The 115,343-nt window shown below is 43.5% G+C and carries 107 protein-coding genes; 97 read left to right on the plus strand and 10 right to left on the minus strand.

What is annotated here, in order from left to right:
• Positions 1 to 206 precede the first annotated feature (206 nt).
• The 34 genes from J7I80_RS08685 to J7I80_RS08850 all read left to right on the plus strand — a co-directional run bounded on the left by J7I80_RS08685 (position 207) and on the right by J7I80_RS08850 (position 39,290).
• A complete protein-coding gene (locus tag J7I80_RS08685; protein ID WP_167832858.1) occupies positions 207 to 452 on the plus strand; it encodes a YlmC/YmxH family sporulation protein in 246 nt (81 codons plus the stop codon).
• 227 nt (positions 453 to 679) lie between these two features.
• Positions 680 to 1,582 (plus strand): dipicolinic acid synthetase subunit A, encoded by a 903-nt coding sequence (gene dpaA, locus J7I80_RS08690; RefSeq protein WP_214737971.1) that lies wholly within the window; start codon positions 680 to 682, stop codon positions 1,580 to 1,582.
• The gene (locus J7I80_RS08695) at positions 1,579 to 2,175 is read left to right on the plus strand and encodes a dipicolinate synthase subunit B (protein WP_192473235.1); all 597 of its coding nucleotides are present in this window, start codon (positions 1,579 to 1,581) and stop codon (positions 2,173 to 2,175) included. The genes dpaA and J7I80_RS08695 overlap by 4 nt, the downstream gene beginning before the upstream one ends.
• Before the next feature lie 246 nt (positions 2,176 to 2,421).
• Complete coding sequence (asd, locus tag J7I80_RS08700; RefSeq protein ID WP_214737607.1) at positions 2,422 to 3,471, plus strand: aspartate-semialdehyde dehydrogenase; 1,050 nt, start codon at positions 2,422 to 2,424, stop codon at positions 3,469 to 3,471.
• A gap of 41 nt (positions 3,472 to 3,512) precedes the next feature.
• Positions 3,513 to 4,757, plus strand: a complete 1,245-nt coding sequence (gene dapG / locus J7I80_RS08705) for an aspartate kinase (protein ID WP_214737609.1) — start codon at positions 3,513 to 3,515, stop codon at positions 4,755 to 4,757.
• 58 nt (positions 4,758 to 4,815) lie between these two features.
• Positions 4,816 to 5,682: a 4-hydroxy-tetrahydrodipicolinate synthase gene (gene dapA, locus J7I80_RS08710; protein WP_214737611.1), complete on the plus strand. Its 867-nt coding sequence runs from the start codon at positions 4,816 to 4,818 to the stop codon at positions 5,680 to 5,682.
• A gap of 249 nt (positions 5,683 to 5,931) precedes the next feature.
• A complete protein-coding gene (locus J7I80_RS08715; RefSeq protein ID WP_214737614.1) occupies positions 5,932 to 7,599 on the plus strand; it encodes a ribonuclease J in 1,668 nt (555 codons plus the stop codon).
• Positions 7,600 to 7,737: 138 nt separating this feature from the next.
• On the plus strand, positions 7,738 to 8,490 hold the full coding sequence (locus tag J7I80_RS08720) for a ClpP family protease (protein WP_225650411.1): 753 nt from the start codon (positions 7,738 to 7,740) through the stop codon (positions 8,488 to 8,490).
• On the plus strand, positions 8,487 to 8,699 hold the full coding sequence (locus tag J7I80_RS08725) for a YlzJ-like family protein (RefSeq protein WP_214737616.1): 213 nt from the start codon (positions 8,487 to 8,489) through the stop codon (positions 8,697 to 8,699). Before J7I80_RS08720 ends, J7I80_RS08725 begins: the two co-directional genes overlap by 4 nt.
• A 313-nt stretch (positions 8,700 to 9,012) precedes the next feature.
• Positions 9,013 to 11,346, plus strand: coding sequence for a DNA translocase FtsK (locus J7I80_RS08730; RefSeq protein ID WP_214737618.1), 2,334 nt, complete (start codon positions 9,013 to 9,015; stop codon positions 11,344 to 11,346).
• A 309-nt stretch (positions 11,347 to 11,655) separates the two neighbouring features.
• Positions 11,656 to 12,381, plus strand: coding sequence for a GntR family transcriptional regulator (locus J7I80_RS08735; RefSeq protein WP_192473241.1), 726 nt, complete (start codon positions 11,656 to 11,658; stop codon positions 12,379 to 12,381).
• Between the two features lie 86 nt (positions 12,382 to 12,467).
• Positions 12,468 to 13,562 (plus strand): BMP family lipoprotein, encoded by a 1,095-nt coding sequence (locus tag J7I80_RS08740; protein ID WP_251027672.1) that lies wholly within the window; start codon positions 12,468 to 12,470, stop codon positions 13,560 to 13,562.
• A 242-nt stretch (positions 13,563 to 13,804) separates the two neighbouring features.
• On the plus strand, positions 13,805 to 15,328 hold the full coding sequence (locus J7I80_RS08745; RefSeq protein ID WP_214737620.1) for an ABC transporter ATP-binding protein: 1,524 nt from the start codon (positions 13,805 to 13,807) through the stop codon (positions 15,326 to 15,328).
• Positions 15,325 to 16,401, plus strand: coding sequence for an ABC transporter permease (locus J7I80_RS08750; RefSeq protein ID WP_214737622.1), 1,077 nt, complete (start codon positions 15,325 to 15,327; stop codon positions 16,399 to 16,401). The genes J7I80_RS08745 and J7I80_RS08750 overlap by 4 nt, the downstream gene beginning before the upstream one ends.
• Before the next feature lies 1 nt (position 16,402).
• Complete coding sequence (locus tag J7I80_RS08755) at positions 16,403 to 17,356, plus strand: ABC transporter permease (protein ID WP_214737624.1); 954 nt, start codon at positions 16,403 to 16,405, stop codon at positions 17,354 to 17,356.
• Between the two features lie 486 nt (positions 17,357 to 17,842).
• Positions 17,843 to 18,931, plus strand: coding sequence for a GGDEF domain-containing protein (locus J7I80_RS08760; RefSeq protein WP_214737626.1), 1,089 nt, complete (start codon positions 17,843 to 17,845; stop codon positions 18,929 to 18,931).
• 211 nt (positions 18,932 to 19,142) lie between these two features.
• Positions 19,143 to 20,420, plus strand: coding sequence for an EF-P 5-aminopentanol modification-associated protein YfmF (yfmF, locus tag J7I80_RS08765; protein ID WP_214737628.1), 1,278 nt, complete (start codon positions 19,143 to 19,145; stop codon positions 20,418 to 20,420).
• Positions 20,420 to 21,715 (plus strand): EF-P 5-aminopentanol modification-associated protein YfmH, encoded by a 1,296-nt coding sequence (gene yfmH, locus J7I80_RS08770; RefSeq protein WP_214737630.1) that lies wholly within the window; start codon positions 20,420 to 20,422, stop codon positions 21,713 to 21,715. Before yfmF ends, yfmH begins: the two co-directional genes overlap by 1 nt.
• A 70-nt stretch (positions 21,716 to 21,785) precedes the next feature.
• A complete protein-coding gene (gene ymfI / locus J7I80_RS08775) occupies positions 21,786 to 22,508 on the plus strand; it encodes an elongation factor P 5-aminopentanone reductase (RefSeq protein WP_214737632.1) in 723 nt (240 codons plus the stop codon).
• A 101-nt stretch (positions 22,509 to 22,609) separates the two neighbouring features.
• The gene (locus J7I80_RS08780; protein WP_041966668.1) at positions 22,610 to 22,867 is read left to right on the plus strand and encodes a DUF3243 domain-containing protein; all 258 of its coding nucleotides are present in this window, start codon (positions 22,610 to 22,612) and stop codon (positions 22,865 to 22,867) included.
• 341 nt (positions 22,868 to 23,208) lie between these two features.
• Positions 23,209 to 24,000: a DUF3388 domain-containing protein gene (locus J7I80_RS08785; RefSeq protein WP_192473250.1), complete on the plus strand. Its 792-nt coding sequence runs from the start codon at positions 23,209 to 23,211 to the stop codon at positions 23,998 to 24,000.
• Between the two features lie 20 nt (positions 24,001 to 24,020).
• A complete protein-coding gene (locus J7I80_RS08790; protein ID WP_214737634.1) occupies positions 24,021 to 24,920 on the plus strand; it encodes a helix-turn-helix domain-containing protein in 900 nt (299 codons plus the stop codon).
• Between the two features lie 343 nt (positions 24,921 to 25,263).
• Positions 25,264 to 25,842 carry a CDP-diacylglycerol--glycerol-3-phosphate 3-phosphatidyltransferase gene (gene pgsA / locus J7I80_RS08795; RefSeq protein WP_214737636.1) on the plus strand — a complete coding sequence of 193 codons (579 nt, stop codon included), beginning with the start codon at positions 25,264 to 25,266 and terminating at the stop codon, positions 25,840 to 25,842.
• Between the two features lie 24 nt (positions 25,843 to 25,866).
• The gene (locus tag J7I80_RS08800) at positions 25,867 to 27,114 is read left to right on the plus strand and encodes a competence/damage-inducible protein A (RefSeq protein WP_214737638.1); all 1,248 of its coding nucleotides are present in this window, start codon (positions 25,867 to 25,869) and stop codon (positions 27,112 to 27,114) included.
• Between the two features lie 293 nt (positions 27,115 to 27,407).
• Positions 27,408 to 28,448, plus strand: a complete 1,041-nt coding sequence (gene recA, locus J7I80_RS08805; protein WP_214737640.1) for a recombinase RecA — start codon at positions 27,408 to 27,410, stop codon at positions 28,446 to 28,448.
• A 371-nt stretch (positions 28,449 to 28,819) separates the two neighbouring features.
• A complete protein-coding gene (rny, locus tag J7I80_RS08810; protein ID WP_483297693.1) occupies positions 28,820 to 30,382 on the plus strand; it encodes a ribonuclease Y in 1,563 nt (520 codons plus the stop codon).
• A 119-nt stretch (positions 30,383 to 30,501) separates the two neighbouring features.
• Positions 30,502 to 31,299 (plus strand): TIGR00282 family metallophosphoesterase, encoded by a 798-nt coding sequence (locus tag J7I80_RS08815; protein ID WP_214737645.1) that lies wholly within the window; start codon positions 30,502 to 30,504, stop codon positions 31,297 to 31,299.
• 588 nt (positions 31,300 to 31,887) lie between these two features.
• The gene (spoVS, locus tag J7I80_RS08820) at positions 31,888 to 32,148 is read left to right on the plus strand and encodes a stage V sporulation protein SpoVS (RefSeq protein WP_010193268.1); all 261 of its coding nucleotides are present in this window, start codon (positions 31,888 to 31,890) and stop codon (positions 32,146 to 32,148) included.
• Positions 32,149 to 32,218: 70 nt separating this feature from the next.
• Positions 32,219 to 33,214, plus strand: a complete 996-nt coding sequence (locus tag J7I80_RS08825; protein ID WP_483297694.1) for a dipeptidase — start codon at positions 32,219 to 32,221, stop codon at positions 33,212 to 33,214.
• A 296-nt stretch (positions 33,215 to 33,510) separates the two neighbouring features.
• Positions 33,511 to 35,244 (plus strand): 2-oxoacid:acceptor oxidoreductase subunit alpha, encoded by a 1,734-nt coding sequence (locus J7I80_RS08830; protein WP_214737649.1) that lies wholly within the window; start codon positions 33,511 to 33,513, stop codon positions 35,242 to 35,244.
• 1 nt (position 35,245) lies between these two features.
• Entirely contained in the window at positions 35,246 to 36,112 is an 867-nt protein-coding gene (locus tag J7I80_RS08835; protein WP_214737651.1) for a 2-oxoacid:ferredoxin oxidoreductase subunit beta, read from the plus strand.
• A gap of 345 nt (positions 36,113 to 36,457) precedes the next feature.
• Entirely contained in the window at positions 36,458 to 38,002 is a 1,545-nt protein-coding gene (miaB, locus tag J7I80_RS08840) for a tRNA (N6-isopentenyl adenosine(37)-C2)-methylthiotransferase MiaB (protein ID WP_214737652.1), read from the plus strand.
• 1 nt (position 38,003) lies between these two features.
• Entirely contained in the window at positions 38,004 to 38,441 is a 438-nt protein-coding gene (locus J7I80_RS08845; protein ID WP_102262259.1) for a YlbF/YmcA family competence regulator, read from the plus strand.
• Between the two features lie 306 nt (positions 38,442 to 38,747).
• Positions 38,748 to 39,290, plus strand: coding sequence for an outer spore coat protein CotE (locus tag J7I80_RS08850; protein ID WP_214737654.1), 543 nt, complete (start codon positions 38,748 to 38,750; stop codon positions 39,288 to 39,290).
• 152 nt (positions 39,291 to 39,442) lie between these two features.
• On the opposite strand, the gene J7I80_RS08855 is transcribed toward J7I80_RS08850, so the two are convergent.
• Positions 39,443 to 40,354 (minus strand): 4Fe-4S dicluster domain-containing protein, encoded by a 912-nt coding sequence (locus J7I80_RS08855; RefSeq protein ID WP_214737656.1) that lies wholly within the window; start codon positions 40,352 to 40,354, stop codon positions 39,443 to 39,445.
• 309 nt (positions 40,355 to 40,663) lie between these two features.
• On the opposite strand from J7I80_RS08855, the gene J7I80_RS08860 reads away from it, so the two are divergent.
• From J7I80_RS08860 to J7I80_RS08880, 5 genes are all read left to right on the plus strand, one after another.
• Positions 40,664 to 41,272 carry a TorD/DmsD family molecular chaperone gene (locus J7I80_RS08860; RefSeq protein ID WP_214737658.1) on the plus strand — a complete coding sequence of 203 codons (609 nt, stop codon included), beginning with the start codon at positions 40,664 to 40,666 and terminating at the stop codon, positions 41,270 to 41,272.
• 386 nt (positions 41,273 to 41,658) lie between these two features.
• On the plus strand, positions 41,659 to 43,854 hold the full coding sequence (locus J7I80_RS08865) for a molybdopterin-containing oxidoreductase family protein (RefSeq protein ID WP_214737660.1): 2,196 nt from the start codon (positions 41,659 to 41,661) through the stop codon (positions 43,852 to 43,854).
• The gene (locus tag J7I80_RS08870) at positions 43,854 to 44,390 is read left to right on the plus strand and encodes a 4Fe-4S dicluster domain-containing protein (RefSeq protein WP_214737662.1); all 537 of its coding nucleotides are present in this window, start codon (positions 43,854 to 43,856) and stop codon (positions 44,388 to 44,390) included. Before J7I80_RS08865 ends, J7I80_RS08870 begins: the two co-directional genes overlap by 1 nt.
• Positions 44,391 to 44,395: 5 nt before the next feature.
• Positions 44,396 to 45,292 carry an NrfD/PsrC family molybdoenzyme membrane anchor subunit gene (nrfD, locus tag J7I80_RS08875; protein ID WP_214737664.1) on the plus strand — a complete coding sequence of 299 codons (897 nt, stop codon included), beginning with the start codon at positions 44,396 to 44,398 and terminating at the stop codon, positions 45,290 to 45,292.
• A gap of 174 nt (positions 45,293 to 45,466) precedes the next feature.
• The gene (locus J7I80_RS08880) at positions 45,467 to 45,976 is read left to right on the plus strand and encodes a hypothetical protein (protein WP_214737666.1); all 510 of its coding nucleotides are present in this window, start codon (positions 45,467 to 45,469) and stop codon (positions 45,974 to 45,976) included.
• 110 nt (positions 45,977 to 46,086) lie between these two features.
• Here J7I80_RS08880 and J7I80_RS08885 read toward each other — a convergent pair whose 3' ends face one another.
• Complete coding sequence (locus J7I80_RS08885) at positions 46,087 to 47,541, minus strand: aldehyde dehydrogenase family protein (protein WP_214737668.1); 1,455 nt, start codon at positions 47,539 to 47,541, stop codon at positions 46,087 to 46,089.
• 208 nt (positions 47,542 to 47,749) lie between these two features.
• Here J7I80_RS08885 and J7I80_RS08890 point away from each other — a divergent pair, with 208 nt between their 5' ends.
• The 13 genes from J7I80_RS08890 to J7I80_RS08950 all read left to right on the plus strand — a co-directional run bounded on the left by J7I80_RS08890 (position 47,750) and on the right by J7I80_RS08950 (position 61,044).
• Positions 47,750 to 48,199, plus strand: coding sequence for an NUDIX hydrolase (locus J7I80_RS08890; protein WP_214737670.1), 450 nt, complete (start codon positions 47,750 to 47,752; stop codon positions 48,197 to 48,199).
• Positions 48,200 to 48,423: 224 nt separating this feature from the next.
• The gene (locus J7I80_RS08895) at positions 48,424 to 48,567 is read left to right on the plus strand and encodes a hypothetical protein (RefSeq protein ID WP_214737672.1); all 144 of its coding nucleotides are present in this window, start codon (positions 48,424 to 48,426) and stop codon (positions 48,565 to 48,567) included.
• Positions 48,568 to 48,593: 26 nt separating this feature from the next.
• Positions 48,594 to 48,920 carry a hypothetical protein gene (locus tag J7I80_RS08900; protein ID WP_214737674.1) on the plus strand — a complete coding sequence of 109 codons (327 nt, stop codon included), beginning with the start codon at positions 48,594 to 48,596 and terminating at the stop codon, positions 48,918 to 48,920.
• Between the two features lie 205 nt (positions 48,921 to 49,125).
• Positions 49,126 to 49,650 (plus strand): GNAT family N-acetyltransferase, encoded by a 525-nt coding sequence (locus J7I80_RS08905; protein ID WP_483297692.1) that lies wholly within the window; start codon positions 49,126 to 49,128, stop codon positions 49,648 to 49,650.
• Between the two features lie 107 nt (positions 49,651 to 49,757).
• Positions 49,758 to 50,798, plus strand: coding sequence for a sensor histidine kinase (locus J7I80_RS08910; protein WP_214737676.1), 1,041 nt, complete (start codon positions 49,758 to 49,760; stop codon positions 50,796 to 50,798).
• Positions 50,779 to 51,405, plus strand: a complete 627-nt coding sequence (locus tag J7I80_RS08915; RefSeq protein ID WP_192473336.1) for a response regulator transcription factor — start codon at positions 50,779 to 50,781, stop codon at positions 51,403 to 51,405. The genes J7I80_RS08910 and J7I80_RS08915 overlap by 20 nt, the downstream gene beginning before the upstream one ends.
• Positions 51,406 to 51,608: 203 nt before the next feature.
• On the plus strand, positions 51,609 to 52,550 hold the full coding sequence (locus J7I80_RS08920; protein ID WP_214737678.1) for an ABC transporter ATP-binding protein: 942 nt from the start codon (positions 51,609 to 51,611) through the stop codon (positions 52,548 to 52,550).
• Positions 52,551 to 52,563: 13 nt separating this feature from the next.
• A complete protein-coding gene (locus J7I80_RS08925) occupies positions 52,564 to 53,754 on the plus strand; it encodes an ABC transporter permease (RefSeq protein WP_214737680.1) in 1,191 nt (396 codons plus the stop codon).
• Positions 53,747 to 54,877 carry an ABC transporter permease gene (locus tag J7I80_RS08930; RefSeq protein WP_214737682.1) on the plus strand — a complete coding sequence of 377 codons (1,131 nt, stop codon included), beginning with the start codon at positions 53,747 to 53,749 and terminating at the stop codon, positions 54,875 to 54,877. Before J7I80_RS08925 ends, J7I80_RS08930 begins: the two co-directional genes overlap by 8 nt.
• 269 nt (positions 54,878 to 55,146) lie before the next feature.
• Positions 55,147 to 57,807 carry a DNA mismatch repair protein MutS gene (gene mutS / locus J7I80_RS08935; protein WP_214737684.1) on the plus strand — a complete coding sequence of 887 codons (2,661 nt, stop codon included), beginning with the start codon at positions 55,147 to 55,149 and terminating at the stop codon, positions 57,805 to 57,807.
• A 51-nt stretch (positions 57,808 to 57,858) separates the two neighbouring features.
• Positions 57,859 to 59,784, plus strand: a complete 1,926-nt coding sequence (gene mutL / locus J7I80_RS08940; protein ID WP_214737686.1) for a DNA mismatch repair endonuclease MutL — start codon at positions 57,859 to 57,861, stop codon at positions 59,782 to 59,784.
• A gap of 293 nt (positions 59,785 to 60,077) precedes the next feature.
• On the plus strand, positions 60,078 to 60,425 hold the full coding sequence (locus J7I80_RS08945) for a hypothetical protein (protein ID WP_251027674.1): 348 nt from the start codon (positions 60,078 to 60,080) through the stop codon (positions 60,423 to 60,425).
• A 106-nt stretch (positions 60,426 to 60,531) separates the two neighbouring features.
• Positions 60,532 to 61,044 carry a DinB family protein gene (locus tag J7I80_RS08950; RefSeq protein WP_214737690.1) on the plus strand — a complete coding sequence of 171 codons (513 nt, stop codon included), beginning with the start codon at positions 60,532 to 60,534 and terminating at the stop codon, positions 61,042 to 61,044.
• Positions 61,045 to 61,194: 150 nt separating this feature from the next.
• On the opposite strand, the gene mreBH is transcribed toward J7I80_RS08950, so the two are convergent.
• A complete protein-coding gene (mreBH, locus tag J7I80_RS08955) occupies positions 61,195 to 62,202 on the minus strand; it encodes a rod-share determining protein MreBH (protein WP_214737692.1) in 1,008 nt (335 codons plus the stop codon).
• A 275-nt stretch (positions 62,203 to 62,477) separates the two neighbouring features.
• Here mreBH and miaA point away from each other — a divergent pair, with 275 nt between their 5' ends.
• The 5 genes from miaA to J7I80_RS08980 all read left to right on the plus strand — a co-directional run bounded on the left by miaA (position 62,478) and on the right by J7I80_RS08980 (position 66,796).
• Positions 62,478 to 63,431, plus strand: coding sequence for a tRNA (adenosine(37)-N6)-dimethylallyltransferase MiaA (gene miaA, locus J7I80_RS08960; RefSeq protein WP_214737694.1), 954 nt, complete (start codon positions 62,478 to 62,480; stop codon positions 63,429 to 63,431).
• Between the two features lie 29 nt (positions 63,432 to 63,460).
• Positions 63,461 to 63,691 (plus strand): RNA chaperone Hfq, encoded by a 231-nt coding sequence (hfq, locus tag J7I80_RS08965; RefSeq protein ID WP_192473326.1) that lies wholly within the window; start codon positions 63,461 to 63,463, stop codon positions 63,689 to 63,691.
• Between the two features lie 613 nt (positions 63,692 to 64,304).
• A complete protein-coding gene (gene spoVK / locus J7I80_RS08970) occupies positions 64,305 to 65,264 on the plus strand; it encodes a stage V sporulation protein K (protein WP_192473325.1) in 960 nt (319 codons plus the stop codon).
• Positions 65,265 to 65,350: 86 nt separating this feature from the next.
• Complete coding sequence (locus J7I80_RS08975) at positions 65,351 to 65,581, plus strand: glutaredoxin family protein (RefSeq protein ID WP_214737696.1); 231 nt, start codon at positions 65,351 to 65,353, stop codon at positions 65,579 to 65,581.
• A gap of 195 nt (positions 65,582 to 65,776) precedes the next feature.
• Positions 65,777 to 66,796: an STAS domain-containing protein gene (locus tag J7I80_RS08980; protein ID WP_214737698.1), complete on the plus strand. Its 1,020-nt coding sequence runs from the start codon at positions 65,777 to 65,779 to the stop codon at positions 66,794 to 66,796.
• A 45-nt stretch (positions 66,797 to 66,841) separates the two neighbouring features.
• On the opposite strand, the gene J7I80_RS08985 is transcribed toward J7I80_RS08980, so the two are convergent.
• A complete protein-coding gene (locus J7I80_RS08985; protein ID WP_192473344.1) occupies positions 66,842 to 67,447 on the minus strand; it encodes a trimeric intracellular cation channel family protein in 606 nt (201 codons plus the stop codon).
• A 181-nt stretch (positions 67,448 to 67,628) separates the two neighbouring features.
• Here J7I80_RS08985 and hflX point away from each other — a divergent pair, with 181 nt between their 5' ends.
• The 17 genes from hflX (at position 67,629) to paaX (ending at position 84,153) form a co-directional block, all read left to right on the plus strand.
• Positions 67,629 to 68,888: a GTPase HflX gene (gene hflX / locus J7I80_RS08990; protein ID WP_214737700.1), complete on the plus strand. Its 1,260-nt coding sequence runs from the start codon at positions 67,629 to 67,631 to the stop codon at positions 68,886 to 68,888.
• Positions 68,889 to 69,109: 221 nt separating this feature from the next.
• Positions 69,110 to 70,381: a methionine gamma-lyase family protein gene (locus J7I80_RS08995; protein ID WP_214737702.1), complete on the plus strand. Its 1,272-nt coding sequence runs from the start codon at positions 69,110 to 69,112 to the stop codon at positions 70,379 to 70,381.
• A gap of 143 nt (positions 70,382 to 70,524) precedes the next feature.
• Complete coding sequence (locus J7I80_RS09000) at positions 70,525 to 70,929, plus strand: MerR family transcriptional regulator (RefSeq protein WP_214737704.1); 405 nt, start codon at positions 70,525 to 70,527, stop codon at positions 70,927 to 70,929.
• Positions 70,930 to 70,975: 46 nt separating this feature from the next.
• Positions 70,976 to 72,316: a type I glutamate--ammonia ligase gene (glnA, locus tag J7I80_RS09005; protein ID WP_214737706.1), complete on the plus strand. Its 1,341-nt coding sequence runs from the start codon at positions 70,976 to 70,978 to the stop codon at positions 72,314 to 72,316.
• A gap of 351 nt (positions 72,317 to 72,667) precedes the next feature.
• Complete coding sequence (locus tag J7I80_RS09010) at positions 72,668 to 73,993, plus strand: phenylacetate--CoA ligase family protein (protein WP_214737707.1); 1,326 nt, start codon at positions 72,668 to 72,670, stop codon at positions 73,991 to 73,993.
• A gap of 21 nt (positions 73,994 to 74,014) precedes the next feature.
• Positions 74,015 to 74,974 carry a 1,2-phenylacetyl-CoA epoxidase subunit PaaA gene (gene paaA / locus J7I80_RS09015; protein ID WP_214737709.1) on the plus strand — a complete coding sequence of 320 codons (960 nt, stop codon included), beginning with the start codon at positions 74,015 to 74,017 and terminating at the stop codon, positions 74,972 to 74,974.
• 54 nt (positions 74,975 to 75,028) lie between these two features.
• Positions 75,029 to 75,376, plus strand: coding sequence for a 1,2-phenylacetyl-CoA epoxidase subunit PaaB (gene paaB / locus J7I80_RS09020; protein ID WP_214737710.1), 348 nt, complete (start codon positions 75,029 to 75,031; stop codon positions 75,374 to 75,376).
• Positions 75,373 to 76,191 (plus strand): 1,2-phenylacetyl-CoA epoxidase subunit PaaC, encoded by an 819-nt coding sequence (paaC, locus tag J7I80_RS09025; protein ID WP_214737977.1) that lies wholly within the window; start codon positions 75,373 to 75,375, stop codon positions 76,189 to 76,191. Before paaB ends, paaC begins: the two co-directional genes overlap by 4 nt.
• 6 nt (positions 76,192 to 76,197) lie before the next feature.
• Positions 76,198 to 76,680, plus strand: a complete 483-nt coding sequence (paaD, locus tag J7I80_RS09030) for a 1,2-phenylacetyl-CoA epoxidase subunit PaaD (protein ID WP_214737712.1) — start codon at positions 76,198 to 76,200, stop codon at positions 76,678 to 76,680.
• Between the two features lie 119 nt (positions 76,681 to 76,799).
• Positions 76,800 to 77,108 (plus strand): EthD family reductase, encoded by a 309-nt coding sequence (locus J7I80_RS09035; protein WP_041966625.1) that lies wholly within the window; start codon positions 76,800 to 76,802, stop codon positions 77,106 to 77,108.
• Positions 77,101 to 77,880: an enoyl-CoA hydratase-related protein gene (locus tag J7I80_RS09040; protein ID WP_214737714.1), complete on the plus strand. Its 780-nt coding sequence runs from the start codon at positions 77,101 to 77,103 to the stop codon at positions 77,878 to 77,880. The genes J7I80_RS09035 and J7I80_RS09040 overlap by 8 nt, the downstream gene beginning before the upstream one ends.
• A 15-nt stretch (positions 77,881 to 77,895) precedes the next feature.
• Complete coding sequence (locus J7I80_RS09045; RefSeq protein ID WP_214737716.1) at positions 77,896 to 78,669, plus strand: enoyl-CoA hydratase-related protein; 774 nt, start codon at positions 77,896 to 77,898, stop codon at positions 78,667 to 78,669.
• A gap of 32 nt (positions 78,670 to 78,701) precedes the next feature.
• A complete protein-coding gene (locus tag J7I80_RS09050) occupies positions 78,702 to 80,219 on the plus strand; it encodes an aldehyde dehydrogenase family protein (protein ID WP_214737718.1) in 1,518 nt (505 codons plus the stop codon).
• A gap of 67 nt (positions 80,220 to 80,286) precedes the next feature.
• On the plus strand, positions 80,287 to 81,150 hold the full coding sequence (locus J7I80_RS09055) for a 3-hydroxyacyl-CoA dehydrogenase (RefSeq protein ID WP_251027676.1): 864 nt from the start codon (positions 80,287 to 80,289) through the stop codon (positions 81,148 to 81,150).
• Between the two features lie 12 nt (positions 81,151 to 81,162).
• Positions 81,163 to 82,371, plus strand: coding sequence for a 3-oxoadipyl-CoA thiolase (gene pcaF / locus J7I80_RS09060; protein ID WP_214737720.1), 1,209 nt, complete (start codon positions 81,163 to 81,165; stop codon positions 82,369 to 82,371).
• A complete protein-coding gene (locus J7I80_RS09065) occupies positions 82,371 to 83,147 on the plus strand; it encodes an enoyl-CoA hydratase-related protein (RefSeq protein ID WP_214737722.1) in 777 nt (258 codons plus the stop codon). The genes pcaF and J7I80_RS09065 overlap by 1 nt, the downstream gene beginning before the upstream one ends.
• Positions 83,148 to 83,277: 130 nt before the next feature.
• Entirely contained in the window at positions 83,278 to 84,153 is an 876-nt protein-coding gene (gene paaX, locus J7I80_RS09070; protein WP_214737724.1) for a phenylacetic acid degradation operon negative regulatory protein PaaX, read from the plus strand.
• A 55-nt stretch (positions 84,154 to 84,208) separates the two neighbouring features.
• On the opposite strand, the gene J7I80_RS09075 is transcribed toward paaX, so the two are convergent.
• Positions 84,209 to 85,717, minus strand: coding sequence for a BCCT family transporter (locus J7I80_RS09075; protein ID WP_214737727.1), 1,509 nt, complete (start codon positions 85,715 to 85,717; stop codon positions 84,209 to 84,211).
• Between the two features lie 172 nt (positions 85,718 to 85,889).
• On the opposite strand from J7I80_RS09075, the gene J7I80_RS09080 reads away from it, so the two are divergent.
• Positions 85,890 to 86,927: a DmpA family aminopeptidase gene (locus J7I80_RS09080; RefSeq protein ID WP_214737729.1), complete on the plus strand. Its 1,038-nt coding sequence runs from the start codon at positions 85,890 to 85,892 to the stop codon at positions 86,925 to 86,927.
• 59 nt (positions 86,928 to 86,986) lie between these two features.
• Entirely contained in the window at positions 86,987 to 87,661 is a 675-nt protein-coding gene (locus J7I80_RS09085; RefSeq protein WP_214737731.1) for an NAD(P)H-dependent oxidoreductase, read from the plus strand.
• Positions 87,662 to 87,705: 44 nt separating this feature from the next.
• Here J7I80_RS09085 and J7I80_RS09090 read toward each other — a convergent pair whose 3' ends face one another.
• Positions 87,706 to 88,227, minus strand: a complete 522-nt coding sequence (locus J7I80_RS09090; RefSeq protein ID WP_214737734.1) for a gamma carbonic anhydrase family protein — start codon at positions 88,225 to 88,227, stop codon at positions 87,706 to 87,708.
• Positions 88,228 to 88,301: 74 nt separating this feature from the next.
• Here J7I80_RS09090 and J7I80_RS09095 point away from each other — a divergent pair, with 74 nt between their 5' ends.
• The 18 genes from J7I80_RS09095 to J7I80_RS09180 all read left to right on the plus strand — a co-directional run bounded on the left by J7I80_RS09095 (position 88,302) and on the right by J7I80_RS09180 (position 109,093).
• Complete coding sequence (locus J7I80_RS09095) at positions 88,302 to 89,249, plus strand: NAD(P)H-dependent flavin oxidoreductase (RefSeq protein ID WP_214737736.1); 948 nt, start codon at positions 88,302 to 88,304, stop codon at positions 89,247 to 89,249.
• 513 nt (positions 89,250 to 89,762) lie between these two features.
• Positions 89,763 to 90,761 (plus strand): ABC transporter substrate-binding protein, encoded by a 999-nt coding sequence (locus J7I80_RS09100; protein ID WP_214737738.1) that lies wholly within the window; start codon positions 89,763 to 89,765, stop codon positions 90,759 to 90,761.
• Between the two features lie 18 nt (positions 90,762 to 90,779).
• Positions 90,780 to 91,811 (plus strand): ABC transporter permease, encoded by a 1,032-nt coding sequence (locus J7I80_RS09105; RefSeq protein WP_214737740.1) that lies wholly within the window; start codon positions 90,780 to 90,782, stop codon positions 91,809 to 91,811.
• Entirely contained in the window at positions 91,786 to 92,580 is a 795-nt protein-coding gene (locus J7I80_RS09110; RefSeq protein WP_214737742.1) for an ABC transporter ATP-binding protein, read from the plus strand. The genes J7I80_RS09105 and J7I80_RS09110 overlap by 26 nt, the downstream gene beginning before the upstream one ends.
• A gap of 181 nt (positions 92,581 to 92,761) precedes the next feature.
• Positions 92,762 to 93,151: a thioesterase family protein gene (locus J7I80_RS09115; protein WP_214737744.1), complete on the plus strand. Its 390-nt coding sequence runs from the start codon at positions 92,762 to 92,764 to the stop codon at positions 93,149 to 93,151.
• A 61-nt stretch (positions 93,152 to 93,212) separates the two neighbouring features.
• Positions 93,213 to 94,319 (plus strand): Leu/Phe/Val dehydrogenase, encoded by a 1,107-nt coding sequence (locus tag J7I80_RS09120; protein WP_214737746.1) that lies wholly within the window; start codon positions 93,213 to 93,215, stop codon positions 94,317 to 94,319.
• A gap of 33 nt (positions 94,320 to 94,352) precedes the next feature.
• Complete coding sequence (gene pdhA, locus J7I80_RS09125) at positions 94,353 to 95,420, plus strand: pyruvate dehydrogenase (acetyl-transferring) E1 component subunit alpha (protein ID WP_214737748.1); 1,068 nt, start codon at positions 94,353 to 94,355, stop codon at positions 95,418 to 95,420.
• Complete coding sequence (locus tag J7I80_RS09130) at positions 95,420 to 96,415, plus strand: alpha-ketoacid dehydrogenase subunit beta (RefSeq protein WP_214737982.1); 996 nt, start codon at positions 95,420 to 95,422, stop codon at positions 96,413 to 96,415. Before pdhA ends, J7I80_RS09130 begins: the two co-directional genes overlap by 1 nt.
• 48 nt (positions 96,416 to 96,463) lie before the next feature.
• On the plus strand, positions 96,464 to 97,756 hold the full coding sequence (locus tag J7I80_RS09135; protein ID WP_251027689.1) for a dihydrolipoamide acetyltransferase family protein: 1,293 nt from the start codon (positions 96,464 to 96,466) through the stop codon (positions 97,754 to 97,756).
• A 128-nt stretch (positions 97,757 to 97,884) separates the two neighbouring features.
• Positions 97,885 to 99,000, plus strand: coding sequence for a 4-hydroxyphenylpyruvate dioxygenase (gene hppD, locus J7I80_RS09140; protein WP_214737752.1), 1,116 nt, complete (start codon positions 97,885 to 97,887; stop codon positions 98,998 to 99,000).
• Positions 99,001 to 99,069: 69 nt separating this feature from the next.
• Complete coding sequence (hisC, locus tag J7I80_RS09145) at positions 99,070 to 100,161, plus strand: histidinol-phosphate transaminase (RefSeq protein WP_251027677.1); 1,092 nt, start codon at positions 99,070 to 99,072, stop codon at positions 100,159 to 100,161.
• 3 nt (positions 100,162 to 100,164) lie between these two features.
• Positions 100,165 to 100,776, plus strand: a complete 612-nt coding sequence (locus tag J7I80_RS09150; protein WP_214737755.1) for a flavin reductase family protein — start codon at positions 100,165 to 100,167, stop codon at positions 100,774 to 100,776.
• Between the two features lie 8 nt (positions 100,777 to 100,784).
• Positions 100,785 to 101,708, plus strand: coding sequence for a fumarylacetoacetate hydrolase family protein (locus tag J7I80_RS09155; protein ID WP_214737757.1), 924 nt, complete (start codon positions 100,785 to 100,787; stop codon positions 101,706 to 101,708).
• 15 nt (positions 101,709 to 101,723) lie between these two features.
• Positions 101,724 to 102,881: a homogentisate 1,2-dioxygenase gene (locus tag J7I80_RS09160; RefSeq protein ID WP_214737759.1), complete on the plus strand. Its 1,158-nt coding sequence runs from the start codon at positions 101,724 to 101,726 to the stop codon at positions 102,879 to 102,881.
• Between the two features lie 354 nt (positions 102,882 to 103,235).
• A complete protein-coding gene (locus J7I80_RS09165) occupies positions 103,236 to 104,894 on the plus strand; it encodes a ribonuclease J (protein ID WP_353050094.1) in 1,659 nt (552 codons plus the stop codon).
• Positions 104,895 to 105,018: 124 nt separating this feature from the next.
• On the plus strand, positions 105,019 to 105,432 hold the full coding sequence (locus J7I80_RS09170) for an SRPBCC family protein (RefSeq protein WP_214737761.1): 414 nt from the start codon (positions 105,019 to 105,021) through the stop codon (positions 105,430 to 105,432).
• A gap of 1 nt (position 105,433) precedes the next feature.
• Positions 105,434 to 105,760 carry an ArsR/SmtB family transcription factor gene (locus tag J7I80_RS09175; RefSeq protein ID WP_214737763.1) on the plus strand — a complete coding sequence of 109 codons (327 nt, stop codon included), beginning with the start codon at positions 105,434 to 105,436 and terminating at the stop codon, positions 105,758 to 105,760.
• A gap of 150 nt (positions 105,761 to 105,910) precedes the next feature.
• Positions 105,911 to 109,093, plus strand: coding sequence for a DEAD/DEAH box helicase (locus tag J7I80_RS09180; RefSeq protein ID WP_214737765.1), 3,183 nt, complete (start codon positions 105,911 to 105,913; stop codon positions 109,091 to 109,093).
• 92 nt (positions 109,094 to 109,185) lie between these two features.
• Here J7I80_RS09180 and J7I80_RS09185 read toward each other — a convergent pair whose 3' ends face one another.
• A complete protein-coding gene (locus J7I80_RS09185) occupies positions 109,186 to 110,025 on the minus strand; it encodes an STAS domain-containing protein (RefSeq protein WP_214737767.1) in 840 nt (279 codons plus the stop codon).
• Positions 110,026 to 110,369: 344 nt separating this feature from the next.
• Between J7I80_RS09185 and J7I80_RS09190 the strand changes: the two genes are divergently transcribed.
• Complete coding sequence (locus J7I80_RS09190) at positions 110,370 to 111,242, plus strand: aminoglycoside 6-adenylyltransferase (protein ID WP_214737769.1); 873 nt, start codon at positions 110,370 to 110,372, stop codon at positions 111,240 to 111,242.
• 40 nt (positions 111,243 to 111,282) lie between these two features.
• On the opposite strand, the gene J7I80_RS09195 is transcribed toward J7I80_RS09190, so the two are convergent.
• Both J7I80_RS09195 and J7I80_RS09200 read right to left on the minus strand, forming a co-directional pair.
• Positions 111,283 to 112,728, minus strand: coding sequence for a zf-HC2 domain-containing protein (locus J7I80_RS09195; RefSeq protein WP_214737770.1), 1,446 nt, complete (start codon positions 112,726 to 112,728; stop codon positions 111,283 to 111,285).
• Positions 112,725 to 113,222, minus strand: a complete 498-nt coding sequence (locus tag J7I80_RS09200) for an RNA polymerase sigma factor (protein WP_214737772.1) — start codon at positions 113,220 to 113,222, stop codon at positions 112,725 to 112,727. Before J7I80_RS09200 ends, J7I80_RS09195 begins: the two co-directional genes overlap by 4 nt.
• Positions 113,223 to 113,410: 188 nt before the next feature.
• Between J7I80_RS09200 and J7I80_RS09205 the strand changes: the two genes are divergently transcribed.
• Positions 113,411 to 113,869, plus strand: coding sequence for a GNAT family N-acetyltransferase (locus J7I80_RS09205; protein WP_214737774.1), 459 nt, complete (start codon positions 113,411 to 113,413; stop codon positions 113,867 to 113,869).
• A gap of 320 nt (positions 113,870 to 114,189) precedes the next feature.
• On the opposite strand, the gene J7I80_RS09210 is transcribed toward J7I80_RS09205, so the two are convergent.
• Entirely contained in the window at positions 114,190 to 114,711 is a 522-nt protein-coding gene (locus tag J7I80_RS09210; protein ID WP_214737776.1) for an undecaprenyl-diphosphatase, read from the minus strand.
• 79 nt (positions 114,712 to 114,790) lie between these two features.
• On the opposite strand from J7I80_RS09210, the gene J7I80_RS09215 reads away from it, so the two are divergent.
• Positions 114,791 to 115,255: a GyrI-like domain-containing protein gene (locus J7I80_RS09215; protein WP_214737779.1), complete on the plus strand. Its 465-nt coding sequence runs from the start codon at positions 114,791 to 114,793 to the stop codon at positions 115,253 to 115,255.
• Positions 115,256 to 115,343: the final 88 nt, after the last annotated feature.

Here is a 115,343-nt window from a genome sequence, read left to right on the forward strand (position 1 = left end):
TTTTTTTTTTTCAAGCAGAAGACGGCATACGGAATCTAGTACGGTTCCGTTGGCTCGGAGATGGGTATAAAAGCCGTTGACCTGAAAGCTGTCAAAATAACCAGCGATCATGTCAACATTTCACCCTTTTTTTCAAGGATATGTATTCTAAAAAACCTCTTGGATTGATACATATAGAGTAAGGACAAAGTGACAGGGGGGCCAACATGAAATTAAGTGAACTTGGCGGGAAAGAAATCGTCGATGCAAAGAGGGCAGAAAGACTAGGCGTTCTCGGACAGACTGATTTGGAAATCAATGAACGTTCTGGACAAATAGAAGCTTTGATCATTCCATCTTTAAAATGGTTCGGTCTCCGCAAACAATCCGGAGAAGTTCGGGTTCCATGGAAGCACATAAAGAAAATAGGTACCGACATGATTATCATTGACATACCTGATGATGAAGAGTAAAAGCGGGCACAGAGCCGGCTTTATTTTTTTGCCAATATAATCCCTTAGGTTTTAAAACATCAAAAACTCTACCCTTATTATATAGTTTTCAGCGCTGGCCATATGGCCGGCGCTTTTCTTTTATGGAAAACTCACCTATTCCAAGTTTGATACATATGATGTTGAAGTAGTTCAATTTGAATGAAATATATATTCCAGGATTAATGGAAAAGAAGGTGATTGTTCTCATGCTGACAGGAATGCAAATCGCAGTTATCGGCGGTGATGCGAGACAGCTGGAGATTATTCGCAAGCTGACAGAGCTTGATGCAAAGCTTTCTTTAATAGGCTTCGAGCAGTTGGACCATGCTTTTACAGGTGCCTCAAAAGAAAAGATAGATGAAGTTGATTTTTCCGTCCAGGACGCTTTGATCCTGCCTGTGCCAGGAACAAGTCTGGAGGGGCAGGTCGAAACGATTTTCTCAAATGAAAAAGTAGTTCTCATCAAAGAAATGCTTGAAAAGACACCAGAACATTGCACAGTTTATTCAGGAATCAGCAACTCATATTTGACTGGTATTACAAAGCAGGCTAACAGGAAACTTATACAGCTGTTCGCTCGTGATGATGTAGCAATATATAACTCGATCCCGACAGTCGAAGGAACGATCATGATGGCAATTCAACATACAGATTTCACCATCCACGGTTCCAAGGTAGCCGTTCTGGGGTTGGGCAGAGTCGGTATGAGTGTGGCGAGGACCTTCCATGCCCTTGGTGCTAAGGTGAAGGTCGGAGCGAGGAAAAGTGAGCACATCGCAAGGATTACGGAAATGGGTTTAGAGCCATTCCTTTTATCTGAAATAGGCAAAGAAGTTTCAGATACCGATATTTGCATCAATACGGTTCCTCATCAAATCGTTACAGCCTCTGTCATTTCAAGGATGCCAGCTCATACTCTGATCATTGACCTTGCATCCAAACCAGGTGGAACGGATTTTCGCTATGCGGAAAAGCGCGGAATCAAAGCGCTGCTTGCGCCGGGATTGCCAGGAATCGTTGCCCCGAAAACTGCAGGCCAAATATTGGCGAACGTTCTTTCTCAGCTGCTTATGGAAGACTTTAATAACCGAAAGGAGAAAGAAGCATGAGTTTAAAAGGGAAAAAGATTGGATTTGGATTAACAGGCTCGCATTGTACGTATGATGCTGTGTTTCCTGAAATTGAAAAGTTAGTGAATGCAGGAGCTGAAGTTTTACCGGTTGTCACATTCACTGTTAAAAATACAGAAACACGTTTTGGGAAGGGAGAAGATTGGGTACAGCGGATTGAGGAACTTACCGGGAATAATGTGATAGACTCAATTGTGAAGGCCGAACCCCTAGGTCCAAAAATACCACTTGATTGTATGGTCATTGCCCCGCTGACAGGCAACTCCATGAGCAAGTTTGCGAATGCAATGACGGATTCACCAGTCTTGATGGCTGCTAAAGCAACTTTGAGAAACCAGAAGCCAGTTGTCCTTGGCATCTCGACGAATGATGCTTTGGGGTTAAATGGCGTTAACCTTATGAGACTAATGGCAACCAAGAACATTTATATGATTCCTTTTGGCCAGGATGATCCGGTCAAAAAGCCAAATTCAATGGTAGCAAGAATGGGGATGCTTTCCGAGACAATCATGGAGGCGATGAATGGCAAGCAATTACAGCCAGTGCTGGTCGAGCGTTATAAGGATAATTAATTCTGTAGGGTTAACCCAGAAGACAATGGGTAAAACTTTGCTCTAAATGCTCTAATTTCAACTGGAAACGCTTTTCTCCGGCAGTGAAGCAAAATGTTTCTTTTCTTAATGATTGATTATGATAAAATATAGGATAATATACTAGGCGGTTATTTCTATTGGACCGCCGTTTTACTTATGGTCAAACAACCTCAGCAAAAATGCGGGGATATAAAAACGATAATGGTAGTGGAAGGGGAAACAGCAATGTCAGAGAGAAAAGGTTACCGTGTAGCAGTAGTGGGAGCAACAGGAGCAGTAGGTCAGCAGATGATCCAGACGCTGGAAAGCAGGGAATTCCCTGTTTCAGAGCTTTTATTGCTGTCATCATCAAGGTCAGCTGGTACAAAGGTTCAATATAAAGGAAAAGAGATAACAGTACAGGAAGCCAAACCAGAAAGCTTTGAAGGCGTTGATATCGCCTTGTTCAGCGCTGGAGGAAGTGTTTCAAAGGAGCTTGCACCTGAGGCAGTCAAACGCGGTGCGATCGTTGTTGATAACACAAGTGCATTCCGTATGGATGAGAACACTCCGCTTGTCGTGCCTGAAGTTAATGAGGAAGACTTGCATTCTCACAATGGTATTATCGCTAATCCGAACTGCTCTACGATCCAGATGGTTGTAGCATTGGAGCCATTACGTAAGAAATTCGGCCTGGATAAGATTATCGTATCAACGTACCAGGCAGTATCAGGTGCAGGGGCAGCCGCAGTCGAGGAGCTTGAGGAACAGACTCAAGCAATCCTGAACGGTGAAGAATACGAACCAAAGATTCTCCCAGTTAAGTCAGCGGAAAAGCACTTCCAAATTGCGTTCAACGCTATTCCGCAAATCGATACATTCGTAGATAACGGATTCACGTACGAAGAAATGAAAATGATCAATGAAACGAAAAAGATCATGCATATGCCTGAGCTGCAGGTTGCTGCAACATGCGTACGGCTCCCGGTTGGAACTGGTCATTCTGAATCAGTATATATTGAAATAGGCCAGGACGGGGTTTCCGCAGCTGAAGTAAAAGAACTTTTGGCGGATGCACCAGGAGTTGTCCTGCAGGATGATCCTGATCAGCAGCTGTATCCAATGCCTGCATTCTGTGTTGGCAAAAATGATGTTTTTGTCGGCAGAATCAGGAAGGACCTGGACAATGATAAGGGCTTCCACATGTGGGTCGTTTCTGACAATCTGTTAAAAGGTGCTGCATGGAACTCAGTCCAGATTGCTGAAAGTCTTGTGAAGCTTGGATTGGTAAAGTAGAAGCATAAATGTATTAATGACAGAATTACTGAGGTGTTACGATGAAAATAATCGTTCAAAAATTTGGCGGTACATCTGTCCGGGACGAACAAAGCCGCTGCCAGGCGATGGGCCATATTAAAAAGGCGATCGCTGATGGGTATAAAGCGGTTGTGGTAGTCTCTGCGATGGGAAGGAAGGGAGATCCTTACGCAACTGACACTCTCCTCAGTCTGCTGGGAGGAAGTGACAGCAAAATCAGCAAGCGCGAGCATGATCTCCTGCTGTCATGCGGAGAAACGATTTCCAGTATCGTTTTTACCAATATGCTGCTTGAAAACGGCATAAGTGCGACGGCCCTTACAGGTGCACAGGCAGGATTCAGGACAAATAGCGAGCATACGAACGCGAGAATCCTTGATATGAAATGCGATCGGCTGTTGAGGGAACTTGATCAGGTCGACGTTGTCGTTGTGGCTGGCTTCCAGGGCGCAGCAAAAAATGGAGACGTGACAACAATCGGCAGGGGCGGCAGTGACACATCAGCTGCAGCGCTTGGTGCAGCGTTAAACGCTGAATGGATTGACATATTTACCGATGTCGAGGGAATCATGACTGCTGACCCAAGGATTGCAGAAAACGCAAGGCCTCTTTCCGTGGTCACTTATACTGAAGTTTGCAATATGGCATACCAGGGAGCAAAGGTAATCCACCCTCGTGCTGTAGAAATTGCCATGCAGGCAAAAGTACCGATTCGAATCAGGTCAACCTATTCGGAAGGTCTGGGCACGCTGGTTACTGCCCTTAATCGTGAGAATAAAGGGACTGACATCAAGGAAAGGCCCGTGACAGGAATAGCGCATGTTTCAAATGTAAGCCAAATCAAGGTATTTGCTAAAAAAGACCAATACAATCTGCAATCTGAAGTTTTCAAGGCGATGGCAAATGAAAACATAAGCGTTGATTTTATCAATATTTCTCCTAATGGAGTGGTCTACACAGTCTTGGACGAAATGACGGACCGGGCAGTAAAGGTACTGGAAGGTCTGGGACACACGCCGCAAATCGAGAAACATTGTGCAAAGGTCTCCGTTGTCGGAGCGGGAATGGCAGGAGTCCCAGGGGTAACCTCAAAAATCGTTACAGCTTTATCCGAGAGAGGCATTCGTATCCTTCAGTCTGCTGACAGCCATACAACCATTTGGGTATTAGTCAAACAAGAGGATTTAGGAAAGGCAGTAAATGGATTGCATGACGCCTTTCAGCTCGAAGAGGAAACAGCTGATTTCGAGCGTCAAGATATATAAAAGATTTTGCTTCCCAGCCTCGGCTGCCGGAAGCCTTTCAGAAGAGGAGTGAACAGGAATGGTTCAATTCGGAAGAGTATCTACAGCAATGGTGACCCCATTTGATCATAAAGGTCACATTGATTTCGCTAAAACAACCCAGCTAGTAAACCATTTGATTGACAACGGAACAGATTCGCTTGTTGTTGCAGGGACAACTGGTGAATCCCCGACTCTGTCTAAAGAAGAGAAAATCGCATTATTCCGGCATGTCGTGAAGGTTGTAGACAAGAGGGTTCCTGTAATTGCTGGAACAGGCAGCAACAACACATATGCGACCATCGAACTGACAAAAAAGGCGGAAGAGATTGGTGTAGACGCGATTATGATCGTAGCGCCTTACTACAATAAGCCAAACCAGGAGGGTCTTTATCAGCATTTTAAAGCAGCTGCTGAAGCTACCTCACTGCCAGTAATGGTATATAACATTCCGGGCAGGTCAGTTGTCAACATCATGCCTGATACAGTCATCAGGCTTGCTGAAATCCCGAACATTGTTGCTGTAAAGGAAGCGAGCGGCGATCTGAATGCCATGACTAAAATCATCGCTGATACACCAGACGATTTCCTTTTATACAGTGGAGATGACGGATTGACTCTGCCAGTTCTTGCAATCGGCGGAACTGGAATTGTCTCAGTAGCATCACATGTGATTGGAAATGAGATGCAAGCAATGGTCGATGCATTCTTCAGCGGAAGGAATGCGGATGCAGCAAAATTGCATCAGCGCCTGCTGCCAATTATGCAAGGACTTTTCGCTGCACCAAGCCCGGCACCTGTAAAAACAGCATTGCAGCTAAAAGGACTCGATGTCGGTTCCGTTCGTTTGCCAATGATACCATTAACAGAACAAGAAAGAACAGCAGTAGCGAAATTATTTGAATAGAAGATTAGGCCAGCCTCGTTAGGGCTGGCCTTATTTTATATGAGGGGTAAAAATTATAGTCACTTATTGGTAAAAGGGAGCCCCTGCATTGCCCGAAAAAGGAACTTTAGAGCATGAACACACAGTAAAAGCATTGCCTGCTGCATACTCATGACACGAAGGAATATTGTTGTAAAGGTTTTCTGTCGTCAAGTATAATGGTTTTAACTGATTACGTTCGGGAGCTAACAACATAGGAGGAGCAGGAAATTGATTACGAAAAACGAAAATATTAAAATCATTCCACTTGGCGGAGTTGGGGAAATCGGCAAGAATATGTACATCACCGAAGTAGATGGTGATATTTTTGTGGTTGACGCGGGATTGATGTTTCCTGAGGATGAGATGCTTGGAATTGATATTGTCATTCCCGATTTAACATACTTGATATCGAATAGCGACAGGGTGAAAGCAATTTTCCTGACGCACGGCCATGAAGATCATATTGGGGCGTTAACATATGTTTTACGAAAAATAAATGTGCCGGTATACGCTACGAAATTAACAATTGCCCTTGCCGAGGAGAAGATGAAGGAGCAGGAATTTACTGGATCTGCTGATTTTTATGAAATTCATGCGGACTCAGTATTGGATTTTGACAATGTTTCTGTTTCCTTTTTCAAAACCAATCATAGTATACCAGGTTCAGTCGGCGTCAGCATTCATACTTCAGAAGGCGCAATCGTACATACAGGGGATTATAAATTCGACCAGGCTGCTGGACCACTGTACAAACCTGAAGTCGGCAAGATGGCAGCAATAGGTGAAAAAGGGGTTCTTTGCTTGCTTTCAGACAGTACAGAGGCTGAAAGACCAGGGTATACGCCATCTGAATCAACCGTCGTTGCTGAACTGTCCAATGTTTTTTATAATGCACAGGGCAGGATCATCGCTGCTTGCTTTGCTTCTGATCTAAACAGGATTCAGCACCTATTTAACAGCGCATCGGCGAATGGCCGCAAAGTAGCGGTCTCAGGGAATAGCTTAAAGCGTGTATATGATATTGCATTGCAACTTGGGTATTTGCAGGTGGAAGAAGACTTAATTATATCGGTAAATGATTTAAAGGATTACGATGATGATCAGGTAGTTATTTTAACCACGGGAAGCCAGGGCGAGCCGATTGAAGCTTTGCAGAAGATGGCTAAACAAGTGCATCCACAGGTGAATATCCAGGAAGGGTATACAGTCCTGTTTGCTGCTTCTCCACTGCTGGGGAGTGAGGTATTTATTTATAAAACAATGGATATGCTTTACCGTGCCGGTGCGAATGTTATGTCTGGCAAAAAATGTGTTCAGGTTTCAAGCCATGGAAGTCAGGAAGAATTGAAATTTATGATCAATCTGATGAACCCGAAATTCTTCATTCCTGTTCATGGCGACTACAAAATGCTGAAGGCTCACAAAAAGCTGGCACAATCATGCGGGATTGCAGAGGAGAATATTTTCATTCCCGACCGTGGTGATGTGATTGAAATTTCTGGCGGGAAACTGAAGTCCACAGAGAAGGTTCCGGCAGGGAATACATTGATTGACGGAATCGGGGTCGGAGATGTAGGCAATATTGTTCTCCGGGACCGAAGACTGCTTTCGCAGGACGGTGTTTTAATTGTAGTCGTTACACTGAATAAAGCAGACAGAAAGATTGCAGCCGGACCAGAAATAATTTCGCGCGGTTTCGTCTATGTCCGTGAATCAGAGAAGCTGATGGCGGAATCTTCTGCGCTTGTAAAAGAAATCGTAAAGAAAAATGCTGATAAAGAGTCATTTGATTGGAATAGTCTAAAACAGGACATCCGTGATTCATTGAACCAATATTTATATGAGAAAACGAAACGCCGTCCAATGATCATGCCGATCATAATGGAGGTTAAATAATCACAAAAAGTACTGGCTCATGCCAGTGCTTTTTGTTTTACCTTCTCATGCAAAAGTCTGATGTCATTCTCTGGTCTGGAATGAAATTGCTTATGATGTTCATACTAAAATTATCATGCCTGAAGGGAGCATAAAAGGATGGATATTGATATGAATAAATTCAGTTCAGAAAACCAGGAAGGACAGCAAGGGGATAAGGAAAACAAACCGTCTGGCCTTCTTGAGAAAATACAGCAGCTTGGCCAAACGAATGTACCTCAGCTGTCTCAGGATTCGAAGATCCATTGTTTGACGATTGTTGGCCAAATCGAAGGACATATGCAGCTTCCGCCTCATAATAAAACGACGAAATATGAACATTTAATTCCGCAAATTGTCGCAATTGAACAAAACCAGAATATTGAAGGCTTGCTTGTTATCTTGAATACAGTTGGCGGAGATGTAGAAGCAGGGCTGGCGATATCGGAGATGCTGGCATCACTTTCCAAGCCGACAGTATCTATCGTACTTGGTGGCGGCCATTCAATAGGCGTGCCTATTGCAGTATCCTGTGATTATTCTTTCATTGCGGAGACAGCAACAATGACTATTCATCCGATCAGGTTGACTGGACTCGTCATTGGTGTTCCGCAAACTTTTGAATATCTAGATAAAATGCAGGAAAGAGTCGTTAATTTTGTTACGAAGCATTCCAATATCCCTGAAGAAACATTCAAAGAGCTGATGTTTGCAAAGGGTAACCTGACAAGAGACATCGGAACGAACGTAGTCGGCCATGATGCAGTAGAGACTGGTCTCATTCATGAAGTTGGCGGCATAGGGCAGGCGATGAAGAAGTTAAATGAATTAATTGATTTGAATAAACAAAAGTCTGAAGTGATTGTACAATGATCCTTTACACTATGATGCCGCATGAACAGGTATTTCCTCCAAGTGAAGACGTAGCCGTAAACCAAGTTATGATGAGCTTTAACGGAATCCCGATCATGGCAGAGATGACCGAAAATCACGAGTATCGGGTAGTCAGAGTAATGAGTACCGACCCAAACCATTATATGGAACCTTCCTGTTTACCTGGTTCAACAATTTCATTATCATAAGTTAAGCCTTATTTTGACAGTTTTTCACCGGCAGGCAATATGTAATTTGTTCAGATATCTATTGGCAAGGTTAAAAAAACGATTGTGCCGTTTCAACTGGCAAATATGATATAATATGGATACACTCAGCATTGGCAGCCGATAGGGCTGCTTTTCTTCCTTTATAAGAAAGTATAAGCTTTTTAACTAAAATTACTGTCTAGCTCCAGCGCTTGTCGGGGCTGGACAAGGCGCTTGCGCTTTTCTTATGAAGTTTGAAGACCGGACTCATTGTTTATGCTGATAGTGAAGCTATAAATATTCAGGTGATAAAATGGCCAAAAAGAAAAGACGGCAATCAAGAAAGAAGAGTGCATTGAAAACAACAGTTCAATATGAACTTGCCGGGTTAGGATTGCTCGCATTGGCCATCATAGCGATGGCGGATTTGGGTGCAGTTGGAAGGGCGGTCGTGATGTTTTTCCGCTTTTTCTTCGGAGAATGGTATATGCTCAGCCTGGTAGGGCTGGTCGTGTTCAGTATTTATATTATGTGGAAACGAAGTCTGCCCTTTATTTTCCACACCAAATTGATTGGTACATATCTGATTCTCAGTGCAATCTTGTTATTAAGCCACGTGACGTTATTCGAACTATTATCCAATGGAGGCAAGTTTGAGGATCCAAGTGTCATTAAAAATACATTTGATTTATATGTCATGGAGGCAAAAGGAGAGACAAGCACTACAGACCTTGGAGGCGGGATGATCGGGGCTGTGATGTTTGCGCTGTTTTATTTTTTGTTTGATGCAGCCGGCTCCCAGTTAATTGCGTTTCTGTTGATCATCATAGGCGCTATTCTCGTTACAGGGAAAACCTTTAGTGAAGTTGCCGGAAAAATACTTACACCAATCGGCAGTTTTATCAAAGACCAATGGATTTCATTCCTTGAAGACGTGAAGCAATGGAAAGAAAATCACCAGCATAAAAAGACAGAAAAACTGCAGGAGAAGCAAGTTAAAAAAGAGAGCAGCCAGGCAGTTCCCCAGGAAGCGAAAGCTGAAAAAACAATTGAACTTACTGAGGAGCCGGCTCCGGAGCCAATCATATCCAGCTTTGCGGAGCGAGCCTATGCAAACACTGCTGAAGCACAACCACAGGAGGCGGAGAAGAAGGGTAAAACCGCACAGGACACCGGTGATGCTGGTGAAGAATTGACACAACCAATTACTTTTACTGAGGTAGAGAATACCTCATATGAGCTTCCGCCGATTGATATATTGAAGCTGCCGAATAAAACCGACCAGAGCGGAGAATATGAAATGATCCATGCCAATGCAGCCAAGCTTGAACGTACCTTCCACAGCTTTGGTGTAAAGGCAAGAGTTACCCAGGTTCACCTTGGACCTGCTGTTACAAAGTATGAAGTCCACCCAGATGTCGGTGTCAAGGTCAGCAGAATCGTAAGTTTGAACGATGATTTGGCATTAGCTCTGGCTGCGAAAGATATCAGGATCGAAGCCCCTATACCCGGAAAGTCAGCCATTGGAATCGAAGTGCCTAATTCCGAGGTGGCGATGGTTTCCTTACGGGAAGTTATTGATTCCAAACAGCACAACAAACCTGGATCAAAACTTCAAATTGGTTTAGGGCGCGACATTACCGGAGAAGCAGTGCTTGCAGAATTAAATAAAATGCCTCACCTTCTTGTTGCTGGTGCTACCGGAAGCGGGAAAAGTGTATGTATTAACGGAATTATTACCAGTATTCTGATGAAGGCAAAGCCTCATGAAGTCAAACTGATGATGATCGATCCAAAAATGGTGGAGTTGAATGTATATAACGGGGTGCCACATTTGCTGGCTCCTGTTGTAACAGATGCGAAGAAAGCATCCCAGGCACTCAAAAAAGTGGTCAGTGAAATGGAAAGGCGCTATGAGCTTTTCTCTCACACTGGAACAAGGAACATAGAAGGCTACAATGAATATATTAAGAGGTACAATAGCGAGGAAGATGCGAACCAGCCTTTGCTTCCATTCATTGTCGTAATTGTGGACGAGCTTGCGGACTTGATGATGGTTGCATCATCTGATGTCGAAGATTCGATTACACGTCTTGCACAAATGGCCCGTGCTGCAGGAATCCATCTGATCATAGCTACGCAGAGGCCGTCAGTTGATGTCATAACTGGGGTAATCAAAGCGAATATTCCTTCAAGAATAGCATTTGCCGTTTCTTCGATGACAGACTCAAGAACGATTCTTGATATGGGCGGTGCTGAGAAGCTGCTCGGAAGAGGTGACATGCTGTTCCTGCCTGTAGGGGCATCCAAGCCTGTCAGGGTGCAGGGAGCTTTCCTCTCGGATGAAGAGGTTGAAGAGGTTGTCAACTACGTGATTGGCCAACAGAAGGCGCAGTATCAGGAGGAAATGATTCCTGAAGATATACCTGAGAACACGTCAGAGGTTGAGGATGATTTGTACGGTGATGCTGTAGACCTTGTGGTGGAAATGCAGACAGCTTCTGTATCCATGCTGCAAAGAAGATTCAGGATTGGGTACTCTCGTGCAGCAAGACTGATTGATGAAATGGAGCTGCGAGGTGTGGTTGGGCCCTATGAAGGAAGCAAGCCGCGAACCGTCCTGGTGGCTAAGTCTGAAGAGGCATAACATCATACGTTTATAAAAGACAAAAGTCGGGTGGTCACACCCGACTTTTGCTGTCTGTATAGGATAAAACTCCTGGAGTGAAAATAATAATGTCATACTATTAAAACCGCTTACAAAATCTTATTATAGCAAAAAAATAGGTTTATCGTCCCGGAAAAAGTGACAATTTTGGTCAATCTAGCTTTTTTCGACAAATTGTTGAAACACTATTTATTTATCTTTAAAAAAGTGTTATAGTATTTTCGATTAGTAGGAATGCTATACATCAGATGTCTGATGTCTTGAGCAAAAAGGTTGGAGGAACGCCTCATGTCGATCAAGTCAGATAACCGGCACCTGTATTTACAAGTAATCGATCACCTAAAGCAAGATATTCAAAAAGGTATATATAAAGAAAGAGAGAAACTGCCTTCCGAATTTGATCTTGCCAAACAGCTTGGAGTTAGCAGGGCTACTCTCCGCGAAGCATTGCGAATTCTTGAAGAAGAAAACGTCATTGTTCGCAGGCATGGTGTAGGAACCTTTGTCAACGCCAAACCCTTGTTTGAGTCAGGTATCGAACAACTTAACAGTGTGACTGGCATGATTGAGCAGGCAGGGATGAAGCCTGGTACAATCTTTTTAAACTCAACGACTACTGGGCCAACCGAAGAAGATATTCGTCGTTTCTCATGCTCGCTTGATGATGAAATCACACTCGTCGAAAGGGTCAGAACTGCAAACGGGGAGCCTGTTGTCTATTGTTTGGACAAGATTCCTTCAAGTATCCTGCCGGAAGATTCTTCTTTTGAAGATGAATCATTGCTTCATCTTCTTGAGATTAAATCGAACCGGAAGGTGACATATGCAGTAGCTCAAATCGAGCCAATTGGCTATCATGAGAAGATTTCACCCATCCTTGAATGCGCGCCGGAAACAGCATTGCTTGTTTTGAAGCAGATGCATTTCGACGAGAACGATGTTCCAATTCTTTATTCGGTCAATTACTTTAAAGCCGACAAGTTCAGTTTTCATGTCCTTAGAAGAAGAATTTAATTTTTTTAATGAAATGAAAACGCTAACTGATTGGTTTTTCAGAACATTCCTGCGAAATCACAAACATTCTCTGGGGGGTACAAACCTTGAAAAAGCGTAAATTTGGTTTGGTAATGTCATTGCTTCTAGCGGCAGGTACAATGTTGGCAGGTTGCGGAAGCGACGAAGGCGACAGTTCTAATGGCAAGGAGTCAGACTTAAGAGTAGGTATGGTTACTGACGCAGGTACGATTGATGATAAATCTTTCAACCAAGGTACTTGGGAAGGAATCAAGAAGGCTGAAGAAGAATTCGGCGTTAAGACAAAGTACCTTAAGCCAGCAGGAACTACTGAAGCTGAATACTTAAAAGAAATCGGCAACTTATACGATGCAGAATATAAGTTCATCGTTACACCGGGCTTTAAATTCGAAACAGCTGTTTTCCAAGCCCAGGATAAATATGAAGATGCTAAATTCGTCATTCTTGATGGAAATCCGCACAATGGAGATTACAACCCTGTTGTTAAAGATAACACTGTAGCTGTATTCTTTGCAGAGCACGAATCAGGATTCCTTGCTGGTGTAGCTGCAGCCGTTGAATTAAAAGAAGGCGAAGCTGGATTCATCGGCGGTATGGAAATCCCTGCTGTACAAAAGTTCAACTGGGGCTTCCAACAAGGTCTTAACTATGCAAATGAAAACCTAGACACAAATGTAACAATCAAAGCTGAAAACGTAGTTTACCAGGGTTCATTTGACAACGCTGCTGCAGGCGGACAAATCGCTGCTCAGTTCTATGACCGTGGCGTAGATGTTATCTTCACTGCTGCTGGTGGTGTTGGTGTTGGTGCGATCAACGAAGCGAAGAACCGTGCTAAGGCCGGAGAAAATGTATGGATCGTTGGTGTTGACGTTGACCAGTTCGAAGATGGTAAGTACGATGGCGACAAGTCTGTCATCCTTACTTCAGCAATGAAGAAGCTAGACCAGGTTGCTTTCGACATGGTCCAAGCTGAGATCGACGGCAAATTCCCAGGCGGAGAAACATTGATTTTCGATGCTAAGAACGATGGAATTGGTCTTCCTGAGAAAAACCCTAACCTAAGCGATGATACGATGGGCAAGGTTAAAGAAGTTTACGAAAAAGTTAAATCTGAAGAAATCAAGGTCTCTGCTGAACAGGGAGATTTATTCAAGTAAAATAGTGCAAAAGAGACGGTCTCTTCCGTCTCTTTTGTCTATCGAACTCAAAAAGGAAAATTTTTGAACTTTTTTCAAAGTGAAAATGTACAGCTCCAGAGCCTGGCTTCCAAATAATCGGCCTTCCAAAAGGAAGTTTTCGCATCACTTCCCCAGGTGCCCGGTGAATGCTTGGGAAGCTGACAAGGGCGCTTACGCTATTCTTAATAGGTATAGAGTCTAATACAAAGGTGAGTGCTACTATGAGTTATGTAGTTGAGATGTTGAATATCCGGAAGGAGTTTCCAGGTATTGTAGCCAACGATAATGTTACCCTTACACTTAAAAAAGGGGAAATTCACGCATTGCTAGGTGAAAACGGTGCAGGAAAGTCAACCTTGATGGGTGTTCTGTTCGGTATGTACCAGCCTGAACGAGGCGTAGTAAAAGTAAATGGACAAGAAGTTAAGATTACGAATCCTAATGTGGCAAACCGTCTGGGAATCGGAATGGTGCACCAGCATTTCAAGCTGGTTGAGAACTTCACTGTAACAGAAAACATCATTTTGGGCAGTGAGCCGCTTAAAGGCATGGTGCTTGATATTGATAAAGCAGCAAAAAGAATTGAAGAATTATCAAAGCATTACGGTTTGAATGTAGATCCTCACGCAAAAATCGAAGATATTTCAGTAGGTATGCAGCAAAGGGTAGAAATTTTGAAGATGCTTTATCGTGAAGCGGATGTTCTTATTTTGGATGAGCCAACAGCTGTTCTTACACCAGCAGAAATCGATGAATTGATGAAAATCATGCGTAATCTTATTAATGAAGGCAAGTCTATAATTATTATCACTCATAAATTAAAAGAAATTAAGGCCGTTGCGGACCGTTGTACAGTCATTCGCCGCGGAAAAGGAATTGGAACTGTCGATGTGGCAGAAACCAGTGAGGCTAGTCTTGCCGAAATGATGGTCGGACGTCATGTCTCTTTCAAAGTGGATAAGAAAGAAAGTACTCCTGGTGAAGTGGTACTTAAAATAGATTCTTTATCAGTTAAAAATAATCGAAAAGTTATGGGATTAAAGGATTTTTCATTGGAAGTGCGAGCTGGTGAAATAGTCGGCGTTGCCGGTGTTGAGGGCAATGGGCAGACTGAGCTTGTAGAAGCAATCACTGGCTTAAGGAAAGCAGAGTCTGGAACGATTCTGATTAGTGGCGAGGAAATCACAAACCTTCCAATCCGCCAACGGAATGAAAAAGGAATCAGCCATATACCGGAAGACAGGCAAAAACGCGGGCTTGTTCTTGATTACACACTTGTATCAAACATGGTGCTTCAAATCTATAACAAACAGCCTTTCTCTAAGCGTGGATTATTAAATTATTCTGCTATGAAAGCGTATGCTCAAAATATCATTACAAACTTCGATGTTCGTTCAGGTGAAGGTGCTGCATCAATTGCCAGGACTCTTTCTGGTGGTAACCAGCAAAAAGCGATCATCGGGCGTGAACTTGAACTTGATCCGAAGCTCTTGATTGCTGTACAGCCGACTCGCGGCCTGGATGTTGGTTCTATTGAATATATCCATAAAAGGATTATCGAGCATCGTGACAAAGGGAATGCAGTATTGCTAATTTCTTTGGAGCTTGATGAAGTTCTTCAGCTTTCAGATCGCATAGCCATCGTCAATAATGGTGAGCTAGTAGGCGAGGTTATCGCAGCTGAAACAAATGAAAATGAAGTTGGTCTTATGATGGCAGGCGTGGCTAAGGAGAGAAGCATATGAGAAATACCATCGTATCTTTAATATCCATTATTCTAGGTCTTGTGGCCGGCGGAATTTTGATGCTTTTTATCGGAAGTAATCCGATAGAAGGTTATTCCTATTTGCTCCAGGGAGCTCTGAAGAATCTTGAGCGTATTGGGAATACACTGGCAACAGCAACTCCGCTTATATTTACTGGCTTGTCTGTCGCTTTTGCTTTCCGTACAGGACTCTTCAACATTGGGGCATCTGGACAAATGCTGGTCGGGGGCCTTGCTGCTACTGCAGTCGCCCTAACTTTTGATTTATCCCGTCCAATCCTTCTGTTGGTTATGGTGCTTGCAGGTCTGGTAGCAGGTGGATTATGGGCTTTCATTCCGGGTTTACTGAAGGCAAAGTTCAATGTTCATGAGGTTGTTTCGACAATCATGATGAACTGGATTGCCTACTGGACGATTTACTATATTGTCCCTGGTTATTTCAAGGGAGAATTCCTCGAGACAGAATCTAAGAAACTTGCGGAATCAGATACTTTGCGAACTCCATTCTTAACAGAAATGTTTGATGGATCTTATATTAACTTAGGTCTGTTCTTTGCAGTTATTGCAGTAATCATCATTGCCTTCATCATTGAAAAAACAACACTTGGTTTTGAATTGAAGGCAGTTGGATTTAATAGATTTGCTGCAGAATACGCGGGTATGAAAGTTAACCGCAACATCATCTTATCTATGTTGATTTCAGGTGCTCTTGCTGGAGTCGGTGGGGTAGCATTGTACACAGGAAATGCTTCAAGCATTCAGATTGGTATTCTGCCTGCACAGGGTTACGACGGCATCGCAGTTGCTCTTCTAGGTGCAAATCACCCTGTTGGTGTATTTTTCGCAGCCGTGCTGTTCGGGATTCTTTACTCTGGTACTGGATTTATGAATGCTATGACTGAAATTCCACCAGAATTGGCGAATACCATCATTGCGATCATCATTTATTTCGCTGCGACGAGTGTAATGATTGAGCGTTTGCTGAACAAATTCAAGGCAAAGAAATCAAATAAAGATAAAAGTGGTCCTGTAGTCGAGAAGGGAGATTCATAAGATGTGGCAAATAATAGAACAAATTTTTCCTTACGCGATTATCTTTACCATTCCTCTTCTTATTACGGCACTAGGCGGACTTTTTAGTGAAAGAAGCGGTATTGTAAATATTGCCCTCGAGGGATTGATGGTCATTGGTGCATTCTCTGGCGCACTATCCATTCATTACCTGAGCGGCGTATTGGACAACCACACATTGGTCCTCTGGCTTGGATTGCTGGCTGCTATAATTGCCGGTATGCTTTTCTCCATCTTGCATGCGTTTGCGAGCATTAATCTGAATGCCAATCAGATTATCAGTGGTACGGCAATCAACTTGATTGCCACTGCCCTTACGGTTTTCCTTGCTCGTAATATGACTGGAAGTGGCAACATCCGAATCTCAAGCGGTTTTTCACCGTCAAACGTTCCATTCCTTTCGGATATTCCAGTGATTGGAGACTTATTTTTCACAAAAACCTATCCTACAACATGGTTTGTTTTAGTTATTCTATTCGTAAGTTCATTCATCTTATATAAAACAAAGTTTGGGCTTCGTTTACGGTCTTGTGGTGAATTTCCTCAGGCTGCCGAAGCAGCAGGGATCAATGTCAGAAGAATTCGTTACAGCGGTGTTCTGATTTCCGGAGCTTTCGCCGGATTGGGCGGTGCTTTGATCATTGTCACACAGTCAGGTGAATTCACAGGTACTGTTGCAGGTCTAGGCTTCCTTGCACTTGCTTCCTTGATTTTCGGTCAGTGGAAGCCGCTAGGTGTGCTTGCAGCGACTTTCTTCTTTGGATTTGCAAGTACGATTGCAAACGTGTCTCAAGTAATTCCAGAGTTGGCTGTTATTCCGCCAATCTTGTTGAAGATTTTCCCTTATGTAGTGACGCTGATCGCTCTCGTTATCTTCTCCAAGTCATCACAAGCACCAAAAGCTGTTGGAGAAACATTCGACAGTGGGAAACGCTAAAATTGTATACTGTGAAAAGAGGTACCTTAAAAGGGTGCCTCTTTTAATTTTTGGCTCTGTTAAAGCTCACTGTTGTTTAAAAGCTCTGTTGATTGTAGTGGAAGGCGCGAAGACTCCTCCGAAAATGCTATCGCATTTTCATCGTTCTTGGGCAGGTTCGAGGCAGTACAATCAATGTCCTGCGGGATGAGCTAGTCATGGGGATACCCCGCAGGCGCATAAGCGCTGAGGAGGCTCCCCGACTGCAAGGAAGAATTTGAACTTTGAAAAACGGCAGTAGGGCTTTTTCATAATTCTTCCCCGCGGAAAGCGAAGCGCCTGGAACGAAAATCAACTGCCGAGTTTAACAGAGCCTAATTTTCAGGCTATAATATTCATTAGATAATATCATAAAAATTTGAACATTCACTTTAGATTAAATCTTTCATATGTGTTAATATAAAGGAAAAGTTTGCTAAAAAATATAATCGTCAAGAGGGCATGCGCATGAAGCTATCATTATATATGGACGATCGAGAAACGGAAAAAATCTTTTCTTATTTACGTTGGATATTCTTGCTGGTAGGGATTCTAGTATTCTACTTTCCCCCACTGGCGGACAGGCTGAATTTTACGAAAGAAACATTTCCTTTATTGCTGGCAATAGGATTTGTCTACATGACCGTGGCGCAGGTTGCTTTGATAAAAATGTCGGCGGGAAACGAGTATTTTAATTTACTTACAAAGGCTGGCATCATTTTCGATTATATTGCTTTAATGTGGCTTCTTGCCTTGACGAATGGAGTCATTTCCCCGCTTTTTCCGATTGCTTATTTGGTCGTCATGCATGCGACCATATACTGGCGGACGAAGGGAGCGATTTTATCTTCGATTTCGTTAACAATAGGATACACAACTATTTTTGCTTTCCAGGCTCAATTTGACTTTCATACTACATTTGTCTTTATTTTAAATCTTGTCTTCATCTGGATCATTGGTGTGTTTGGATCATTGATCGTCATACGTGAAAGGAAGCATTTGAAACAGAAAGAAATTTTTCATGAGCTGATGTTCACTGACTATTTAACAGGCTTATATAATCATCGCCATTTCCAGGAACAATTAAGGGTTTTGGCAAGTGCGCGGCAAAATTTCCTGCTGGTCATGGGAGATATTGATCACTTTAAGCAAATCAATGACCAATTCGGCCATTTAGCGGGTGATGAAATCTTAAAAAAAATTGGAAGCATCTTTCAAGAACTGGCGGCTGAATATGATGCGCAGGCTTTCCGTTATGGCGGAGAGGAATTTGCCTTTCTATTGCCTGCTATCGAGGAACCAGAACAAATCCGCTTTTTTGATGACCTCTACGAAAGATTATCTGCTGAAAAATTCAGTGAAGAATGCAAGAGTGTGACGATGAGCTTTGGGATTGGTTCGTCAAAAGGTTCAGTCTTGCCGGATAAACTTCTTGGTTATACTGACCAACTTTTATACAGTGCAAAAGCAAACGGAAAAAATCAGGCTAAGTTTGAATCTGGTTATACATATTTTTATTCGCAGACAATAGATGAAATCGCTGCTTCTAGACAATAAAAGCTTCCCAATCGGGAAGCTTTTGCCATATTGACTGCCAAATCCTTGAATAAGACTTAATGTGAAAGGTATAGTTAGAGTATATTTATAGGAATATTAAATATAGACTTCACAACGTATACATAAAAAGAAGAATGTTTTATTTTCATCAATCATGTGAAGAAGAAAGATTGTAAGCAAGTCCTGTTGTTATAAATAAAGGAGGATATCAATGGCTGTCATTTCAGAATCAATCAAGGATATGAAAGGCTACAAGCTCCATATTGTCAAAACGGAAAAATTCAAAACAAATACAATTGTCTGGAAGATGAAGGCTCCGCTTACCAGTGAGGATGTGACGAAACGGGCGCTGCTTCCGTACGTGCTGCAAAGCAGTTCCAAGGCTTACCCGACGACTTCGAAGTTTCGGTCTTATCTTGATGAGCTTTACGGTGCAAATTTATATGTAGATGTCTCGAAAAAGGGAGAATATCAAGTCCTCAGTTTTTCTCTTGAAATAGCAAATGAAAAGTTCCTGAGCGATCCTGACCCTTTGCTGAAAAAAGGATTGCAATTGATGACGGAGATACTGGTGAATCCGCTGGCTGAAAATGGATCTTTTGACAAAGAGACTGTTGAAAAGGAGAAACGCACATTAAAGCAGCGGATCCAGGCCGTCTATGATGATAAAATGAGATACTCTAATTTCAGGCTTGTCCAGGAAATGTGCAAGGATGAACCATATGCCCTCCATGTAAATGGTGAAATTGATGATATTCCCCAAATTGACGAGAAGAATCTCTATGAATACTACAAGAAAGCCTTTGCGGAAGATGAGCTTGACCTATTTATCATTGGGGATGTTGATGAGGCAGAAGTCCAGTCGTTTGCCCAGGACCTCCTGCAATTTGATCAGCGTACACCTAAACTGGTTGAGGCTTCGAGGGATACTCTTGTTCAAGAGAAAACGGTTAAGGATCATGAAGATGTTAAGCAAGGGAAGCTGAATATCGGCTACAGGACAAATGTACTTTATGGTGATAAGGATTATTACGCACTGCAGGTATTCAACGGTATTTTCGGAGGTTTTTCACATTCAAAGCTATTTTTGAATGTCCGTGAAAAAAATAGTCTTGCCTATTATGTCGCAAGCCGACTTGAAAGCCATAAAGGTCTGATGATGGTCATGTCTGGCATTGAATTTGAAAATTTTGAACTTGCTGTAAAAATAATCCGTGAACAAATGGAAGCCATGCAAGCTGGCGATTTTACCGACCAGGAAATCGAACAGACAAAAGCTGTGATTGAAAACCAAATGCTTGAAACAATGGATACTGCAAGAGGGATGGTAGAGGTCCTGTATCATAATGTTGTTTCACGTCAAAATGTCAGCCTCGATGACTGGTTACAGGGCATGAGTAAAACCACAAAAGAAGAAATCGTTGATGTAGCCAAAAAGGTTCAGCTTGATACGGTCTACTTCTTAACTGGATTGGAGGCGGACAAATAATGGAGAAAATCACTTTTGAACAGCTTCAGGAAGAAATGTACTACGAAAAGCTGGATAACGGACTTGATGTATACATTCTTCCGAAAAAGGGATTCAATAAAACATATGCTACATTTACAACTAAATACGGTTCGATCGACAATCACTTCCTTCCTCCTGGAAAAAATGATTTTGTTAAGGTACCAGATGGCATCGCCCATTTCCTTGAGCATAAATTGTTTGAAAAGGAAGATGGTGACGTCTTCCAGCAATTCAGCAAGCAGGGTGCTTCTGCAAATGCATTCACTTCATTTACGAGGACTGCTTATTTATTTTCAAGTACATCAAATGTGGAGAAAAACCTTGAAACGCTGATTGACTTTGTTCAAGAGCCTTATTTTACCGAGAAGACAGTTGAAAAGGAAAAGGGGATCATCGGGCAGGAGATTACAATGTATGATGACAACCCAGACTGGAGGCTGTATTTCGGCCTGATACAGAATATGTATAAGAGCCACCCCGTCAGCATCGATATCGCGGGTACAATCGAGTCGATTTCCCACATAACAAAAGATATGCTGTATGAGTGCTATGAAACTTTTTACCATCCGAGCAATATGATGTTGTTCGTAGTTGGTCCTGTTAACCCTGATGAAATCATGGGCTTGATAAAAGAGAACCAGGGGAAGAAGGAATACGAAAAACAGCCAGAAATCCAGCGGAGATTCGATGAGGAACAAGCTGTGGTTGCTGAAAAGAAACAGGTTCTTAAAATGAATGTCCAGACGTCCAAGTGCCTGGTTGGGATCAAGGCGGCCGACCCGACTGAATCGGGAAAGGAGATGCTGAAAAAAGAGCTGTCTATCAATGTGATGCTTGATATTCTCTTTGGAAAAAGTTCTGAGAACTACACCGAGTTATATGGCTCAGGATTAATTGATGATACGTTTTCTTACGATTATACGGAAGAGCAGGGCTTTGGCTTTGCGATGGTTGGCGGCGATACGAACGAGCCGGATGTCCTTGCAAGCAAGTTAGAAGCCATGCTGCTGGATGCCAAATCCGGCCAAGGGTTGACAGATGACAACCTTGAAAGAACCAAAAAGAAAAAAATTGGAGCTTTCCTCAGGGCTGTCAATTCACCTGAGTATATTGCGAACCAGTTCACACGCTATGCATTCAATGATATGGATTTATTTGATGTAGTGCCGGTGCTTGAAAGCCTTACACTGGATGATCTCAAGCAGGCTGCCAGCAAGCTGATTGCCGAAGAACGGTTCACAGTCTGTCAGGTAGTTCCAAAGGATAAGCAATAAAACAGCATTTCATCTATGCGCCGGTCATTGCCGGCGCATTATTTCATGAGAGTATTTGGAGAGGGAAAACATGAAAAAATTCGCACTCGTAACAGGAGCAAGTGGGGCGATCGGAAAGGCGATTTCCACGAAACTTGCAGCTGAAGGTTATTCGCTTTATTTGCATTTTAACAAGAACGAAAAAGGGATGGAGGAACTTGTTGGTCAGATTCAACGCTTTGGAGGAGAATATATACCGATCCAGGCAGATCTTTCATCAAAGACAGGCTATTTGGATTTAGCGGCAAACATTTTCTCCATTGATGCAATAGTACATAATGCAGGTAATGCCCTATACGGACTTCTTGAAGATTTGGAGGAGGCGAAAGCAGAGGAACTTATCCAGATTCATTTAACATCGCCTATGATGCTGACCAAAAAGCTTATTCCTAAATTGCGGCAAAAAGAAAGAGGGAGTATCGTTGTCGTGTCGTCTATATGGGGACAGACAGGCGCATCATATGAAGTGGCCTATTCGGCGGTGAAAGGAGCCCAAATTGCTTTTGCCAAAGCGTTGAGCAAAGAACTGGCAAGCTCAGGGATAAGGGTGAATGCCGTAGCTCCAGGAGCGATTCAGACTCCTATGGTTAAAGACTTTACACAGGAGGAAATCAAAGCCATTACCGATGATATTCCATCTGGCCGTTTGGGAAAAGCTGACGAAGTGGCAGATAGTGTTGAATTCCTTCTGTCTGATAAGTCCTCCTATATTAACGGACAGGTACTGGCAGTGAACGGCGGCTGGCTGACATGATGCAGATGTGACAATTTTTCAAAACATGTACCGAAATGAATAATAATGACCATACGTATGCAAAATAACCTTGTACTATTTTAGACAAGGAGGTTGTCAATATGTCCGTTTTGGATAATTGGAATCAGTGGAAGGATTTCTTGGGAGACCGCCTTCATCAGGCGCAGGACCAGGGAATGAATAAAGAAGTTATGGGAGACCTTGCCTACCAGATCGGAGACTATCTTGCTCAGAACGTCGATCCTAAAAATGAGCAAGAAAGAGTCCTTGCAGACCTTTGGTCAGTTGCAAGCCCGGAAGAACAGCATGCCATTGCAACAATGATGGTTAAATTGGTTCAGAACAATGGTACTAAATAATCAGTAGGATTTGGAGAGGGGACATACAGCTTCCTCTCTTTTTTTATGCTCTTTTCGTAATCTTTGTTGCTCTCTTAACCAATAGTAAAAACCGGCAGTTGGGGAGTTACGTGTATTAATGCGTTCATTATTAAGAAGTCTCCTCCTAAAGACCTTTATTAATTGACGCAAAGAGCTGTGCTTTTTCATCGAGAAGGCATCTGGGACAAGGCTTTATTTTACTTTTAACTTCTGGCTTGTTTTTCCTTTCATCTTCTTTGAAAATCATATAATATAGTAGCTAGATATTCGGTGTCAAAATGTGTCGTAATCAAGTGACCTTATAGCAGAGGAGGAGAACGATGGAAAAGAAAGAATGGTACTTGGAATATGAGATTATGATTAACCGTCCAGGACTGCTAGGTGATATTTCTTCTTTGCTTGGTATGCTGTCAATAAACATTGTTACGATCAATGGAGTCGATGAAGGAAGGCGCGGCCTGTTGATCCTTGCAAAAGATGATGACCAAATTGAACGATTAGAGTCAATTTTGAATACAATGGATACAATAAAGGTAATTAAAATCCGTGAACCGAAGCTTCGTGACCGGATGGCGGTCAGACATGGCAGGTACATACAGCGTGATGCAGATGATAAAAAAACATTCCGGTTTGTTAGGGATGAACTTGGACTACTTGTAGATTTTATGGCAGAATTGTTTAAGATGGAAGGACACAAACTGATTGGGATCCGCGGGATGCCGCGAGTCGGCAAGACGGAGTCAGTCGTGGCTTCGAGTGTCTGTGCGAATAAGCGGTGGCTGTTTGTTTCTTCGACATTGCTGAAACAGACAATCCGCAACCAATTGATTGAAGATGAGTACAACGCTGATAACTTATTTATCATTGACGGAATCGTCTCCACGAGGAGGGCGAATGAAAAGCACTGGCAGCTTGTCAGGGAAATCATGCGTCTGCCTGCGGTGAAGGTTGTTGAACATCCGGATATTTTTGTCCAGAATACGGAATATACACTGGATGACTTTGATTATATTATTGAACTTCGCAATAACCCTGATGAAGAAATTGTGTATGACATGGTTCAGAAGAATCACATGTTTACCGATTCTGATTTTGGCGGATTTGATTTTTAACAGTATTGGAAGGTGTTATCGTGACTGAGTTAGGAAATTTATTAAAGGAAGCACGTGAAGCTAAGGGCCTCAGCCTGGACGAACTGCAGTCCATCACGAAAATACAGAAGCGCTACCTTCTTGGTATTGAAGAGGGCAATTACTCTATGATGCCAGGGAAGTTTTATGTCCGTGCATTCATTAAACAATATGCAGAGGCTGTAGGGCTTGATCCAGAACAGCTTTTTGAGCAGCATAAAAATGAAATCCCATCTACATATAACGATGAGTTGCCCGAGCAGCTTTCCCGTGTCCAGTCGAGGAAAAGTGTTTCTCCGGAGACTTCGAAGATTCTCGATGTTCTTCCGAAAATTTTGTTTGGAATCTTTATCATAGGTGCTATCGCTTTAGTTTGGTATCTGATTGTCGAGTATGCGGGTGATGGAACAAAGGATCCTGTGACGCCTGGTAAGGAGACAAGGGTGGAAGAACCTGCAGAGATAACAGATGATGGTGATCAAACAGATGATAGCGGAAGTGGAGACACTGGCGAAGAAGAGGATGCCACTGAGGAGGAAACGGCCGAAGAAGAAACAGAGCCTGAAACTCCGGCACAGGAACTTACCGTCGCCTCAAACAGCGGCAGCAACACGGTATATGAGCTCAAGGGTGCCGACTCGTTTGTTATTAAAATTGTATCACTTGGACAGACTTGGGTGGGTCTGTCGAATGGTTCAGGAAAATCCATCTTTCAGGATACCCTCGTTAAAGGAGAGGAGAATGAAAGCCGCACGGAAGACTTATCTAACGAGACCAAGGCAGTCATCAATATCGGACGTGCACCTGATACCGAAATCTATGTAAATGACCAAAAGCTTGAGTACGCTGTGCCGCCTGAAAAGGATATGACCCAGGTGATAACGATTAATTTTGTGAAATAAGCCTATTGGCTTTCAGTCGAGTAAAGCCACTTAAAAGTATGATTTGCCAAAATGCCCGTATGGACTTTTGTTTATACGGGCTATACTTTCTGTGTAAGATAATATCAACCTTATACTAAGGTTAGTGTCTAGCTCCTGCGCCTAGCCCCTCGAGTCGCTTCGATCCGCCCGATGAAGTCAAAGAACGACTTCACCTGTCGGCTCTCCAGCACTTGTCGGGGCTGACCAAGGCGCCTCCGCTTTTCATTTAATAGGCATATTTAATGATGATTTTTACATATTGGATATAATGAAAGAAGTCAGACTAATGGCTTTGTAATTTTTCATCTGGAGGAAATAGTATATGAATTTGCCAAATAAGATTACGGTTTCACGAATTTTATTGATTCCGTTATTCATGATCATCATGATTGTCCCATTTTCATGGGGTGATATCTCCCTGCTTGGTACAACCATGCCGGTCACTCATTTTGTTGGAGCGCTAATCTATATCTTTGCGTCTGTGACAGACTGGGTTGACGGCTATCTGGCGCGAAAGCACAATTTAGTTACAAACCTTGGGAAATTCCTTGATCCCCTTGCAGATAAGCTGCTTGTCTCTTCTGCACTGATTGTGTTGGTTGAACTGGGTTATGCCCCTGCGTGGATTGTCATCATTATCATCAGCCGCGAGTTTGCCGTAACCGGACTGCGTTTACTGCTTGCCGGGGGTGGCGAAGTTGTTGCAGCAAAAATGCCCGGTAAGATTAAAATGTGGGCACAGACAGTGGCTATTTCCGCCCTCTTGCTGCACAATATCATTTTTGAAGCATTCTCCATTCCGTTTGCAGACATTGCATTATGGGTGGCGATGTTCTTTACCATTTGGTCTGGATGGGATTACTTCGCTAAAAACAAGCAAGTATTCAGTAATTCCAAATAATTGATTTTGTCAGGGGGACAAGAAATGAATGCTGAAATCATTGCTGTGGGATCTGAATTGCTCCTTGGGCAAATTGTCAACACGAACGCCAGGTTCCTTTCCAGGCAGCTTGCCGACCTTGGCATCAATGTTTACTTCCATACTGTTGTCGGAGATAATCCTGATAGATTGAAGAATGCAATGGAAATTGCCCGGGAACGTGCAGAGCTGATTATCTTTACTGGCGGATTGGGCCCGACTAAAGATGACCTGACAAAAGATACTATTGCCGGGCAGCTTGGAAAGCGGCTGGTTCTTGATGAAGAAGCAATGAGGTCCATCGAATTGTATTTTGAAAAAACGAACAGGGTAATGACTGAGAATAACAGGAAGCAGGCGCTCGTAATCGAGGGGTCCGCTGTCCTGAAAAATGATCATGGCATGGCTCCGGGGATGTTCCTGGTAACTGAAAATAACAAGTACATGCTTCTGCCTGGGCCTCCCTCTGAAATGGAGCCAATGTTCTTGAAATACGGTCAGGCAGCTATTGCAGGCTTATCTGGCAATCAAGCTAAAATTGAGTCGAGAGTCCTCCGGTTTTTTGGAATTGGCGAGGCAGCTCTTGAATCGGAAATAGAAGATTTGATTGACCAGCAAAGCAATCCGACCATTGCACCATTGGCTGGAGATGGTGAAGTTACACTGAGGCTTACAGCGAGGGACGACGTCCACGGAACTGCCCAGGCATTGATTGATCGAATGGAAGCTGAAATCATGGACAGAGTCGGTGAGCATTTTTATGGTTACGACGAAACTTCGTTAGTGATCGAGCTTTCGAAATTATTGAAAAGCAGAAACCTGACGTTATCAGCTGCTGAAAGTTTGACTGGCGGCATGTTCCAGCAGAATTTGACTTCAGTTCCAGGTGCAAGCAGCCTTTTTAAAGGCGGTATAGTCTGTTATTCCAATGAGGCCAAAATTGGACTTGTGAAGGTTAATCCAAAAACAATCGAGAAATTTGGAGCTGTAAGCAGTGAATGTGCGGAAGAACTTGCAGTAAATGCTGCAGCGCTTACCAACTCTGATATCGGCATCAGCTTTACCGGATCAGCTGGTCCAGACAGCCTGGAGGGGCATCCAGCTGGAACAGTTTTCGTAGGGGTACATATAAAGGGGCAGCCAGCCCATGTGGAAAAACTTAGCCTCAGCGGGTCCCGGGATGCCATCAGGAAAAGATCAGTAAAGTTTGGCTGCCAGATCATAATTAATAGATTGTCAGGAACACGGAAGTGATGCACTTCCGTGTTTTTCTATGGACATGGGGAAACAGACATTCCGGTGTTGAAAAAAGACAGATTCTTTGCTGAAAACTAATTTTAATGGGTATATATCAAGATAAAACTGCTGAAAAAAGCATCGAAAAATTAAATTTGGCGGTTATTGCACTTCTAAAAAAAACGAATAAATGTTCGATTTTTTGTTGGACAAACCTCTTGGAAAAAGGTATAGTAATAGTAGGCTTTAAATAAGAGATTTGCGGCCAGGCAGTATGCTGGTTCGTTTTTATATAAAAGGAGGAAATTTGAGTGAGTGATCGTCAAGCTGCCTTAGATATGGCGTTAAAACAAATTGAGAAGCAATTTGGTAAAGGATCAGTTATGAAATTAGGGGAGAAGACAGACACTAAAATTTCTACTTCTCCAAGTGGGTCCCTTGCACTGGATGTTGCCCTGGGAATAGGCGGATATCCTCGCGGACGTGTTGTTGAAATCTACGGACCTGAAAGTTCAGGTAAAACAACTGTTGCTCTTCATGCAATTGCAGAAGTACAGGCAAACGGCGGCCAGGCGGCATTCATTGACGCTGAACACGCACTGGATCCTGTATATGCACAGAAACTCGGTGTAAATATCGATGAACTTCTTCTTTCGCAGCCGGACACTGGAGAACAGGCTTTGGAAATTGCAGAAGCACTTGTGCGAAGTGGAGCAATTGATATTATTGTTGTTGACTCCGTTGCAGCTCTTGTACCAAAGGCTGAAATTGAAGGTGAGATGGGCGATGCCCACGTTGGTCTTCAGGCCCGTTTGATGTCTCAGGCATTGCGTAAGCTTTCCGGTGCAATTAACAAGTCAAAGACTATTGCAATCTTCATTAACCAGATTCGTGAAAAAGTCGGCGTTATGTTCGGGAACCCTGAAACAACTCCTGGCGGACGCGCTCTGAAATTCTATTCAAGCGTACGTCTTGAAGTCCGTCGTGCTGAAACTTTGAAGCAGGGCAATGATATGGTCGGTAACAAAACGAGGATCAAAGTGGTCAAGAACAAGGTCGCTCCTCCATTCCGTACAGCTGAAGTGGATATCATGTACGGTGAGGGGATTTCCCAAGAGGGTGAAATCATCGACATGGGTTCAGACCTTGATATCGTAGATAAGAGTGGTTCTTGGTATTCCTACAATGGTGAGCGTCTTGGACAGGGAAGAGAGAATGCGAAAATGTTCCTTAAGGAAAACCCATCCATCCGTCTTGAAATCAAGCAGAAAATCCGTAATCACTACGGCCTTGATGGCGAGTTCACGGTGACTGAAACTGATGAAGACCAGGAAGCACTCCCATTAGATTAATAGTCTATCTCTGCTTTATCACCAAGGTCTCCTGAAATCCAGGAGGCCTTGTTTGTGCTTTTCTGACTTTAATGGTAGGTGAGTATTGATTTTCAGCCTTCATATTCCTTCCGCAGAAAGTGTAGAAAATCAACAGTCACATAGAAGAAATAAGAATTGATTGAATAATTAATCAAACCAACGGAATACACATAGGACAAACCCTTGACAATAAAATATGGCAGCTTTACAATTAAAAATGTATATTTTACATTTTCATGGTATTAAAAACGTTTAAAAGCATTTGAGCTGTATGTTGATGCTTGTAACAATGTACATGCCGACACTTTAAAAAACGTAACACAAGTTCATAGCAAGAGGAGGTGAAAATGATGGATCTAATTATTTCAATCATCTCCATTTTGCTTGGCCTATTCGTCGGTGCAGTTGTTGGCTATTTTTATCGTAAATCCGTTGCGGAAGCAAAAATTGCAGGTGCCAAAAACGCCGCAGAACAAATTGTTGAAGATGCGAAGCGTGAAGCAGAGGCTATGAAAAAAGAAGCCCTGCTGGAGGCTAAGGATGAAAATCACAAGCTGCGTACTGAAGCAGAGCGTGAAATTCGTGAACGAAGAAATGAACTGCAAAAACAAGAAAATCGTTTATTGCAAAAAGAGGAGAATCTTGATCGCAAAGATGAGTCGTTGAACAAACGCGAGAATCTTTTAGAGAAAAAAGATGACGCTCTTTCCAAAAGACAACAGCATATTGAAGAGATGGAAAGCAAAGTGGACGAGATGGTACGAAATCAGCAGACTGAACTAGAACGCATCTCGGGCTTAACGCGTGATGAGGCTAAATCCATCATTTTGGAGCGTACTGAGCAAGAACTTGCTCACGACATTGCACTAATGATTAAGGAAAACGAAAACAGGGCGAAAGAAGAATCCGATAAGAAAGCGAAAGAAGTACTTTCACTAGCCATTCAAAGATGTGCAGCAGATCATGTTGCTGAAACGACTGTATCAGTCGTAAATCTTCCGAATGATGAAATGAAAGGGCGTATTATCGGTCGTGAGGGACGGAATATCCGCACCCTGGAAACGTTGACGGGAATTGATCTCATTATTGATGACACTCCGGAAGCAGTTATCCTTTCTGGATTTGACCCAATCAGACGTGAAACAGCCCGTCTAGCTCTAGACAAGCTTGTCCAGGATGGACGTATTCATCCGGCCCGAATTGAGGAAATGGTTGAGAAAGCACGCCGTGAAGTAGATGAACATATTCGTGAGGTTGGGGAACAGACTACCTTCGAAGTGGGAGTTCACGGACTGCATCCAGATCTTATTAAAATTCTTGGCCGCTTGAAATACCGTACAAGCTACGGACAGAATGTACTTAAACATTCAATGGAAGTAGCCCAATTGTCCGGATTGCTTGCCGCAGAACTAGGTGAAGATGAAACGTTAGCTCGCCGTGCAGGACTTCTGCATGACATCGGAAAGGCCATTGACCATGAGGTAGAAGGAAGCCATGTTGAAATTGGCGTGGAGCTCGCTACAAAGTATAAGGAGCATCCAGTTGTAATCAACAGTATTGCTTCTCACCATGGTGATGCAGAGCCGACTTCGATCATTGCAGTACTTGTTGCCGCTGCTGATGCATTATCAGCTGCAAGGCCTGGTGCCCGCAGCGAAGCACTTGAAAACTATATCCGCCGTCTCGAAAGGCTTGAAGAGATTTCTGAATCCTATGAGGGAGTAGAAAAATCATTCGCTATTCAGGCGGGCAGAGAAATCAGGATTATGGTTAGGCCAGATCAGATCGATGACTTGCAGGCACATCGCCTCGCACGGGATATTCGCAAGAAAATCGAGGAAGAACTCGATTATCCTGGACATATCAAGGTTACAGTCATCCGAGAGACTCGGGCAGTTGAATATGCAAAATAGAGCGGTGCTTCGGCGCCGCTTTTTATATTGCATGCTCACTTTGATGGTTTTCCTCTAATCTCGATGTTATGATACAATTTTTACATAAAAACTTAACTTAAAGGCAGGAATGAGGATCAATGAGAATTTTATTTATTGGGGATGTTGTAGGCTCCCCTGGCAGGGATATGGTTACCGAATATCTGCCAAAGCTAAAGGGAAAGTTTCGTCCGACTGTTACAATCATAAATGGTGAAAATGCAGCGAGTGGTAAAGGGATTACCGAAAAGATTTACCGGCAATTTCTCGAGCAGGGTGCACAGGCTGTAACTTTAGGCAACCATGCATGGGATAATCGTGATATATTCGAATTCATCGATGGAGCTAAATATCTGGTCAGGCCTGCTAATTTTCCTGAAGAAGTACCCGGAAAAGGGATTGTTTATTTAAAGATCAACCAGGAAGAACTGGCAATAATCAACTTACAGGGCCGTACTTTTTTGACGCCAATAGATTGCCCATTTAAAAAAGCAGATGAATTGATTGAGGAAGCTAGCAAACGTACTTCCCTCATCTTCGTTGATTTCCATGCTGAGGCAACTAGCGAAAAACAGGCGATGGGCTGGTATCTTGATGGGAGAGTTTCCGCTGTGGTCGGTACGCATACTCATGTCCAGACAGCAGATGATAGAATCTTGCCCTCTGGTACAGCATTCCTTACCGATGTAGGCATGACCGGGCCATATGATGGTATATTGGGAGTAGAAAAAGAAGCGGTCCTAAGAAGGTTCATGACAAGTCTGCCAACGCGTTTCGAAGTAGCCAAGGATGGAAGGAACCAGCTGTCTGCAGTGTTGATAGACTTGGATAAAAAGACTGGCAAAGCAGCTAAAATCCAGAAGATCCTTATTAATGAAGATCATCCTTTCTATGACTAAAATTTGATATATGGTTAACGATCCTTCAGACTGCAGACGAACTCATTCGAGTTTGTCTGCAGTCTATTTATTTGCGTGGAAGTGGTTATTTGGATGTGTATGAAATACCAAATGCCTGTAATTAGTTAACATCCGGATAAAAGGACCCTTATCGAGAGGGAGAAGCCTGCATAAGGGTACGATTCGCGCCGAAAGGTACCCTTATGAAGAGGGAGAAGCACCCAAAAGGGTACGATACGCGCTGAAAGATACCCTTATGAAGAGGTAGAAGGCCGCATAGGGGTACGATACTCCTTAAAGATACCTTATAGAGAGGTGGCAGGCATCATAAGGGTACGATTAACCCTGAAAAGTACCCTTATCTAGAACAAAACCTGTACATCGGAATATATCGATAAAACTGTCCTTTCCCATGAAAAAACATTCAAACAATCCGCTCTAACAACAGTATCCCTCTTAATACTTACATGCTTTTTTTTATTGAAGGTCATATGTGAGCCTCCTCCTGAATATAGTAGCAGTGGAACAGACTAAACTGGATGTCCGCTTAAGACATCCAGGACGGGATAAAATAAGGAGGAGCCAGGAATGGAGATATTAAAAGTTTCAGCAAAATCTAATCCTAATTCTGTAGCTGGTGCGCTTGCTGGAGTACTGCGCGAAAGAGGAGGCGCAGAAATTCAGGCTATCGGGGCGGGTGCATTGAATCAGGCCGTTAAGGCAGTAGCGATCGCAAGAGGGTTCGTAGCACCTAGCGGCGTCGATTTAATTTGCATCCCGGCATTTACTGATATCCTGATTGATGGCGAAGAACGGACAGCCATTAAATTGATTGTTGAACCCAGATGAAAGCGCCAGCGTGCCTATAGATATAGTAAGTCTTAAAAGCCTGTAAGGGTAACTTTCAGCCTGTTTGCTACTGCAAGCAGGTTTCTTTTATTTTTTGGTGTATTATGAATGTAAAAAGGAGGGTGTTTTTGTGAAAATCTTTGATGCTCATTGTGATGTCCTATATAAATTATTTATGGACCCAACCCTTGAGTTCGCTAATTCGTCTGGATTGCAGGTCAATCTTGAAAGGCTGAAGGCTTCGAATACCAAAGTACAATTGTTTGCTATCTATGTGCCTGAATCGGTTCATCCTGACCTGAAATTTGAAGCTGCATTAAGGATGGCAGATTTATTTTATGAAACAGTCCTAACCCCTCATCCTCAAATAAAGCTGGTAAAGGACAGGGAGGACATTGACGGGCTAGCCGAGAATGAAATCGGTGCGCTCCTGACCCTGGAAGGTTGTGACGCTATTGGGCAGGATTTATTAAAGTTGCGCACATTGCTCAGACTTGGAGTACGCTCAGTAGGCTTGACGTGGAACTATGGAAATTATGTGGCTGATGGTGCCCTGGAGGAACGGGGAGCGGGCCTTTCAAGGTTTGGCCGTCAGGTTGTCCAACTCCTGAATGATACAGGAACAGTCTGCGATGTATCCCACTTATCTGAACAGGGATTCTGGGATGTAATGGAAAGTGCTGAGCATGTGTTCGCATCACATTCAAACTGTTATTCGCTTTGCCGCCATCCGCGCAACCTTAAGGATAATCAGATCAATGCATTGATTGATCGTGATTCAGTGATTGGTGTTACATTTGTGCCGGAATTTTTATCAGGTAAAAAGGAATCCGCTTCAATTAATGATGTGATCCGCCATCTTGATCACATTTGTTCACTTGGAGGAGAAGATCATGTAGGCTTTGGCTCGGATTTTGATGGAATTGAATTTACGGTAAGAAATCTTGAGGGAAATGAACAGTATGATAACCTTTGGAATGAACTGCAAAAATATTATTCTGATATACAAGTCCACAAGTTCCTGCATAAGAATATGGCTTCCAGAATACCTGTTCACAGCCGCTGAATCCAGTGCAGAAGGAAATCCCTAACCATGAATCCAAGGTGGCTAGTTTAAGAAACTTATAATATTTTAATAAATAAAAAAATATTCATATTTTGGACAATAATTATTCTGAAAGGGTTGCTTTTTTATTCACATAGGTCTAGAATTGTAAGCGTTTAGTACCATCCTTTTGCTAGATTTCAGCACTAAATGCAAGATATAAACCGCTTAATTCTAGTGAATTACTTGGAAAAGTGCTACACTTAATAACGAAGCGTTTTTACATATTTTTTTACGTATCTAAAGGGGTGTAAGAGATGATCAATCAACTTTCATGGAAAGTTGGCGGACAGCAGGGAGAAGGAATTGAATCTACCGGGGAAATTTTCTCTATTGCATTGAACCGTCTAGGCTACTACTTGTATGGCTACCGTCACTTTTCATCACGTATCAAGGGCGGACACACAAATAACAAGATTCGAGTAAGCACTACAGAGGTTCGATCTATTTCTGACGATTTAGATATTCTTGTAGCTTTCGACCAGGAAACGATCGATGTAAACTACAAAGAATTGCATGAGAACGGCGTAATTATTGCTGATGCGAAGTTTGACCCAAAAAAGCCTGAGGATACTCAAGCTGCGATGTATGCGGTTCCATTTACGGAAATGGCTACTGAATTGGGAACATCTCTTATGAAAAACATGGTTGCCATCGGTGCGACTAGTGCAGTTCTAGACTTGGATATCCAAGTTTTTGAAGAAGTCGTCCAGGAGATTTTCGGACGCAAAGGACAACAAGTTGTCGATAAAAATATGGAAGCCATCAAAGCTGGCTACGAATATACGAAAGAACAATTAGGCGGCGCTGAGACAATGCAGCTTGAAAAGGCTGATGGCCAGAAACGCCTGTTCATGATCGGCAATGATGCAATCGCTCTTGGAGCAGTAGCAGCAGGTTGCCGTTTCATGGCTGCATACCCAATCACACCTGCTTCAGAAATCATGGAATATCTGATCAAGAAACTTCCTGCCCTTGGCGGAACAGTTATCCAGACGGAAGATGAAATCGCTGCTGTCACTATGACAATCGGTGCTAACTATGGCGGTGTACGTGCCCTTACAGCTTCTGCTGGACCAGGTCTTTCCTTGAAGATGGAAGCAATCGGACTTTCAGGTATCACTGAAACACCGCTTGTCATTGTTGACACACAGCGTGGCGGCCCATCAACCGGACTTCCTACAAAACAGGAACAATCAGATTTAATGGCGATGATTTATGGAACGCACGGTGAGATTCCTAAAATCGTCTTTGCTCCAAGTACTGTTCAGGAAGCATTCTATGATGCAGCGGAAGCATTCAACCTTGCCGAGGAATATCAGTGCCCTGTCATTATGCTGACGGACCTGCAATTATCTCTTGGAAAACAGACAGTTGAACCGCTTGAGTTTGATAAAGTGGAAATCCGCCGCGGTAAATTGGCTTCAGAAGCTCTTCCTGAAATTGATAATAAAGGGTACTTCAAGCGTTATGAAGTGACTGAAGACGGTGTTTCACCACGTGTTATCCCAGGAATGAAGAACGGTATCCACCATGTTACTGGTGTTGAGCATGATGAAACAGGAAAACCTTCGGAATCTGCTGCAAACCGTATTGCGCAAATGGATAAGCGTATGCGTAAAATCAGCAATCTGAAGTTCAATACGCCAATCCACAAGAATGCTCCGCATGAGGAAGCTGATCTGTTGATCGTAGGTTTCAACTCTACAAGAGGTGCAATTGAAGAGGCAATGGGAAGACTTGAGAAGGATGGCCTGAAAGTTAACCACGCACATGTGCGCCTGGTACATCCATTCCCTGCTGATGAAATGATGCAGCTTGTACAATCTGCAAAGAAAGTTGCGGTTATTGAAAACAATGCGACAGGACAGCTGGCAAACATCATGAAGATGAATGTCGGAAGTCATGAGAAGATCCATAAGATCCTCAAGTATGACGGAAATCCATTCTTGCCGCAGGAAGTCCACACAAAATGCAAGGAGTTGTTCTAGGATGGCGACTTTTAAAGAATTTCGCAATAATGTAAAACCAAACTGGTGCCCAGGCTGCGGCGACTTCTCTGTACAGGCGGCTATGCAGCGTGCTGCTGCCAATGTGGGTTTAGAGCCTGAAGACCTGGCAGTAATCTCTGGCATCGGTTGTTCAGGCCGTATCTCTGGATACATCAACTCATACGGTTTCCACGGAATCCATGGCCGTGCACTTCCAATCGCCCAGGGCGTGAAGATGGCCAACCGTGATTTGACAGTCATCGCTTCTGGCGGTGACGGAGACGGCTTCGCGATCGGAATGGGACATACAGTCCATGCGATCCGCCGTAACATAAATATCACTTACATTGTCATGGACAACCAGATTTACGGTCTGACGAAGGGACAAACTTCTCCACGTTCGGCTGCTGGATTCAAGACAAAATCAACTCCTGCAGGTTCCATCGAGCAGGCAATTTCTCCAATGGAATTGGCTTTGACAGCTGGCGCTACTTTCGTGGCACAAAGCTTCTCGACTGACCTTAAGGACTTGACAGCGCTGATCGAGGCTGGAATCAAGCATGAAGGGTTCTCACTAATCAACGTATTCAGCCCTTGTGTTACATACAACAAGGTAAATACTTACGATTGGTTCAAGGAAAACCTGACAAAGCTTGGCGATATCGAAGGATATGATCCATCAAACCGTGAAGCAGCCATGCAGACTTTGATGGAACATAAGGGATTGGTTACAGGATTAATCTATCAAGATACAGAGCGTAAGTCTTATCAGGATCTGGTAAGCGGTTATTCTGAAACTCCTTTATCAAAAGCAGACCTTAAGCTTGATCAAGCTCATTTTGACAAGCTGGTTGCTGAATTCATGTAATAAAAGCGCAGCGAATTTCAATAAAACCCCAATCATCGAGGATTGGGGTTTTATTATTCTTGTAAAATCAAGCTTATTGGGATCTTTTGTGATTAGCATCACTCCAATAAGATAATCTATAGGGTAATATAATTGACTAGGACGGCTTTTTTATCAAGAAAGCTGTATTTCCAGTGCCTGCTATTGTTTTCATTGATTGAAGAGTTTATACTATTATAATGTGTATATTTAATATTTTCAGGGTGATGCTGCCCTTTTTATCGTAGAAAGCAAAACTGTTAGTATAAAGCACCGACGAGGTTGAATCCATCTGCCTGCTTGCTTTCTAATGAAAGGAGATCTGAAATGAACGAGAATCAACGCTTGGAAAGCCAGAAAGTACAAACTGATAATCCTTCGGACAAAAAATCCAGCAAAGATTATAGCAAGTACTTTGAAACAGTATATACAGCTCCATCATTGAAGGATGCAAAGAAACGCGGCAAAGAAGAAGTCAAGTATCATAAAGACTTTGACATCCCTGAAGAATTCATTGGAATGGGTCAAGGGCGCAAATTCTACATCCGTACATATGGATGCCAGATGAATGAGCATGACACAGAAGTCATGGCTGGTATATTCCTGGGTCTTGGCTATGAACCTACTGACAGCGTCGAGGATGCGAATGTCATTCTACTGAATACATGCGCAATCAGGGAAAATGCTGAGAATAAGGTGTTTGGTGAACTTGGACATTTGAAGCACCTGAAAAGAGAAAAGCCAGATCTTCTATTGGGAGTATGCGGCTGCATGTCCCAGGAAGAATCGGTCGTTAATAAAATTCTCAAAACCTATAACCAGGTTGATATGATTTTTGGTACTCATAATATCCATCGCCTGCCACATATTCTGCAGGAAGCATATATGTCCAAAGAAATGGTCGTTGAAGTCTGGTCCAAGGAAGGGGATGTAATCGAAAACCTTCCGAAGGTCCGCAAAGGGAACATCAAAGCATGGGTGAACATCATGTATGGCTGCGATAAGTTCTGCACATACTGCATCGTTCCTTATACACGAGGCAAAGAGCGGAGCCGCCGTCCAGAAGACATCATCCAGGAAGTCCGTCAGCTTGCAGCCCAGGGCTATCAGGAAATTACCCTGCTTGGTCAGAATGTAAACGCGTATGGTAAAGATTTTACGGACATCGATTACGGTCTAGGAGACTTGATGGATGAAATGCGTAAGATCGATATTCCGCGTGTGCGTTTTACAACAAGCCATCCGCGTGATTTTGACGATCACCTGATTGAAGTGCTGGCTAATGGCGGAAACTTGATGGATCATATCCATCTGCCTGTACAGTCAGGTTCTACAGATGTATTGAAAATCATGGCCAGAAAATATACGAGGGAACAATACCTTGAGCTTGTACGCAAGATCAAGGCAGCCATTCCTAATGTCACATTAACAACAGATATTATCGTGGGTTATCCGAATGAGACAGATGAGCAATTTGAGGAAACAATGTCTCTTGTTCGTGAAGTAGGATATGAATCAGCTTATACATTCATATACTCTCCAAGGGAAGGCACACCTGCCGCTAAAATGCAGGATAATGTCCCGATGGAAGTGAAGAAAGAGCGTCTTCAGCGCCTGAACGCACTAGTGAATGAGCAATCTGCACAGTCTATGAAGAAGTATCAGGATCAGATTGTTGAGGTATTGGTTGAAGGCGAAAGCAAAAACAACCCTGATGTTCTGGCCGGGTATACAAGTAAGTTAAAGCTTGTCAATTTCGTCGGTCCGAAGTCGGCCATCGGTAAAATCGTCAAGGTTAAGATCACAAATGCAAAGACATGGTCATTAAACGGGGAAATGGTAGAAGAAATACAACCAGTTGAGGTGAACTAAGTTGGCAAAATACAATAAAGATGACATTATCCAGCGTTCAAGAGAAATCGCAAGAATGATTGCGGAAACAGAAGAAGTTGACTTTTTCAAGCGTGCAGAAGCACAAATCCATGAGAATGAAAAAGTGAAAACACTTATTTCTTCTATAAAAGGTCTTCAAAAACAGGCTGTTAACTTCCAGCATTATGGTAAAACAGAAGCGTTGAAGAAGACTGAGGCAAAAATTGCTTCATTAGAACAGCAGCTGGATGAAATTCCAGTTGTCCAGGAGTTCAAGCAATCGCAAATTGATGTTAATGAATTGCTTCAGCTAGTGGCTACAACAATTTCCAATACAGTTACAGATGAAGTGGTAGCATCTACTGGCGGAGATATCCTTCGCGGTGAAACAGGAGCAGCTTTGAAAAACGAAGCAAGCTGCCATACGCATAACCATTAATCATTGAAGAGTAAATGGCACCCGATTATAGGGTGCCATTTTTTTATTCATTGGAACAGATAAGGGCTGTTGGGAAGGAGAGAGGACTGCTTCTCCAGTCTGGAGTATTTCTTTTCAAGGACTGCGGTATGAAAACCAATCCAATCTTAATTACCCATCAACTTTCTTCAATTGGGAACATTCAGCATGTATGGGCATACAATGAACTATGCCTAAGTTTTTACCAGTGGTTCTAAAATTAATCGCACACTAGTCTAATATCACGCATAGGATGAATTGAAAAAGATTGAGGAGGTTTCGCTCGCAATGGGAGATTACAGAGAGATTATTACGAAAGCCGTCGTAGCGAAGGGACGCAAATTCACGCAGTCCAATCATACGATCAACCCAGCGCATAATCCGAGCAGCATTCTGGGCGCTTGGGTCATAAACCATAAGTATAAGGCAAAAAAGGTAGGGAAAGTGGTTGAAGTAAACGGGTCTTACGAAGCCAACATCTGGTACTCCTTTGATGATAATACAAAAACTGAAGTAGTGACGGAGAAAGTAACTTACTGCGATGTCATCAAGCTGAAGTACCGTGACCCTGATTGCATGGATGACCATGATGTCCTTGTAGAGGTTCTGCAGCAGCCTAACTGTATTGAAGCGGTCATTTCGCCTAATGGCAACAAAATCATCGTTCACGTCGAGAGGGAATTCCTTGTGGAAGTCATTGGTGAAACGAAGGTATGCGTTGTCACTCATCCAGGCGGATGCGATTGCGATGATGATGAGTGGGGCCATGGCGTCGATGATGACGAATTCGAAGACTTGAACCCAGACTTCCTCCTGGGAGAGGAAGAATAACATCGAACTAGGAAGCTTTCACTTCCTAGTTTTTTTTTGACACTGAAACGAAAAAGGCAGAAAGACATTGCCATTTAAAAAGGCACTGGGTTTAGAAGCGGTTTAAAAAAATGCGCTTCTAATGTCCAGTGCCTCTATTACAGTCCATTCACTCAAAAGAAAAAATTAGGCTTTTTAATTGTGCTGCATATATGGCATGAATCAGATTCTTCCCATGCATGAAAGCCAGTGCCGCATTGTTTGCAAATGTTCTTGCTTAGATTATAAGAGACAAACGGAGCCTGGTGAACCTTTTGCTCAACTGTTATTGCGCTCGTTCTACAAATGTCCAAGCATAAATGGCAGCCAGTGCATTGGTTTTCATTCATTATAAGCCCGTTTTCCCCGAGGGTGAATACGCCAGAGGGACAAATATTAAAACAGGCTTCACATAGTGTGCACTCCTCCTCGTTTATTTCCACTTTATAAAAGGACCAATCCTTGAACAGAACGGAAGGTTTAAAATTGCTTTCATTGAAGCGCCATTTAACAGGTGTCACGGAAGAAAGGACAGTTTTCCTGCTGTCGGAAGAGAGCTTTGCAAAAAAGTCCCGTCTTGATAACATCGGCTGCTCATCCGGCTTTAGGACAAACTGGTTTGTAACCTGCAGGAGTTCTAGTGACATAGCGCCAAGGACTTCATTGGTCTGGCTGATTCGGTTTACTAACTTCGCAGTTAAAGAAGGCTGATGAATAAAGCGGATTCCTTTTTTATGGTAGTAAAGCAATTCAGTTAAGCTTGGCAGCGGCGATTCCTGCTCGAGCAGAAGATGATCCTGGATGACCCTTCTTGAAGGAGATTGTCCTTTGATCGCCTGTACAGGACAGGCTGTGATACAGACACCGCAGGAAGTGCATCTTTTTTCATCAATCATTATTTTTTCATTTTCAAGCAGGATGGCTTCATCTGGGCATGCGTCAAAACAAGCTGAACAGGAACTCAGCGGGCTAATCTTCCTGGTGCAGGATTCTGAGATCTCCAGGTCGTAGCTCAGGCTTTCAATCCAATTTGTTAACAGAGACATAATCGTCACCTCAGGGGGCATATTTCTATACTTTCATTTTACGATTAAACCTTTTAAAAAGAGGCGAGTTTGCCAGATATACATACATATGTAAAAGAAAATTCACAAATGAAGAGCCGCTGAAGTCTCTATATCATCAGTCAGACCAGGAGAAAACAGTTATGTCAATGGAACTCATGGGGAATTTATTACAGTTAAAACTAGGTGAAATCCTTCACATACTCTCGTGGGTTTCGCCACAGAATGTATATTGTTTCACAAACTTTTATGCCATATAGTGAAGGTGTATTCGAAAGGTGGTGAATCCCGGTGATTGGATTAGATAACAAAACAGATTGTGCGAATGTATTTTTAGTCCTTTCAGATTTATATAAACATCCAACTATAGAGATCTGGGATGAGATTAAGGAAGAAGATCTTCTGAAGAAGCTGGAAGAATCGATCAATAATCATTACAATCTTACTTTTTCCTTAGAGGAAGTCTTGCCTGAAAGCTATGAAAAATTTCAGGAATTATTCATGACCTCTATTGGAAGCATGCAAAAGCAGGCTGCCATTCCGGTCGAATCATTGTATAAACCGTGGTCACAGGATGAAACTTGTACACTTCCCTTTGCACGGGACAAAGGTTATATCCTGGGTGATTCGGCGTTACATATCAATTTTCTGTTAGAAAAGCTAAAGATCGATATTCCTGTTGAATTACATGGCATGCCGGATCACTTGGCTATCCTGCTGGAATTGCTGGCATATTTCATAGAGCATGCTCCTGAACAATTTACAGCTGAATTTATGGAAGATCATTTCGATTGGCTGGAAGAATTCGAATCGCAGCTTTCGCGGGTAACAAAGCACTCATTTTATCAGAGGTTGACGAGAATATTGATTGAGACCCTGCAGGCGCATCGAAACAATTAACTGTAGGTCTTAAATCGCGCCTGTTTTCGCGTTGATTGCTGCTATTCGCAGATGAACCTGCTTCATTATAAATAATGGGCATCGGGGCTCTTTTCGAGGAGACTTCCGAGCTTCAAATGCGTATAAAGGTCGTAAAAACAACAAAGTTGCAAAAAGAGCGTAAATCTTAAAGGTGGTGATGCTTTTAGTGATGGACAATCTTTTGAAAAAAGCTGTATTAACAGATTCAATTCCATCTGTCAGATACTTTGCTAAAGAGTCAAAAAGATTAAACTTTAGCATTGTTGGAAGAAGCATCATGTTATCGATTTTGCCTGTGACAATGCAATATAGACATTACATCCAATATGTTTTACCGGTCGGGAGTAAAAGGAGGGCTAGTTAAAATGGTGGAAACAAAACTATCACGTCGTGGATTTATCAAAGCCTCTGCTGCTACTGCTGCTTTGGCATCTGCGGGAACAGTAGGCTTTAATGAATGGTCCAAAAATTATGTAAAAGCAGGAGCAAATGCAGTAGTGAAGGAGATTCCTAGTACATGCAATGCATGTTCAAGTAAATGCGGAATGATCGGCCATGTCAAAAATGGCCGTTTATGGAAGCTGACGGGGCACCCTGATCATCCTTATTCGAAAGGAAAGCTGTGTGCGAGAGGGCATGGTTACGCTACTGTTGTTTATTCCACAGACAGGCTGACACAGCCTTTAAAAAGGGTTGGCGAAAAGAAATTTGAGCCGATCACATGGGAGCAAGCTTATAAAGAAATCGCCGAAAAATTGAACAAAATCATTAAAGAACATGGTCCCCAGTCAGTCGCATTAACGGAGGACCCGCGTGCTTCAGGGAAATTTTATTCCCCTCGATTCATCAATGCCCTGGGTTCTGCCAACTATTATACGCACCATGTAGTTTGTTCGAACTCCAGGGATGCAGGTTTCCTTCATACAGTAGGTGTCACGGCTACTAGCGCAGATATCAGCAATGCAAAATATATTATGTTCATTGGCAGGAGCTATGGTGACGGCATCCGTCCTAGTTCCGTACAATCTCTGGCAGCTGCCAGGGATAACGGAGCCAAGATTGTCATTGTCGATCCGCGTTTGAACAATACCGGCAACCTGGCAACTGAATGGCTTGCGATCCGTCCTGGCACAGACCTGGCATTGGTGCTGGCGATGTCACATGTATTGATAACAGAAAACCTTCATGACGCAGACTTCATTAAAAATTACACTATTGGTTATGAGGAATATTCGAAGGAACTGAAAAAATACACCCCAGAATGGGCAGAAGGGATCACCGGTATTCCTGCAGACGCAATTAAGCGAATTGCCATTGATATGGGCAAAGCCAAGCCGAAGGCGTTGATTGAGCAATCATGGAGAGGAGCATTCGGCTGCAACTATGAAAATAGTACAGAAACCGGCCGTGCCGTAGCGATGTTCAATGCTTTACTTGGAAACTACCAGCAAAAAGGCGGAAGTATCTTTGGTGGAAAACCTTCGTTGGGTAAGCTTGACAAAGTTAAACACCCGAGTCCAAAAGAACCGGAAGTTCCAAAGGCAGGATCTAAGGAATTCCCGATTGCCTACCCAAACAATGGTGTAGCAACAATCGTCGCAAAAGAAGCATTGGAAGGCAAAATGAAGGCGGCAATTTATTATCATTCTAATGCAGCACTTGGTTATGGAAATCCAAAAGTCATGAAGGAAGCTCTTTCTAAAATGGATCTTGTGGTGGCAATAGATGTTCAAATGTCTGAAACTGCACAATTGGCTCACTATGTTCTTCCAGAAGTGACATATATTGAACGCGATGAAGTAATAGAAGGTTTATCAGGTAAGATTCCTGGAATCGCCCTTCGCCAGCAAATGGTGGAGAAGGTCCATCCAGAAACAAAGCCGATCAATGAAATTTATACGGAGCTCGCAAAAGCTTGCGGAGTTGGCCAGTACTTCAATTTCACCCTTGATGAATTAAATGAAGCGATGCTCGCACCGACCGGTATTACGTATAAACAGCTTAGGGAAAAAGGAACTATCATGTTTCCGAACGAGGAAATAACAATCGGTGAAATGCCGAAATTAAAGACTCCATCCGGGAAAGTTGAATTTTACAGTGAAACATATAAAGCAGTTGGTTTCAAGCCGATCGTCGAATGGATTGAGCCAAAGGTAAGTCCTGCAGACGATTCCTTCCGTCTGATTACGGGCAAGCAGGCGATACACAGCCATACTCAGACTGCGAATATACCAATCTTGATGCAAATTACAAAAGATTATGATTTAGAGAGAATCTGGATCAACCCTGTCCGTGCCAAAGCGCTGGGAATCAAGGATGGCGATATGGTGGAATTGAAATCCAGTGAAGCAACTAGCAAAATCCGGGTCAAAGTTACTGAAAGAATTCACCCAGAGGCTATTTTTGTCCCAAGTCATTACGGCATTACGTCTAAAGATTTGAAGACAGGATACGGTGTTGGCTTTGGATATATGGAGCATGTTCCATTTGATTTTGAAAAATGGAGTGGAGCGGGTAATATCCACGAAGTAATCGTGAAGGTTAGGAAGGTGAAGGGCTGATGGCACGCTATGGAATGGTAATAGACACACGAAAATGCGTCGGCTGTTATGCTTGCCGGGTAAGCTGCCAGATGCAGAATGAGCTTCCGGTAGAAGAGTCTTATATTAAATTTTATGAAAAGGAAACAGGAGTTTTCCCAAACGTAAAAAATGAAATCATCCCTGTACAATGCCAGCACTGTGAGGATGCCCCCTGTGTAAGTGTTTGCCCGACAAAGGCAACCTATACGACGGATGAAGGCATCGTGCTAGTAGACGCAGATAAATGTATCGGCTGCAAGTACTGTATGGTGGCATGCCATTATGGCGCCAGAACACAGGACCATAATACAGGAGTTGTTGAGAAGTGCCGTTTCTGTGCAGAGCTGGTAGCAGAAGGCAAGCAGCCGGCCTGTGTCAGTACGTGCATTAGCAACGCCAGGATATTTGGTGATCTTGATGATCCAAATAGCGAAGTTTCGAAAGCAATTGTTAAAATGAATGCCCAGCCTTTAAGGGCGGACCTAGGCAAGGCAAAAATTTACTACGTGAGGTGATTATAATGGTTTGGGGAACAATTATCGCTGCCTATTTATTCCTTGCTGGACTTAGTGCCGGGGCTTTTTTAACCTCTTCCTATGCAGCAAGGAAATACCCAGATGCCAAGACAGTCAGGGTTGTCGGAAGGTTAATCAGCCCGATTCTGATGGGAATAGGACTGTTACTTCTAATTGTTGATGCTGAAGCTGGTCTTAAGGATCCTTTGCGCTTCATCTATTTATTTACAAATTTCAGTTCCGTCATGACAATCGGTACTTATTTCATCAGCTTTTTCATGATGGCGGCAGCCTACATCGCCTTAATGGAACTGTTGAAAAAAGATACGAACAAAATTGTGGAGTACGTCGGCATCGTATTCGCTGTTGCCACCGCCATTTACACCGGCTTCCTGATTGGGGTCATCGGTGCTGTACCACTATGGAATACAGCCATTCTGCCGATCCTGTTCGTTGTGTCAGCATTTTCAACAGGAATTGCCGGTACTATGCTCGTATCAGCAATCTTGGATAAAAAAGTCGTGCACCATGTTATGGCGTTAAAAAAGATTCACTTAACATTGCTGATAGCTGAAGTATTCCTGATCTTCAATATGTTCCTGATTACTTCATCGACCAATGAGTCAGCAGCACAATCGGTTTCAATGCTTCTTGCCGGTGAGTACAGCGCTTTATTCTGGTTCGGACTGATTGTTGCAGGATTAATACTTCCAATTACAATCGAAGCCCTTGAATTATGGAATTCAAAAAAACTGCGTCAAACTCCGGCGGGATTGGAAGTGGCTGCTTCAGGCTCACACGGAATTGCAGCTACACTGATCACAGAAAGTGCCGTACTGGCAGGAGGTTTCATTCTCCGCTACCTGTTGCTGGCAGCAGCTGTTCCGGTAATATTTTTATAGTAGAGCAGACCTGGACTAAACACGTCCAGGTCTTTTAGGTATCGATATAACTCTCCCATTCTTTTATTTAGGTTGTTTTCGTAAAGATTGAGAAAAGAGCCTTTATTTATTAGGCTGAGAACAGTTAGCAAACTTACGAATATAATGCCTATGATGAACGAGGAGGGATTTTAGATGAATTTGCCTGCTGCGGATTTAGGAATTATGGCTGAACACTTGCCGACCCATGAAGGAGTAATCAGCAAGTTAAAGATCTTCAATGAAATTGTGGACAACCAAGAGTTAAAGAAACTGATTCAGTTGAATATCCAAATGCTAAGGGAACATGTGAGAGCGATGCTTGAACTTATCGATCCAAAGCGTAAAGGAGAAGTTAAGCTCGCGGAAATGGATGATATACAGATAAATACTGAAAAGCTGAACCTATCTGAACAAGAAAAAGATATTGTTTTGGAAACAAGGTCAGTATCAAAGCTTATGGGAAGCAATAATTTTAATTCTGCCTTAATGATGAAAGATAGGAATGTAAAACATATTCATATTCAGATGGCTTATCAGGATGTTAGAATGCAAATGCTTTATAATATGGTTGTTGAACATGTGGAGGCTGATTTTACGCCGCGTGTTACTGAAGCAATGCAAGCTAAGACTCATGAAAAGTATAAGCATATTTTACAGGAGTAGGGGACTTTGCTAAATCGGCTTACCTTCGCTGATTCGCCCGGTTCAAAGAATACTTGACATGTTTTCAATCTAAAGCAAAAAGCTGAACCTCAGGTTCAGCTTTTAACATGTTAAAAAGGGTATTTGCGTGGATTGGTCTGGGCTGAAATCCATTGTACAGTTGTAAATTCTTCAAGGGACCATTCCCCGCCAAATCTTCCAAGACCTGAATCTTTTTCGCCGCCAAAAGCAACCAGTGGTTCATCGTTGACGCTTTGGTCATTAACATGGACCATGCCGGATTGTATTTGCTTGGCTACTTCGACACCTTTTTCAACAGATCCTGCGTGGACGGCTCCGCTTAATCCGAATGGTGTGTCGTTAGCAATGCGGATTGCTTCTTCTTCACTTTCAACAGGAATGATGGTTACGACTGGACCGAACATCTCGTTCTTCGCAGTTGCGACCTCATTGCTGCCGGTAAGCACGTATGGAGTCATGAGCGTGCCATTTGCAGTACCTTCCAGCACCACTTCAGCTCCTTCGGATTTAGCCTTCTCTATATCTTTAAGGATCCGGTCGACAGCTCCGCGGTTGATCAGCGGTCCGATTAACGTATCAGGCTCCCGAGGATCACCAGCTTTAAGGCTTTTAGTTTTTTCCACAAACCTATCAACGAATTCATCATAGCGGTCCTTGTGGACGATCACCCGGTTAACAGCCATGCAGATTTGTCCGTTGTGCATGAATTTGCCGAAAATGGCAGAGTTTATGGCATGCTCTATGTTCGCATCCTCAAGGACTACAAGTGCATTATTGCCGCCGAGCTCCAATGCCACTTTTTTTATGTTTTGGCCGCAAAGCGCACCAATATGGCGTCCGACACCAGTTGACCCAGTGAACGAAATCATTCTTGGCACAGGATTCTCTACGAATGAATCGCCGATTTCGCCAATATTAGAAACAGTCACATTAAGCAAACCTTTTGGCAGACCCGCTTCTTCAAATATTTTAGCGATCACAGTACCGCCACTCATTGCAGTCTGCTCATCAGGCTTCAACACGACTCCATTACCAACTGCAAGTGCAGGTGCAACAGAACGCATTGATAAGTACATTGGGAAGTTAAATGGACTGATGACACCTACCACACCAAGTGGTTTACGGTATACACGGTTTTCCTTTCCGGGAACAAGTGAAGGCACCATCTTGCCGTCCATTCTTAATGGGAATGACGCTGACTCTCTAGTGATGGCTATGCAGAAATCAACCTCAACATTTGCCTTGATATGGGTAGAGCCAGACTCTGTTACAAGTAACTCTACCAATTCCTTTCGCCTTTCCGACATGATGCGGACTGCATTTTCCATGATGGTAGAACGTTCGAATGGATTGACATTCTCCCATTCTTTTTGTGCTTTCCTGGCAGACTCATACGCTTCTTTAACATCTTCAATGCCAGCCATCTTGAATTCAGCCAAGACTTCTTCGTTATACGGGTTTTTATCCTTATAGCGGCTCTGGCCCGTACCATCTCGCCATTCTCCGCTGATATATTGTTTATTCAAATTCTTGTACTGTTCCATCATCTCACTCCTAGTAACATAGTCTCTATTTTTTTACCCTCGGAAAAATAGTTAAAAAGTAATTTAAAGAAATGGAAGGAGATTCTTGTGAAAACACGAAAAGTAAACTGAAGAAAATCGTTCCAGATAAGAAATTTTGATGATTTAGTACATGCTTCTATAGTTGTTTCCATGTCATAAAAAAATTTTTGGATTGTAGGGATGAAGAATGATCACTTTTGGGGAAAAGGAACCAGGAATAAGCTATACATGGCGTCCGGGGGTGTATGGAATCATATTGAATGAAAATGAAAATCTGGTTGCATTAATCGAGACGGATGATGGTGGCTATTTCCTTCCTGGCGGTGGCATGGAAGGAAGTGAAAGTCATGTTGAGTGTCTTGTAAGAGAAGGCATTGAAGAAATGGGAAAGCTTCTTGAAATCGGCGAATGGATTGGAAAAGCACAGCGATATTTTTACTCGGAGAAGGATCGTACATATTATCTTGTTGAAGGACACTTCTATTTTGCCAGAATAACTGGAAATACGGGAGAGCCTTTAGAGGCAGATCATCACCTTAAGTGGGTCGAAGCGGGGGAAGCAGTCAAAAGAATGTTTCATGACCATCAAAGCTGGGCGGTCCAAAGGGCATTAACGATGATGGAAAATAACGGTTAAAATGTACCTTCATAGACAGGCATTATGAAGGGAAAGAAAGGGATTGATAACGGGTCTGAATAAGATATCCGTGTTGGGAAATTCAAATGAACCAAAATACCCCTTTTCTTTCTGACCTGCTTAATGGTAATGTTAGCATAATCACATTCCTCATGATAAATTTGTTTGACCATAGGTATAAATGGGAAAATATTTCTTAGAACAGTAAAATAATGAGGGAGATTATGATTAACAACTATGAATACCGGATCTTTTACGAAGAACTAAGAAGACTTCATAAAGAGTACCAGCGATGTGATGATGCCAATATAAAGAAATCTATAATCATGGATATCAAACTTATAGAGAATGCGCTGGAAGCGATCTAAAAAGTAAATTAAGCAGGAGATTTTCTATGAATAAACAATTAACTGATCCAGAATTCCTTACTTTTTGTGAAACCGCTTTGCCAATAGAAGTGGTAGAAAAATTTACTGATAATAATATCCGCGGACTTGAGAATATTGCACTTAGGTCGATTTCAACCCGCAATAAACTGCCGGCAAATGTAGCCAATCTTCTGGTTGCTTATTTCTACAGCCACTACGGTAATCAGGTATATAATCGTAATGACCTGGCGCGTTTATATGATTACTGGGCATCAAAGGATGTCAGGACAATGGCTCAGGCAGCCGAAATGACCAATGAAGATATTGAGGCAGTTCTCAAAACGTTAAAATGATGTCGTAACTTTAAAACAGGCTGAGCTCAGCCTGTTTTTTTTTGCTCTTATTGGAGTTATTCTTACTTTTGGAACCTAAGCCTGACAAATAGGTTCGTTTCAAGATTGGTGGTAAAGCAACAAATTAGCAAAACATGATTTAGTGAAGGAATATCTCTTGAAATATAGAATAGTACACTAAACTAATAGAAGGCGGGTGTCATTTTTGCTGGAAAATAGTCTGGTCAGACCTGCTGTAAAAGAAGATGGCAAAAAGATTATCGAGATGCTGAAAAGTAACGCAAAGTGGATGCAAGATCATGGAATTAATCAATGGCATTACCTATTAAGCGGAGGGGATGATGAGGAAATCCTGGAAGCCATAAAGCAAAAAGAAACATATATCCTCCTGAATAATGAAGAATTAATCGGTACATTCACTTTGTCGACAATCCAAAGTGAATGGGACAAGCATATATTTGGGGAGGACCCTGATGGAGATTCAATGTATCTGCACAGGCTTGCTGTTTTGCCCGCATATATCGGCAATGGTATCGGGAAAGAGATATTAAGGTGGATTGAGGATAATGTTTCAACTGACAAAACCTATTTAAAATTAGACTGTGTTGCCGACAACAGCAAACTGAATCAATTCTACTGCGCAAATGGATTTCACTGCATCGGTGAAACAGATCAACACAGTAAATATCAAAAAAAATTTGACCCTTACTGGGTCTTTTTTTATATCTAAAAACACTTGAGATTTCACTTAATGTTAATAAACATGGCGGAGTACCAGCCAGAATAGGGGTTAAAATGGAGTTGCGAAGAAGAGATGTTGTAGCGAGGGATTAGTTTATGGTTATCCAAACAGAATTTTTAGCGGAAATTGTTGATCACCTGCCTGAGGGCATGATTGTTATGGATAAGGATCGGAGTATTCATTATCTTAATGAAAAGGCAGTTCACATGACTGGCTGGAAGCTTGGCGAGAAAGTACCCTACTGTACTTATTGCCAGGAAAGAGAGCTGGATGAGGATGAAAATCGCTGTATTTTAACTTCTGATGAACCGATTCCTTTTTTCAATTCCCATCTGGCGGTGTATGAAGGACTTGAAGAATTTGAAATGTCATTAAAAAAAATGATTATATCGGAAGAAGTATACTATGTGCTCAGAATACGGCCGCCTGTACGGAATGAGAATAGCGAGCGGGCACGATTCCATGAGCTGCTTGTGCAAGAAACACTGCTCGCCCAGGAGGCAGAGCGCAAAAGGATAGCCATGGAACTGCATGATCATATTGGACAAAGTGTCTATAGCATTTTCCTGGGCCTCGAGGTCATCAAACAGAACATCAGTGAAGAGAAGTATCAAAATCATGTCACCAACATGGTCAATGTCATGGAAAAAACCCTTGAAGATATTAAGCGCCTGACAAAAAGCCTCCGACCTGAAATCGTTTATGACATTGGTTTGGAGAAATCGCTTCGTCAAGCTGTAAAGGACTGGAGAAAGTTATACCAGATAGAAATCTTTTTGGAGATGGAGCTTGATAAGGAACAAAAACTGGACCCGGAAAAAGAACTTCATCTATTCAGGATCATCCAGGAAAGTATTACAAATTCGGTTCGCCATGGAAAAGCTACCTATTTCTCCATCCATTTAAAAACATTCTATCAATATATATTTTTTCAGTTATACGACAATGGCAATGGCTTCATTTCCACTGGATGCAAGACGAAAGGGCTCGGCCTGAAGCATATGTACGAACGGTGTAAAATGCTTGATGGCGACATTAAGTGGCTCAGTAAGGAAGGTGGTCCTACGAGGGTAGAAGGATTTGTTTCTTTAACAAAAGCGGAGGGGGAGAGGGAAGATGAACCTAATGATCATTGATGATCATGAAATTGTCCGGGATGGATTAAGCATGCTCTTGCAGCAATCTTTTTGCATTGACGGAAGGATTTGTGCCTGCGATGGCTATGAAGCTGTTAAAGCTGCGGCGGACTTTCCCGCCGACCTGGTACTGCTGGACCTTTCGATGCCGGGCGGCCTGGATGGAATGACGACATTGGAAAGGCTGCGGAAACTTCTTCCGGACGCCAAAATAGTCATTTTCTCGATGCACGATGATATCGGGTATCAGAAGAAAGCTTACGAGGCCGGGGCTGACGGCTATTTAATCAAGCAGCTGAAGCGGGACGATCTCATCCAATCGCTGGACAAAATTTTAGCGAACCAAAAGGTGTTCGATACCCATGTGTGGGAAGATGATTCGGAAGGTGACCAAATTAATCTCGTTGATCTTCCAATAACGAAGCGAGAAAAAGAGGTTTTCATTCTTACTGTAAAAGGATACTCCCAAAAGGATATCGCGGAAAGGCTTGATATATCAGTCAAAACAGTTGAAAACCATCGCCAGAAAATCGGTGAGAAGCTAGGAACGCACAAACGATATGAATGGGTCGAGACAGCACTGAAATATAATGTATTGCAACCTTAGAAGCAGGACGGATATGATGTCTTGCTTTTTTATTATTCTTAATGTGGTTAAAAAAATATTCTGTCTTGTGGGTATTGCAGCATGACAGGCGAATAACCCATAAGAATTTTTTAGAACAATTTCATATATTAATTGGAATTTATTTCATGAAGGCAATTTTTCTGAGATAATGAAATCAATATAGGTCGAAAGCAGGTGTCTGAATGGAAGTCTTGAAAGTAAGTCAATTGACTAAGAGGTTCAGAGATTTCGAGGCAGTCAAGAATGTTTCTTTTTCCGTGCACAAGGGTGAGTCATTTGGTCTTTTGGGACCAAATGGGGCAGGAAAGACCACCACGATCCAGATGATAACCGGGTTATTCCCGCCAAGTTCAGGAAACATTGACATTGCAGGCATTGATATGGTCAGACAGCCAAAGCAGGGGCAAGCGCTATTAGGCATTGTTCCTCAGGAAATTGCACTATACCAAACGATGAGTGCGAGGGAAAACCTTTCATTTTGGGGAAGAATGTACGGTTTAAGAGGAAACCACTTGCAAAAAAGGATAAATGAAGTACTTGAAATCATCGGTTTGACCGATCGGGCCAAGGAGAAAGTAGAGACTTTTTCTGGCGGTATGAAGAGGAGAGTCAATATCGGTGCTACGATTTTACATAATCCTGAATTATTGATCATGGATGAACCGACTGTAGGGATTGATCCGCAATCCCGCAGCCATATCCTTGAAACAGTGAAACAACTGAATTCAGAAAGGATGACTGTTATCTATACAAGTCACTATATGGAGGAAGTTGAGTATCTTTGTGAAAAGATCGGCATTATGGATCAGGGAGAATTCATCACATCGGGAACCATATCCGAGTTAAGGGAGACAATTGGTGATCGTTCACGGATTGTCATGAACTTTTCGAGAGCACTCAACCTTGAAAAAATAAAGACCATACTGTCTCCTTCGATACCTGAAAAAGACCTGTCATTGAATTATGATGAACTGGCCATTTTTCATAAAGAGCCACAAAAAGTGCTAAGTGAATTAATTCAGTCAGTTACGGGAGCGGGTTTTGAAATTACATCCGTTGAAGTTGTGGAACCGAACCTTGAGAGTGTATTCCTCCACCTTACTGGCCGAAGTTTAAGGGATTAAGGAGGTAGTTGATATGGGTTTTTGGTGGCTGGCACTAAAAGATGCACTTCTCATGGGCAGGGACCGTAAGGCACTGTTGACGCTTGTTTTTATGCCAATCTTATTGATCGGGATCCTTGGTGCAGCATTTGGCAATATGATGGATGAAGAAGAAGCAGCTTCGATTGAAAAATTTGAGATCGGTATTGTAAATTATGATGAAGGCCCGCTTGGCAGCGTCTTATCTCAAGAGGTATTCAAGAAAGGCCTTCCAGAGCTCATTTCTGCAGAGGCAATGACCGAGGAGAAGCTGGAAGACAGTTTAAAACAGCAGGAAATTTCCGTCGGGATCATTATTCCGCGGGATTTATCGGGCCATATCATTTCGGGTGGGAATTCTGAGGTGCGGGTCATCTCCATTCCGTCAGCTTCTATTCAATCATCGATTGTAAAGAATCTCGTGCTGCAATTCACTCAGAGTGCGGCTGTAAATGTAATAGCAATGGAGGTCGCTGGTCCATCCGGTTTTGGCAAAGACCTTGCTGCTTTGTCTCAATTGGCGGAAGCTGATTATGAATTTGTTGAAGAAGCAGCGGTAGAACAGGATCAAAAACCAGTGGGCTCATTCCAGTATTATGCAGCCGGTATGGGTGTCATGTTCTTGCTGATGACGGTTATTACCGGAGTAAGCGCAATGATTGATGAAAAGGAACAAGATGTATTCAATCGTCTGCTTGTTACAAAGCTGTCTAATCAACATTACTTAATAGGCAAGTTTATTGGCTTACTGTTTATGTCTTCGGTTCAATTTTTCATTATTATTCTTGGGACACATTACCTTTATGATGTTCAGTGGGGAGAGTCCATGACTGGGGTCATAATTGTCGGCTTTGCATTTGTTTTTAGTGTCAGCGGACTGGGAGTACTCCTTGGAGCTCTTGTCAAAAGAGAGAAAACATTCAATGCTGCCGGAATGCTGGCTACTCAAATAATGGCTGCAGTTGGGGGTAGCATGGTCCCATTGTATATTTTTCCGGACTGGGTCAATACGGTCGTCAAAGTCCTTCCCAATGCTCTTGCCCTCCAAACATTCCTGGAGCTAATGTCTGGTGCAGGAGTATGGCAAGTACTGATAGAAGCAGGCGTTTTAATTGCAATTGGTCTTGTATCCCTTCTAATTGCGTTTGTATCCCTTTCTACAAGGAGGAGGGCTTTGCATGCGTAAAATTTTATCCATCGCGTTTTTACTCCTGAAATCATTGTTCAAATCACCTTCAGCAATTGTGATGATGTTCATTATGCCAATTATGTTCAGTCTTATTTTTGGAGGAATTGGCTCAGAAGGGTCTTCACGGGATAAACCGGTTGTGCTGATGGTAGCAAAAAATGATGAATCAAACAGCAGGATTCTCGAGTTACTGTCATCAAATGGCCAGTATACCTGGAGAAATGCGGATGAAAAGGAAGCCAGAGAATCGGTCGAAAATCAAGAGGCAATTGCAGCGGTGATGATCGCTGAATCGGCAGTAGAGAGCCATGATTCCGGTCAGCCTCTTTTTCAACTGGTAGTCCAAAGGAAAACCCAGGAGTATCTTGCGTTAAAAAGTTATGTTGAAGGTGTTGGGAGGACTGTTATTCAAACCATTGAAATGTCCCCTGAACAAGATGTATTGGCCTTCAAGGCTATACTAGAAAAAGCGGCTGCGCGAGAACCAGTGGAGATCAGCAGTGAAGTCATTCAAAAAGAAGAATCAAAAACTGATTCCGTCGGCATGCTGGCGATCGGCTTTACGATTATGTTCATGATGTTTGGAATTTCAGGAGCAGCTTCCACCCTTCTTGATGAAAAAATCGGTGGCACCTGGCAGCGCCTGCTCACGTCACCAACAACGAAAGTCCAGGTGATGACAGGATACCTATTCTCATATTTCTTGATGGGAGCAATCCAATTAATTGTCCTCATGATTGTCATGTACTTAATTTATGGTTCAATGTGGGGCAATTTGTTTTATTTCGTTCCATTTGCATCACTCGTCATCATAACGATTGTCGGCTTTGGCCTGATGATGGCCAGCATCGTAAAGACGAGGCAGCAGGCTAGTGCGCTGAGCGCTGTGTTGATTGTCAGTACATGTATGCTCGGAGGAGTTTACTGGCCAATAGAGATTGTGCCAGAATTCATGCAGCAAATAGCCAAGGGGGTGCCCCAGAGCTGGATGATTACAGGATTTCGTGAAATCGTCAGCGGAAGCCTTTATCTCCCTGCACTACGAAATTCAACACTGGTATTGCTAGTATTCAGCTCACTATTTTTTACAATTGGGTTGAAAAAAATGAAATATGATTAAAAAATGCCAGTCCTTATTGGGACTGGTAATTCTTTTTAAGGGGATTCTATCGAAAATTATTTTTTGTCGAGTTATAATAGATATTTAGAATAATAGTCGAAAAGAGAGCTTTTTCCAGTGTGCATTGCCCGAAAAAGAGTGTGTGCACGGAAAACGGTAATAGCAGAACAAGTGCATTGCCCGAAAAAGAATAAGAGAATGGAAAACGGTCAAAGCGGATTCCCTGCATTGACCTTACAATAAAAGCAAAGTGAATTTTGGAGGATAATATGGCTGCATATACCCCTATGATCAAGCAATACCTGCAAGTGAAGGCGGATTACCAAGATGCCTTTTTATTTTTCCGTTTGGGAGATTTTTATGAAATGTTCTTCGAGGATGCATTAAAGGCATCCCAAGAACTCGAAATAACACTGACGAGCAGAGAGGGCGGCGGCGAGGAACGGATTCCGATGTGCGGTGTTCCTTACCATTCAGCTCCTAACTATATTGAACAGTTGATTAACAAAGGCTATAAAGTTGCGATTTGTGAACAAACAGAAGATCCCAAGACTGCCAAAGGTGTCGTTAGGCGTGAAGTTGTCCAGCTAATCACTCCTGGAACAGTAATGGAGGGGCGTGGGCTTTTAGAAAAAGAAAATAATTTTATCGCTACTGTTTCGGCTTTTCCGGGAAACTTATATGGCTTTGCCTGCAGTGACCTGTCGACAGGGGAAAGCAGGGCCACTTTAATTAACGGCAGTATCGAAGACCTTATTAATGAACTATCGATTTCTGGAGCAAAGGAAGTTGTCATCGAAAGCACGCTTTCGCCGGAAATCCAGAGGAAGCTGAAGGAGCGTTCCATTCTGGCGCTGTCATTAGAGGATAATACTGAAATGAATGAGGCTTTCTCAGTTCTATTTGAGCACCTTGAGAATGAACAGTTAAAAAGCACAGCTTCAAGATTATTCAATTATTTATACCGGACACAGAAGCGCAGCCTTGATCATTTGCAAAAGGTATCTGTCTATCAGGTCCAGCAATATATGAAAATTGATTACTTTTCCAAGCGTAACCTTGAACTGACAGAGACCATACGCTCTACAGCAAAAAAGGGAACACTTTTATGGCTGCTTGATGAAACGATGACTGCAATGGGCGGCAGGATGCTGAAGCAATGGATCAACAGACCGCTGATTGACAAAGTTGAAATCGGCCGTCGTCAGGAACTGGTCCAGCTTTTTGTCGGACAGTTTTTTGAACGCCAGGAATTAAGGGAAAAGTTGAAAGAGGTATACGACCTTGAACGTTTGGCTGGAAGGGTTGCATTTGGCAATCTTAATCCAAGAGATCTGATGCAGCTAAAAAGGTCCTTATTGCAGGTGCCATCACTAAAACATATTTTGAAGGGTCTTCCGCACGAGGAAGCTTCCCGTATGGCAGAAAGACTTGACCCTTGCGAAGAGGCAGCGGATCTGCTCGAACAGGCAATCGTCGATAATCCTCCGATTTCTGTCAAGGAAGGAAATATCATTCGCGATGGTTACGATCAACAGCTTGACCAATACCGAGATGCCAGCAGGAATGGCAAAACATGGATTGCGATGCTGGAGCGGGATGAGCGTGAGAAAACAGGGATAAAATCCTTAAAGGTTGGCTACAACAGGGTGTTTGGCTACTATATCGAAGTAACGAAGGCGAATCTGCATCTTCTTCAGGAAGGCCAGTATGAGCGGAAGCAGACGCTTTCGAATGCGGAGCGCTTTATCACGCCTGAGCTGAAGGAAAAGGAAGACCTGATCCTTGCGGCTGAGGAAAAAAGTGTCGAGCTTGAATATCAGCTATTTAGCGGAATCCGCGAGACGATAAAAGAATATATTCCTAGATTGCAGGGGCTTGCAAGGGCTCTTAGTGAGCTTGATGTCATTCTGGGATTTGCAGAGCTAAGTGAACAGCGTCATTATGTAAAACCTGTTTTCTCAGCTGATCGGAAAATTGTCCTGAAGGATGGACGCCATCCAGTTGTCGAAAAGGTAATGGATGCACAGGAATACGTGCCTAACGATTGCTTTATGGACAACGACCGTGAAGTATTGCTGATTACAGGGCCGAATATGTCTGGTAAAAGCACATATATGCGCCAGGTTGCCCTGACAGCAATTATGGCGCAAATAGGCTGTTTTGTCCCGGCCTCTGAGGCGGTCTTGCCGATATTCGACCAGGTTTTCACCAGGATTGGGGCGGCAGATGATCTTGTTTCCGGACAAAGTACTTTCATGGTCGAAATGCTTGAGGCAAAGAACGCAATTACCAATGCGACGAAAGACAGTTTGATCCTTTTTGATGAAATCGGCCGTGGTACCTCAACTTATGACGGCATGGCTCTCGCCCAGGCTATGATTGAATATATCCATGATAAAATCAGCGCAAAGACGCTGTTTTCGACACACTATCACGAAATGACTTCACTGGAAAATGAATTGGAAAAATTGAAGAATGTACATGTCAGTGCAGTTGAGCAGAACGGCAAAGTGGTATTCCTCCATAAAATCAAGGAGGGTGCAGCGGATAAAAGTTACGGCATCCATGTTGCCCAGCTGGCAGAATTGCCGGCAGATTTGATCGAACGGGCTGCTGAAATCCTGCAAATACTCGAGCAGACAGATACCCAGTTGTCATCTGGACTTAAAAGTCTGAAGAGCGCAGACTCTGTGCGCGAACCATTGCAAAATGGGCATGACAAACAAAGCATGCTTCAGGCTGCAGAAACGGCAGCCGCAGCTCAATTATCATTTTTTGATGAAGAGCCTGAACAAAAGAAAGCAAGTGGTCCAAGCAAAAAAGAGAAGCAGATTATTGAACAATTAAACGGATTGGAAATCCTTGATATGACTCCTTTGCAGGCCATGAATATGCTTTACGAGCTGCAAAAAAAGCTGCGCAAGTAGATATGTTCCTAAAAAATGCTTGAGAAAATACTAATAGCTGGAGGTGAGAGAATGGCGAAAATTATTCAACTCGACGATGCTTTATCAAATAAGATTGCTGCTGGTGAGGTAGTTGAAAGGCCGGCATCGGTTGTTAAGGAATTATTGGAGAATGCAATTGATGCCAACAGTACCGTGATTGAGATTGATCTCGAGGAAGCAGGACTGGCCAGGATCAGGATTACAGATAATGGTGACGGCATAGAAGAGGATGATGTTCTTGTCGCCTTCCAGCGGCATGCCACGAGCAAGATCAAGAATGAAAACGACTTGTTCCGGATCAGGACTCTCGGGTTCCGGGGCGAAGCGCTGCCGAGTATCGCCTCTGTCTCAAGGCTTGAAATGAAAACATCTACCGGTATCGAAGGCAATAAAGTGGTCATCGAAGGCGGCAAGGTCGAATCAGTAGAGAAAGCCGACAGCCGCAAAGGAACGGATATCAGTATTTCAGACCTGTTTTTTAATACTCCTGCACGCCTTAAATATATGAAGACGATCCATACCGAACTTGGCAATATTACAGATGTCGTCAACCGACTCGCGCTGGCAAACCCACATATCTCCTTCAGGCTGGTCCATAATGGGCGGCAGCTTTTGAAGACGACAGGAAATGGGGACGTTCGCCAGGTACTGGCTGCCATTTACGGTATTAATATGGTCAAAGCTATGATTCCAATCTCTGGAGAGTCTTTGGATTATAAAATTAGCGGCTATATTTCAATGCCGGAAATCACCAGGGCATCAAGAAATTATATTTCGACGATGATTAATGGCCGTTTTATCAAAAATTATGCTCTTGTTAAAGCAATACAGGAAGGCTACCATACACTGCTCCCGATTGGCAGGTATCCAGTTGTCCTGTTGAATATTGAAATGGACCCGCTTTTGATTGATGTGAACGTCCATCCATCCAAGATGGAAGTGCGATTGAGCAAGGAGCAGGAGTTGAATGAGCTTGTCTCGAGCGTCATAAAGAACGCTTTTAAAACGAAGGAATTAATACCGGCTGGAATGGTTACCCAGAAGCAGGAGAAACCTAAGTCAGAACAAACATTCATGGACCTGGACCATTTGCCTAAAGCTGAAGAGACGGCTTCATTGAGTCAGTCAACCATTGAGCGCAGGCCATTTGTGGAGGAGAAAGCTGTTGAGCTGACCAAAAGCTATAAAGCTGCTGAAGTGCAAAATGCTTCACAGCAGGAAGCTCCTGACTGGAGAAACGCCTTGGTTGCTCAAGAGAATCCAGTACTTTCATTTGCTTCACCTGATGAAAACGAACTTGTTCAAGTAGAGGGAATGACAGATCCGGCTACCTCAACAGCAGCTTCCGAACAGCGTGCTGAAGTCCAGGCGTCCCGTGTCCCTCCTCTTTATCCAATTGGGCAAATGCACGGTACTTATATTCTCGCCCAGAACGACCGCGGATTATATATAATTGACCAGCATGCTGCGCAGGAGAGAATCAAGTATGAGTATTTCAGGGACAAGGTAGGCGAAGTAGCGACTGAACTTCAAGAAATGCTCATGCCTATAACACTTGAATATTCAGGCGATGAGTGCATAAAAATCAATGAGCATCAACATGAGCTGGAAAAAGTGGGAGTCTTCCTTGAGCCCTTCGGCTACAACAGCTTCATCGTCCGCTCACACCCGCAGTGGTTCCCTCACGGAGAGGAAAAAGAGCTGATTGAAGACATGATTGAACAACTCTTGATGATGAAAAAAGTGGATATTAAAAAACTTAGAGAAGAAGCAGCCATCATGATGAGCTGCAAGGCATCCATCAAAGCAAATCATCACCTGCGCAATGACGAGATCCAGGCATTGCTGGATGAATTGCGGCGTTCGTCCGATCCGTTCACATGTCCTCATGGCCGGCCAATCATCGTTCATTACTCCACATATGAAATGGAGAAAATGTTCAAAAGGGTAATGTAAGTCAGAAGAAACAGTGTTCCAATTAGGAGCACTGTTTTATTTGTCTTCATAGAAAAATTTGTGTTAGATGGATAAAAATTCTTTAATTTAGATTTATAATGGTGTAAAATTACACTAATAGGAAAAATGTAATAATTCTGATGAAATCATTAAATGGTTTATGGGCTCTTATAATATATAAAGGGGGCGATATATTGTTCGTTTTCTCATTGGTATTTTCCATAGTACCTGTAGTTGTATTGATATTTATTGTAGCTTTTGCAATGAAAAATAAAGAGCAAGGGGGAGAGAAAGTGGTCAGACATTTATATACCTATCTCGTATTGTTTGCTACATTGATGATGGTCATTGGCGGAGGGGTTTCGATCTTCATGGCGACAGCGGATCTTGTCAGCCCAACTGGATACTATCAAAGTTTTACAGAATATAAGCAAAATATGACCATTGGCAAAAATGAAATTTCCAAAACAGAACTGACTGAGGAAGAACTTCGCAGCAATTATGATTTGTATGTAACAGAAGAAAAGGCGAGGCAAAAAGACAGGGCAGTCAATCAAATTATCAAAAGCCTGGGCTTTATCGTCATTCCTTTGCCGGTTTTCCTGTATTTTAATAGACTGAGGAAACAATATAAAGAGTGAATAAGAAGGCACTGTTCATCTGAGCAGTGCCTGTTTAAATTAGATTAGAGGAAAATATCCCATAAAACACGAATACTTTATGAATGAAGAAAGGAAGTGAATTTGAATGTTTAAACGACCAAAGTTGGAAAAATTCCCTGTCTATACAAGGAATTATATTAAACTGGTTCCAGAAGGAGACATTGTCGATATTCTTACTGAACAGCTGGATACTACATATAATCTATTATCCCAAGTAACCGAAGCTCAGGCCGGCTACCGCTATGAGGAAGGAAAATGGTCTTTGTCCGAAGTGCTTGGACACCTGACAGATACAGAAAGAATAATGGCCTACAGAATCCTTCGTATTGCGAGAGGAGACCAGAACCCTCTCATGGGATTCGATGAGAATGAATTTGTAAAGAAAGCTTTCTTTTACGGTCGCCCTATGGCCGATCTTCTTGAAGATTATAAGAATGTTAGAACAGCAACGACTAGTTTGTTAAAAGGCCTGCCACAGCACTCGTTAGAATACTGGAGCAATGCGAATGGATTCGACGTTTCGGTGGAAACAGTCGCATATATGATCGCTGGTCATGAACGTCATCATCTGAAAATAATTGAAGAGAAGTATCTATAGAACAGCAGGATTCGTTTGCCTGAAGGAGTTGGGAAACTCAAAAGGTCATATAAAGATTCTCTGAGCCCAAAAAGCTGGTGATTAAAAGAATGCTTGAAAAAAAAACGAAAAGATCGCGATATCTATTCGCGATCTTTTCGTCATTTATATTTATTTAACAGCGGGCTGCAGTTTATGGATGTACTGCAACGCTTTACCTGTACCGATTGCAACGGATTCAAGCGGGTTTGGAGCGATGTGTACTGGAACGACCATTTCGCTTCCAAGCCAATCCTGTATTCCGTTCAGCAACGCGCCGCCGCCTGAAAGGATCACGCCGCGATCGACAATATCACCGCTGAGTTCAGCAGGGCAGTCTTCAAGTGTAGCGCGGATTGCTTCCATGATATGAAGCAAGGATTCTTTCAGGGTGTCCCTGATTTCATAAGAGTTTAGGGTAACGGTCTTTGGCAGGCCAGTTACTAAGTCACGTCCGCGTATGTCCATTTCCATCATTTCGTGGTCAATAAGCGCATAACCAATCTCCATCTTGATTTTTTCAGCTGTTCTCTCACCAATAAGGACATTGTATTCTTTTCGTACATATTGAACGATGTCTTCGTCCAATCTGTCGCCAGCGATGCGGATGGAATGGCAGGCAACGACCCCGCCGTATGAAATGATTGCGACTTCAGTTGTGCCGCCGCCAATATCAACGACTACGTTCGCTACCGGTTCATCTACAGGCAGACCTGCGCCAATTGCAGCAGCAACGGGTTCCTCGATAAGATGAACCTTCTTTGCTCCAGCATTTCTGACTGCATCCTGGATCGCACGTCGTTCAACACTTGTTGAACCAGAAGGTGTGCAGACGACAACATCCGGTTTACGGAGAGCAAATCCTCCCGTTTTTGAAGCTTTCCTCATGATTTGTTTCAGCATTTCAGTTGTCACGTCAAAATCAGCAATGACTCCATCTTTTAACGGGCGGATTGCTACGATCTTTCCAGGAGTCTTTCCGATCATTTCCTTCGCTTCCTTGCCGACAGCAAGAACATTCTTTGTCTCTGTATCAATCGCCACTACTGAAGGTTCATTCAAAGCGACTCCTTTATTTTTACTATATACAAGTGTGTTGGCTGTACCTAAATCAATTCCTATTTCTGTAGTTGATAACATAGTGTGTTCACCCAGTTCCCTAAAAATTATTAACCATCATAGACTTCTATTAAACTATCATGAATGTGGGGGTGAAAGGTTGTTTGTTACTAAAACGTTATCTAACTGTAAAAGTTGAGGAAAATTTTTTCAAAAGATGATATAAGAGAATAACATTTGTAAAATACGGGTATAATGCATAGATGTTCAACTGCTTTCTATTTAATGGTAAGATAAATTATGATGTCAGATATGAAATGACTGACACCCTCTATGAAAAGGCAGTGTGAAATTTTTTGGAACAAAAACAGAAATTGATTGTGTTAATTGGGCCGACTGCAGTTGGCAAAACGAAGCTGAGCATTGAGCTTGCGAAAAAGTTCAACGGTGAAATCATTAGCGGTGATTCTATGCAAATTTACAAAGGGATGGATATCGGAACCGCGAAAATCACCCAGGAAGAGATGGAGGGGATTCCCCACCATTTAATTGATATCAAGGAACCTGACGAAAGCTTCTCAACCGCTGAATTCCAGGAGCTTGTCCGCATGAAAATCGATGAAATCAGCTCTCGAGGGAAGATGCCGATGATTGTCGGCGGTACAGGATTATACATCCAGTCAGTGATCTTTGATTATCAATTCACGGATGCACCCTCAGACCCCTCTTTCAGGCGCAGTTTAGAGCAAGCGGCAGATGAAAACGGTCAGGAATTTTTACATGGAAAATTGAAGGATGCGGACCCTGAAAGTGCATCACGTATACATCCTAATAATGTCCGGCGTGTCATCAGGGCGCTGGAGATCATCCACTGCACAGGCAAAACTGCTGGAGAGCTGCAGGAGAACCAATCACCGGAACTTTTGTATGATACAGCACTAATCGGTCTGACAATGGACAGGGAGATGCTATACAATAGAATCAATTACCGTGTCGACCTAATGATGAAGCAGGGGCTCCTTGATGAGGTCCAATACTTTTATGAAAAGGGCTTAAGGGACTGCCAGTCCATCCAGGCGATTGGATACAAAGAGCTTTATGACTACTTTGATGGCAAGGTTCCCCTGGAGCTGGCAATCGAGAATTTAAAACAAAATTCCCGCCGATATGCAAAAAGGCAGCTAACATGGTTTCGAAACAAGATGAATGTGGAATGGTTTGATATGTCAGAGTCTAAAGACGCTGAAAAAAAATTCGCTGAAATTTCCAAGTTCATTGAAGGAAAGCTCGAGATAAAAGCGAATACATAATAATAGAGATAAAAGAGGAGGATCCGCCCATGAAACAAGTGAACATTCAGGACCAGTATTTAAACCAGCTCCGCAAGGACAATATCAATGTGACCGTCTTCTTATTGAACGGATTTCAATTGAGAGGCCAGATTAAAGGTTTTGATAACTTTACCGTGCTTTTCGAATCAGAAGGAAAGCAGCAGCTTGTCTATAAGCACGCCATCTCAACATTCGCACCGCAAAAGAATGTCCAGATTGATTTCGATGCTCAGGCTTAATTAAATAACGAGTAAGAAAACCCGCCATCGTGCGGGTTTTTTCTGCTTATAGAGATATTTCCTAGAATCCAATGGAAAGGTACACTTATGAGAGGAAATCCAACTGCATAAGGTCACCATTCGGCACAAAAGGTACCCTTATGAGCGCAAATCCAGCTGCATAAGGTCACCATTCGGGGCTAAAGGTACCCTTATGAGAGGAAATCCAGCTGCATAAGGTCACCATTCGGGTTTAAAGGTACCCTTATGAGAGCGAATCCAGCTGCATAAGGGTACCGATTCATTCAAAATTTGTCTTAACTAATTTCCCTCCAGCCTCCTTATGGTTCTCCTTCCTAACTTTTGCTCCTTTTACGCGATAATTGTTTATTTTTAAAAATGAATTTCCTCCTTCTTGAATACATATAAATATAGAAGTTTATTTCTTGGGAAACCGCACATTATGACAAACGGCATAAAAATACTGCCGGAGCTTGACGGAACATATCGAAGGGGGAAGTATTCCCATAAGGATAGAAGTTTGCAAGAATCCAATGAACATGATGATATTTAGGCGGATATCACAAATACAGCTTAGATGCGTATACTGTTTCCAGAATGAGAGGTGAAATCTTTGGACCAACCGCTTCGAAAGAAAAACAACGGTCAAATCAGCATTGTTTTGAATGCGCAGCAAAGGAAGACATTGACAAAGGAATTGCCTGAGTCGCAGCTGGTTCCAAAGTCAATCCCGCAGGAGCATGCAGCCTTAAAGGAAATTGAGGAAGAGCTCGGGGCACTTGTTGGCATGGAAGAAATGAAAAGGATGATCAAAGAAATTTATGCCTGGATCTATGTGAACAAGAAACGGGAAGAGATGGGCCTGAAAGCTGGAAAACAGGCTCTTCACATGATGTTCAAGGGAAATCCGGGAACGGGAAAGACAACGGTCGCCAGGATAATCGGAAAGCTTTTCCTTAAGATGAATGTCCTTTCGAAAGGGCATTTGATCGAAGCAGAGAGAGCTGACCTTGTCGGTGAGTATATCGGGCATACCGCGCAAAAAACGCGCGATTTAATAAAAAAAGCAATGGGAGGCATCCTGTTCATTGATGAAGCCTACTCCCTGGGCAGAGGTGGGGAAAAGGATTTCGGCAAGGAAGCGATTGATACACTTGTTAAACACATGGAGGATAAACAGCATGAATTCATCTTGATCCTTGCCGGATATTCGAGAGAAATGGAATTTTTCCTGACTCTAAACCCTGGACTTCATTCAAGGTTCCCTCTCGTGATTGATTTTCCCGACTATTCTATAGACCAGCTTATGGATATAGGCCAGCGTATGCTGAAGGAAAGGGAATATAGTTTGAGTCACGAGGCAGAACGGAAATTGCGGGAGCATCTTGTAAATGTAAAATCAACACTTGGGGCGGCGGCATTTTCGAATGGTCGCTATGTTCGGAACGTGATTGAAAAATCAATCCGGGCACAGGCGATGCGGCTGTTAATGCAGAATCAGTATGACCGACATGAACTAATGACACTACGGAGCAATGACCTTGTTTTTACAGATGATAACAGGGGGAAATAATGTCAGCATCTTTGTTGACATTATTTTTTCAGTTTGATAATATACCCCTATAGGTATATAAAAAGTAGGTATTGGGGGATTTTAAAATGAACGAAATTACAGTTTACACAACAAATACTTGTCCTTACTGCACGATGCTGAAAAATTTCCTGGATGATAAAGGCTTAGCTTACAAAGAAGTGAACGTGCAGCAAGACCCAATCGCGGCACAAAGATTGGTCAACGCAACAGGCCAAATGGGTGTGCCACAGTCAAATGTAAACGGGAAATGGGTATTAGGCTTCGACCCTAATTCAATCATGTCATTCTTAAAATAGTTACAGAGGATTCCAGTTTTACTGGGATCCTTATTTATTTTTAAGGAGTAAACGATTGCCGTATGATTTTAAGTTTAAAGGAATTAAATAAAGGGTAAAGATGGGGGTTTCCTTAAAGTTTTTTGGGGAAACTAATTTTCATCGTAAAAATGAAGAGCTTAACTATTACATAGAGAAAAAAAGGAGCTATCAATTATGGGGTATGAGTATAACTATGATATTGCAGGTTATGATTTTGGCTGGGATGTAAAATCCGGAAAATTTACGTTCGAGGGTCAGGACGCAGTGCTTTTCTGGATTTCTTCAGCAATGAAAACCTTTTTTGATACTATTGAAGAGATTTCTGGAGAAGAGGCATCCAACCTGGTTTTTGAAACAACTGGTTTTCGCCAGGGCCTTGTGGTTGGCCAATTTTTTGAAAAGATGAAAGAAGTCAGCGTATCTGAAGCTGCTGACATGATCACAAATACATATGCAACCGCCGGATGGGGGTTGACAATTATCAAGGATTTGGACTTTGAAACGAAAACATTCACAGTCTTTATGAAGGACAGCTGGGAGCATAAAGTGAATGTTGCCCAGGGAAAGAAAGTGGGAGGAAGTTTCCTGCCCGCACATTACGCTGGAGTTTTTTCTGGACTGTTCGGAAGAAATATCTGGTATAAAATCAAGCAGCATCAGTTAGAAGGGCATGAATACAGTGTGATTGAGTACTTCCCTTCAGATGTCACAATCGCTGATAATATCCATCAGCTGGCACGAAAGAAAGAATCCGAACAAATCAGGCAACTCGAAGGCCTTGTTGAAGAGAAAACAGCCGAATTAAAGGAGCTGGTCAATAAGCTATCCTCTCCAATCATCCCGGTTCTTGAGGGTGTCGTTGTCGTTCCCTTGATCGGAAAATATGAAGAAGACAGGGCAGATCAGCTGATTGTAAACACCCTGAATCGACTTCCATCCTATAAATCAAGCTATCTCGTCCTGGATTTGACGGGCATGGATCAAGAAATCGGACCACATGCAGTCAGTCTTATTGAGAAAATTGGGTCTGCAGCTAGGCTTATTGGTACGAAAACAATTCTTGTCGGGATTTCATCGACACTTGGGATTGAAATAACCCAGTCCAACATCAATCTATCGAAATTTGATTGCTTCCAGACACTGCAGCATGGCATCCACTACGCTATCGGGCAGATGGGAAGGAAGATTATATAATTAGACAAAAAGCAGAGCTGATTCAACAGGAATCAGCTCTGCTTTCTAGTGTACTCCCAGTTTACGGACTGGCAAATGCCATTTGTAGGTGTATGACAACACGCGGAGTGCTGTAATGACTGCAAAAAGTCCATAGAGTTCGACAGCTTTATCAGCCATTCCGAGGCCGATGACAAGTCCGGCAAGAACAGCCCAGACTGCATATATTTCCGCCTTCAATACTAATGGTTTTCTGCCGGCGAGCAGATCACGGATGATTCCGCCGCCGCTTCCTGTCAACACAGCAGCTACAATGACGGCGCTTAAAGGATGGCCCATATTGGAAGCGTAGATCGCGCCCTGGATTGCAAAGGCTGCAAGCCCGATGGCATCGAAAAAGTTTCCCCATCTCTGCCAGTGTTTTAATAGATTGCTGGGAAATAAAAACACGATGGTGATTGACAACAAGGCCAAATTGAAAAATAACCCCTGTTCCCAAAGTGCTGATACTGGTACCCCGATTAGCAGGTTACGGATTGCACCGCCGCCAAATGCTGTGACGATTCCTAATATATAAACTCCGAAGATATCATATTCTTCTTCCATTGCGATGATTGCACCGCTGATCGCGAATGCTACTGTTCCAATCATGCTGAGTACTTCCCATGTCATCATGTTTTTCTCCTCTTGTTAAAATAATGCCTGAATACTAAAATAGTTAAATGAAAACATATTGATTTTAACATGTTTATTCCAATTTACAACCACTTTTACACCTGCTTTCAAAATTTTTGTTTGCGGCATTATTTTGGTATGATGTCTTTAGCTATATATATGGAAAGAAGGGTGTTATTTGGAACAGGAAAACGTATTTGAAAAAGTGATTCTTGTTGGCTGTCAGACGACTGAAGAAGAAGATCTTCGTTTTCAATATTCAATGGAGGAACTTGAATCACTTACGGAAACGGCAAAGGGAAATGTCCTGATGCAGGTTGTCCAAAAGCGGCCAAAGGTCCATCCTGCTACATACATTGGCAAAGGGAAGGTGGAAGAGCTCCAGGCACTTGAGGAGGAGCTCGAGCCAGATTTAATTATTTTTAATGATGAACTGTCGCCAAGCCAGAACCGCAATCTTTCAGCCGGCTTAAAGGCAAGAGTCATCGACCGTACACAGCTGATCCTGGATATTTTCGCTCAAAGGGCCCGCTCGAAAGAAGGGAAACTCCAGGTCGAGCTTGCTCAGCTTCAGTATCTTCTGCCGCGTCTTGGCGGAAAAGGGATTGAAATGTCACGTCTTGGTGCGGGAATCGGGACGAGGGGACCTGGTGAAACAAAGCTGGAGTCAGACCGCCGGCACATCCGCAAACGTATCGACGATATTAAAACGCAATTGTCAGTCATCGTTCAGCACCGTGACCGCTACCGGGAGCGCCGGAAGAAGAACAAAACGTTCCAGATTGCTTTGGTCGGGTATACGAATGCAGGAAAATCGACGCTTTTTAACCGGTTGACAGAAGCAGAGTCGTTTGAAGAAAATCAATTATTCGCTACCCTGGATCCAATGACAAGGAAAGCGATTTTACCAAGCGGCTTTACGGCTCTCCTGACAGATACGGTCGGATTCATCCAGGACTTGCCGACCACCTTGATTGCAGCTTTCCGTTCAACTCTGGAAGAAGTACGTGAAGCTGATTTGCTTCTGCATGTAGTGGATATGTCCAATGAGGATTATTTTTCACACGAACAGACAGTCAATAAATTGCTGAAGGACCTTGAAGTCCACCAAATCCCGCAGATTACCGTCTATAACAAGCGGGATATCGCCCACCAGGATTTTGTGCCAAATGCACAAAATGAAACGGCGTTCATAAGTGCGTTCAGTGAGGAAGACCGCAGGAATCTCCTAGTGAAAATTGAACAGTCCATCATCGGATTGATGGAACCAATCCATGTCCTTGTGCCTTCAGATGAAGGAAAACTGCTGGCACAGCTGAAAAATGAGACCATTCTTCGTGAGCTTGCTTTTGATGAAGATAAACAAGGCTATGTCTGCAAGGGCTACTCTTTGGCAGACCATCAGATTACCGGCCAGCTGAAACGGTTCTCGGTATAAATAGATTTTGTATAAAGCTCTTTTCTCAAACTTTGCTGCTATTGACCACTAAATAGGATTGAATGCCTGTGTTTGTTTACAAAATTATAGCTACTTATGAGAAAAGAGCTTGCACACATAATATTGAACTACAAAATGGCTTTTTATTACGTTAAAATCGGTTTTAAGATTTTAACAACTATTTTTACGAAAACAGCCTTATATATAGATAGGAGAGCAACATGTTTAAACAACTAAAAAACGGGCAGATGCTGCAGCCGCTTGTCAGCGAAATTGAACAGCAAATTGCACATGTGCACAAGAAAATAGATGAACGGATTGATTCTAACCAATTCAGGGTATTGCAGAGTTTCCAGAAGCATCGGGTGAGTGATTCCCATTTCATCCCGACCACCGGTTACGGCTATGATGATGCCGGCAGGGAAACCCTCGAAAAGATTTACGCAGAGGTTTTTGGTGCAGAAGCCGGACTGGTCCGCCCGCAAATCATCTCTGGAACTCATGCGATTTCGATATCGCTATTTGGGATCCTTCGTCCAGGCGATGAGCTGTTATACATCACTGGAAAACCTTATGACACTCTTGAAGAGATTGTCGGGATACGCGGTACCGGAAACGGATCATTGAAGGAATTTGGAATTTACTATAATACTGTGGATCTTACAGATAAAGGAGAGATTGATTGGGCTGCCGTCGAAAAAGCGATTAAACCTGAAACAAAAATGATCGGTATCCAGCGATCCAAAGGGTATGCGACAAGACCGTCCTTCACTATTGAGCAAATTGGTGAAATGGTGAGGTTTGTAAAGGAAATCAAATCCGATGTCGTAGTATTTGTTGACAACTGTTATGGGGAGTTTGTTGAGGAGCTTGAACCATGCCATGTCGGCGCAGATCTGATGGCTGGTTCTTTGATTAAAAATCCTGGCGGTGGTATTGCCAAGACAGGCGGATACATAGTAGGCAAGGAAGAGTTTGTCGAGGCATGTTCTTACCGGATGACATCCCCGGGAATTGGGGCAGAGGCCGGTGCTTCTTTATACTCTTTACAAGAAATGTACCAGGGATTCTTTATGGCACCGCATATTGTCGCACAAGCCTTGAAGGGTGCTGTATTCACAGCCGCAATGCTGGAACGTGTAGGTATGAATTCCTCTCCTAAATGGAATGCGGAACGGACCGATCTAATCCAGGCAGTCCAATTCGATGACCGCGATAAGATGGTTGCATTTTGCCAGGCGATTCAGTATGCATCCCCAATCAATTCTCATGTAACCGCACATCCTGCTTATATGCCGGGATATGAGGATGATGTGATTATGGCAGCTGGTACATTCATCCAGGGAGCGAGTATTGAATTAACAGCTGATGGACCGATCAGACCGCCATATGTCGCGTATGTGCAAGGTGGCTTAACCTATTCCCATGTTAAGATGGCCGTTTGTATTGCAATCGATTCTTTAATCGAAAAAGGTTTAATTCTTATAAAATAGGTAAATATACAACAGGACGCTTTCTAAATAAGTCCTGTTCTTTTTTTATGATTTTTCATGTCAGATAATCTAACATATGTTTGACAACATACCTTACATTGAATATAATGAGAGTATCTTAAAAGGAAGGAGGAGAAATCATCATGGGCGGAAGTGAAATTCGCCGGAATATGCCGCTCTTTAGCATTGGGATTGTCATGCAGCTGACAGATTTGACTGCTAGGCAAATCCGCTACTATGAAGAGCATGAATTGATTTCTCCGGCAAGAACAGAGGGCAATAAACGACTCTTTTCCTTAAACGATATTGACAAGCTCCTCGAGATCAAAGATTTGATTGACCAGGGAGTCAACATGGCAGGCATCAAGCAAATATTTAATGTTAAACAACAGACAGCTATTAATGCTGCTGAGAAAAAACAAGCTGAAAAAACGAGACGGGAGCTATCTGATGCCGATCTGCGGAAATTGCTTCGCAAAGAACTGCAGCAGGCAGGACGCTTTAACCGATCTGGCAATCATGGAGACATGTCGAGATTTTTTCATTAGTTATCCAAATTATCTATCATTTAAATTCTAGGAGGAACTTTTAACAATGGCTAAGACGTTTACAAGAGAAGACATTATTCGCTTATCAAAAGAAGAAAATGTAAAATTCATTCGTTTACAGTTCACTGATATTTTAGGAACGATCAAGAACGTTGAAATCCCGATCAGCCAGCTTGAAAAAGCACTTGATAACAAAATGATGTTCGACGGATCATCCATTGAAGGCTTCGTTCGTATTGAAGAATCTGACATGTACCTGATCCCAGATTTGGATACATGGGTAATCTTCCCTTGGACAGCTGAAAAAGGTAAGGTTGCGCGTTTGATCTGTGATATCAAAAATGCTGATGGCACACCATTTGCGGGCGACCCGCGCGGTAACCTCAAGCGCATTCTGAAGGAAATGGAAGAGCTTGGCTTCACAAACTTCAATCTTGGACCAGAACCTGAATTCTTCCTGTTCAAGCTGGATGTCAATGGCGAGCCTACACTTGAATTGAATGACAATGGTGGTTACTTCGACCTTGCACCAACCGATCTTGGCGAAAACTGCCGCCGCGATATCGTTCTTGAGCTTGAAGAAATGGGCTTCGAGATTGAAGCATCTCACCATGAGGTTGCTCCAGGACAGCACGAAATCGACTTCAAATATGCAGATGCTTTGACAGCTTGTGACCAGATCCAGACTTTCAAGCTTGTTGTTAAAACAATTGCCCGTAAACATGGTCTGCACGCAACATTCATGCCGAAACCATTGTTTGGAGTGAACGGATCCGGAATGCACTGCAACATGTCATTGTTCCGTAACGGCGAAAACTCATTCTATGACCCATCCGATAAAAAACTCGAGCTAAGCGAAACTGCGTACCAGTTCATTGCTGGAACATTGAAGCACGCTTCTGGATTTACAGCAGTAACCAACCCGACTGTAAACTCATATAAGCGTCTGGTACCTGGTTATGAAGCACCTTGCTACGTTGCATGGTCTGCTAAAAACCGTTCACCATTGATCCGTATCCCTGCATCACGCGGCTTGAGTACACGTGTTGAAGTCCGCAGCGTCGATCCTGCAGCTAACCCGTACCTTGCAATGGCAGTTTTACTTGCGGCAGGCCTTGACGGAATCAAGAACAAAATGACTCCTCCTGCATCAGTAGACCGTAACATCTACGTGATGAACAAAGAAGAGCGTGTAGAAGAAGGAATCGATGATCTGCCGCCAACATTGGCAGCTGCTCTCGACCAGCTGAAGAAGAACGAAGTAATCAGCTCAGCACTTGGCGACCACATTCTCGAACACTTCATCGAAGCAAAAGAGATCGAATGGGATATGTTTAGAACTCAGGTCCACCCATGGGAGCGCGAACAGTATATGAGCATGTATTAATAGAACAAAATGGCCTTCTGACTCTGTCAGGAGGCCATTTTTTTATCCGAAAAAAGTGACATAAGCAGGAGCAAGCGCGCCTTTTAAGGTGAAAAGAGCCTTAGTAATATCACTATGAATTCACTCGAAATCAATAGGACTTTCCCAATAATCATTCCAAAATTCTGCACAATCACTTCTATTGCCATTTATAACTAGATTTTCTTCAGTAAAAATTAAAATTTTCAGAAAAATAATTGACTTTTTCCTATATACACGTTATCTTTGTTTTAAAATATATAACACATTTATAGTGTTACGGTTATATAACGTTATATAAATAAAATTTTATGTATGACAGGGGGCGGAATCTTGATTCTACATGAAATTGAAACGAGCAGTCGTGAGTCCATCGAAGAGATTCAACTTCAAAGACTCAAGACAGTAGTGGAGAAAGTTGCTCAAAGGGTACCGTTTTATAAGAAGAAATTTGAGGATGCGAGTTTTACGCCTGATAAGCTAAATAGTCTGGAAGATTTGGAAGCGCTTCCTTTCACAGAAAAACAGGATCTGCGGGATCACTATCCATTCGGGATGTTCGCTGTTCCGCAAAGTGAATTGGTCAGGGTGCACGCCTCATCAGGTACGAGCGGGAAGCCGACGGTGGTAGGCTATACACAAAATGATATCGAAATGTGGGGAGAGATTGTTGCCAGGGCGATTGCTCTTGGTGGCGGGGAACCAGGGAGTTTCCTCCATAATGCTTATGGCTATGGCCTTTTTACCGGCGGGTTGGGGCTGCATTACGGAAGTGAACAGCTGGGGATGGTCACTGTACCGGTTTCTGGCGGCAACACCCAGAGACAAATCATGTTGATTGAAGATTTTAAACCTCAGGTCATTTGCGGGACACCTTCTTACATTCTGAATATTGCTGAAACGATGGAGGAAATGGGCATGGACCCACGCGAAACTTCATTGAAATACGGTATTTTCGGGGCTGAGCCTTGGTCAGAAGAAATGAGGAGAACCCTTGAAGAAAAGCTGGGAATCAAGGCGTGTGATATTTACGGGCTGAGTGAAGTGATCGGGCCTGGTGTCGCAAGTGAATGCCATGAAGCACAGGATGGATTGCATGTTGCCGAAGATCATTTTTTAGTTGAGGTAATTGACCCTGAAACATTAAAGCCTGTTTCTGATGGGGAAGAAGGGGAACTGGTATTCACAAGCCTTACGAAGGAAGCCTTTCCGGTCATCCGCTATCGTACCGGGGATATTGCTTCCCTGACGAAGGAAAAATGCAGCTGCGGACGGACGACAGTAAGAATGTCTCGAGTCAAAGGGCGAATCGATGACATGCTGATCATCAATGGTGTAAATGTTTTTCCGTCACAGATTGAACATTGCCTGCTGACAGTACCTGAACTTGCCCCGCATTACCAGATTCAGATTTTACAAAAGCGTACGTTAAAAGTTCTTGAGCTGCATGTTGAGATGAATGAGGAATATTTCACAGTGATCGGGGCGGATCCGATTTCGGATTTGGTTTATCAGCTGGAGCAAAGGATTCAGTCATTGCTCAGGAGCCAGTGCCTGATTTCGATGGAGGTGCGTGTGCATCGCCCGAAAACTATCCCGCGCTCTGAAGGGAAGGCAGTGCGAATACTTGATAAAACCAAGGAAGCGATTGGAACTTAAAATCTAAGGAGGTAAGGCAGCATGGAAAACACAATTTCATTCGATCTAATGAGCGAAGAAGCGAAATATGAGCACTTCATGAGCCGGATCGAAGCGGGCGATAAAATCGAAGCAGACGACTGGATGCCGGATGACTATCGAATGACACTGATCAAGCTTATTTCAATGCACGGCATCAGTGAAATAATGGGGGCGCTCCCGGAAAAGGAATGGGTCCCAAAAGCTCCATCTTTGAAAAGAAAGCTGGGGATCATGGCCAAGGTGCAGGATGAAATGGGACACGGACAACTGCTGTTAAGAGTGGCCGAAGATTTGATGAAGCCGCTTGGAAAATCACGCGAGAACATCATTCAGGATTTGCTATCAGGCGACTTGAAATTCCACAATGTCTTCCATATGGAAGCAAAAACCTGGGGGGATGCCGGATTGATTGGCTGGCTTGTCGATGGTGCAGCGATTATATCCCAGACGAATATGCTTGATGCTTCGTATGGTCCTTACGCAAGAGCGTTAAAGCGAATCTGCGCCGAAGAGGTTTTCCACGCCCAGCATGGCGAGGCGATCATCATGGCGCTTGCAGAAGGAACTGACGAGCAAAAAGCGATGATCCAGGATTCATTAGACCGCTGGTGGGAAGCACTTCTTATGTTCTTCGGTCCTGCAGATGCGTCTACTACTGGAACTTCCAAACAGGACACAACCATCAAATACAGGATCAGAACGAAAACAAACGAGGAGCTTCGCCAGGACTTTTTCACAAAATATATTCCAAGGGTCCTGTCGCTTGGTTTAAAGCTGCCAGATGAAACGATGCATTTTGACCAGGAGTCAGGCATGTGGCAATACAAGCAGCCGGACTGGAGTAAGTTTAAGCAAATCATTAAGAATAATGGACCCAAATCAAAGGATCGTTTAAGGCTTAGGGAAATTTCCTATAGCAACAACAAATGGGTCATCGACGCATTAAGTGCTAAAGCATAAGCCGCCAGCTAATGAAGAATTAGCCCGGGAATTCCACAGGAAAGGAGAGAGATCATGTCTGGGAATGGATTTTATCAGGAGTTTGAAGTCTTCAGCAAAAGGACGGCCACTTCGCCTATGCAGTACCAGTTCTCATTGCTGGCTCCGAACCACGAACTGGCTCTTGTGATGGCTCAGGAAAATTTCATGAGGCGTGAACCGGTTGTCGATATTTGGGTCGTCAAGCGGGATGATATCAGAAGGATGTCGCTTGAAGAGCGCCAAACATTGCAAAGGCTTGATAACAAAGATTACAGGAATACGAAAGGCTACGGTTATTTGAAAAAGAAATGGCGCCACTACGAGCAGGAAATGCTTGATGAGAAGGAGATCTTGTCATGGGGAGGGAAGCAGGAGAAATGAAATATGAACTTGAAGATGCGTTGAAAAATAAAGCCCTTCGCGACGCTGCAGTTGAACTCCTGTTCCAGCTTGCTGATGATGATTTCATTATTGCCTACCGGGGTTCCGAGTGGCTGGGACTTGCTCCCCATATTGAAGAGGACGTCGCTTTCTCTTCAGTCAGCCAGGATACAATGGGCCATGCGGCGATGTTTTATCAGCTTCTTAGCGCCCTTGGAGCCGGTGATCCTGACCAGCTTGCCCACAGCAGGCCGGCAGCAGAACGAAAAAATGCGATTTTACTAGAAAAAGTGAACGGCCCAGGTACGTATTTGACAGAGCCGCATTATGACTGGGCATTTGCTGTAGTGAGGAACTATTTTTACGCCCAGGCCAAAAAAGTGAAAATTGAATCACTGAAGAATTCATCCTACCAGCCATTGGCGGAAGCAGCAGTAAAAATTAATATGGAACTTTACTACCATCTGCTGCACTGGAAAACGTGGTTCTCACAGCTTGTGAGTGCCGGCGGAGAAGCGAGGACAAGAATGGAAGCCGCGATCGAGAAGGTTTTTGATGAACTTGAAGGATTGTTCTCCATGGGAAGCCAGGCCGAAGAATTCACAAAGCACAATTTGATAGATTCAGAGGAAGCTTTGAGAACGAAATGGATGCAAATGATGTCACCTGTTTTTGAATCCCTTAACCTGGAGATGCCAGATCAATTCAGGATGAAGAGTGGAAATGGGCGAAATGGCGAGCATACCGCTGACTTGCAGACTGCTCTAGATACATTGGGTGAGGTCTATAAATCCGATCCGGCAGCAAGCTGGTGATGAAGAATGATAAGAGATAAAATCATCGAAGCTTTGCAAACTGTGAAGGATCCTGAGATTGACAGTGTTTCGATTATAGAACTGGGTATGCTCGAGGAAGTCGAAATCACATCAAATGATGTTTTGTTAAAACTATTGCCTACCTTCATGGGCTGTCCGGCACTAGATATCATCAAAAACAATGTGATCAAAGCTGTATCAGCTCTTGATGAAGTTGAACAGGTAGAGGTTAAATTCATTTTCAGCCCGCCATGGACATCCAATCGGGTCACAGAGCTGGGCAGGGAAAAGCTGAAGGAATTCGGCATCGCGCCTCCGCCCAGGCATATTGCAGAAACGGGTGAGTGGCAGGCTGATTGTCCTTACTGTGGATCCACCTATACAACAATGGAAAACCTCTTTGGTCCGACTGCATGCCGCAGTATTTTGTACTGCAAATCGTGCAAAAACCCATTCGAGGCAATGAAACCTGTATCAACTTTGATGTGACGCCAAAGTCGAAAAAAGATTCTTAGGTGTCATATCAATTGATTAATAGCTTCAAGAAACAACGCATATATTCTATCTGGTCTATAAAACTTTATTTAAAGAAAAGGGAGAGATTTATAATGGTAAAACTAATCGCGATTTACAAGCATCCACAGGACAAAGAGGCATTTGACAAGCACTATTTTGAAACGCATGCTCCACTGACTGCAAAGATTCCTGGCCTTCGCAAAATGGAAGTAACAAGAATCGTCGGTAGCCCAATGGGTGGGGAAGGCAAATATTATCTAATGTGTGAAATGTACTATGACGATCATGAAGCATTAAAAGCTGGGATGAAATCTGCTGAAGGCAAAGCTTCTGGAAAGGATGTTATGAGCTTTGCGGGTGATCTGGTCACGATGATGATCGGTGAAGAAGTGAATGAATAAAAACTATGAAATGATTGAAACGACTGTTAAAGGCCAAATCGGATTGATTGAACTTAATCGCCCGAAGGTCCTGAATGCCTTGAACAGGCAAATGGTTTCTGAGGTACTTTCGGCAATGGAGGCATATGACGAGGATGCTGACATTAAGGTGATTGTCCTCGCTGGCAAGGGAAGGGCATTTGCTGCAGGTGCAGATATCGATGAAATGATGGACGCTGACGCGATCTCGATGGAAACGTTGAACCAGTTCACTGACTGGGACCGGCTTGCCTGGATCAAGAAGCCTGTCATTGGGGCAGTCCATGGTTTCGCACTTGGCGGTGCATTTGAACTGGCGCTATGCTGTGACATGCTGTTCGCCGCAGAAAATACGGAATTCGGATTCCCTGAAGTCAATCTTGGCGTCATGCCGGGAGCAGGCGGGACGCAAAGGCTTACAAAACTCGTCGGAAAAACAAAAGCAATGGAATGGATCCTCAGCGGCAAGCGTATCTCTGCCAAGGAAGCGTTGCACTATGGAATCATCAATTCTACCTTTGCTGAAGAAGTACTGATGGAAGAAACGCTCAAATTCGCCGATACAATCGCAAAGCAGGCTCCAATTGCCGTAAGACTGATTAAAGAGTCGGTGCTGAAAGCGGTCGACTATCCTTTATATGAGGGAATGCAATATGAGCGCAAAAACTTTTACATGCTTTTTGCGACAGAAGATCAAAAGGAAGGTATGAGGGCTTTCAAGGATAAGCGGAAGCCAGATTTTAAAGGGAAATAAGGGGGGTACATAGCTGTGTTTGAAACCGTTTTATACGAAGTACGGAATCAGGTAGCCTACATTACCCTGAACCGTCCTGATAAATTGAATGCCTTCACAGAGCAATTGAACAAGGAAATCCAGAGTGCAATCAAGTCCGCTTCACGGGATAAAGATGTTAGGGCGCTGGTTCTCACTGGAGCAGGGCGGGCGTTTTGTTCAGGAGAGGATTTGGCAGGTGTTTCAGATGAAATGGACCATGGCGAAGTGCTTCGTAAACGCTATAATCCAATGCTTTTGGAACTTGGCCGCTGTGAAAAACCGGTCATCGCCGCCGTTAATGGGGTGGCGGCAGGAGCTGGAATGAGCTTAGCGCTTGCCTGCGATTTCCGGATTGCCTCTGAAAAAGCTAGTTTCGTAGAAGCCTTTATCCATGTCGGCCTTGTTCCAGATGCGGGTAATCTATATTATCTTCCACGTCTTATCGGCCACTCGAAAGCAATGGAGCTTGCTGTATTTGGGGAAAAAATTCCGGCAGACAAGGCAAAGGATCTGGGGCTGGTTACGGAAGTCTACTCATTTGATAACTGGAACGATAATGTCGCTGCATTTGCAGAAAGACTTGCCAATATGCCTACTAAGGCAATCGGCCTGATCAAAAGGAACTTGAAGGCAAGCTGGCATTCAAGCTTTGAGGACTATCTGGAAAGAGATGCCCAGAGCCAGCGGATTGCCGGTCAGACCGCCGACCATCAAGAAGGCGTCCAGGCGTTCATGGAAAAAAGAAAACCAGTCTTCAAGGGTGAATAAATCAATCAATCTACTAAAAGGAGATGTTACGCGTGACAACAGTAAAAGAGCAAAAATTCGAAGCAATGGCAGTAAAACGCGAGACATATCAGCTAATCATCAATGGAGTTCGCCAGGACAGTGTAAATGGTGAAACGTACAAAGTCTACAATCCGGCGACTGGCGAGGAAGTTGCAACTGTGGCTAAGGCTTCAAAAGAAGACGCTGAGCTAGCGGTACAGGCCGCAAGAAATGCCTTCGATTTTGGAAAGTGGCGTCATTTCCCTGTAAACAAGCGCTCCCGCACATTGAATAAGATCGCTTCAATTATGCGCTCCCGTTTCAATGAGCTGGTAGAGTTGGAGATTCTTGATACAGGTAAATCACTGGCTGCAGCTCAGGGACAGGTGATGCAGGCAATCGAGGATTTCGAGTTTTACGCAGGTGCGATTGTCAGCCACCGCGGTGCCGTGAACAGCATGCCTGGCGCATTCCAAAATATTACCGAGAAAGAGCCTGTCGGCGTTTGTGCCCAGATCATTCCTTGGAACTATCCAATGATGATGGCGGCTTGGAAGATTGCTCCCGCGATTGCAGTCGGATGCTCGGTTGTCGTGAAGCCAGCATCACTAACACCATTATCAGCGGTCGTTCTCGGTGAAATCTGTATCGAAGCAGGTGTACCTGAAGGCGTTGTGAACGTCATTCCTGGATCTGGTTCAGTAGTGGGGAACTATCTGGTCGAGCACGATAAAGTCGACAAAGTAGCCTTTACAGGTTCAACGCCAATCGGCAAGGATATCATGGCAAGAGCTTCCCAAACCCTAAAGCGTGTGACTCTTGAACTTGGCGGAAAGTCACCGAGCATCGTTTTTGAAGATGCGGATATCGATGCTGCAGTAGCGGGCTCTTTATTCGGAATCTTCTACAATACAGGCCAATCATGCGAAGCACGTTCTCGTTTGTATGTCCATGAGGATGTATATGATGAATTCATGGAAAAATTCGTGGCAAAAACAAAGCAGCTTAAGCTTGGAAATCCATTTGAAAAAGAAACTCATGTCGGCGCAGTCATCAGTCAGGACCAAATGGATGTCATTGATGGATATGTAAAATCTGCAGTTGCAGACGGAGCTGAAATTTTAGCAGGAGGAAAAGCTGCAAATCTCGAAGGCTATGAAAATGGCTACTGGTATGAGCCTACCATCATTGCTGAAACGAATCACAGCATGAAGGCTGTAAAAGAAGAAATTTTCGGGCCGGTTGTTGTCGTCATGAAGTTCAAGGATGAAAAAGAAGCTGTCAAACTCGCGAATGACAGTGAATATGGACTTGGATCGGCCATCTGGACGAAGGATTACGGCCGTGCGACAAGGGTGTCAAAACAGATCCAGGCGGGGATCGTCATGATCAACTGCCCGTTCTCTGCATTCCCGGGCACACCATTCGGCGGCTATAAGCAATCCGGATTCGGCCGCGAACTGAGCATCGAAACACTTGATTTATATACAGAAACAAAGAGTATCGTCTCTTATTACGGCAGCCGCCCGCTAAATCCGTTTAACGTCTAATCATGAGGCGAGCACTCTACGACCTGGGTGCTCGCCTTTCAGATTTTGTGAACAGGAGGAATATATAATGAAGAAACTCGTCGTAATCGGTTCGGGTGTCATGGGAAGAGGAATTGCCTATGTCAGCAGCCTGGGCGGTTTTAATACTGTCCTGATTGATGTTGATGAAAAACAGCTTCTTAACGCCGAACAAGAAATCAACAGCATTTTTGATAAGGGGATTGCCAGAGGGAAAATCGCGCTAGAAGACGCAGAGTCCGCTAAAGCAAGGCTGAAATATTCGAATTTCCTTGCTGATAATGTGAAGGATGCTGATCTGGTCATCGAAGCCGTGCCTGAAAAAATAGATATCAAGAAAACGATTTTCGAAGTGATTGACCAGCATGCACCTGAACATTGCCTGTTTGCGTCCAATACATCGACAATGAGCCCTACAGAAATTGCCTCTTTTACGAAGCGTCCTGAGAAGGTCATTGCGATGCATTTCTTCAATCCGGTCCACAAAATGCCGCTTGTAGAAATTATCCGGGGTCTCGAAACGAGCGATGAAACAGCTGAAGCAATCCAGAAAGCGGCCATCCAGATGGGCAAAGAAACTGTCATCACCAACGAATTTCCTGGTTTCGTGACAAGCCGGATCAGCGCGTTAGTCGGCAACGAAGCCTTTTACATGCTGCAGGAAGGGTTGGGCAGCCCGGAGGATATCGATAAGGCAATTAAGCTGGGGCTGAATTATCCGATGGGGCCATTCGAGTTGGGTGATCTTGTTGGGCTGGATACACGCTTGAACAATTTAAAATACCTTCATGAGAAGCTCGGTGAAAAATACCGCCCGGCACCATTGCTTGAACAATACGTTAAAGCTGGCCGTCTTGGCAGGAAGACTGGACGCGGTGTGTACGACTATCAAGAATCTGTGACGACGAAGTAGAGGAGGATGGCGATGAGAGAAGTTGTGATTGTTGATGCAGTAAGAACACCGATTGGAAGGTACAACGGAAGCCTCCGTCATATCCGCCCGGATGATTTAGGGGCAATTGTTATCAAGGCGCTGGTCGATCGTAATCCAGATGTGCCTGCAGCTGAAATTGAAGAAGTAGTTTTTGGGAATGCCAACCAGGCAGGCGAAGACAATCGCAACGTTGCAAGGATGTCAGGGCTATTGGCTGGACTCCCTGTCGAGGTTGCCGGGACAACCATCAACCGATTGTGCGGTTCAGGCCTGGATGCTGTCAACTATGCGGCCAGAGCAATTTTGGCTGGTGAAGGCGATATTTTCATAGCAGGCGGAACGGAAAGCATGACAAGGGCGCCATTCGTGATGGCAAAGCCTGAAAAAGAATTCCCACGCGGCAATATGGAGATGTTTGATACGACAATCGGATGGCGTTTCGTAAACACCAAGCTGAAGGAAATGTACGGAACGGACAGCATGCCGGAGACAGCAGAGAACGTGGCGAAAAAGTATAGCATTTCCAGGGAAGCCCAGGACGAATTTGCAGCAGAAAGCCAGCTTCGCGCACAAAAAGCGATGGAAGCCGGGCGATTTGAAAACGAAATCGTTCCTGTTGTTTACGAAGATAAAAAAGGGAACAAGACTATCATTGACTCTGATGAACATCCAAGGCCAGGTACAACGGTTGAAAAACTGGCAAAGCTAAAGCCTTTATTCAAGGATGGGACGGTAACGGCAGGCAATGCTTCTGGAGTGAATGACGGTGCGTCTGCGCTGCTTGTGATGAGCCGAGAGAAAGCTGATGAGCTTGGACTGAAGCCACTGGCAAGATATATTGTATCAGCAACAGCGGGATTGGAGCCTTCCATCATGGGAATGGGCCCTGTTTATGCAGTTCAAAAGGCTCTTAAACGGGCAAATCTGTCTGTTGGAGATATGGACTTGATTGAGTTGAACGAGGCGTTTGCTGCCCAATCCCTCGGCTGCATCCAGGAGCTGGGGCTGGACCATTCCAGGGTCAATGTAAACGGCGGGGCCATTGCGTTCGGCCATCCGCTCGGTGCAAGCGGTGCCCGTATTTTGACAACCCTTATATATGAAATGAAAAAGCGGGATTCCACGTATGGACTTGCGACGATGTGCGTCGGTGTAGGTCAGGGAATCGCGACGATTATCGAGAAAATAGGAGAGAGATAATGAACTACATTAAATTCCAGAAAGAGCAGCATATCGCATATGTGACGATTGACCGTCCGGAATCGCTGAACTGTTTCAATTTTGAAACGCTCCAGGAGCTGGGCGATTTAGTAGACAGACTTCACACTGATACAGACGTCAGAGTAGTAATTTTTACCGGAGCAGGGGAGAAAGCCTTCAGCGCCGGTGCCGACTTGAAAGAAAGGAAGCATCTTACTGAGGAAGAAGTTCGCCGTAATGTGAAAAAGATCCGCGATGTTTTCAGCGCGATTGCCGAGCTGCCGCAGCCGACGATTGCCGCTGTGAACGGCTTTGCTTTTGGCGGAGGTTTCGAACTGATGCTAGCATGTGACTTTAAGATTGCTGCAGACAGTGCCTTGATGGGCATGACAGAGGTAAGCTGGGGCATTATTCCTGGCGCAGGCGGTACACAGCGTCTGTCAAGGCTGATCGGTGAAATGAAGGCGAAGGAATTGATTTTGACAGCAAGAAAGATTTCGGCTGAAAAAGCTTATGAACTGGGAATTCTTACATCGGTAGAATCAAAAGAAGAAGTCATGACAGCCTGCAAGGAGCTTGCTGAGGAAATCCTCCAGAATGCGCCGATTGCAGTAATACAGGCGAAGTATGCCATCCACCATGGCAGCAGCACAGATTTGCAGACAGGTCTGGCAATTGAATCCAAAGCTTATGAAGTAACCATTCCAACAAAGGATCGAGTGGAAGCGTTAAATGCCTTCAGCGAAAAACGTAAGCCTGTTTTTACGGCACAGTAATCCATAGGGAGAAATCCCTATGGTTTTTCGCTTTTAAAGCAAAAAGTTTTTGCAAAATAATGATAATACTGTAAAATATTCTATAACGGTTTTAATACGTATAACAAAAACGGATGAGGATGACATAAGCTTGAATACAAGATCAATGATTTTCACTTTATACGGTGACTATATCTCACACTACGGAAGCAAGATTTGGATTGGCAGCCTGATTCGGCTTCTGAATGAGTTTGGCCACAACGATCAGTCAGTAAGAGCGGCGATTTCCCGTATGAACAAGCAGGGTTGGGTCCAGGCTGAGAAAATTGGGAACAAGAGCTATTATTCATTGACTCCACGCGGCCAAAAAAGGATTGATGAGGCGGGTAAGCGTATTTTCAAATTGAAGCCCGAGGAATGGGACGGCAAGTGGAGAATCCTCATGTACACGATTCCTGAAGAAATCCGCAATGTCAGGGACGAGCTGCGCAAAGAACTGATCTGGAGCGGATTTGGATCGATGTCGAACAGCTTTTGGATTTCCGCCAATAATCTCGAGAGACAAGTCAAGGACTTGATCGAGAAATATGAAATCGAACAATATGTCGATTTCTTTGTTGCAGAATACAAAGGGCCACATGAAAATCAGCGCCTTGTTGAAAAAAGCTGGGACCTTAAGGAAATTAACGCAAAATACCAGGAATTCATCAGTGAGTACAGCCAGAAATACATCATAGATAAAAATAAGATCCAAAAAGGCAGCATGTCTGACGCTGAATGCTTTGTGGAGCGCACAAAGCTAGTCCATGAATACAGGAAGTTCCTCTTCTTTGACCCGGGCCTTCCTGAAGAACTATTGCCTGAAAAATGGCTCGGAAGCCACGCATCCGCATTATTCAGCGAATATTATAAGGAACTGGCAGAACCAGCATCCCGCTTTTTTGAGTCAGTCTTCAAAGAAGGAAATGAAATTAAGCATAAAGACGTGGACTATAATGTAATGGACCACCCTTATATTCTTGAATGACAATGTCTATGAATATGTAAAAGCTGGCCAGGGAAGAACCTGTGCCAGCTACTTTTTAAATGGATTTGTCTTCTCTAAGCCCTTTAATAACTGAGATGCACATGAGTACAATCAGAAGTGCAAATGGAAGGGCAGTAGTAATGGAAGCTGCCTGGAGTGATTTTAAACCTCCGCTGATTAATAGCACGGCTGCTGTGCCGGAAATGATAAACCCCCAAATCAATTTGACATATTTCTTGGGGTTAAGAGTTCCTCGTGATGACAAAATACTTAACACATAGGTGGCAGAGTCTGCAGATGTAATAAAAAAGATAGTGATAAGCAACAGCCCGGCAATGCTAAGAACCTTCCCGAACGGCAGATTTTCAAGCATGATAAACAGGGCTGTTTCTACGTTTTCTTTTGCCGGTTTGACTAGGTCCAGTCCCTCGTAAATTTGCATGTGAAGAGCTGTACCCCCAAACACAATAAACCACAGGCCGCCCATCAATGCAGGAACAAACAAGACCCCGAGCACGAATTCACGGATTGTCCGCCCTCTGGAAACTCTGGCAATGAACGTGCCTACAAATGGTGCCCAGGAAATTCCCCAAGCCCAATAAAAAATTGTCCAATCCCCTCTCCAGGATGAGTCCTTAAAAGGACTGAGCCCAAGGCTGAGCTGAAAATAGTTCCCTATATAGCTGCCAAAAGAGGTTATTGCACTCTCAAGCAAAAAGACAGTAGGTCCAGCGAACAATACAAACAGGAATAATAGGCTTGCTATTCCAAGATTGATATTGCTTAATATTCGAATCCCTTTATTGACTCCGGAAAGGGCCGAAATCATGAAGAGAACGGTAACAACTGCGATGACAATCAATTGGGACATGGAACTGTTCGGAAATCCCAAAACCTTGCCCAATCCCCCGGATACCTGCATGGCACTGAGACCAAAAGTAGTCGCTACTCCAATGGCAGTAGCGATGATGGATACGATATTAATGGATTTTCCTAAAAATCCATTTACTTTTTCGCCCAGCAACGGGTAAAACGCATGACTGATCAGGCTTGCTTTATTTTTGCGGAATTTGAAATAAGCAATTGTCAATCCAACGAGACCATAACCAGCCCAGGGCTGGAGACCCCAGTGGAATACACTGTATTTCAGTGCTGATTCAGCTGCTTCAGTGCTCCTTGCTTCAACCCCGGGTGCCGGGTCGGCGTAATGCTGAAGGGGCTCTGCCACACCCCAAAATACTAGTCCTACTCCCATTCCCCCGGCAAATAATAGGCCGAGCCATGTAAAGTAAGAATACTTAGGTTCATCCTCATCCTTGCCCAGTTTAATATTCCGATAAGGACTGAACGCAAGATACAGCATGAAAAAGACAAAAAAAGTAGTTGCTGCCATGTAAAACCAGCTGAAATAGCTGATTGTCCAATTCAGCGCTTTATTGGCGCTGCTGCTAAGATTTTCGGGAGCAACTACTCCCCATAAAACAAAACCAAGTACAAAGGCTGCAGATATATATAATGTGATCCCTGGTTGTTTTTTTTGTGAAATAATATCCCTCCTTATCATAATTTCAAGAAAAAGCCCTATAAAATATCTACCCTATCAAACGAGGGGAAATCATGGTCAGTTTTATTTACTGAATTAAGAAAATTATCTTGTAAGGAATTAGCGGAGATAAGAAGCAGCTATGAGAATTTGGTATAATCGTGGGGAATACCGTAGTAAGCAGGAGGTACCTATGAAAGTACGCGAAAGAGGAATTATAGTTGGCAGAATGTCCCCAGGGACCAATAACTGTATAACTGATGTACATGGTGTAATGGTCGGCCATGTAACATTGGATTATCCACTGGATGACAAAGGTGAGGAGTTTGCCTGTACGGGTGTGACGGCAATCTTGCCGCATGGAGGGAATTTGTTCGAAGAAAAAGTTACTGCCGCCAGCTATGTCCTAAACGGCTTTGGGAAGACGACGGGGCTCATCCAGGTGAATGAACTCGGAACAATCGAGTCACCCATTATGCTGACAAATACCTTTGGAGTGCCGGCTGTCACCCAGGGGACTCTGGAGTACATGCTTGCCCAAAGTGAAGAGATTGGCGAAACGACAGGCACCATTAATATAGTCGTCGGTGAATGCAATGATAGCTATTTAAACTCGATTCGCCTTTTTCCGGTAAAACCTGAACATGCCATACAAGCAATTAAGAAAGCTTCAGCAAGTCCGGCAGAAGAAGGTGCCGTCGGAGCAGGAAAAGGTATGGTTTGCTTCGGCCATAAAGGTGGCATTGGAACAGCATCGCGAGTTGTAAAAAATGCCGACACTTATACCGTTGGCTGTCTGGTGCTCAGCAATTTTGGCAAAAAAGAAGAGTTCATGGCTAAGAAATATGGCATTCACTCAATAAAATCAGGACTAACCGAAACGGCAGACGGTTCCATCATGATCATTCTTGCAACTAATTCCCCGTTAAGTGATCGCCAGCTGTTGCGCCTGGCAAAGAGATGTGGAATTGGCCTGGGCCGGACCGGCAGTCATTACAGTCATGGAAGCGGCGATATCGTGATTGCTTTTTCAACTGCCAATAAAGCAATGCACGATTCAGACGAAGGCATTCTATCAAGCAGCCAGATCAGGGATGACCATCCATTAATGAACGAGCTATTCACGGCTGCGGCAGAAGCAACAGAAGAAGCCATCCTGAATTCCTTATCACAGGCTGAAACGACTAAAGGGAGAAAAGGCAGAGTTGTTGAGGCTTACCCTTTTTTGTAGGCAATATTAGGAGAAATGTGATAAGTTAAGAAAAACATAACCTGGAAGGAGAGGTACATATGCGAGACAAAGAAACTTTGAAGCAGGAGATTCTTGATGCTTTTCATTTTAGGCATGCCACAAAGGAATTTGATCCAAGCAAAAAGATTCCAGAGGAAGACTTCCGTTTTATCCTGGAGACCGGCCAGTTATCTCCAAGTTCTTTTGGTTTTGAACCGTGGCGCCTCCTTGTCGTACAGAGTGAGGAGCTTCGCGAAAAAGTTAAGAATACTGCCTGGGGAGCGTATGGCAAGCTTCCGGAAGCAAGTCATTTTGTGATTATCCTCGCGAGGACTAAAATCGATACTAAATATGATTCTGAATATCTTCAGGATCATTTTAGAAACAAGAAAAAGATGCCTGAGGAATTCATGGCGAATTACCTCAAGCGAATTGAGGAATTCCAGAAGTCTGATTTTAAATTGCTCGACGGAGACCGCCCGCTATTTGATTGGGCGTGCAGGCAAACCTATATCGTCCTTGCCAATATGATGACAGCAGCAGCGCAAATCGGCATTGACTCATGTCCAATTGAAGGCTTCAATTTTGAAAAAATGAACAAACTTCTTGAAGATGAGGGATTGCTGGAAGGTGGCCATTTCGGAATTTCCGTTATGTGTGCGTTCGGCTATCGTGTAAAAGAACCCAACCCGAAGACAAGAAGACCATTGGATGACATCGTAAAATGGGTATAATAAAAGAGTAACAAAGAGCCAGGCATCTGCCTGGCTCTTGTCATTTAGGTAATATCCTTTAAAGTTTCTCGGTATTCCTTTCCCTTTTGAACATATGTATCGATCGATAGTTGAATCAGCTCCAGATCTTTATCGCCAATCTCCCTGATGACTTTCCCGGGTGATCCGACAACAAGAGACCGCGGCGGTATTTTTTTGCCTGCAGGTATCAAAGTATTGGCCCCGATGATGCATTCTTCCCCGATTTCTGCTCCATCAAGGATGGTCGAGCCCATTCCGATAATGCATCGTTTCTTGATAGTGCACCCATGAAGGATGGCATTGTGGCCGACCGTGACTTCATCATCAATGACAAGTGGCGAGCCCTCATAAAGATGGCATGTGACATTATCCTGGATGCTGCAGCTGTCGCCTATAGTGATTGTATCTTCATCCCCGCGCAAAACTGCATTGAACCACACACTGGAATTCTTGCCGATTTTCACGTCACCGATGATGAAACTGCCGGGTGCCTGGAAAACTGTTTCATCAACGAACGGTTTTTTATCTGAATAACTTAGAATCAATGAAAAATCCCCCTTTTTCAATTGTCATAATTTTAGAACTAGTATAACATTAATTTAACGAAGGGGGAATTTTTGTGAATGGAATTACTTCTGTTCTGGGCATAAAATATCCAATCATCCAGGGTGGAATGGGGAACATCAGCAATGCCATTCTGACAGCTGCTGTTTCAGAAGCCGGCGGCCTTGGAACAATAGGTGCCGGTACGATGTCAGCTGAAGAAGTGGAACAAATTATTCTTGAAACGAAATTGAGGACATCGAAGCCTTTTTCAGTGAATGTGGCCTTGAGTGTTTCTCCGAATGTGGTGGAAATCTTGCGCCTGGCTGTCAAACATAAAGTGCAGGCAGTAACATTATCAGCAGGGAATCCTGCACCTTTCATTCCTAAGCTGAAAGAGGCTGGAATCAAGATCATTACCGTCGTCGCATCTGTAAAGCAAGCAAAGAAGGCGGAAGCTGCTGGAGCTGATATTTTAGTAGCTGAGGGATATGAAGCAGCGGGTATTAACTCGAACCTCGAAACAACGACTTTGGCATTGATTCCTCAGATTGCTGACCAGGTGAACATACCAGTTGTTGCAGCGGGAGGAATCGGGGACGGCAAGGGCCTTGCTGCCATGCTTGCACTTGGAGCGAGCGGAGTCCAGATGGGAACAAGGTTCATCGCTACAAAGGAAGCTCCATTCCATGAAAACTACAAGCAGAAGCTCTTGCAGGCAAGTGATCATGAAACAGTCATAGTCGGCAGGTCCGTCGGAAGAATTCGCAGGCTGCTGAATACTTCTTATGCAGGGAAACTGCTGGAGGCAGAAAAACAGGGTCTTACTCCAGAAGAATTTGCCGAGCTGACAACTGAGGAAATACATAAAAAAGGTGCATTGGAAGGAAGCGAAGAAAACGGGTTCATGAATGGAGGCCAGGTGTCTGGACTGGTATCTGATATCCCGTCAGTAGAGGAATTATTGGATCGAATGGTAAAGGAAGCAAAAGATCGATTAAAGGTTGCAGAACTCTTACTATAATTTTAACTAGTGTGCTCAATCTAGGAGCACACTTTTTTTATGTTTTTCTGTAAAAAATGTTTTTTTATTTGATCTCCATACCAGGAACCTTTAATATGTTAAGCCTAAAAAAAGCCTATAAAACAAGTGTTTATCAATCGCTTTCGTGCTTAAAAGCGAAAAAGTTAAATTATTTTTAAAAAACATCTTGATAGTTTATTAAAGTGATGGTTTAATAATTAAATATCATAACATACTAAATTTTCGGAATTTTATTGACTTTAATTAAAATCTGGTGTTAATATAACGTTATATTTACGGTGCCTATAGTGGATATCATACTTTTTGGAATCGCTTTCAAAAAATCACATCCAGATTCTTGTCTAAATTTTCAAATGGACATCCACTGCCTCAAGTTTTGAATGGACATCCAGACCTTTGCCTAACGTTTTCAAATTTGGTGCGTTCCGGCTGCTTTCAAGTTTAAGACTACATAGTTTACTGCCGGTTAAAAAATATTCAAGGGGGATTTTTATGAAAAAATCAGTAAAAGCTATTTCTCTTGTTCTGGCCAGTGCCTTGTTTATGGCTGGCTGCGGAGGAAATGAAGCATCAAATGGATCTTCAGACAAAGATCAGTACAAAATTGGCCTGACCCAATTCGCAGAGCATCCTTCTCTTGATGCCGCAACCGAGGGCTTTAAAAAGGCTCTTGAGGACAAAGGGTTCAAAGAAGGAGACAATGTAACATATGACTTCCAGAACGCGCAGGCAGACATGAATAACACGGCAAGTATTGCGAATAATTTTGTCGGTGATAAAGTCGACCTCATCTTCGCTAATGCTACACCAAGTGCCGTTGCAGCACTTAATGCGACAAAGGATATTCCGATCATCTTCACCTCGGTGACAGATCCGGTCGGGGCAGGGCTTGTTGAAGCATTCGATAAACCGGGCGACAATGTCACTGGTACGACCGATAACCATCCGGATGCTACCAAAAAGACAATTGACTTCATGACGAATGAAATAGGCGCCAAGAAAATCGGCGTCATCTATAACGCTGGCGAGCAGAACTCTGAAGTCCAGCTAAAGGAAGTCAAGAAGCTTGCGAAAGCAAATGGAGCGAAGGTTGTTGAAGCCTCTATCTCTACATCAGCTGAAGTTAAGCAAGCTGCAGAATCTCTTGTCGGACGTGTTGATGCTATCTACGTCCCTACGGATAATACGGTCGTATCTGCACTTGAATCTGTTATTTCTGTAGCTAATGGCAAAAAGATCCCGTTATTCGTTGGTGAGCTTGATTCCATGAAGCGCGGCGCCGTTGCAGCCAGCGGTTTCAATTACTATGACATTGGTTACCAGTCAGGCTTGATGGCTGCTGAAATTCTATCTGGTAATAAGAAAGCTTCTGAGATTCCTGTTGAACTTCCAAAATCATTAACACTGACAATCAACAAAAAAGCTGCTGAAGAGCAGGGTGTTGAAGTTAAGGAAGAATGGGGAGACGACGCAGAGTTTTACGAAGAATAAGAGAAAGGATGATTCAACTTGTTTACTTCAATATTTGGAGCATTTGAGTCCGGCATCATCTATGCCATCATGGCTCTGGGTGTATACTTATCCTTTCGGGTACTTGATTTTCCGGATTTGACGGTTGACGGCAGCTTCGTAACTGGAGCTGCAGTCGCCGCCATCATGATTGTGAATGGTGCAAACCCATTTGCTGCTACAATGGTAGCCATGGTTGCCGGATTCATCGCTGGGTGCTTAACAGGCATCATCCATACAGTCGGAAAGGTGAATGCACTTCTGTCGGGTATCCTGTTGATGATTGCCTTGTATTCTATCAATTTAAGAATCATGGGTAAATCGAATGTCCCTCTGTTGAACACGGATACTGCCATGACAGCGGTAAGGGACTTTTTCGATAAGACGGGAATTGACGGATTCTTTAATGGCATCCTGACAGCAGTCGGACTTGGAGACAGTCTTCCAAGAACGTGGGGAATCCTACTTTTCATGATTGTCGTGACGCTGTCGATTAAATTCCTTACTGATGCATTCCTTAAGACAGAACTTGGACTTGCAATCCGGGCAACCGGCGATAACAAGAGAATGATCCGCAGTTTCTCTTCCAATACCAACCTGATGATCATCCTTGGCCTTGGCCTGTCGAATGCGATGGTAGCTTTTTCTGGCGCATTGATTGCGCAGCAGGGTGGTTTCGCGGACGTTGGTATGGGGATCGGGATGATTATTATCGGTCTTGCGTCTGTCATCATCGGTGAGGCTTTGTTCGGTACAAAATCGATTGCTAGAACAACACTTGCGGTCATTGGCGGGGCGATCATTTATCGAATCGTTGTCACACTTGCACTAAGGGTAGAGTTCCTTGAGCCGGGCGACATGAAGCTGATCACGGCGATTATCGTAATATTGGCACTGACTGCTCCGAAAATGATAGAAAGCTATAAAGAGAAAAAACGGAAGGTAAAAAGGCAGCTTGAGCACATGCAGATGGCAGCTATTCCTTCTGAAGGAAAGGGTGAGGCTGGTGCTGCACTTAAATCAGATTCATAGAGTCTTCAATGAAGGTACTCCAGATGAAAAGATCGCCCTGGACAATATTAATCTCACCCTGGAAAAGGGAGACTTTGTCACAGTCATCGGCAGCAACGGAGCCGGAAAATCCACTTTAATGAATGTGATCTCTGGTGTAATGGTTCCAGATCATGGTCAGGTGGAACTGGACGGTAAGGATGTAACTTACATGAGCGAATATAATCGGTCAAAATTGATTGGCCGTGTATTCCAGGATCCAATGGCTGGCACTGCTCCGAGCATGACGATTGAAGAAAACCTTGCCATTGCATATTCGAGGAATAAACGCAGGACTTTGGGACGCGGAGTAACAAAAAAACGCCGGGAACTCTTTAAGGAAGTGCTTGAGTCACTTCACCTGGGACTAGAGAACCGCTTGAATGCCAAGGTAGGGATGTTATCCGGCGGTGAACGCCAGGCTTTGTCTCTTCTGATGGCAACATTTACAGAGCCTTCGATACTATTATTGGATGAACACACTGCGGCATTGGATCCTTCTCGTGCAGAGCTGATAACAAACCTTACAAATGAAATCGTCGATAAATACCATCTCACTACATTAATGGTCACGCATAACATGCAGCAGGCTCTCGACCTAGGCAACAGGCTGATCATGATGGATAAAGGCCAGATCATCCTCGAGGTAAACGAAGAACAAAAAGCAAAGCTGACAATCGAAGACTTGCTAAACGAATTCCAGCGGATCCGCGGAACAAAGATGGCAAGCGATCGAGCGTTATTAGGCTAGACAAAAAACAACCAGCTACTGGAGCTGGTTGTTTTTATTTTGATAGCTAAATATTATATCAAAATTATTTTTAAGAAAATACCAAAATTTCTTACAATTTATTGACCATTTATTTAACGGAATGTTATGATAACGTTAAATAAACGTTATACATATTTGCAACTTGGAAAGGTGGGATATGATGCGAGATGGCTTGATCGCTGGGCATACGGCCTCCATCGATGTCATTGTTACACCAGATATGTTTGCCCGCTTTGAGGGAAAAGTCGTCCATCCAGTATACTCCACGGTTTCAATGGTGTATCACATGGAATGGGTTTCACGGCAAATTATCATTCCCTTTTTAGAGGATCATGAAGAAGGAATGGGAGGTGCGGTAACTGTAAAGCACATCGCCCCATGTACCGAAGGAGCTAAGGTAACAATTACTGCTACCGTCACAGATCTAAAGGACAATACCATTCTTACTAATGTAAGGGCTGAAAGCAAGGGTCGCCTTATAGGAGTAGGGGAAGTAAAGCAAGTGGTCCTTCCTAAAGAGAAGATAACTGAATTACTTACTGGAAGCTAAAAATTTTTGCGCCAAAATGAAAGCGCTAACATGATTTAACGGAATAAAGGGGGAAAGAACAATGGATATGTTCGAACAAATTCGTGAACACGAGCAAGTTGTGTTTTGTAATGATGAAGCAACAGGATTAAAGGCGATTATCGCGATTCATAGTACTCGGCTGGGACCGGCTCTGGGCGGCTGCCGTATGTACCCTTATAAATCAGTAGACGATGCACTTGAAGATGTACTGCGACTTTCGAAGGGCATGACCTATAAGTGTGCAGCGGCTGATGTTGATTTCGGCGGCGGGAAGGCTGTCATCATAGGCGACCCTACAAAAGATAAAAGTCCAGAATTGTTCAGGGCATTTGGACAGTTTGTTGAGTCGATCCAGGGCCGTTTTTATACAGGGACAGACATGGGTACGGATCCGGAAGATTTTGTGCATGCATTAAAAGAAACAAATTGCATCGTTGGCGTGGATGAAGTGTATGGCGGCAGCGGTGATTCTTCTGTGCCGACAGCACAGGGCGTGATTTTTGGATTGCAGGCAACAAGCAAAGCGCTTTGGGATACGGATGATTTATCCGGGAAGTCTTATTCGATCCAGGGACTGGGCAAGGTAGGCTACAAGGTAGCAGAATACCTTCTGGAAAATGGTGCAGACCTGTATGTTACAGATATCAATCAAAAAGCAATCGACCAGATTGTCCAGAAAGCCAAGGAAATGGGAGCGGGAATCAAGGTAGTAAACAGTGACGAAATTTATTCCCAGCCAGCAGACATTTTCATTCCGTGCGCAATGGGCGGAATCATCAACGATGAGACCATTCCACAGCTTCAGGTTAAAGCGGTGGTGGGATCAGCGAACAACCAGCTCAAGGAAGAACGTCACGGCCATATTCTTCAGGAAAAAGGGATCCTTTATGCGCCTGATTATATCGTTAATGCTGGCGGATTGATTCAGGTGGCAGATGAGCTGTATTCACCAAACAAGGAACGAGTCTTAAAGAAAACGAAGGCAATCTATAATTCACTTTTAAATATTTACAGACAGGCAGAGAGTGAAGGAATCACAACGGTCGAAGCTGCGAATAAATTTTGCGAAAACCGGATCGAAGCCAGAACAAGACGCAACAGCTTTTTCTCACATATGAAGCGTCCGAAATGGGCAGTGAGGATGTAATAGATTCATAGACTTATAAAAAAGGGTGAGCCGATGGAAAAGGATTTTCCGATTTTTCAAGTGATGGACCAAAACGGAAACATTGTTTCTGAGGAACATAAAGATTTGGTGACTGAAGAGCGAGTGAAGAAATTTTATTCGGAAATGGTAAGGATCCGGACGCTGGACAGGAAATCCATCAGTCTCCAGCGGCAAGGGCGAATCGGGACATACGCTCCATTTGAAGGACAGGAAGCTTCCCAGGTAGGAACAGCTCTGGCACTCGAAAGTGAAGACTGGATGTTCCCGACGTACCGTGATCATGGTGCGGCAACGGTGTTCGGCCACTCCTTGAGGAATATTTTGCTGTTCTGGAATGGACGAAATGAAGGCTGTGTGCCGCCGGATGGGAAAAAGATTTTTCCGCCGGCCATCCCGATTGCAACCCAAATTCCACACGCTGCAGGTGCAGCATTTGCCGAAAAGCAAAAAGGTACAAAGAATGCGGCCATTTGTTATTTCGGTGATGGCGCGACCTCGGAAGGAGACTTTCATGAAGGCTTGAATTTTGCCAGCGTCTTCAAATCTCCGGTCGTCTATTTTTGCCAGAACAATCAATATGCAATTTCAGTGCCAATCAGTAAACAAATGAACTCTGCAACCATTGCACAAAAAGCTCTTGCCTATGATATTCCAGGTGTAAGGATTGATGGTAACGATGTTTTTGCTGTTTTTGCTGAAACGGAAAAGGCACTGCATCGGGCTCGAAATGGTGAGGGACCGACACTGATTGAAGCGATGACCTGGCGTTATGGGTCCCATACCACTGCTGACGATGCCTCCAAATATCGTGATCAAGGTGAAAGTGCGCTCAAGCGAATGGACACAGATCCTTTGCTAAGGCTGGAACGCTGGCTGAAAAATGAATGGCTTTACGATGCAGCATGGGTGAAGGAAATAGAAGAGCAGGCAGCGGCAGAAATTGATGGTGCTGTACAAGAAATGGAGAAATTCCCTAAAGCTGACCCGGCTGTGATCTTTGACTATGTTTTTGAGAAACCTACATGGACAATCGAGAAGCAGAAGCGGGAGTACCTTGAACTGATCGGAGGTGAAGCATGATGGAAACAGCACTTCAGACAAAGACTTTGACGCTTGTCCAGGCGATAACCGATGGACTAGATACGATGCTTAGTGAAAGCAAGGAAGTGATCCTTCTAGGTGAAGATATCGGGAAAAACGGCGGAGTCTTTCGCGCTACTGATGGCCTTCAGGAGAAATATGGGGAGGACCGCGTAATAGATACGCCATTGAGTGAAGCAGGTTTTGTAGGGGCAGCGATTGGCATGGCAGTGAACGGATTCCGTCCCGTTGTGGAAATTCAGTTCCTGGGCTTTATTTATCCTGCCTATGAACAAATCATGACCCATGCTTCGAGACTGCGGATGAGAACTCTTGGGCATTTTACTGTTCCAATGGTGATTCGCGCTCCTTATGGCGCCGGTGTGCGAGCACCTGAAATTCATTGTGACAGCACAGAATCCCTTTTTACCCATATGCCAGGAATGAAGGTAGTCTGTCCATCCAATGCCTATGATGCAAAAGGACTGATGATTGCTGCGATTGAAGATCCAGATCCTGTCCTATTTTTAGAGCCAATGAGAAGTTATCGTTCCTCACGCGGTGAGGTTCCGGAAGGAAAGTATACAGTTGAAATAGGTAAAGGAAAGAAGATGACAGAAGGCGAAGATGTGACGGTCATTGCCTGGGGCGCAATGGTACCAGTAGCGATGAAGGCTGCTGAAGATATGAAGCAAAAGGGGATCAATTGCGAGGTCCTTGATTTAAGGACACTCTATCCTATCGACAAGGACCTTGTCATAGAGTCAGTCCAAAAAACTGGCCGGACGGTAATTGTCCATGAAGCCCATGCGACAGGCGGTACTGGCAGTGATTTAATATCACTGATCAATGATGAGGCATTCCTTTATCAAAAGGCCCCGGCAGAAAGAGTGACGGGCTATGATACGCCTGTACCGTATTTTGGTTTTGAAGATCATTATCTGCCGACGCCGAAAAGAGTCGCAGCTGCCATACAGAAAGTAATGAAGTTTTAGGAGGCGTGCCGATTGGTTGAAGTAAAGCTCCATGACATTGGGGAAGGCATGACCGAAGCGGACATCAATTGTTATCTGGTGAAACCGGGGGATATCGTCAAGGCTGATGATCCCCTGGTGGAAGTCCAGACAGACAAAATGACCGCAGAGATTCCTGCTCCCCGTGCAGGTGTAATTAAAGAACTGCTGTTAACTCCAGGGCAAACGGTAAAGGTAGGGACAACTTTACTGATCATGGAGGACAGTACCAGTGCAGGTAAGCCTGTTGAGTCCCAGAAGATAGTTGAAGCTGTAAAAGCAGCAGCCGAACCTGCCGAGTCTGCGGTAGCTGTTTTGGACAGACCCACTGCAAGCAAGGTCCCTGTAGGTGTTAGTGCGCGACTGGGCCAGATCCTTGCTTCACCTTATACCAGGAAAGTTGCCCGGGAAAACGGCGTCAATATTATGGAGGTCAAAGGGACTGGACCAGCAGGCCGGATTAACGAAGAAGATATACTTGCCTTTGTTCATCTAAGAGAGCAAGGGGTTGCGAGTAATTCGGAAGGTGGTTCCGAACAGCAGGTTCCGAACGTTTCGGAAGCAAGTTCCGAACTGCAGGCTTCGAACCTTTCAGAAGCTGGTTTTGAAGAGAAAGATTCCGCTCGTAATGAGGATACATTGCCATTCCGCGGCCGCCGCAAGCAGATTGCAAAAAAGATGGTCCAATCCATGTACACGATCCCTCACTGTACTCACTTTGAGGAAATTGATGTAAGTGAGTTGATCACTTTAAGGGAAGAAATCAAGGCTTCCGGAAACTCTATTTCTGCAACTGCCTTCTTTATCAAAGCTCTTTCGATTGGGTTAAAAGAATTCCCTGTCTTTAATGCGCGGCTTGATGAGGAAAACGAACGCATCCTGCTGTTGCGTGAGCACCATATTGGAATTGCCGTGGACACGCCAGAAGGCCTGATTGTGCCGGTAATCAGAAATGTGGAGCAGAAGAATTTAAAGGAAATCCATAGTGAAATGAAGCATCTGACAAAGCTCGCCCTTAATGACAAGCTGACGGTTAAGGATATATCTGGCGGTACATTCACGATCAGCAATGTCGGTCCGCTGGGCGGCAGCATTGGTGCGACACCAATCATTCAGCACCCGCAGACAGCGCTCGTTTCCTTCCATAAAACAAAGAAACGGCCAGTTGTCACAGATCAAGACGAAATTGCCATCCGTTCTATCATGAATCTGTCAATGGTGTTTGACCACAGAGTCGCAGATGGGGCAACGGCTGTTGCCTTTACAAACCGTTTTGCACAGTTGATTGAGAATCCGAAAATGATGTTGTTGGAATTGATGTAACAGTTTTCAAGAATAGACACTTTACCACACAAAAGCATTATAGCTTTACATCGCGCTCTTGAGAGGGCATGGATAGTTACTATAAAATTATTTTTAATATTATAAATATTCTTTCAGGAGGTTTTACAATGCAAGAGAAAGTAATGGTATCTGGCCAAAGTACAGAGGACTTTTTTCCGGTACAGGATGTTGATTATTTAGAGCTGTATGTAGGGAATGCCAAGCAGGCATCTCACTTTTTCCAGACGGCTTTTGGCTTTAAGGTAGTAGCTTATTCCGGCCTTGAAACAGGGAATCGTGAAACTACATCTTATGTCCTGCAGCAGCGTAAGATCCGTCTTGTTGTGACTGGAACCTACAATGATTCATCTCGTGTAGCCCAGTTTGTCAAGGCTCACGGCGATGGCGTCAAGGACATTGCGCTTGCTGTTGATGATGTCGAGAAAGCGTATGAGGGAGCGGTTAAGCGGGGAGCAATTGAAATCCAGCCGCCGCATGAAGTTTCTGATGAAAACGGTACATTAAAAAAAGCAGTCATCGGTACATATGGTGACACCATCCACACACTTGTTGAAAGAAAAAATTACAACGGCTTGTTCATGCCAGGGTTTGTTGAGCACGAAACAACAGTCCCTGTGAATGACGCTGGTTTCATCGGGATTGACCATGTTGTCGGCAATGTTGAGAGAATGGAAGAATGGGTTAACTATTATGCGAATGTTATGGGCTTCAAAGAAATGAAGCACTTTACGGATAAGGATATCGTGACAGAGTATTCAGCATTGATGTCCAAGGTAATGCATAATGGCGGTCGCATTAAATTCCCGATTAACGAGCCGGCAGAAGGAAAGCGCAAGTCGCAGATCCAGGAATACCTGGAATTCTACAACGGACCCGGAGTTCAGCATCTTGCGATTTTGACAGAAGATATTGTCAGCACAGTTGCACAACTGCATGAAAATGGTGTTGAATTCCTGAGCACACCGGATTCTTACTATGAAATGCTGGCAGAGCGTGTTGGCGAAATTGATGAAGAAATCGATAAGCTAAAAGAGCTTAGCATTCTAGTAGACCGCGACGATGAAGGCTATCTGCTGCAGATTTTCACGAAGCCAATCGTAGACCGTCCAACTCTCTTTATTGAAATCATCCAGCGCAAAGGCGCAAGAGGTTTTGGTGAAGGAAACTTCAAGGCTCTATTCGAATCAATCGAGCGTGAACAGGAACGACGCGGCAACCTTTAATAGCCGGGAGTGAAGGGGGCGAATCGCTCCCTTTTGTTATAAACGGCGTCTTAGAATTGGGGGATGAACATGAATGTAAAAGCAAGAGCAGAACTCGAAGGAATCACACCATACGCCCTCGGACAGACAATTGATGAGATTAAAGAGCAGTATGGACTTACTAAAGTAAGGAAGCTTTCGGATAATGAAAATGTGTATGGCACATCGCCAAAGGTCAGAGAAGCAATCATACAGGCATCTTCTAAACTGGCATTCTATCCGGACGGATTGACCTCAGGAATCGTGGAGAAACTTTCCGCCTATTATAAATTGGGTCCAAATCATTTTCTTGTTTCGAACGGTTCAGAGGAAATCATTCGCCTTCTGACAAGAGCGTACATTAATAAAAATGAGGAAGCGGTCATGGCAGAAGTAACTTTCCCTCGCTATAAAACGAATGTGGTGATCGAAGGCGGCAGAGCTGTCACCGTTCCGATGATTGACGGCAGGCATGATCTTAAAAAAATGCAGGAAGCCATCAACGAAAAAACAAGAATGGTATTCGTCTGCAACCCGAACAATCCAACCGGAACGATTGTCGCCAAGCACGATTTGCTTTCTTTTATCGACAATGTACCTTCAAATGTGCTGATCATCATGGATGAAGCTTATTTCGAATACACAGATTCTGATGAATTCCTGGATACGATGCCATTGCTTGATCAATATCAAAACATCGTCATCCTCAGAACTTTTTCAAAAATTTATGGCCTTGCCAGCCTGCGAGTTGGCTATGGCATCATGCATGAAGATATCGCGAAGGAGCTTCATAAAGTCAGGGACGTATTCAATGTGAACCAGCTTGCACAGGAAGCAGCAATAGCTGCTATTGAGGACCAAGATTTCATAAAAGACTGTGCCGCTAAGAATAGTGCAGAAAGAACTTTCCTTAGTGCGAAGTTTAAAGAGTTGGAGATAGATAGTTTCCCATCGCAATCCAACTTCTTGTTTGCTTTTACAAATAGACCAGTTATTCAGAAGCTTACAGAGAATGGTGTTCTTGTCAGGCAGATGCACTTGCCAGGGTACAAGGAAGCATTCCGGATTACTCTCGGCACACATGAGGACCATGAGTTCATTTTGAAAATTGTCAGCCAGCTTTTTCATGAAAGGGCGGTGTAACCCTTGGAAATCAAAACAGATCAACTTGAATGGAGAGACGCATACAAGCTCTTGCAAGGATCGGTCCTGCCGAGGCCCATTGCCTTTGTTTCCAGCCAGGATGAAAACGGGAACGCCAATCTGGCTCCATTCAGTTTTTTTACTGTCATCAGCTCAAACCCGATGATGGTCTGCTTTTCGCCAATGAGAAGAGGGACTGACGGCGCGAAGAAAGATACGCTTAAAAATATTGAAAGCACAAAGGAGTTCGTCATCAATATTGTCAGTGAGGCGTTCGTCCAGCAGATGAATGACTGTGCGACGGAATTCGCATCAGATGTTGATGAATTTGAGGCTTCGGGACTGACCAAGGTTGACAGCGTCGCGGTTAGACCATCACGGGTCAAAGAGTCCAAGGTCCATCTTGAGTGTATTCTCGATCAGGTCCTGCACTTTGGCGGGGAAGAAGCTGGAGCTGGCAGCCTTGTCATTGGCAAAGTTGTTCATGTCCATGTGGAAGATAGCCTTTATGAAAATGGCCGCATTAATTCTGAGAAGCTAAATCCGGTTGGCAGGCTGGCAGGCGCTACTTATACTCTACCGCTGGCAAAAACCTTTGAACTGCAAAGAAAATAGGTGATGACATGAAACTTATTACGTTTATGAAAAAAGATGGCACAGTGAGAGCTGGCTGGATTGACTCCAGCAATATGGCGGTTGATATGCACGAAGCATCGAATGGGACGTTGCCTGACAATATGCTGGCATTCATCGAAAACCATGCGGCATTCATGGAGTATATCCAAGAAAATAAAGGCTTGATTGAGACAGGGAATGGTTCTTATCCGCTGAATGACGTAACCTTGAACGCGCCGCTCCCAAATCCTAAGAGTGTCCGGGATTTTTACGCATTCGAGCAGCATGTAAAAACAGCGAGGGAGAACCGGGGGCTTGAAATGATTCCTGAATGGTATGAAATCCCGGTATTCTATTTTACCAACCATCTTGCCATCAAAGGGCCAGAAGATGAAATCAGCCGTCCGCAAGCATGCGAGTGGCTCGATTATGAATTGGAAATCGCCTGTGTCATCGGCAAGGGAGGCCGGAATATCAAGGCTGAGAATGCAGAACAGCATATATTCGGATTTTTTATCATGAATGATTGGAGTGCCCGTGATCTGCAGCGTCACGAAATGAAAGTAGGCCTTGGACCGGCGAAGGGCAAGGATTTCGCGACTTCATTTGGTCCATATCTGGTCACGAAGGATGAGCTGGATTCCATCAAGGCGGAGAAAGGCTATAACCTGCAAATGACAGCAAGGGTGAACGGAAGGGAACTTTCGAGTGGCAATGTGAAGGATCTCTATTATTCCTTCGGTGAGATGATTGAGCGTGCTTCCGCGGGGACGACACTGTATCCCGGAGAGGTAATCGGCTCAGGTACAGTAGGAACAGGCTGTATCCTGGAGCTTGGTACAGATGTCCACCGCTGGCTGGAGCCCGGCGATGAAGTAGAGCTTGAGATTGAAGGACTAGGTGTCTTGAAAAATAAAATAATCGAAGACTAGAAAGAAGGTGTAATTATGTATTACCGTCAGCTGGGAGAAATCCCGAAGAAACGCCATACCATTTTTAAAAAGGAAGACGGTTCGCTTTTTCGCGAGCAGGTAATGGGAACCAAAGGTTTTTCCGGCACACAGTCAATCCTTTATCATCATCATATGCCGACTGAGGTCGTGAAGAGCGAATTAATCGGCAGTTACATGCCTGAATATGAAGAACAGGCATCATTGAACCATCGGCACTTCCTGACCGACCAGATCACGAAAACGGGGGATGCTTTAAGTGGAAGGGAATATATCCTTGGAAATGATGACCTCCTGATTGGATTTGCGAATATCACTGAAACGATGATGCAATTTTACCGCAATGGTGATGGAGATGAAATGTTCTTTTTCCATCATGGATCAGGCAAGGTGGAGACGATGTTTGGAACGATAAACTATCGTCCTGGTGATTATGTCGTAATCCCAATCGGAACGATGTACAGGGTTGTTCCAGATGATTCTGAGCAGACAAAGGCATTGATTGTTGAATCGTTCAGCCAGATCACGACTCCCCGACGTTACCGCAATGAATATGGGCAGCTTCTCGAGCACAGCCCATTCTGTGAACGAGATATCCGCGGACCGGAAACGCTGGAAACCTTCTCTGAAAAAGGGGAGCATGAGGTGATCACGAAGACGCGCGGCCATCTGCATCGTCACGTGTTGAACCATCACCCGCTTGATGTTGTCGGCTGGGATGGCTATCTGTATCCGTGGGCGTTCAATATCGAGGACTTCGAGCCGATCACCGGCCGAATCCATCAGCCGCCGCCTGTCCACCAGACGTTTGAAGGCCATAATTATGTTGTATGTTCCTTCGTGCCAAGGCTTTACGACTACCATCCTGAAGCGATTCCGGCTCCATATTACCACAGCAATGTCAACAGCGATGAGCTGCTGTACTATGTAGAAGGCAACTTCATGAGCCGCAAAGGAATCAAGGAAGGCTCGATTACACTGCACCCAAGCGGGATCCCGCACGGACCGCACCCAGGAAAGACGGAAGCGAGCATTGGCAAAAAAGAAACTTTAGAGCTTGCCGTCATGATCGATACATTCCGGCCGCTGAAAACGGTAAAGAAAGCAATGGGCATCGAAGACGACCAGTATATGTATACCTGGATCGAGAAATAAGGAAATAAGACCAATTCGCTAAAGAGCGGGTTGGTTTTTTTCGTTGGAAAACTGGAAAAAACATGCGTTTTTCCAGTTTGCGAATAAAATTTTAGATTTTGCGAATAAACATATGGTTTTTGCGAATAAAATTTTTTTGCAAAATATACTAATGGAATTCTCTAATAATCCGGGCGAAAAACATGAGCAGCACGATCTTCAGTAATCAAAAAACAAGTGAAAAATATTAAAAACATGCAAAAACGTCTGGTTTTGAGGGTTTCCTAAACATTATAAGGGTAAAGTCATTGCAAAATAATCCAAACCAAAATAGGCAATACTAACAAAATCGATTACGGATTAGGAGGATATGAAGTGACTTTATCTATATTTGCCTTGGGCGGCATCAATGAAATCGGAAAAAACATGTATGTTGTCCAATATGAGGACGATATTTTTGTGATTGACTGCGGAGGGAAGTTCCCTGATGAAAGTTTATTGGGAATCGATTTGATTATCCCGGAAATGACCTATCTTGAAGAAAACAGAGACAAAATCAGGGGGTTGATCGTGACCCATGGACACGAGGACCACATTGGCGGGGTCCCATATTTCTTCAAGAAACTGAAAGCACCAGTCTATGCAACAAATTTCACTCTCGGTTTAATCGAGCTGAAACTGAGTGAACATAAGCTTTTAAGAGGAACTGAACTTAACAAAATAAATTCAGATTCAGAATTGGATTTCGGCAAGGTGAAGGTTTCTTTTTTCAAAGTGAGCCACAGCATCCCGGATTGTTTGGGGATTGTCTTCCATACGCCTGAAGGTAATGTTGTCCATACCGGAGATTTCAAATTCGACCTGACGCCTGCTAATGATGAGCAATCGGAGATTCATAAGATGGCGAAGATTGGAACAGAAGGTGTAATGGCGTTGCTTTCGGAGAGCACGAATGCGGAGCGAACCGGATTGACGCCATCAGAAAGAATGGTGGCCAGCCATCTTGAAGAAGCCTTCATGAAAGCGGAAGGTAAAATCTTTGTTTCAACTTTTGCTTCTAACGTGAACCGGGTTCAGCAGGTTGTGGAGGCAGCAATCAAGACAGACAGAAAGCTTGCGCTGCTTGGCAGGAGTATGGTCAATGTAGTCGATGTGGCGATCGAAAGAGGGTACTTGAATGTTCCTGAGGGAATGCTGATACAATCGAATGTAGTCGACCAACTGGATCCACATAAGGTTGCCATCCTGTGTACTGGCAGCCAGGGAGAGCCGATGGCCGCGCTTTCCCGCCTCTCATCAGGAAATTACCGCGATGTCTCGGTATATCCAGGAGATACCGTCATCATGGCGGCATCGCCAATTCCCGGGAATGAAAAGGATGTTTCCAAGATCATCGATAATTTGTTCAAGCTTGGTGCGAAAGTCATTTACGGCTCCGGCAGTACCACTGGCATGCATGTTTCCGGGCATGGCTACCAGGAAGATCTCAAGCTGATGCTGACTTTGATGAAGCCTAAGTATTTCATCCCGATACACGGGGAATACAGGATGCTGCATCACCACCTCTTGCTGGCGGAATCTGTTGGTGTAGAAAAGGGAAATACATTTATCGTGAAAAATGGTGATATCGTTGACATTGAAAATGGAGAAGCGCGCCAGACCCGCAATGTCCCAGCAGGTGATACGTATGTTGATGGCGTAAGTGTCGGAGATGTAGGCGAGATCGTGCTCAGGGACAGAAAGCAGCTATCCGAGGATGGAATGCTGGTCATTGTCCTTACATTAAGCAAAGCCGAACGGAAAATCATTTCAGGACCGGATACTATATCACGGGGGTTTGTTTTTGTGAAAAACTCAGAGGATCTGATGAAAGATGTAAATAATCTTGTGACAAAAACAGTAACCGAACTTCAAGAAGACAATGTATATCGCTGGAATGTCATTAAGCAGGGCATCAAAAAAGCAGTTGGTCAGCACATCTTCCAAAAAACAAGAAGAAGGCCGATGATCTTGCCGATTATAATTGAGATCTAATTTTCATCGTGGACCAGGTACTTAGACATTGTGCCTGGTCCATTCTGTTGACATGACACTAAAAGGTGTTATAAATTAAAGAAGTGACACCAAATAGTGTTATTTAACCAATGGAGGCCAAAATATGGATACACAAAGAGAAATTCGCAAAACAATCATTCTAAATGCGCCAATTGAAAAAGTATGGAAAGCAGTCGCGACATCTGAAGGGATCGCTGCCTGGTGGATGCCGAACACATTTGAACCGGAGCTTGGCAAAGAGTTCATCCTCCACGCAGGTCCTTTTGGAGATTCACCATGCAAGGTAACGGAATTGGATCCGCCGAATCGTCTGGGCTTTGATTGGGGGCAGGATTGGCACCTTCTATTTGAACTGAAGGAGCTGGAAGGAAAGACAGAGTTCACATTAATCCACTCCGGTTGGGACCCTGATAAGGTCACTGAGTTTGGACAGCCTCATACGGTTATCCAGGGAATCATGGATAATGGCTGGGACAAAATCGTTAACGAAGCACTTCCAGCCTACATCGAGGGCTAACATGTCAGATTCACATGCAAAACATGATGTTTTCCAGGCTGTTGCAGACCCTACTCGCCGGAAAATACTGAAGCTGCTCGCGGACAAGGAGATGCCAGTTGCATCTATAACTGAAGAATTTCCGATTACGAGGACGGCTGTAAACAAACACTTATTTGTGTTATCTGAGGCAGGTTTGGTAACCAGTAAAAAAATTGGACGTGAAACTCGCTATTCATTACAGCCAGAACCGCTTCAGGAATTGAAGGAATGGCTTTCGTTTTTCGAGTTATATTGGGACAACAAACTATCTGCATTGAAAAATTTCGTGGAATGTGATGATGACTAAGTTTCAGGTGTCCTGGATGCTTACTCTTCTATTTTAAAACTTCGAGCATGGAGAATTCTCCATGCTTTTTGCATTCCTGCTTAACAAATGAGTAGATAAGGTCTACACTAATAACTATCGATTATTGCATCTCCGAGGAGGGAGCAGGCCATGGATATCAACCTAAATCAAAAAGTCATCAAGGAATTATGCGGAACTGTTTCCTTCAAGCGGGGGAATGCGTTTTACCGTGCGGATAAAGTAGAGTTCAAAGACTACGAAGAGAAACGGGTGAATGCAACCGTTACAGGGGCGGATGTATTCCATGTCACTGTCACGAAAACCGGGGCCAGCCGTTTTACAACGGAGTGCACTTGTCCGAAGCTTGCTTCTGTCAAATATGAATGCCAGCATGTAGCCGCGGTCCTGCTGGCTATTTTAGATGAGCAAAAGCATGGATCATCAAATTCACTCAAGAATTTTAATCATCCAGGAAGTGAGCTGGCTGAAGGGCTGCTGACCATTTTCAGTGAAGGACCACGAAGAACAAGCGGCCACCAGCTTCATTTTGAAACAAGGAAGCCCTTGAATACGATATTCATGATTGAGCCGGTCGAAACCAGTGATCAGCAAATGATGCTGGGTGTTTCGATGAGTATTGGGCCGGTCGAAATCGAAGATATTTCGGGATTCTTGATTAGTGTGGTGAATCGGCAGTCAGCATTGCTATCTGATTTGTTCACCTATAATCCTGAGTTTCATTGTTTTCATAATGAAAACGACTCAATCATCAAAATACTAATCCAGATTGTCCAGGACTCAGAATTGGTGGTCAAAAACGATAATGACTCGTCAATCTTAATCATTCCGCCATCCTTTTGGCAGCAGCTGTTGCCGCTGTTGGAAAAGGCTCCGGATGTTAAGTTGAAAGAGGATGGCCAGGTGACCGGGCCGTTTTCTGTTTCCAACGATAGTCTTCCGCTTTTGTTCAACTTTGAAAAAATTACCGAGGTAGACTATTCCCTAAAAATTGCTGGAATCTCTAATCTGATCGTCCTTCATAAATATGACCTCGTTTGGTCGAAAGCCGAGTTGTTCCAGCTCAGCACCGAGGATTGCAGCAGATTATTCGAACTGAAAAATATGCTGTCACAATCCAAAAAGGATAGCATACCGATTTTACAGGATCAGATGGGGTTTTTTGTGGAAAAAGTCGTGCCTGGCCTGCGCAGTATTGGGGAAGTGCAAATAGATGGCGATATCACGAAGCAATTTTTAACAGAGCCATTGACCGCAAAGCTTTACCTTGATAGGGTAAATAACCGATTGCTGGCAGGGGTCGAGTTCCAGTATGGAAAGATCGTTTTCAACCCGATTGAGGAAAGGGAACCGAAAGTGACCTCGTTGTTGATCAGGGACATGGTCAGGGAGGACCTGATTCTGGAGTTGCTGGATGAAGGTTCATTTGCAAAAACGGATGGCGGTTATTTCTTGCATAACGAAGAGTTGGAATATGAATTTTTGTATCACATCATGCCGAAGCTGCAAAAGCTTGTAGAGATATACGCGACAACAGCCGTCAGGACTCGGATTTTCAGGGAGCCGGCCCGGCCGCAAATACGTGTCAAGGTGAAAAAAGAGCGGACAAACTGGCTTGAGTTCAAATTTGAAATGGAGGGGATTCCTGAAAAACATATCAGGGATATTCTTGAAGCTCTTGAGGAAAAACGAAAGTATTATCGGTTGCGCAATGGAGCGTTGATGTCTCTGGAAACGAGGGAATGGGAGGAAATCCAGCGTTTCTTGAAGGCAGGGCCCATCCAGGATGAAGATTTGGAAAAAGGGTTAAATGTCCCGATTGTCCGTGGGATGCAAATGCTGGAATCATTCGAGGATGGGTCCGTTCTAAGATTAGAGGATTCGTTCCGCAGTTTCCTGAATGAAATAAGTACACCTGGAAAAGTGAAATTTGAGGTCCCTGATAACCTGGATCCAATCTTGCGAGAATACCAGAAACAGGGTTACCACTGGATGAAAACCCTCGCAAGTTACGGATTTGGCGGTATCCTGGCAGACGATATGGGACTTGGTAAAACACTGCAAAGCATCGCCTATATTGCATCGGAGCTTTCCAATATAAAGAAGAACCGACAGCCTGTCCTGATTGTCTGTCCATCTTCCCTTGTTTATAATTGGCTCAGTGAATTCATGAAATTCACTCCTGAAATCCAGGCAGTGATCATCGACGGCAATAAATCAGAGCGATCCAAGCTTCTTAAGGATGTTTCGGGCATTGATGTAGTCATTACATCCTATATGCTTCTGCGCAGGGATATTCACCTGTACGAAAAAATCAAGTTCCACACTGTATTTTTCGATGAAGCGCAGGCTTTTAAAAATCCTCTGACACAAACAGCAAAAGCTGTGTTGGACATACAGGCTGACCACCGGTTCGCATTGACAGGTACGCCGATTGAAAATTCCATAGAGGAGTTATGGTCTATTTTCCGGGTGGTGTTCCCAGAGTTATTCCAGGGATTAAAGGAATACAGCAATCTGACAAGCAAGACCATCTCCCGCAGGATTCGCCCATTTTTACTGCGAAGGGTAAAGGAAGAGGTGCTTGGGGAGCTGCCAGAAAAAATTGAATCAATCGATAGAGTTGAATTGCTGCCTGAACAAAAAAAGCTTTATGCAGCGTATCTGGCAAAACTTCGCCATCAAACGCTGAAGCAGCTGGATAAGAATACGATCAGGAAGAACCGGATCAAAATTCTGGCTGGCTTGACACGATTAAGGCAAATCTGCTGCCATCCTGCTTTGTTCGTAGACGGATACAAGGGTGAATCGGCAAAGCTAGAACAGTTGAAACAAATCATTGAGGAATCCAGGTTCGCTGGAAGAAGAGTTCTCATATTCTCACAGTTCACGAAAATGCTCGACTTGATTGGCAGGGAATTGGCATATGAGGGAATTCCGTTCTTTTACCTGGACGGACAGACACCTCCTGAAGAGCGAGTGGAAACGTGCGAAAAGTTTAATGCTGGAGAACGGGACTTTTTCCTGATCTCCTTAAAAGCTGGGGGCACAGGCTTGAATCTTACTGGAGCTGACACAGTCATCCTTTACGATCTATGGTGGAATCCGGCCGTGGAGGAGCAGGCCGCAGACCGCGCCCACCGAATGGGACAGAAAAATAAGGTCCAGGTCATCAAATTGATCGCCAGAGGAACGATCGAAGAAAAGATGAACGAGCTTCAGGATAAAAAGCGGAACATGATCGAAGAAATCATCGAAGAAAAAAGCTCAGCTTCGCTGACAGAAGAAGATATCCGCGAAATTTTACAGATTTAGCTTTAGTTGAATCAACCAGGATATCTATGAGTCTCAGCACATATAATAGCCAAAGTAAAGCCCCTAGAATCAGACTAGGGGCTTTTGCTATATTATTTCGTAACTTCATTATCCAGATAGGACCTCAGTGTTTGCTGTAACGTACCTTTGGTTTCTGCCTTTAGGTCAAAAGTGATTCCGGCATGGATCATTTTTCTTACAAGCTCAGGACGCATTCCAGTAATGACAGCGTTTGAACCCATCATTGATACGCCGCTCAATACTTTTTGGAAATGGGAGATGACGTTCATTTCCATATCGGCAATTCCTGAAAGATCCATAATCAATGTTTGGACTTTCAGTTTTGAAATATCCATCAGGACCTTCTCTTCGATAATCTGCATTCTGTAGTCATCCATCATACCGATTAGAGGAAGTACCGCAACGGAACTGCTGACCGGGATAATAGGGACTGACAAGTGTTCTACCAACTTCCTCTGCGAGTTAAGCAGTTCATCTTTGTACTTTGTATAAGTCAGGAAGAAGGTATTCAGGAATTGGTCAACTCGGTCATTGATCCTTTTCTCAAGCTGGAAGAATTCCTCGCGGTCAGAAAATCGGTTGTACATTTGATCATATTTGTTAAGGAAGTGCCACAAAGTTCGGCGAATGGCCTGAATCCATTCCAGCTTGAAAGCAACAGTCAACGAATGTTCTGCCCAGGCGATTCCTTCTTGCTCAGCAAAAGCAACCAGATTCTCTTCTTGCTGCTCCACTATGTAAACAATTAACTTTTCTGCATTTTTTAAAAGGTCGATATTCCCTTTTTGGAGAATCTCATTAATCTTCGAAGCTACGTTCACCGCTTCTGATAATAAGTGTTGTTCGAATAGCTCCCTGTTGGATTGAATGAAATCGGACACTTCATCTTTTTGGTTAAAAGTTGATTCCATTATTTGTACACTCCCCGGCTTTTACTTATTTAATTAACAACATCTAGATAGGGTTAAATCTCCTTAATTTAACTGTAGCAAACAATGAATGTAAACTCAAATAATCCTATGCCAGGAAGCATGATATTCATTTTATTGAAGGAAATATGCTCAGAAAAACGAATTACTTATAGGTAGATCAAGTTTTAGGACTTTTAATTTAGCAAGGTGAAGGGGGAAAACAATGGGGTGGTTCATCATTGTCATCATTGCTTACTTACCGATAATTTACCGGGTTCATCGCCGTCTGGACTTTCTGGAAAAAGAGGTTGAGCGGTTAAGCAAGGAAAAGGAAGTTATCTAACATGAAACAAGAACAAGAGATGATAGGCCAGCTTCTTGATTGGGCCAGTAAAAACGATAATATCCGGACTGTGCTGATGACAAGTTCACGAGCAAATCCACATGCATTCACTGATCTGTTCACCGATCATGATTTCGAAATTTTCGTGAATGATTTAAATGCTTTTACCGAGGACGATGGATGGCTCGAGCAATTCGGTCTGCTCATAAAGAAAGTGGTTTTGCAGGACGGCGATTGGCGAACAAGACTTGTCCTTTACGAAGATGGAACTAAAATCGATTTTCAGATTTCGACGAATGACTTTATAAAAAAACTGGCTGCCATGACTGAACTGCCAAAAGAATACGACAATGGCTATAAAGTCTTGTTAGATAAGGATGGAATCACAAATGGAATCCCGGCTCCTGCTTACAAGGCATATATAACAAAGAAGCCGTCAGCTGACACATTTGCCGATATTATCAACAGTTTTTGGGGAGATACCGCATACGTCGCGAACAGCCTTTGGCGTGATGAATTGTATTTTGCAAAATACATGCTTGATAATGTCATTCGATTCCATTATCTCCAGCCTGTTATTGAATGGCACCTGGGAGTAAAGCATGATTGGACCGTCAATCCCAATAAGTTCGGCCGTTGGTTCAAACGTTACCTGGACTCCGAAACATGGGCAGAACTGGAAGGGACTTATGCAGGAGCAAGGATTGAGGAGAACTGGCAAGCTCTATTCCGGACAGCAGACCTGTTCAGCACCCTGGCACAGGAAGTGGGGAAGAGTTTGGGATATGAGTACCCGATGGAATATGAGCAGAAAATGAGGATGTATTTGATGAAGGTGAAAGATTTGCCGAAAGATGCTAAGAGTTTTACATAGAAGAAAGACTGCCAGTGAATCAGAGGCAGTCTTTTACATTTTAAAATTGATCTAAATATATTTTCTCTTCGAGACCTGTTTTTGCGGATATAAATTTTCCCTCGTCAAAGTACTGCAAATCCGGTTCCATGAAAACCAATTCAAAGTTTCCGGTTAAAGCTGAGTAAATGACAACTGCTTTTTTGTCACCAGTTCTGTCAGATGAAGCTGGAAGGCTGACTGCATCCAGTTGTTCGAAGGAAGGAACATCGGGATTGTGGTTAAAGCTCTCAAGCTCGCCGTTCCTGGCATTAAGGTTAAGAATAGTTGCGGTTTCAAAAGGTGTATACAATGTATAACCTTGAACTTTTGGCACAGCTTTGAAGCTATAAACCTTGTATCTGGAATCATTAGCTGAGGAGTTGAAATTAAAGCCTAAAGAAACGAGTTCAAGATTTATATCTTTTCCGTATATTTTTTCTAAATATAAACTGGCTTTTTTTTCGGCTTCTTCCTGATCCATGATTGGTCCATCGGTTAGCGGGCCAGTATCTCCAAAATACTCAGTTATTTGGCCGGTAACTGCATCGATCTGTCCGCCATAGCCATTTTTATTCTCAAAACGATAGACATATATATCATTTACAGGACTTACTTTTTCCAATTCAAATTCATCTTGCTCAATATTTAGAGAGTCGGCAATACGACTTGCTAATTCCGATTCCTTCAGTGGCTCGATCTGGTCAGGCATTTTATGAAAACGAGTATAACTGTAGGTTAATAAGTTTACGTTTTCATAAAACTTATCCATCTCTTTAACATCTAAAATGTGAAGATAGGAGCTGTAGCCATGGTGGGTTTTTTCATAGTCTTCCCGAAAATCTTGCCTGTGACTTTGAATATAATCTTTTAGCGCCTGGTATGCTGATTCATCTGTTTCAGACCACCTGCCCTGGTTAAAGCGGGTTTTCATCACTTCAAGCATCGAATTCAGTCTTTGAGTATTCAGGATGAGATAGAATTCTGTTGAATTTTTATTATACTCTTCAATAAAATTCATATGATCTGTAAGTTCATTATTATATTCAAAGAAACGATTCATTACATAAGAGTCAAAATTGATTTGGTCTTTGTTTTTCACAGCATCAATTACTCCGTCCATTTGCCCGAGAACATCATAATAACCATCGGTAGCCATGAACAATTGTTCTCGTTCATTGATGTAATCGGTAAATACCATGGAAAAAAGGATGCCGGCTAGAACGACAGAAATGAGCCTTAAACGATTCAGTTTCATTTTTAAAATGATTTTATCATCAAGGGCTTTTGAAACAGCCGGCTCTTCCATGTCATCTATTTGGATTGTCTTTTCGCCAGTTTCGTAAAACTTCCTGCACGCCTCACACTCCTCCAGATGTCCATCAACTGCTGTTTTCACAGAAGGGGTTAGGTCATTTTCTATATATAAAGGATATAGATCCTGGGCCACTTCATGTTCCATTTTCATGCTTCATCCTCCAAATGCTTGTAGATTTCTTTAAATTTTTTTCTGGCCCGGTACAAGCCAACCTTTACCTGGCCGATTGTTTCGTTTGTAATCACGGCAACTTCCTCATAAGTAAGATCGTTCACATCACGCAAAATGATATACGTTCTGTAATTTTCCGGCAGCTTAAGTAATGTCAGCTCGATTGCATTTTGGTCATCTAAACGTTTGAATTGATCGTGCTGCTGAGTCAAGTGCAGGTCAATCTTATCTGATTGAAGCTCCATGCTGGTTTGTTTCTTCTTGCTGAAATTGATATATGTGTTTCTTGCAATTTTAAAAAGCCAGGTTTTTAATGAGGACTCACCCCGGAAGCTGGAAAGGGACTGAAAGGCCTTCAGAAATGTATCCTGGGTAAGATCTTCAGCAATATGCTGATTTAACGTCGAACGGTATAGGTACAAGAAAATCATATTCTTATATTTTTCGTATAATTCAATCCTCGGGTCTGACATTCCATCCCCCTCTCTCTAGAAAACATAGACAGTTAGCATTACCAAAAGTTACACATTATTTTACTTTTTTTAGAAAAGTGAGTTGAGAATTTAAAACCAGATGGTAAAATTAGCTAAAAGTGTATCTGCCACTTAATAATATCATCGGTACATAATAAATGTTTTGTAGAACGACAGGGGGATCTTTTATGGAATTGACCTTAAGGCCTATAGATAAGGATAATTGGGAAGAGGCAATACAGTTAAAAGTAAAGGATGAGCAAAGGGATTTTATCGCCTCCAACCTGTACTCCATTGCAGAAGTCCAATTTCTTGATCAGTTCACAGCATACGGGATTTATGCAGTGGAGCAAATGGTTGGGTTTACAATGTTTGGAGTTGACCCTGATGACGATAATTATTGGATTTATCGTTTGATGATAGATCAAGAGCATCAGGGAAAAGGATTCGGGAGTGCTGCTGTAAAGTTAGTAATCGAAGAGATTAAGAGAATGAACACGACCGGAATCCCATTGATCATGATCGGTTATGACAGGGAAAATGAAGGTGCCAGAGCGACATACACCAAGGCCGGATTCGTTGAGACTGAAATTGCGCCATGGGGAGAGCAGTTGGCAGCTTATAGGCTTAAGGCAGAGATTCACTGATATGACGTACAAAAATCAGTGTAAGCAGGGGAAAAGTGTCCATCATCAAAGTCATGACGGACAGAAGAGAAAAAAAGCACCAGAAAAGTGTCCGTCATCAAGGCTATGACGGACAGAAATGAAAGGAAACACCGAAAAAGTTTCCGTCACCAAGGCTATGACGGACAGAAATGAAAAGGAAGTCCTGAAATAGTGTCCGTCATCAAGGCTATGACGGACAGAAATAGAAGGAAGTCCTGAAAAAGTGTCCGTCATCAAGGTTTGATGGACAGAAATAAGAGGAAACCCCACAAAAATGTCAGTCATTAAATGAAGAGGTGCTAGCTCGCTTCAGGTTTGGTCCCGAATTTATTGAATGAAATGATTCGCGCCACCACACTTGTCAGTGAGCCAACAATAGCGCTGCCAATGATGTCTGACGGATAGTGGTGACCAACCCAAATGCGGGAGAAGCCTGTTAGCGCTGACATCCACATCATGATCGTACCGAGGGTCCTGTGAAACATCAAGACAGTTGTAGAAGCGGCGAAAGCGAGCATTGTATGCTTGCTGGGGAAGGAAGAATTCATTTTTGACGGAATAAGGATTCCGACACGTCGTTTCATGAAGGGGCGAGGTTTGAAATAAAATAAATGGATGAAGAAGTGTGCAATGAAGCTAATGGCTACTGACATGCCTGCTTCATGTGCAATACGTTTATTAAATCTGTTTTTGAACAGCATCAATACTATGATCAAAAGATAAGCATAGCGCACCCGATTCGAAATAAGGATCATTAGTTGATCCACTGGTGATACGCGGCCAGAAAGTCTGTTGATTAGCTTGTAAAGTTTAAGATCCATCATGTTTCTCCTCAATGTTTTAGTCTTACTTTTCCCTGGCTGAATAGAAAAATGTATGAAAAAAGGAGAGGATAAAATAATGGAAACAAAGATCGTCAATAAAGAAGCATTTAAGGCTGTAGGGGTTAAATGGATCGGCACTTTTGAACAGGCCGCCAAAGGAGATATTAAGGACTTCCACAAAAAGTTTCTAAATAGCAAGAACCAAATAAAGAGTGCCGTAAATCCCGAAAATATTATTGGTCTGTCTTATCACATCACAGATAATGGCTTTACCTATTATCTGGCACTTGAAGTTGAAGATGGGACAGCTATCCCTGAAGGAATGGAGATTATCTCGGTTCCGTCCTGTACATTTGCCACAACTGAGTATAAGGGTGCAGCTGTGCATGAAGCTTATACAGCCTTGTATACATGGATCAAACAGAATCGATATACTTTAAGCCAGGGTGATTTAGAGCATTTGGAAGAGTATCCAGGAAGTTTTGATCCTGTTACGGATGTACCTAAGCTGAAAATCCATATTCCGATTAAGGGGATTTAGAAGAAGGGTATAGTAGGGGATGAAGTGGAGCCAATTAAAAATTTCCCAAGTCTATTTTTATCAAAAAAAAACAAGCACTTTGGAAGCT

This window comes from Bacillus sp. ISL-41, assembly GCF_018613235.1.
Lineage (GTDB): Bacteria > Bacillota > Bacilli > Bacillales > Cytobacillaceae > Mesobacillus.

What these genes read in the sequence shown, in the direction of transcription:
- pgsA (WP_214737636.1), top strand. Translation starts at nt 25,264, where the DNA reads ATGAATTTGCCAAATAAGATTACGGTTTCACGAATTTTATTGATTCCG.
- J7I80_RS08760 (WP_214737626.1), top strand. Translation starts at nt 17,843, where the DNA reads ATGAAGCTATCATTATATATGGACGATCGAGAAACGGAAAAAATCTTT.
- mreBH (WP_214737692.1), bottom strand. Translation starts at nt 62,202, where the DNA reads ATGTTATCAACTACAGAAATAGGAATTGATTTAGGTACAGCCAACACA.
- J7I80_RS08915 (WP_192473336.1), top strand. Translation starts at nt 50,779, where the DNA reads ATGAACCTAATGATCATTGATGATCATGAAATTGTCCGGGATGGATTA.
- yfmF (WP_214737628.1), top strand. Translation starts at nt 19,143, where the DNA reads ATGGCTGTCATTTCAGAATCAATCAAGGATATGAAAGGCTACAAGCTC.
- J7I80_RS08865 (WP_214737660.1), top strand. Translation starts at nt 41,659, where the DNA reads ATGGTGGAAACAAAACTATCACGTCGTGGATTTATCAAAGCCTCTGCT.
- J7I80_RS08950 (WP_214737690.1), top strand. Translation starts at nt 60,532, where the DNA reads ATGTTTAAACGACCAAAGTTGGAAAAATTCCCTGTCTATACAAGGAAT.
- dapA (WP_214737611.1), top strand. Translation starts at nt 4,816, where the DNA reads ATGGTTCAATTCGGAAGAGTATCTACAGCAATGGTGACCCCATTTGAT.
- hfq (WP_192473326.1), top strand. Translation starts at nt 63,461, where the DNA reads ATGAAACAAGTGAACATTCAGGACCAGTATTTAAACCAGCTCCGCAAG.
- asd (WP_214737607.1), top strand. Translation starts at nt 2,422, where the DNA reads ATGTCAGAGAGAAAAGGTTACCGTGTAGCAGTAGTGGGAGCAACAGGA.
- J7I80_RS08895 (WP_214737672.1), top strand. Translation starts at nt 48,424, where the DNA reads ATGATTAACAACTATGAATACCGGATCTTTTACGAAGAACTAAGAAGA.
- J7I80_RS08835 (WP_214737651.1), top strand. Translation starts at nt 35,246, where the DNA reads ATGGCGACTTTTAAAGAATTTCGCAATAATGTAAAACCAAACTGGTGC.
- hppD (WP_214737752.1), top strand. Translation starts at nt 97,885, where the DNA reads ATGCAAGAGAAAGTAATGGTATCTGGCCAAAGTACAGAGGACTTTTTT.
- mutL (WP_214737686.1), top strand. Translation starts at nt 57,859, where the DNA reads ATGGCGAAAATTATTCAACTCGACGATGCTTTATCAAATAAGATTGCT.
- J7I80_RS08750 (WP_214737622.1), top strand. Translation starts at nt 15,325, where the DNA reads ATGAGAAATACCATCGTATCTTTAATATCCATTATTCTAGGTCTTGTG.
- J7I80_RS08880 (WP_214737666.1), top strand. Translation starts at nt 45,467, where the DNA reads ATGAATTTGCCTGCTGCGGATTTAGGAATTATGGCTGAACACTTGCCG.
- J7I80_RS08910 (WP_214737676.1), top strand. Translation starts at nt 49,758, where the DNA reads ATGGTTATCCAAACAGAATTTTTAGCGGAAATTGTTGATCACCTGCCT.
- J7I80_RS09000 (WP_214737704.1), top strand. Translation starts at nt 70,525, where the DNA reads ATGGGCGGAAGTGAAATTCGCCGGAATATGCCGCTCTTTAGCATTGGG.
- J7I80_RS08800 (WP_214737638.1), top strand. Translation starts at nt 25,867, where the DNA reads ATGAATGCTGAAATCATTGCTGTGGGATCTGAATTGCTCCTTGGGCAA.
- J7I80_RS08900 (WP_214737674.1), top strand. Translation starts at nt 48,594, where the DNA reads ATGAATAAACAATTAACTGATCCAGAATTCCTTACTTTTTGTGAAACC.
- J7I80_RS09190 (WP_214737769.1), top strand. Translation starts at nt 110,370, where the DNA reads ATGAAACAAGAACAAGAGATGATAGGCCAGCTTCTTGATTGGGCCAGT.
- nrfD (WP_214737664.1), top strand. Translation starts at nt 44,396, where the DNA reads ATGGTTTGGGGAACAATTATCGCTGCCTATTTATTCCTTGCTGGACTT.
- J7I80_RS09120 (WP_214737746.1), top strand. Translation starts at nt 93,213, where the DNA reads ATGGATATGTTCGAACAAATTCGTGAACACGAGCAAGTTGTGTTTTGT.
- pcaF (WP_214737720.1), top strand. Translation starts at nt 81,163, where the DNA reads ATGAGAGAAGTTGTGATTGTTGATGCAGTAAGAACACCGATTGGAAGG.
- J7I80_RS09075 (WP_214737727.1), bottom strand. Translation starts at nt 85,717, where the DNA reads ATGATAAGGAGGGATATTATTTCACAAAAAAAACAACCAGGGATCACA.
- J7I80_RS08890 (WP_214737670.1), top strand. Translation starts at nt 47,750, where the DNA reads ATGATCACTTTTGGGGAAAAGGAACCAGGAATAAGCTATACATGGCGT.
- J7I80_RS09040 (WP_214737714.1), top strand. Translation starts at nt 77,101, where the DNA reads ATGAATAAAAACTATGAAATGATTGAAACGACTGTTAAAGGCCAAATC.
- glnA (WP_214737706.1), top strand. Translation starts at nt 70,976, where the DNA reads ATGGCTAAGACGTTTACAAGAGAAGACATTATTCGCTTATCAAAAGAA.
- J7I80_RS08695 (WP_192473235.1), top strand. Translation starts at nt 1,579, where the DNA reads ATGAGTTTAAAAGGGAAAAAGATTGGATTTGGATTAACAGGCTCGCAT.
- J7I80_RS09100 (WP_214737738.1), top strand. Translation starts at nt 89,763, where the DNA reads ATGAAAAAATCAGTAAAAGCTATTTCTCTTGTTCTGGCCAGTGCCTTG.
- J7I80_RS09200 (WP_214737772.1), bottom strand. Translation starts at nt 113,222, where the DNA reads ATGTCAGACCCGAGGATTGAATTATACGAAAAATATAAGAATATGATT.
- J7I80_RS08985 (WP_192473344.1), bottom strand. Translation starts at nt 67,447, where the DNA reads ATGACATGGGAAGTACTCAGCATGATTGGAACAGTAGCATTCGCGATC.
- J7I80_RS09160 (WP_214737759.1), top strand. Translation starts at nt 101,724, where the DNA reads ATGTATTACCGTCAGCTGGGAGAAATCCCGAAGAAACGCCATACCATT.
- J7I80_RS08830 (WP_214737649.1), top strand. Translation starts at nt 33,511, where the DNA reads ATGATCAATCAACTTTCATGGAAAGTTGGCGGACAGCAGGGAGAAGGA.
- J7I80_RS09215 (WP_214737779.1), top strand. Translation starts at nt 114,791, where the DNA reads ATGGAAACAAAGATCGTCAATAAAGAAGCATTTAAGGCTGTAGGGGTT.
- J7I80_RS08730 (WP_214737618.1), top strand. Translation starts at nt 9,013, where the DNA reads ATGGCCAAAAAGAAAAGACGGCAATCAAGAAAGAAGAGTGCATTGAAA.
- J7I80_RS08755 (WP_214737624.1), top strand. Translation starts at nt 16,403, where the DNA reads ATGTGGCAAATAATAGAACAAATTTTTCCTTACGCGATTATCTTTACC.
- J7I80_RS08920 (WP_214737678.1), top strand. Translation starts at nt 51,609, where the DNA reads ATGGAAGTCTTGAAAGTAAGTCAATTGACTAAGAGGTTCAGAGATTTC.
- J7I80_RS09185 (WP_214737767.1), bottom strand. Translation starts at nt 110,025, where the DNA reads ATGGAATCAACTTTTAACCAAAAAGATGAAGTGTCCGATTTCATTCAA.
- J7I80_RS09135 (WP_251027689.1), top strand. Translation starts at nt 96,464, where the DNA reads ATGACCGAAGCGGACATCAATTGTTATCTGGTGAAACCGGGGGATATC.
- J7I80_RS08735 (WP_192473241.1), top strand. Translation starts at nt 11,656, where the DNA reads ATGTCGATCAAGTCAGATAACCGGCACCTGTATTTACAAGTAATCGAT.
- pdhA (WP_214737748.1), top strand. Translation starts at nt 94,353, where the DNA reads ATGGAAAAGGATTTTCCGATTTTTCAAGTGATGGACCAAAACGGAAAC.
- ymfI (WP_214737632.1), top strand. Translation starts at nt 21,786, where the DNA reads ATGAAAAAATTCGCACTCGTAACAGGAGCAAGTGGGGCGATCGGAAAG.
- J7I80_RS09170 (WP_214737761.1), top strand. Translation starts at nt 105,019, where the DNA reads ATGGATACACAAAGAGAAATTCGCAAAACAATCATTCTAAATGCGCCA.
- paaD (WP_214737712.1), top strand. Translation starts at nt 76,198, where the DNA reads ATGATAAGAGATAAAATCATCGAAGCTTTGCAAACTGTGAAGGATCCT.
- hisC (WP_251027677.1), top strand. Translation starts at nt 99,070, where the DNA reads ATGAATGTAAAAGCAAGAGCAGAACTCGAAGGAATCACACCATACGCC.
- J7I80_RS08870 (WP_214737662.1), top strand. Translation starts at nt 43,854, where the DNA reads ATGGCACGCTATGGAATGGTAATAGACACACGAAAATGCGTCGGCTGT.
- J7I80_RS08850 (WP_214737654.1), top strand. Translation starts at nt 38,748, where the DNA reads ATGGGAGATTACAGAGAGATTATTACGAAAGCCGTCGTAGCGAAGGGA.
- J7I80_RS08745 (WP_214737620.1), top strand. Translation starts at nt 13,805, where the DNA reads ATGAGTTATGTAGTTGAGATGTTGAATATCCGGAAGGAGTTTCCAGGT.
- yfmH (WP_214737630.1), top strand. Translation starts at nt 20,420, where the DNA reads ATGGAGAAAATCACTTTTGAACAGCTTCAGGAAGAAATGTACTACGAA.
- J7I80_RS08980 (WP_214737698.1), top strand. Translation starts at nt 65,777, where the DNA reads ATGGGGTATGAGTATAACTATGATATTGCAGGTTATGATTTTGGCTGG.
- J7I80_RS09085 (WP_214737731.1), top strand. Translation starts at nt 86,987, where the DNA reads ATGCGAGACAAAGAAACTTTGAAGCAGGAGATTCTTGATGCTTTTCAT.
- J7I80_RS09175 (WP_214737763.1), top strand. Translation starts at nt 105,434, where the DNA reads ATGTCAGATTCACATGCAAAACATGATGTTTTCCAGGCTGTTGCAGAC.
- J7I80_RS08785 (WP_192473250.1), top strand. Translation starts at nt 23,209, where the DNA reads ATGGAAAAGAAAGAATGGTACTTGGAATATGAGATTATGATTAACCGT.
- J7I80_RS08930 (WP_214737682.1), top strand. Translation starts at nt 53,747, where the DNA reads ATGCGTAAAATTTTATCCATCGCGTTTTTACTCCTGAAATCATTGTTC.
- J7I80_RS08885 (WP_214737668.1), bottom strand. Translation starts at nt 47,541, where the DNA reads ATGGAACAGTACAAGAATTTGAATAAACAATATATCAGCGGAGAATGG.
- J7I80_RS09115 (WP_214737744.1), top strand. Translation starts at nt 92,762, where the DNA reads ATGCGAGATGGCTTGATCGCTGGGCATACGGCCTCCATCGATGTCATT.
- paaA (WP_214737709.1), top strand. Translation starts at nt 74,015, where the DNA reads ATGGAAAACACAATTTCATTCGATCTAATGAGCGAAGAAGCGAAATAT.
- J7I80_RS09130 (WP_214737982.1), top strand. Translation starts at nt 95,420, where the DNA reads ATGGAAACAGCACTTCAGACAAAGACTTTGACGCTTGTCCAGGCGATA.
- J7I80_RS08995 (WP_214737702.1), top strand. Translation starts at nt 69,110, where the DNA reads ATGTTTAAACAACTAAAAAACGGGCAGATGCTGCAGCCGCTTGTCAGC.
- J7I80_RS08725 (WP_214737616.1), top strand. Translation starts at nt 8,487, where the DNA reads ATGATCCTTTACACTATGATGCCGCATGAACAGGTATTTCCTCCAAGT.
- J7I80_RS09055 (WP_251027676.1), top strand. Translation starts at nt 80,287, where the DNA reads ATGAAGAAACTCGTCGTAATCGGTTCGGGTGTCATGGGAAGAGGAATT.
- J7I80_RS09195 (WP_214737770.1), bottom strand. Translation starts at nt 112,728, where the DNA reads ATGAAAATGGAACATGAAGTGGCCCAGGATCTATATCCTTTATATATA.
- J7I80_RS09065 (WP_214737722.1), top strand. Translation starts at nt 82,371, where the DNA reads ATGAACTACATTAAATTCCAGAAAGAGCAGCATATCGCATATGTGACG.
- J7I80_RS09210 (WP_214737776.1), bottom strand. Translation starts at nt 114,711, where the DNA reads ATGGATCTTAAACTTTACAAGCTAATCAACAGACTTTCTGGCCGCGTA.
- J7I80_RS08780 (WP_041966668.1), top strand. Translation starts at nt 22,610, where the DNA reads ATGTCCGTTTTGGATAATTGGAATCAGTGGAAGGATTTCTTGGGAGAC.
- J7I80_RS09180 (WP_214737765.1), top strand. Translation starts at nt 105,911, where the DNA reads ATGGATATCAACCTAAATCAAAAAGTCATCAAGGAATTATGCGGAACT.
- paaB (WP_214737710.1), top strand. Translation starts at nt 75,029, where the DNA reads ATGTCTGGGAATGGATTTTATCAGGAGTTTGAAGTCTTCAGCAAAAGG.
- mutS (WP_214737684.1), top strand. Translation starts at nt 55,147, where the DNA reads ATGGCTGCATATACCCCTATGATCAAGCAATACCTGCAAGTGAAGGCG.
- dpaA (WP_214737971.1), top strand. Translation starts at nt 680, where the DNA reads ATGCTGACAGGAATGCAAATCGCAGTTATCGGCGGTGATGCGAGACAG.
- J7I80_RS08815 (WP_214737645.1), top strand. Translation starts at nt 30,502, where the DNA reads ATGAGAATTTTATTTATTGGGGATGTTGTAGGCTCCCCTGGCAGGGAT.
- J7I80_RS08855 (WP_214737656.1), bottom strand. Translation starts at nt 40,354, where the DNA reads ATGTCTCTGTTAACAAATTGGATTGAAAGCCTGAGCTACGACCTGGAG.
- J7I80_RS09080 (WP_214737729.1), top strand. Translation starts at nt 85,890, where the DNA reads ATGAAAGTACGCGAAAGAGGAATTATAGTTGGCAGAATGTCCCCAGGG.
- J7I80_RS08720 (WP_225650411.1), top strand. Translation starts at nt 7,738, where the DNA reads ATGGATATTGATATGAATAAATTCAGTTCAGAAAACCAGGAAGGACAG.
- J7I80_RS09155 (WP_214737757.1), top strand. Translation starts at nt 100,785, where the DNA reads ATGAAACTTATTACGTTTATGAAAAAAGATGGCACAGTGAGAGCTGGC.
- J7I80_RS09205 (WP_214737774.1), top strand. Translation starts at nt 113,411, where the DNA reads ATGGAATTGACCTTAAGGCCTATAGATAAGGATAATTGGGAAGAGGCA.
- paaC (WP_214737977.1), top strand. Translation starts at nt 75,373, where the DNA reads ATGAAATATGAACTTGAAGATGCGTTGAAAAATAAAGCCCTTCGCGAC.
- J7I80_RS08925 (WP_214737680.1), top strand. Translation starts at nt 52,564, where the DNA reads ATGGGTTTTTGGTGGCTGGCACTAAAAGATGCACTTCTCATGGGCAGG.
- miaB (WP_214737652.1), top strand. Translation starts at nt 36,458, where the DNA reads ATGAACGAGAATCAACGCTTGGAAAGCCAGAAAGTACAAACTGATAAT.
- J7I80_RS08975 (WP_214737696.1), top strand. Translation starts at nt 65,351, where the DNA reads ATGAACGAAATTACAGTTTACACAACAAATACTTGTCCTTACTGCACG.
- J7I80_RS09035 (WP_041966625.1), top strand. Translation starts at nt 76,800, where the DNA reads ATGGTAAAACTAATCGCGATTTACAAGCATCCACAGGACAAAGAGGCA.
- spoVS (WP_010193268.1), top strand. Translation starts at nt 31,888, where the DNA reads ATGGAGATATTAAAAGTTTCAGCAAAATCTAATCCTAATTCTGTAGCT.
- J7I80_RS08685 (WP_167832858.1), top strand. Translation starts at nt 207, where the DNA reads ATGAAATTAAGTGAACTTGGCGGGAAAGAAATCGTCGATGCAAAGAGG.
- dapG (WP_214737609.1), top strand. Translation starts at nt 3,513, where the DNA reads ATGAAAATAATCGTTCAAAAATTTGGCGGTACATCTGTCCGGGACGAA.
- rny (WP_483297693.1), top strand. Translation starts at nt 28,820, where the DNA reads ATGGATCTAATTATTTCAATCATCTCCATTTTGCTTGGCCTATTCGTC.